Below are 115,343 nucleotides of genomic sequence, written 5' to 3' on the forward strand. Positions count from 1 at the left end.
TAATGGAGCGAGCAACCCCTTTTTTGTAGGGATTGTTAATTCTTCTTATGATGGGCATTATGATTCTTTTAATATCAAGGGCAAGCAATTTCCTTATGTTAGCCCTAATCAATTTGTTTTTGACGCTCGCTATTCTTATAAGAATACTACGATTGGATTATCAAGCTTTTTTTATAGCCGTTCGTATAGTAGTATGCTAAATAGCACTGAGTCTAAGCAAGTGTGTGGGTATATTGAGCCTTTATGGGGGATTAATTATCAGTGTAATAATGTGGGTATGTTGCCTTGGTATTGGGTATGGAACATTCAAGTGAGTCAAGTGTTATGGCAAAGTGGTAGGCATAAAATTACAGCAAGTTTGCAAGTGAATAACATCTTTAATATGAAGTATTATTTTAGAGGGATTGGCACAAGCCCTACAGGAAGACAGCCCGCACCAGGACGCTCAATTACTTGTTTTATCAATTATCAATTTTAAAAGATTAGCCGGTATTACGCATGCCTTGTGCGATACCTACAATGCTACTATGGACTTGGTGGAGCAAGTGCGCTTGCTTGTCTTTATCTTTAGTGGCATAAAAGGCTTTTATAAGTTCAATTTGTAAAGCATTAAGGGCATTTAAATAAGGTCTTCTAAACAAGATAGAATAGTAAGTAGTTGGCTCACTTTCTAAAAGCTCGCTTTCTTTTCGTGCGCACAAAATCAATTCTTTAGTGATTTTAAATTCATCACAAATGGCATTAAAAATTTCTTTAGCATTAAACAAATCTTTAGCCAAAGAATGATAGCTTTCAAAAATTTCTAAATCTACTTTTAAAAGCACTTGGGCTACATTGTCTAACACCACTTTAAAAAGTTTATTTTCTTTATAAAGGGTTTGTAAGATTGTAGGTTCAAGCGTTTTTAAGGCACTTCCTAAGCCATACCATGCCGGTAAAATGCAACGATTTTGTGTCCATGCAAAGACCCAAGGAATCGCTCTTAAATCTTCAATTTTAGTGCTATCTTTACGCTTAGAGGGGCGTGAGCCTAAGGGCAATTCTTGAATGAAATAAATAGGGGTAGCTAGTTTAAAATATTCTAAAAACCCTTTGGTTTCATAAACTAACTTTCTATAAGCTTGATAAGAAAGGCGTGCGATAGTTTGAAGAATTTCTTCATGCTCTTTGGAAGTTTTTTGGGCTTTTTCTTGTAAATTCTTTTTTAACAAGGCATTAAGAGCGTTATGCAAGTTATATTCAGCGTTTTCTAAATTGAGATATTTAAGGCTGATGACTTCGCCTTGCTCGGTAAGTTTAAGAATATTTTTAGCGCTTTTATAAGGTGCGCAATCTAAGGCACTCTCTAAACTCAACCCCCCTCTACTCACACTCCCTCCTCTTCCATGGAAAAGTAAAAAAGAGAGATTAAGGCTTTTTTCAAGCTCAATGAGTTTGGTAATAGCGTTATTTAAATAATAATTGCTCGCAAAAATACCGCCATCTTTACTAGAATCTGAATAACCTATCATAATTTGTTGGTTTCTATTTTGGTGGTTTAGGTAGTTGTTGTAGTGGGGGTTTTGGCTTAAAGTTTGCATAATTTTGGGGGCGTTTTCTAAGTCGTCTATAGTCTCAAAAAGAGGGGTTAAAGAAATCTCATTTTCTAATTTTGCTAGTTGGACTAGCCATAATACCCCTAAAATATCGCTCGCACTCTCACTCATAGAGATAATAACAGAGCGCACACTTTCTTTAGAAATATTTTGTTTTGCCCAAGCAATCTTGCTGAATGCCTCTAAAATATTCGCACTTTTTAAACTTATATGCTCTATAAGGGAGTGTAAATCTAAAGGGTTTTTTTCTAAATAAAGAAAGGCGTTATTGATGATTTCTAGTTTTTTAGTTTCATTTTTAGACAAGAAATCACTATCAGCAAGTCCTAAAAAGGAAAAAGTTTCGCTCAAAGCGTTTAAAAACACTTCTTTATGCTCTCTAAAATCTAATCTTAAGGCATGAAAACCTGCTAAAAGCGCTAAGTGGCGCAAGCGCTCTAAATGAGGTCTTAAATAAGGCTCAAGATGATTTAGCATCAAATCAATATCATGGATAAATTCTTCTATATTATGATAGGTATAAGGGATTTCTAAGGGGCTATTCACGCTTAAAAGGCGGTTTTTGAGTTTTTTCTCCATTAAAAGCAATTTAGCTCTAAAGGGTTCATGCTGGTGTAAAATCGCATCGCTTGGGTCTAAGTGCATCTTTTCTTGCTCTATGCTTTGTTTGAATGTGTCGCTAATAGTGCAAAAATCTGAAGAAAGCGAAAGCTCTCTTGTTAAAGCTCTCACTTCCTTGATGTATAACTCTATAATGAAAGCATGTTGGATGCGCAAAGTTTGGGTCATTAAAGCATTAGTTACAAAAGGGTTGCCATCTCTATCGCCTCCTATCCAACTGCCTAAGATAATAGGAGATTGCTTTAAAGGCTCATTGAGAGCCTTTTGAATAGAATTAAGTGTTTTTAGAGCACTTGGAAGAATGGAGGTTTCTACTAAGTAGAGCAAGTTATCTAATTCGCTTAAAACTTCTAATTTTTCTTGGCGTGCTAAATGGCTTTTATAGAGTAAGTGTAAGCGGTATTTAATTTCTTGTTCGCTTTTTTCTTGGATGGTTTGAGTGGGATTATTAGAAAGACAAGCCACATAAGTAGAAATCTCTTGATAAGCCTCCAAAAAGGTTCTTCGCATAGATTGGGTAGGATGAGCGGTAAAGACCGGATAAAAAGCTAAATGTTTTAAAGCGTTTTTAGCTTTTTGGCTAAGGGGTTTTTGATTTTCTTTGAATGAATAAGAAGTGCTATTGATTTTATGGCGTTCTTCAACAATATTGATAAGAATATTATAGAGTGAAAAAACTTTAATAATACCTAAAAGCTGTTGGCTTGCAATAATTTCTTGTAAAATTTTATGACTTTTTTTGAAAGAATTTTTTTCAAACGCATGACATAAAGAGAGAAATAAATTAGCCATCTCTTCTTCTTGGCATTCTTTAAGCATTTGTAAAAAAAGGCGCTTGATTAGCACTAATTCTTGCAAGAAATGGGGACTTTTTTTCAAAATTCTACCTCTCTTAATTGAGTAATTATGCTATTATAGAACTATTTGTTAACAGATAATTATTTTTGTAGGGGAATTTAGTTTTGGCATTACCGATTTATTACGATAAGGATATTGATTTAAATTTAATTCAATCTTTACAAGTAGGCATTATTGGTTATGGTGCACAAGGAAGAGCCCATGCGCTCAATTTAAGAGACTCTAAGGTAAAAGTGCGTATTGGCTTATACAAGGGAAGTTCAAGCATTTTAAGGGCAAAAGATGAAGGCTTTGAAGTCTTAGAAGTCAAAGAATTAGTCCAAAAATCTGATGTGCTTATGGTGCTACTTCCTGATGAATTGCATAAAGAAGTTTTAGAAAAAGAAGTGGTTCCTTTTTTAAAAGACGACCAAATTGTAGCCTTTTCTCATGGCTTTAGCGTCCATTTTAATCAAGTAATTCTTCCAAAGGGTGTGGGGGTTATTCTAGTTGCTCCAAAAGGACCTGGGAGTGCTTTAAGAGAAGAATACCTCAAAAATAGGGGTTTATATCATTTAATCGCTGTGGAACAAGAAAGTTCAAAATACGATGCTAAAGCTGTGGCTTTAAGCTATGCTAAAGCAAATGGTGGGGGAAGAATGGGGGTTTTAGAAACGAGCTTCAAAGAAGAATGCGAGAGTGATTTGTTTGGCGAGCAAGCGGTTTTATGTGGGGGGCTAGAAGCGATTGTAAGAACGGGGTTTGAGACTTTAATTAAGGCAGGATACCCTGAAGAATTAGCCTATTTTGAATGCGTGCATGAAGTGAAGTTAGTGGCGGATTTATTGCATTATAAAGGGATTGAAGGCTTAAGAGAGCATATTTCTAACACCGCTGAATTTGGCACTATCAAAGCTAGAGAGCCTATGGCGAATTTATTAGAAAAACGCATGCAAAAAATCTTAAATAAAATTCAAAATGGCTCTTTTGCTAAGGATTTTTTACTAGAAAAGAGCTTGAATTACCCTAGATTAAACACAGAAAGAAAAGCCCTTAAAGACACCAAATTAGAACAAATTGGGGGAATTTTACGCACCCCTTTAAACAATAAAGATTAAAAGGATTAATATGGCAATAGTAATTACTATCACTTCAGGTAAAGGTGGCGTGGGTAAAAGCACCACGACCGCTAATTTAGCCATTGGACTAGCTGAGAGTGGTAAAAAGGTTGTAGCGATTGATTTTGATATAGGCTTAAGAAATTTGGATATGATTTTGGGCTTAGAAAATCGCATTGTTTATGATGTGGTAGATGTGATGGAAAAAAATTGCAATCTCGCACAAGCCTTAATCACAGACAAACAGACTAAAAATCTCTCTTTTTTAGCCGCCTCTCAAAGCAAGGATAAAAATATTTTAGACAAGGAAAAAGTGGCGATTTTAATCAATGCTTTAAGAGCAGATTTTGATTATATTTTGATTGATTCGCCCGCTGGGATTGAAAGCGGGTTTGAGCATGCGATTTTGCATGCGGATATGGCGTTAGTCGTTGTTACTCCAGAAGTGAGCTCTTTAAGAGATAGCGATAGAGTGATTGGCATTATTGATGCGAAGTCTAATCGGGCTAAAAGGGGTGAAGAAGTGCATAAATACTTGATTATCAATCGCTTAAAACCTGAATTAGTGGAAAATGGTGAGATGATTCCCATAGAAGAAGTGCTTAAGCTTTTAGGGTTGCCTTTAATTGGGGTGGTTCCAGAAGATAGTAAGATTGTTTCAGCCACGAATAAGGGCGAGCCAGTGATACGCACTGAATGTGAAAGCTCAAAGGCTTATGAGCGCATTACAAGAAGGATTTTAGGCGAAGAAGTGGAGTTTGTAGAATTTAAGGCGAAAAAAGGCTTTTTTAAAGCTTTAAAAGGGATATTCTCATGAGTTTTTTTGACCTTTTTAAATCAAAGTCTAGTAGTGCTAATACGGCCTCTGATAGACTAAAGCTCATTTTGGCTAAAGAGCGCACTTTAAATTTGCCTTATATGGAAGATATGCGTAGAGAGATTATTGAAGTGATTCAAAAATATACTAAAGCTCAAGCCTCAGACATTCATTTTAAAACTGCTGATAGCAATCAGAGTGTAGAGGCGATTGAAGTAGAAATTGTATTGCCCAAATAACTTGAATAACTGATGAAAAGTGGCTTTCAATACCATGTTTTAGAGAGCATTCCTAAGGTTTTTGATACTCTCAAAGACCCCCCTAAAAAACTCTATTTTGTAGGCAATACTAGGCTTTTAAACACCCCTTTGAAAGTGGCTATTATAGGCACTAGAAGACCTAATCCTTATAGCAAGCAACACACTATTACTCTAGCTAGAGAATTGTCTAAAAGTGGTGCTAGTATTGTGAGTGGGGGAGCGTTAGGGGTGGATATTATCGCTCAAGAAAATGCCTTGCCTAATACAATTATGCTTTCACCTTGTAGTTTAGACTTAATCTATCCTGCAAGTAATGCTAAAGTGATTCAAAAAATCGCAAAAAATGGTTTGATTCTAAGCGAATATGAAAAAGATTTTATGCCTTTTAAAAGCTCTTTTTTGGCACGAAATCGCTTGGTTATCGCACTAAGTGATATGGTTATTATCCCCCAAGCAGATTTATTTAGTGGCTCTATGAGTAGTGCGAGATTAGCTCAAAAATATCAAAAACCTTTATTTGTTTTGCCCCAACGCCTAAATGAAAGCGAAGGCACCAATGAGCTTTTGGAAAAAAAGCAAGCTAAAGGCATTTATAACATTCAAAATTTTATTAACACTCTTTTAAAAGATTACCACTTAAAAGAAGCAGAACAAATCAAAGATGAATTTTTAGAATACTGTGCGAAAAATCCTAACTATGAAGAAGCGTATCTAAAATATGGCGACAAACTTTTAGAATACGAATTATCAGGCAAAATCAAACGCATAAACCATAGCGTGGTGTTAGCATGATTTTAGCATGCGATGTGGGGCTAAAACGCATTGGTTTGGCTATTCTTTTAGAGGGTATTATCTTACCTTTAGAGCCGATTTTGCGCAAGAATAGGAATCAAGCTTCTAGGGATTTAAGCAATTTGTTGAGAGAAAAAAACATTAAAGTGCTAGTGGTGGGTAAGCCTAGCGAAAGTTATGTGGATACAAACATTCGCATCAAGCATTTTATTACGCTTTTAGACTTTAAGGGCGAAATTGTTTTTGTTAATGAGGATTGCTCTAGTATGGAAGCGCTTGAAAACTTAGAGCATTTAGGTAGGAAAAATAAACAAACAGCCCAAAAAGATGGGCGTTTGGATTCATTAAGTGCATGCAGGATTTTAGAACGCTATGTAAATGAGTTTAGTCAAAACTCAATAGCACAAGAAATGGTAACACAAACATCGTTATAACAATGTAAAGTAAAACAATATAAGTTAAAATTTTCATAACTATCCTTTCACATTAAATTCTTCTAAACAAAGGTGGATTTCGTTTTGCAACTGAAGCCATTGGGTTTTAATCTTTTCAATATTTCTTGCAGTCTCTTTCACATCAATTTTTTTCTCTTCTCTTGCGTTTATATAGCGAGCAATGTTTAAGTTATAGTCGTTCTCTCTGATTTTTTCTAAGTTAGCTAAAAACGAGTATTTTTCCTTGGTCTTTTTATCCTTATAGGTAGAAACAATTTCTTCAATGATTTCATTATTGAGCTTAACCCCATTTTTTTGTTTCACATAGCTTTGACTAGCATCAATAAAGAGAATGTTTTTAGTAGATTTCTTTTTGTTAAAGATAATTATACAAACAGAAATATTTGTGGTTGGCAATAAATTAGTGGGCAAGCCTATAATGGTTTCTATGAGATTTTCTTCAACAAGTTGTTTTCTAATTTCTTTTTCATGAGCCTCTCTAAATAATACACCATGGGGAACGACAACCCCCATTTTTCCTTCATCTTTAAGAGAGCTTAACATATGCAATAAAAAAGCGTAGTCGCCATTATTTTTGGAGAGAAGGTTCCAGTAGCATCGCTGGTAGCGGTTTTTTTGTAGGGCAAGGGGTTGTATTTTAGAAGCAAAGGGCAAGTGAGAGACTGCATAATCAAATTGCTCTAGAACATAGTCTTTAGAATGTAGCGGGTTAAAAAGAGTGTCTTCACATTCAATATAAAAATCTTTGATATGGTTTAAATGCATGTTAACTTGGCATAATGTTGCCACAAAAAGACTTCTCTCTTGTCCATATAGTTTTACATGGCTATTGGCTTCTCTTTTCATTTGTATGAGTAGAGAGCCTATCCCACAAGCGGGGTCATAAATGCTACTATCTTTTGTTGGTTCAATAAGTTTGGCTAAGAGAATGCAAATTTCTTTGGGGCTTGTAAAATCCATGTTTTTTTTGTTGAAATTATTAACAATAAAGTCTTTTAAAAGCCCACTATCTAGCAAATGATGTTCTGTGGAAAATCTAGGCTTAGCTTTTATTATTTCTAAAATTTCATTTAGGCTATCAATAGATTCATTTTCTAAGAAATCTTTCAGTGGTTTTGTAAGGTAATTTTTAGAAAGTTGACTATCATTGATATTAGATAAGAGAATGGGTTTCATTGTTGCTCCTTGTTTAAAGTTTCTAGCAACAAGCCTTGCATTAAATTTTCTTTTTCTGTAAGGAGTTGCAAAAGAAGTGTATTTTCTTGATAGATGAGTGTTTGTAAAGTGGCAATTCTGTCTTGGACTTTTTTGGGCGGAAGATTGATTTTGATTTGTCCTAAGTTAGAGATATTAAGCATAGCAATAGTTGAGCCTTGAGAAAATAAGGCCTTATTAGTAAAGGGAGAGTTTAAATACAGACATAAAAAGAGAGGATTAAAAAGGTCGGTGTATTTTTTTTCAAGTCTAATAACAACAGCAATTGATGAAATAATGGTTTCATAACGAGGTGTTTCTCTGATATACACCGCTGTGTGTGGTTCTCTTATGCTCATTAAAATGTCATTTTGTTTGAGAAAAAATTCCTTTGGTATTTCACAGGTAGCTGTGAAAGTGTCTGTTAAAGACTGATTATAGTATCCATTTTGATTGAAAGATTTTAGAGAAATTACATGGTAGGGGGTTGTAGAAATATCGAGAGATTTTTTTCTTCCAAGAATGAGGCCTGTTTTAATTGTGGCAATTTCATTTAGTGTCATGCTTATCCTTTCTAATGAAAAATTAAAGTTTGACTTAGTATAGTAAAATATGTTTGTTAAGTCAATATGAAAAATCTATTTGTGATAAAAAATCAAAGGAATAGATTCATGAATGAATTATTTTATATAATTTTATAATATATAATTCAACCTATTTTAGACTTATTTGATGAAAAACTTGAAAAATAAGCCATACAAATGATTTATAAGTGTCTAATTCAAATTGATATAAAAATTTTTTTTGAGCCTTGAATTGATATCAATCAGTTGGATTTTGGTTTTTAAAGGTAGAATTGGAATATTTAAGTTTTTTATTTTTAATATTTTTAATATTTAAATAATGTTTATGTAAATTTTATTGAGTATAAATTATCAGTATTAAAGGAAAATATAAAAGGCAAAATTTATGACAAACAAGACAGCTATCTAAAAAATTGATGTCTACAACCATAAAATTGTGTCTAATATTGACTATTTGGTTATTAAAATAATCTAAGTTGATGTTTTTCTTAGGTATTCTTGTATGACTTGGTTTTATGTTGTGAAAATTTTAAGGGATTCGCTTTCTTACTACAATAGTGTATGATATAAGGAGACATGGTGTTCTTAAGGCAGTATCATTTTATTAGGATAGTGATACCCACCATTGCAATTATAGTGGGGTTATTGGGCTTGTGGCGCTTATCTTATCAAGCGACTTGTTTTTCATTGGCATTTGTGCTGATTATTCTAGGTATTATTGCTTATAGTTTCATCTCTTTGAAAATGCGTGAGAGAAAATGCTTTATTAAATGCTATTTGAATGATAATTCCTTATTTACGAAACTTCTATCTTCTAAAATTATGGTTAGTTTGGTTTATTTCATTATCTCAATAATGATGACTTTGTCTGTTATATATAGCGTTTTAGAATATTCGTTTATTTTATGGGGTTGCATATTTCTTCAAATCTTTATTTGCGCCTTTGTATTTCAGTTTTTAAATAGAAGTTTGAGAAAAGTTGTCAAGCAAGACTATTTAGCGCTTTTAAGTAGGGAATGGAGTATTAATATTTGTTCGTGTATATTCTTTGTGATTTATTTTTGTATAGTTGTTTATGGGTATGAGCCAACCTATTTGAGGGATAATCTCAAAGAAACTTTAGAACTAGCGACTAATTCTATTGGCTCAAATTGCGAATATATAGATTATTTTTTAAGGATTAAAAGAGAGCTAGACGCCCTATCTTGGTGGGGCATGAATTTAGTGGATACCAAACTAGGCTCTTATAGGGTTTTGGGTTGGAGTATTTTTATCGCTCTTAATATTCTTAGTAGTTTGGGGATTAATAGAGTGATTATGCAAGTGATTTATTGGGTAAATGGGTATTCTAAGCGATTAGATGAGTCAATGGATAAAGAATGAAAGCAAAGGTTAAAAAATCAAAGTTTAAGACAATTTTTTGGGGGACTATTCTTATTCTTTTTGTTTTGTATATTTTAGCAAGGGTTGTAGCATTTTCTGGGGTTTCAACTCATAAAAAACCCCTTAGTGTGCAATATAGCAAAAAGATTCTAATGACTATGGGAAATAATCTAAGTGAGGCAGAAAAACGCCTTAATACTCTTTTGAATCAAAATATTAGTGAAGTGGATAAGGTAATTGAAGAGAATATCAATAAGCTCTTTAAGAAAGCTAAAGAAAATATAGATGACTTTTTGGATTTTCATTACTCTTTGAAAGGGGATTATACAGAGATTGGTCTCAAACTAGGGGGCAAAATGGGCTTGAGTGCTGAAGATGCCTTTGAAAAAATGCTCCAAGAAAAGATGTTTGGAAAAGATTTTGATAATCAAAGCAAAGATGCCTTTAATCAAATTTATTATTTTTTTCAAAACAGCACAAAGAGATATGTTAATGCGCTTGGTGGCATAGCAACAAAGGGCTTGAATGATAATCTTAGCAAACCAATAATGCAGAGCGTGGATTTTGAAATCAATAAGCGCTTGGATTTTATGCTAACTCATACTATTGCACTTTCTTCTATGATAGGTGTGGCTAAAATATCTAGTTTTGTTAGCGCTAAATTGGCAAGTAAGCTCGCATTTAAAGGAATAATAAAAGTTGCTAGCAAGGGAGCAAGTGCATTAACAGGGGCTGGTGTAGGATTAAGTTGTGGAGCGCTTGCTTGGATATGTGCGCCCATAGGAGCTGTAGTGGCATGGTTTGCTACTGATAGCGCAGTGATTAAAGGTGATGAAATTCTAAATAGGGAAGAGTTTAAAAAAGATATTTTGAAGGCTCTTAATGAGCAAAAACAAATCCTTATCAATTTAACTAAGAATCATTATGAAAGCGCTTATGAAGATATTTCTAAATTGTCTAAAAAAAGCATTTTAGAAAAGCATTTTAATTAAGGGATTTAAAATGGCATACATTAAAGATAAAGATTTAAAGCTTTTGTTTGAAGTGCTAGTTTATAATAGTAAGAATAAAAAACGCTTGAGAGAGTCTTTGCTAGGTTCGCAAGAATACGAGCGATACCAAGAAGATTATGCTAAATATTGGCAAAAAATTGCTGAAGAATTACAGCGTTTTGGGGGTAATAGCTTTGCTAATTATTTTCGTAAGGGAGGCATAGAGTATAGGACTATCATTACTAAAGTGTGCGATAAAATGAAAATAGCATGCCATCAAAATGCGCCTATTGAAGAGATTGAAAGGGCTATGGTGGCTACTTTGAGATTAAAAGCCAATGCTAAAAAATCTCTTTTTTCTTTGCCTTTTTTTAAGTAGATTGAGTTGAATAGAGGTGTTAAGAAAATTTTTAAGGGCTTTATTTATAATTGGTATTGATTAAACCTAATGTCATTTTTAGACTAAGGTGTGTTAAAAATAGGGGGTAGCACGCCCCCCCATAATTAAAGCACTTTTTGAGAAGAATTTCATAGTGTTTTATTAAGGTATTTATATCTAAGAAATTGGCTAGTTATCTCGTGTTTTTAAGCATATTCAATGATTAGAGATATATTCTAATTAAACGCTGATAATAAAATATAAAAAAGCTTAATGCTTAAATTGCATTATTCTTATAGCTTTTGCAAAGCACTTGGGCTAGTATTTAACAAAGATTAGATGTAAAAGTAGGACAAAGACACCAACTTTGAGCTTTAAAAGTTCCAAACATACTCTTAAAATAAGCAAATAATAAGAATATATTAAAAAGTCCTATTAAATAAAAATGAGTTTTTTATAACAAAAACAAAATCTAAAACAAAGTTTTAAAAATAAGCTTTCTTATAAAAAATTAAAGAATGATAAAAGGGTTATAAGCAAAAGAAATGAAATCATTTTGTTAAGAGGGTTTTAGTTTGATTAGGATAGAACTTATTAAAAACCGCCTAACATCATTAATAAAAATAAGCCTTGACATTAGAAACAATCTGTTGGTTTAGGCAAATTGATTGCAAAATGCTTTTAGAATTGAAAAAAGCGCTTGCCTAAATTAGTAACAACCTCTATAGCCAAAGGCTGATTTTCGCATAAAATTTCATAAGAGACGCTTTGATTTTTAACCAAAGTAACATCTTTTGGGGTAGGATAGAGCGAACAAGAGCGCCCTTGATTGATATTGATATTTAAAATCACAACCCTATCAATCACAGCACTCACTTTTAAAAAATATGAATCTCTAGCTCCTTTCCATTCTAAATAGGGCGTGCTTTGAGGGATAATCTCTAGGGCTACTAGAGGGTTTTGAGCGATTTTGAGTTGTGCCTCTTGCTGTTTTTCAAGGAGTTCTTGTTGTCTAGGGGCTCTATCAATCAAGTCAAATAAATTTTCAGATGATTCTTTTTCTCTAGCCAAGAGACTTGCTAGGCATAGAAAAAATAAGAAAATGAAGTTTTTCATGGGTTAAATTGCTGGTCTAAAATAGAATGAATCTTGCTTAAATCATTCGCATCAGTAGAAAAAAAGATTTCCACACGATTGTTTTTCAAGCGATTTTCTATCGTATTATTGGGTGCAATAGGATTGGTTGAGCCATAAGAAGAAAAGGATAATTGCTCAGGGCTTACGCCATATTGCATAAGCAGTTGCATGACACGATAAGCCCTATTAGCAGCTAATTCATAGTGGCTTTTAAAACGAGTTTGCCCTTTTAGGGGCGTATCATCAGTAAAGCCTTTCACATTGATATGCACTCTTTTAGGAAGTTTTTGAATGATTTTAGCAATGCGCTCAATATAGAGCATCATATCTTGATTGATAGCATCAGAAGTGCTGTTTTCAAAAAGCAAGCTAGAGGGGAGTTTAAGAATAGAGCCTTGGTCAATTTGTTCTAAAACACTCCCCTCGCCCTTGCGGGTAATGGTAACTTTGGTTTGAGTGTTTTGCGAAGAGGGCAAAGATTTTTCATCAATAGTGCGTTCTTCTTCTTGTCCAGAATCTGGCGGGATAGGTAAAACCGGTTGCATAGTTTCTGGCTTAGGGGCGTAATTAAAGATTTTGATAAATTCTGTTTTTAAAGCCTCAACCTTAGACTTATTAACCGCAGAAATCGCATAGAGTGCGATAAAAAGTGCGAGCAGTAATGATAAGAAGTCCGCATAAGGAACCGCCCATTTTTCCCCCGCCGGACATTCTGTAGGTTTATTCTTTTTTGCCATTTTTAGCCCTTAAATTGAGATTTTTTAGGCTCGCCCGGAGCGATATAATTTAAGAGTTTGGTTTCTAAATCTCTTGGATTTTCGCCATTAGCAATACCCAAAATTCCCTCTAAAAGCACGGTTTTTTCCTTAATGATATCTTTAGATTTAGCCTTAAGTTTATGTCCAAAGGGGCCAAAAATCGCATAAGAACACATAATCCCAGTAACCGTTGCTGTAAACGCACCTGCAATTCCTGCTGCCATTTCTGCGGGGTTATCTAGTTTTTGAAGAGCAAGCATTAGACCCATAACCGCACCAACTAATCCCATAGTGGGGGCAGTCTCACCGGCAGTCTCCCAATAATGGGCTGCGCCATGGTAATGCTCTTCCATTTCCTCAATGCTAATTTCTAAACTCTCTTTAACAGATTTTAAATCCTTACCATCTATTATCATAGACAAGCCATTGCGTGTGAAGTCATCTTCAATTTGAGCTACACGGCTTTCTAAAGATAACACACCATCTTTTCTTGCTAAAGTAGCCAATTCTATGAGATTAGCAATCGTTTCATTAAGATTGATTTTTGGGTTTAAAAAAACGATTTTAATTTCCTTATAAGCCGCCTTAATCGCCCTTGCATGAGTGCCTGTCATAGCTGCAAAGAGCGAAGTGGGGATAATGATAATACATGAGCTTAAGTGAATGATATGCAACGGGTTGCCATCTTCTAAAATATCGCCTAGTGAAATGGAGGCAACTGCTAAAACTAAACCTAAGATTGATGATAAATCCAAATTCTACCCCTTATGATTCATAGTCTTGTAAATGTGTGATTTTATGAGTGCCACAAACTCGGCATTCTGGATTTTTGAAGACTTGAATTTTTCTAAAATCCATTGTTTTGGTATCTACACTAAGCAAAGTGTTTGTCAATAAGCTATCAAATCCTAAAAAGTATTTGATAGCTTCACTTGCTTGAATGCACCCTAAAATTCCGGGCAAAACCCCAAAAAGCCCCGCTTTAAAAATAGGGTTTAATTCCTTTTTAGGGGGCTTATCAAACGCACAAGCTAGACATGCGCTTTTAGTGGGTAAAATCGTTAAGCTTTGACCCCTATATTTTAAAACGCCTGCGTGCGAATAGGGTTTATTAGCCAATATACAAGCATCATTGATTAAAAATTTAGCGCTAAAGTTATCGGTTGCATCAATGATAAAATCGTAAGGTTCTATCAAAGAAAGGGCGTTAGTAGCGTTAAAACATTCTTCAAAGGTTTCTATTTTAACATCAGTATTTAGGGCATTTAGACGCTTTTTAGCTGAAAGCACTTTAGGCTGGTTTAAAAAATCTTCAGAGTGAATGACTTGACGCTGAAGATTGCTTAAATCCACTTTATCAAAATCTACAATACCTATTTTCCCTATTCCAGCTGCGCATAAATACATTAAAATAGGCGAGCCAAGCCCCCCAGCTCCAATAACTAGAACACTAGATTTTAAAAGCTTTAATTGCCCTTCTTCGCCAACATCTTCTAGCATAATATGGCGTAAATAACGCTCTTTTTGGGTTTGATTGAGCATGTTAGGCTATCCTTGAAACCCAAGCTTTAGAATGCTCTCTTTCGGCAAAAAAGCTTGTTTTATCCCCATGTCCGGGATAAATATCTAAATCTTTAGAAAAATCTAAATTTTGAAATCTCAACAAGGATTCTTTCATGTCTTTTGCATTAGAATAGGGGAAATCATAGCGCCCAATACTGCGATAAAAGATAAAATCTCCGCTAAAAATTGCTCCCTCTATTTCTATAATAGAACAGCCCGGTGTGTGTCCGGGAAAATGCCAATATTTAACTTCAATGCCCTCTATATTCAAAGGGGTGCAATTTTTATTGCAAGGCACACTAAAAGTGGGGCTAAAGGTAGGCACACCTAAATTAAAAATGTCATTTTCTAGCATAAATACATCATCTTTAGGGGCATAAATAGGGGTATTTTTAAGAAGTTTTTGTAAATTAGCGCTATCCCATACATGGTCATAATGCCCATGAGTGATTAAAATGGCTTTAGGGTTTTTAGCATTTTCTAAAATCCACTCGCTACTAGAAAAACCGGGGTCTATAATAAAATCTATAGCATTGTCTAACTTGACAATATAGGTATTTTCTTCTACAGAGCCAAAGGCACGCCTTAAAATTTTCATGCAAGTTCTCCAAAAGATTTGCGTTATTGTTTGAGAGTTTTTGCTACTTTTAAAAACCCCTTTAAAAAGCAACGACTATCTCAATATAATAGCACAAAAATATAGTAATTTTTGTAGAATATTTGAATAATTTTGGCGTTTAAAGGGCGCTCATATTTTAAAACTAAAGGATAGAAGTGCGCTCATTTGGAAATTATATGCAAGATTGGCTTTATGGTAAAAAGGGGTATTATAGAAAGGCAATCGTAGGAAAGAAAGGGGATTTTTATACTTCAGTATCTTCAAGCAAGTTTTTTGGTGGCACGATTGCTTTTTATATTTTAAAGCTTTTAGAGCAAGAAAAATTATCTTTACCCTTAAAAGTCATAGAAATTGGCGCTCATTATGGGGAATGCCTTTTAGATGTGGCAAAATTTTTGGATACTTTAGGTATTGAAGTGGTCTCAAAGTGTGAATTTATTAGCATTGAGCCTTTAGAAGAGTTGCAACAAATCCAGCAATCACTCTTTAAAGATTCGTTTCATTTTTATGCTACAACTCTAAAAGATTTGCATATTTCTAAGCAAGATAATGTATTTGTGTTTTCTAATGAGCTTTTTGATGCGTTTGCATGTGAGATTATTAAGGATAATCAAATGCTCTTTGTTGATGAAAAACATATGGGGGTGTGGGATAAGATTGATGAGCCAACAAGCGAGCTTTTAGCAACGCTTAAGATTAAAGAGGGGCATATTCCATTAGATTTGCATAGCTTTTTCAAAGAGCTGTTTGAAAGGTTGAATAAAGCGCATCAATGGATGTTTTTAAGCTTTGATTATGGCGATGAAAAGCCAAGAAAAGACATGCATTTAAGGGCGTATAAAGAGCATAGGGTATTAGACTTTCAAGATATTTTAAACAATCTTTCTAATTTGTATCAGCAAAGCGATTTAACTTATGATGTGGATTTTTCGCTAATACGCTCTATTGTAGAGAGTGGGGGAGGGCATTTTTCTTTTTATAAAACACAAGCTCAAGCATTATTAGATATGGGGCTTATGGAGCTATTAGAATTGTTTTCTCAAAGTGTAGGCTATGAAAAATATTTAAAAGAAGTGGCTAAAGTCAAGCCCTTGATTAGTCCGGGCGCTTTAGGAGAGCGCTTTAAGGCAATAGAATTTGTTAAAAAGGCTAGTGAATTTCAATAAGGTGTTTTTATGCGAAATTAACGCATTGTAAAATAATGGCTATTCACGCATACTAAGGCTTAAGATTTTAGAGGCACTAAGGACTTAAGGGACTTCTATAAGCCCTTTTACTTTAGATAGCTTTCTTATATTCTTATATTCTTATTTAACACCATTTGCCCTTGTATGCGAGTGAGTTCAAATTCTTGGGATATTTTAGCGAGTAACTACAAGCTCTCTACATTGTGCGTATCTAACGCTTTGATGTAAGGTTCTTTTTGCTCTTTAGTAATCACAAATGGCACTAAATTTTGCTCTAAAGTGCTATAAAAAACTAGCATTCTACCCACTCTGCCATTACCATCGCTAAAAGGGTGTATTCTTTCAAACAAAATATGTTGTTCTAAAATGGCTTTTAGCTTTTCTTCTTTGTCTTGTAAGCTATTCATTTTGTAATTGAGATTATCGCACCACTCTTTCATAGCCATAGGCACTTGAAAATGTGGTGAAGTTTTAAAACTAGCCCCTAAAATCATATTATCAGTAGTTTTAAAAGCCCCCTTATTAGGGAGTAAAAAATTCATTAAAATAGAATGTAATTCTTTCACAAAAAAGCTATCAATACTCTGTTTCTTATTTAGACTTTCTAATAAAAAGGGGAGCATATTTTGATAGTTTTTTACTTTAAAGAATGCTCTTTGGGGCATAACTCTTGGAATGTATTCGGTCGTTAAAATACTTATGGTTTCAGCAAGGCTTAGAGGGTTGTTTTCAATAGCGGTGCTGTGATGTGCCATTCTAATGGTTAAATCCATAGCATAGTCGTTAAATTCTAGTAGTTCTTTGTAGTTCATGGTATTGTCCTTAAAATATTTCATTAGTTACCTACAAAATAAACCTTTCATCATCTTTGCCCCCTTTGTTTTTATTGCTCGCAAATCGGTTATTATAAGGGTATTTGGGGTTTAGGTTTGGTAGTATTGGCTTTATTGCCATTTTGCAAATTTTGGCGTCTTTCTTTAAAAATAATGCTGTAGCGTTCAATCTTTTCTAATTCTATCTTTTGACAATGCTTGATAATACCAAGCAAGGCATTGGTATCTTGCTCTCTCATAGCATTCATGTATTCACTTCTAGTAGTTACTTCAATCACAAAGGGCGTTAAATGTGCTTTGATAGTTTGATAAAACATTAAAGCTCTTCCTGTCCTACCATTACCATCTGTAAAAGGGTGGATTTCTTCAAATTCTATATGGTGTTCTACTATCTTTTTTAATTTCTCTTCATCACTCAAATTTAATGCCAAATCATTTTGTATTTTTAAACACAATTCATTAATTCTAGGTTGCACCATAGCTGGACTTGCAGTCGGCTTTTTAGCCCCGATGATTTCATTATAAGTGCTTTTAAATTTTCCAAAATCAGGTAAGATATTACGCATTAAAACAGAGTGAAAATGACAGATTAAATGCTCATCTATAGCTTTATCTCTTTCTAAAATGTCTAAAATAAAGGGGACAAAATTACGATAATTTTCTATCTCATGCACTTCATCTAAGCTTACGGATTTAATGGGGGTTTTTCTATCAAGCAAAATACTCATCGTATCGCCTAAAGTCAGACTATTGCCTTCCATAGCGGAGTTGTGGTGTGCCATTCTAATGGTTAAATCCATAGCATAGTCGTTAAATTCTAGTAGTTCTTTGTAATTCATTTAAAGGGGTGTGTTAGTAGATTCTAAAGCCATAGGTTGCAGTAAACATGATATGACTTCTATCAGAATAGACATTGTGTTTTAAGGGCTGAGTGCCCGGTCCATTAGGGTCTGCTGGGACATACATGTTGCAATAGCCTATACAATAGCCCGCTTTAGTAATATTGCCATAGTATTCTAGTTTCAAATCTAATCTAACCTTAAAGCGGTTTGAAAAATAGCTCAAAAAGAGCGCTAAACTTCTTTCATCAGCCCTTGGACTATTAGTAATACGCCCTAAAACTTTCCAAGTAAAGCTCTTATAATGAGAACCAACATATAAAAAGCCATTAGTGGCATTTGCGCCAACAATATTGTTGATTTCAGCATCATAAATACTATTAGTCCAAATGTTATACCCTAAGGGGTCTCCATAAATACCAATATCGCCATTAGCGTTGCCAACATTCTTATAGATACTGCCTCCAAATTGCCATTTATTATAAAAAAAGCGTGTGCGTAAGAAATAAGTTTGCCCGTTTTTACCCATAGGTTCTTGCTGAAATAAGATAATATCATTCCCACGCCCTGTTATAGGGAAAAAGGGAAAAAGCCCCACAAAAGTCCCCACAAAGCGAAAGCCCTTATCATTAAAGTTAGGATTAGTATCATAAGTGAGATTAAACCCCGGAGCAAACATGCGCTCAAAGATAGCATAAAAATAGGGGTTGAATTTCAAGCCTTTTTTTTCATATTTCAAATCAGCAATCATAAGTGCTTTACCACTTGTATAGTAACGCCCAAAATACCAAAACCAATCGCTTGATGCAGAGGCTCTAGCATCAGAATACATCACTCTAAATTTAGTGTCTTTGTATTTAACAAAGCCCTCAACCCCTTGGCTAAAGGAAGTGAACCAATCATAGTCTTCAGCCTCATAGCGTCCCCCTTTGACCCCAAAGCTAAATCTATCTTTTTTATAGTTGTAGCTTAAATAGGCATTATGAAACATCCAATAACGAGGCTTTTGCACATGCAAACCGCTATGACCGGCATACCAACCAATATATTCCCAAAACATTCCTGAGGCATAGGGGTCAGTGCGAGAGCCGGGTTGTCCGTTAGGAATGTTATTGCCTTGCTTAGCGGTGGAGTCATAAGGCAAAGTAGCTACCATACCCCCAACTTCTGCTCTTAAGCCTTTGAGTAAATTCATGCTAAGGTTAAATTCGCCTAAGAGAGAAGTATAACTACCTGTAGGATAAATATCTTTTGAGGGTTGGTATTTTTGATTATTGAAACCATACTTGGTATAGGTGCTTATCTTGCCCGTAAGATTCATATTGAAAGCTTGAGCGCTAGAAACTAGGCAAAGAAAGGATAGGGGAAAAGAAAAATGCTTTAATTTCTTCAAAAGCCCTACTCCTAAATAGAGAATATTTTAAAAATGCACAAAAAGGCATGCCAAAAGGCAAAACACTCCTTAGAAACTATAAGAGAAGTGTGTCATCAAGTGGCTCATATCGTTGGTAATGCTCTTGGCAATACCACCCATGTTTTGTGGACCTTGCACAAAAGCACCGGTCTCAAACAAACCATTGTTTAGGTTGAGCGGTTGTCCGTTTGGCCCAAGGAAACCGGTTCCGGGGTTGTAACCTGCACGAACTCTAAACTCTAACCATACGAGTTTCAAACCAGCTTTAATATGTTTAGTGAACTGATAATCTAAATAAGTTCCAATACCATATTCAATAGCTCTTGGAGAAGTTGTAAAGCGCTCATAGACACTCCAACTAAACTTACCATGATTACCACCACCTTTGACATACTCAGTGAATGCATCAGCAGCGGTGATGTTATCAATAGATGCAAATCCTAGCCCATAAACACTACCAACCCATTGTTCGATACCATCAATGGCGATGGGGTTACCCCATGTTCCTAAGTTCATGTTGGGGTTACCAATGTTAAGATACGCAGCACCTACAACAAAGTAGTTGTTAATATCAATATGCTCTCTAAGTAAGAGAGTCGCACCACCGGGACCTTGTAAGCCTCTCCATTTACCGCCATCTAGGAATGGATCCCAAGTGTTATAACGAGCGGGTGCGTAACGACCATAGCTAGAGTTGTTCCAGCGATAGTCATACATTGCATAGAAAGTGGTTTTAAATCTAATACCCCTACTAGCAAAGTTGGGGTTAGTGTCATGCTCTATTTTGATACCGGGTAAAGTGCCAACTTCTGGGATAAGATACAAATAGGGGTGAATCATCAAATTTTTGGTAGGGCGATAAATAATACCGGCTTTATGGATACCCCAAGGCTTTTCACGATAGTTCGCAAAGAACCATTGACCATCAACAATACCACGACCCCAAGAGCTGAGTAATTGGAGTTTTAATTTATCATTGACTTTGAAAGTTCCATAAAAACCGGTTAGCATTTGATACATCCAGTCAATTTGCTCTTGCTCGGTTACATCAAAGCGCCCTGCTACAGCATGCCATCTCTCACTATCATAGGTTAAGTTAGCCTTATAGATTGAATAGCGTCGTGAATGACCGGGTAGATACGCACTGCCCGGATAGTAGTTAGGATATGAGCCGTTCCACTCGCCCATATACATGTATTGGAAACCACGAGGGTCAATGATAGAGCCCGGACCACCGCTTTGAGCCATTAAAGCTTTGGCTGAGATACAAGTGCTCATGGGGTTAGTCAAATCAGCTTCAGAGCCATTAAATCCAACAACACTATTACATGCATCAACAGCTTGTGAACCATCAAGCCAATAACTTGGTGGTGTGAAATCCTTTGCCCATCTATCTTGCTTGGTGCTTGCATAGGGCTGACCGCCTAAAGCACCACCTAGATTCACGCTCCATCCTCTGCCTAAATGCACAGAACCCTCTAATTTAAAAGCGATGTTGACAAAAGTATCTTGGGGGTAGATACCTTTAATGGGGTTAACGGCTGCATGGTTAAAACCTACTTTAGAGAACATGAGAAAATCCCCATGCACTTCATAAGTAATAGCACCGAGAGAACTCGTGGTGAATAAGAGCGGTAGTGTAAAGCGCTTTAACAAAGCGCTTGCAATTTTTCGTTTTTTAAATTTCTTTGGCATTCCTCTTCCTTACTTTACCTTGAAATGGACTAAAATTACTCTATGAACTAGAATATTAGCATAAAAGAACGCATAATTTGCTTAAAATTATGCTAGTTTTTCTAAAAATTTATGAAAATTTTAGAATTTAAAATGTAGATTTGTCATCAAAAAACTTCTGTCTTGAGAAGTTGCTTTAAAGGCGGGGTTATAGACAGAGCTAAAAGATTGTCCTACTTGATAGCCATGATGTAACCATGCTCGATACCATTCTAAAGTTAAAGACGCTGTTACAAAACGACTGAAATTATAAGCTAAGTCTAAATTCACAGCCCCCTCATTAGCTCTAGGACTTGTAGTAACACGCCCTAGAATTTCCCATGAGAGCTTTCTAATATGCCCGCCTACTTTGGCATGGAAAGTAAAGGCATTAGCGTTCATATTAGCTGCACTAAGCCAATCATAAACGGTGTTTGTCCAAAAGTTAAATCCAATGAGTTCTGGGTCAGTATAGGGGGTGTAAGCGTTAGCATTCCCCCAAGTCTTATAAATGCCATAGCCAAAATACTTGCCATTGATAGTAAACTTTTGTTTGAATAAAAACATTTGTGCGCTTGTGCCAGCATAAGAGCTATAGAAAATATTATGAGCGTCTTTGGGGTTGTAATAGGGGAAAAACCCCATAGCAGTTGTATAGATTGAAAGGTGGCGTCTATGACTAAGGGGGATATTATGCACATAAGTAACTTGAATGCCCGGAGCGATATAAGTGTTTGGCGAAAAGTAGAAAAAGGGGTTAATAGAAAGCCCCTTTTTATGCCAAGTAACACTCCCTGAATGAATGCCTAAATTCACCGGCTTGCCCTTTTTATTCGTGGTAACAATGGGGGCAAAATAGTCATAAATCCATTCATCATAAGTCCAGCTCATGCCAAATGAGCTAAACCACCAAAAAGTAAAATTTTTGAGATTGAGCGTAGCCTCAAAACCCTCAGTATAGCCATCCATAAAATACGCATTGCCTGCATAACGGCCTGCTTTAAAACGAAAGATTTTTTTATAGCCATATTCTATATAAGCCTCATTAAGCAAGATATTATGAGTGTGTTGGCTCATCCATTGGTTACCTTGATAGCCTCCTACACCAGCATTATTAATGCCATTAGCCGCATTAGTGCCCCAACCACCAGCTCCATAGTATCCATGCCATGCACCATAATACATCCACATCATAGAGCCAAAGGGCTTGCCTGTGGCTTGGTCTATTAAAGTCTTAGTGCCATCATAAGCAAGCCCACCACCCATAACGCCTAGCTTGGCTGTAAAAGAATGGTTATAGACATTTTTAGGGAGTAAATCTGCTTTGATATTTAAAAATCCTGTAACCCCTACAAAGGTTTCAGTAGGGTAGTAGCCTAGTGCGGTATTAATAGGGCGGTTATTAAAGCCTACTTTAGAGAACTCTGCCATAGAGCCACTAACCTTATAGCTAAAAGCATTTGCAATATTCACAAGACAGAAAGAAAGGGCGATGGTTTTTTTAAGACTTATCATAAGATACTCCTTGTTAAATAAATAGCAAATAAAGATAAAAACCTAACAAAAAACCTATATAGAATGTAAAAATTGGTTCGTATTCTTACAAAAATTATTATAATACTACTAACTTTAAGAAATATTAAATTATTTGATGAGAGCTTAAGATTGCTTTGAGGGATTTTATTTTTTTTGAATAAGCCCCTAAAAAAAGGGCTTTTTAAAATTAATTTTCAATAAAAATTTTTAGAATTTTAGAGTAAGGTTTGTCATTAAATTACTTCTATCTTGATAATTAGCTGAGTAGTCTCCATTAGGATTGTTAAATTGTGGTAAGCCAAAGTAGCCTACTTGGTAGCCCTCATTCATTTGCACGCCATAATATTGGAGTTTGAGATTGGCAAAGATAGAATGAGTGAAAGCATAACTGAGATTGAGAGCGAGTGAATATTCATTTGCTCTTCCTAGATGCCCTTGAGAGTTTCTATTCGCATGGCTAACACGCCCTGCAATATGCCATGCAAAACGGCGGATAATCCCTCCTATAGAGCCATAGATTGTGAAAGTGTTTGCATTGGTTACTGCATCAGCTAAGCCATCATAAGCGGTGTTATCCCAAAAGTCAAAGGCTAAGATACTTTCAGTTACGCCATCGCCTACATAAGAGTTGTTATTTCCTAAGGGCATGGTATGACTTCCTAAGAAAGCATCAGCATTGCCAAAAGTATTGTAAATACCAAGAATTGCCGTCCATTTATCCCACCAAAAGATTTGGCGGATATTAAGCGAGACGGCGTTTTTACCAATTTGAGAGCCATGCTGAGCGCCATCCCAAATGCTATATTGCCCCTTATCATTCTTCCACCCTGAATAATACATAGGAAACATAACCATTACCATGGTTTGAGAGCGAAAGCCTACATATTTAAAATCTGTATTGGTATCATAGATGAGTTTAAAGCCCGGTGCGTTATAAGTCTTTGGCGAAAAATAATAGTCAAATTGTGCGCTCAATCTTTTATAGTTGTAAGTGGCTGTAATACCATGCCAGCCGTAGTTGATGTATTTGCCATTAGATTGTAAATAAGGCGTTGTAGCATAAAATTCATAAACCCAAGAGTTGAACGCTAGACCCCTTCCATAAGAGCTCCACCACCAGAATTTCAAGCTTTGATTTTGCGTTTTGAAAGGCTGGTAGTAGAGCTCCCAACCTTGGTTGCTACCACTCATAAAATCAATGTTAGCCTCATAGCGCCCTAGCTTAAAGCCAAAAATATCTTTGTAGTCATATTGCAAGAATGCGGTATCTAATACATAAGGTCTCGCATGGGAGGCTCCAGCATTAGGGTCTGGTCTGCATAAGCCTTTGTTACACGCATAGGCAGGGTCAAAGAATTTGTTGAAAAAATACCCATGATAACCCCCAATGAAGTTATACACAATAGAGCCATAAGGCATTCCTGTAGCTTGGTCAATCTCATTCTTAGTCTTATCAAAGACAATGCCAGCGACCGTGCCACCTAGAGAAAAGGATAATTTATGGTCTGTGGTGTGTTTGGGGAGCAAATTGAGCTTAACTTGCGCCATGCCCACTACATCTACAAAGCTTTCAGTAGGGTAAATCCCTTTTTTAGAATTGATAATGGAGTTATTAAAACCAATTTTAGAGAAGTTTTCCATACGACCACTAAACTCATAATCAAAGGCATTAAGGGAGTTAAGCGCAAAAAGGGCGCAACCAAGAAAAAGGGGACGCTTAATGCAAGTCATGGGTTCTCCTTATATTTAACATACTTTATTCAATATAAACGATAGCTAAAATTAGTGTTAAATTAAGAATATCAGTCAAAAACGAGCGTTTTTATCATCATTAATATGCCTTAGTGTTATCATAAGTTACAAAAAATCAAATCTTTATTAAGGTTTAAATAATGTTTACTTATAGTAATTTAAGGTTTGAGGGTTTTTAATGGATTATTTTTGAAGATTGTTTGAGTTATCCATATAGCGCTATGTGATAACTTAAGAAAGCTTAAGGTGCTAAGCTAATTAGCACTATAAAGCTTAATGATGTATTTAAGACAAAGTTAAATAACAAAAAGTCAATTAAATTGAAATAAATAGTTTTATTAGTTGTTTTATGTGTGAATTTTGAAGGATTGTAATCTTGTGTTGGTATTTTTTGTGATGAAAGATTAGCTGTTTTTGTTTATCAAAGCGTGTTTAGGGCGCTTTTAATAGGCTCTTTGGGCTATTATTGATTTGATGCTTTAAGGTTTTTAAAAAAGGGGTGGGGGTGGTAAAACCCCTAAAAAGGGTTTTATGAAACGCTTTCTTCTAATTTGGTGCGTAAAAAGCTAAAAGCAGGTAAGGGGGCGGGCAAGCGCACTAAATTGATATTCCCACTATGAATAGTCTCTAATTCGGTATCGTTTTCTAAAAGGATTTTATATAACACTAAGTAATAGCGCTTTTCAAATTCATAAATCTTACCGATTTCATTGACTATGGGTGTGATAGTGGCGTTTTTTGGGGCGATGATTTCATAGGCAATGTTAGTAGTCGTGGTGAATTTGCATGCAAAAAAATGCCCATCTTCAGTGATTTCGCCATTGACTTGGTAATCTCCCTCGCTAATAGCTGTTTGGTGGTTTTGTGTGTCTAATCTCTCAAAGGGTCTTCGCATTAAATAGCCATCAGTAAAGCCTCTATTTTTGAGTGTGTTAAGCTCGCTTGTGTAGAGATTGGGGCGATTGATATTGTTATAAAAATCATCAATAGCCAAGCGATAAATGCGTGCGGTCTGTCCGGCGTAGTAATCAGATTTGGTGCGCCCCTCAATTTTAAGCGCACTAATAGCGTTTGAATTTAAAATTTCAGCGATATGGCTTGATAGGTTTAAATCCTTAGCGTTAAATATATGTGTGCCTACACCCTCCTCTTCAACAAGTCTCATCATCACGCCATTATCGGGGTTTCTCACATAGTATTCATAATCAAATCTGCAGTCATTCGCACAACTGCCACGATTTGGCACACGCCCATTTTGTAAGGCTGAGATTAAGCAACGCCCCGAAAAGGCAAAGCACATGCTCCCATGCACAAAGATTTCTAATTCTAAATTCGGTAAGGCTTTTTTAATCTCAATGGCATCATTTAGGCTTAGTTCTCTCGCACACACGATGCGCTTGACTCCCATATCATAAAACACTTGCGCATCAAGCACATTTAGGACATTTGCTTGGGTAGATAAATGGATAGGAATGTTTGGAGCGATTTTTTGAGCTAATCTTACAACACCCGGAGTAGCGATGATAAAAGCATCAGGGTTAAGCTCTGCCATTTTAGAAATATGCTCTTCTAAAAGTTTAAGTTGGGCATTAAAGGGAAAGCCATTAATTGTGGCATAGACTTTTTTATTGAGAGCATGAGCGTAATCAATCCCCTCTTTAAACGAATCTAAAGTAAATTCTTTGCTCGCACGATTGCGTAAGGAAAAATGGCTTACCCCTCCATAGACTGCGTCAGCACCATAATTCAAAGCGATTTTAAGTTTCTTTAAATTACCCGCTGGAGAGAGTAGTTCAGCTTTTTGATTCAAAATTACTTAGCCCCAAAAGAAGCAATTAGTGCCTCAATATCATCAGCGCTTGCTAAATCTTCTTTTTCATCGCCAGCGATATAAGTGGCGGAGCTCACACGCTTAGAATCATCAATCTTACCCTCAAATAAAGAGTTCATATACTGACTAAGCGCTCTCATAACATTAACAACCCTTTCAATCTTTTGGCGATGAATGTCTTGAAACTGCATAATATCCATAGCTTGCATAGAGCCATCAGAGCACCCCTCAGCCTCTTCTTTAATCATTTTGAGTGAGTCAAGCATTGTTTGTTGCTCTTCTAAGGCGTTTTTGAAAGTTTCAATACTAGGAAAATTAGCATGTAAGTTTTCAAAAATCTCTTGGTGTTTTTTTAGGGGTTCTTGGATTTTTTTCACCATTTTAACGATTTTATCCGCACTCGCACCAATTAAATCTAGCTGGTCAAAAATCTGTGTCGCTTTAGCCTCAGAATCTCTTGTAACATCATCTAGTTGATGCACGATTTTATGCTCTTCAGTAGGGGGAGGGGGAGGCCACTCATTAGGGCTAATCTTGCCATATTTTTCAGCATCTTCTTTTTTGACGGTCATTTTTTCACTATCTTTAGAGTTTTCTTCATCTTCTTGTGAATCTTTGTGAGAATCATTGGCGGTTTCTTCTAAATTATCTAGGCTTTCTAAATCGCCACCATTCATCAAGGCATCTAATTCTTCTTGTGTCATCATAACTCCTTAAGTTGTGCGCTGTTTTTAAAATAAAATTTATTTAAGGCAATTTCTAGGTGCAATTCTAGCACATCTTATGCCTTAGCTATCAAAACACCTTCTAAAATTTCATCAATATCGCCATCTAAAATGGCATCTACATTACTATAAGCACCATTTGAGCGAGCGTCCTTGACTTGCTGATAGGGGGCTAGAACATAACTTCTAATTTGATGTCCCCAGCCAATTTCACTTTTTTCTTCATTCTTCGCACTATTTTGTTGTTTTTCTAATTCTAATTCATAAAGTTTAGATTTAAGCATTTTTAAAGCGCTTGCCTTGTTCTTGTGCTGACTTCTGTCATTTTGACATTGCACCACAATGCCTGTTGGAAAATGCGTAATTCTTACTGCACTCTCTGTTTTATTGACATGCTGACCGCCTGCCCCACTAGCTCTATAATAATCATAACGCACATCTTTTTCATCAATTTCTATATCAATATCATCATCTAATTCGGGGCTAATTTGCACGCTCGCAAAACTTGTATGGCGTTTGGCATTTGCATCAAAGGGCGAGATTCTAACCAACCTATGCACCCCGCTTTCATTTTTCAAATAGCCATAAGCGTTTTCACCTTTAATGATAAAAGCCACCCCTTTAATACCCGCCTCTTCGCCATCTTGATAATCTAAAATCTCGCTTTTAAAACCCCTTCTTTCCGCCCATCTCAAATACATGCGATACAAAATGCTTGCCCAATCTTGACTCTCAGTCCCCCCAGCACCCGGCTGAATGGTAATAATGGCGTTTGAATTATCGTTTTCACCACTAAGCATGACTTCAATCTCTACTTTTTGCACGCTGTGCTCTAAAGAATGCGCCTCTTCATAGAGCAAGGATAGGGTCGCCTCATCGTTGTCATTTTGAGCGAGTTCAAATAATTCTAGGCTTTCATCTAAAGCATTTTGAGTTTTTTGATAGGTTTCTAACAAACGAGTTAAACGCACTTTTTCCTTATTAGTATCTCTAGCCTTTAAGGTGTCTTGCCAAAAATTAGGGTCTTCTTGCTCTTTTTCAATGCGTTCTAAAACTTGTTTAATCTCATCAGGTTTGATGATTTGAGCGATATTGTCGCATTTATTTTGTAAGCTTTTTAATAATTCACTATAGGTGTAGTTATCCATAGAAATAATGTGCCTTTAAGCATAATCTTATTTCTTAATTATACCATTTTGATAGTATAAGTGTATAATTTAAATCATTGATTTTAAGGTTGAAAGGATTTATTCTAAGATGGTTTTATTAGAAAGCAATGTCTTAAAAAGGGCATTGACAGGAATTGAGTATTATACCTATGTGTTGGGGAGTTTTTTGCAAAAAGAGAGCGAGTTGGATATGCATTTTTATTATAATTTAAGTCCTAAGCAATCCATAATTAGCAAAGACATGCTTACAAAAGATTCTTTTGAATATTCAGAAAATAAAATTCCTAAGATAAGTTCAGCTAATCATCATTCACAGAGCTTTAAAAGCAAGATTAAGAATGTTATCAAAAAATATCCACATTTGCATAAAAATGCTACAAGACTTTACAAAGAATACCTTTCTTTGAAATACCAAAACTCCAATATTGAGTTATCTAAAGGTAAAATGATTGATTTATTTATCTGCCCGCAACCTTATACTTACACGGGAGTTATTGCTACTAAAGGCTTAAGGGCTAAAAAACGCCTAGCTTGTATCCATGACTTGCACCATTTACATGATTATGAGACTATGTTGGATACACATATGAAATCAGTTTGCAAGGATATTGATTCTGTGCTACTTTCAACCAATCATATGAAATCATTTGATGAGATTGTGTGCTTTTCGCACTATGTTAAGCGAGAAATTATCAATTATTTAGGCTTTAAAGAAAATCAAGTGCATGTGATTTATCATGGTGTGAGAGAGATTTTTAAAAACCCTCCACTTTTAGAAACAACTTGTTTTGATTTGCCTAAAAACTTTATTCTTGTAGTAGGTTATAAGAGTTTTAGAAGAAATACAAAAAGACTCATTCAAGCTTTTGAAAAACTTCCTCACTCTATTAAATCTAGCACTAAAATTGTGCTAACAGGCACACATAGCATGCAAAATGATGAATTAGCTTTATTTTTAGAAAAAGATTTTATTATTAATTTAGGGTATGTGAATGATGATGAATTGCGCTATCTTTATAGCAAGGCGACACTATTATGGTGGGGGACTTTAGAAGAGGGCTTTGGCTATCCTATGATTGAGGCATTTGCATGCAATTTGCCTGTATTAAGTTCTTGCACTTCTTGTATGCCAGAGATTGGGGGCAATGCAGCGTATTATTGCAATCCTTATGATGTAGAAGATATTAAAAATGCGCTAGAAGAATTACTAGAAGATGAAACTTTAAGAGAGAGTTATGCCATTAAGGGCGCTAAACGAGCTCTTTTATTTACAGAGGAAAAGTCTTTGCAAAAACACCTAGCTTTGATTAAGCGCATGGTTAGTGAGGCTAGGGCAATGTGAGTGGTTTTTATTTAAATCAAAAATATTTCTGTTAAAGCATTGCATTAAAAAAAGTATTTTTAAAAAACAAATAATATTTAATGTGATTATAAAAAGAGGATTTTCTCTTTTTATAAAAAACCAATAGTTTTCTTTTATATCTAGTTATATTAATTAAATATTTCAATTATTGCACTTTGCTAGAATAGAGATAAAAATCTTATTCTATTGTTCTATAAACACTGCATCAACTAAGTCTTCTATAAAGCGTTCTTCATCAAAGGGGATTAAATCATCTTCTTTTTCGCCCATGCCTAAATAAAGAATAGGTAATTTCAACTCATATAGCACGCTTAAAATCGCTCCGCCTTTAGAAGTGCCATCAAGCTTAGTCATAATCACGCCATCTAAGGCTAGAGTTTCATGAAAAATCTTAGCTTGAGTGAGTCCTGAACTTCCTTGCGTGCCATCTAAAATGAGAAATTTGTAAAAAGGAGCGTCTTTTAAGACTTTAGAACAAGTGCGTGCGATTTTAGAAAGCTCGTTTTTGAGATTGGTTTGGTTGTGTAATCTTCCAGCGGTGTCTATAAAGACTTCATCAATGTTTTTAGCTATCGCACTTTCTATGGTGTTATAGGCTAAAGCGCTTGGGTCTGAGCCCTCTTTAGCGCTAATGACTTGAATATTGAGCTTTTCGCCCCATAATTGGAGCTGTTTAACTGCAGCGGCTCTGAAAGTATCGCCCGCCCCTAAAAGCACTTTTTTATGTTGTTTTAAAGAGAGCTTGGCTAATTTAGCGATGCTAGTGGTTTTGCCTGCACCATTAACCCCTACAATGAGATGCACTAAGGGCTTTGTGCTAATAGTTTGAAGGCGGGTTTTATCATAATAACTTTCCCCTCTTACAAAACGCAATAAAGCGACTTCTAATTGCTTAGGCGTAATTGAGTCGCTTAAATGTTTTAATAAGCTCTCTATCAAGTCGTATTGAATGTCAAAGCTAATAAGAATTTCTTCTAGCTCATCTTTAAGAATACTCTCTCTTTTTTTGATTTCAAGAGGGGTTTTTATATCTTCGCTTTTAAATTTATTAGCGATTTTTTTGAAAAAATTAAACATTGTCTTTTAGCCTTTCAATAAATTAGAGATGTCAAAAGAAAGCATTTCAGCGGGCACAACACCTTGATAAATGTTTATAAGCTTGTGTTTGGAATTATATAAAAGCATGCTAGGAGTTTTTTCTAGGCTCTTATTCTGTTTTAAAAAGGTCTTATAGTAGGAGGGGCTAGTAGGATTTAAAAGCATAAAAGAAATTTTAAAACGCTTTAAAAAAGCCTCTAATTCGTTAGTAAGATAGGGGTTTTTTAGCAATACAACAATATTAAGACGCTCCTTAAAAGTGCTTTTTAGAGAATTAAGAGCAGGAATATAATCTTTAAAAAGTGGGTCTTCCAAATCGCTTAATACAAATAAAGTAGGAGTTTTGCTCTCATTTAAAATATTTAACTCTAATGAATGTAGATTGCCTATTAAAGAGATGTTTTGAGTGGGGTCTTTGGCATATCTATAGGTATAAACCTCTTTTTGTGTTTCAATGGTTTTTTTAGGCTTGCTTATAGAAGTCTCGCAAGCATTAAAAATTAACATAATAGCAAGAATAAAAATAACAGATAGAGGAGTAATAATTCTCATTATAGTTGTGTCCTTAAGAACAAATTAAAATTAACAAATGGAAACTTAATTTTGTATTATAATGCAGATGTTTAAAATTTAAGGAATATAACCATTAAAGCGATTTTTAGAGAGTTTTGTAAAGAGCGCTTAAAGAGGGTTAGAACCACTAGAGATGCGCTTGTTTGTAGGCTTTTATATCCTAAACTCAAGCGCTATAAAAGTGTGTTACTTTATTGCCCTCTAAAGCATGAGCTTGATTTGTTGCCTTTGGCCTTTAAGCTAAGACAATTAAATAAGCGTGTGTGGTTGCCTCAAAGCTTAAAACAAGCCAACAGCCTTTGTAGGGAGCGTTTTGACATCGCTCCTTTTAGATTGCCTTTAAGGCGTTTGAAGTTTTTTGATGAGCCAAGCCCCTCTTGCTTTTATAAGCGGAGACTAGATTGTATTATTGTTCCTATTTTAGGAATGGATATGGATTTTAGGCGTGTGGGTTTTGGTGCTGGCATGTATGATAGAAGTTTGCCCAAGTTGTTAAAAAACCAAAGAAAGCAACCCTTGGTAGTGTTTGTAAGCAGAGAGTTAATAATGGCATCAAAGCCTCTTACGCACACTTATGATATTCAGGCTAATCTTTATGTGAATCCTCGTATCGTAATAAAAAATAATCAAAAGGTGCGCTATGGGTCACAACGGATTAATTTATGTTTCATTAGAAGTCATTGTTTCTTGTTTGATAACCGCTCTAATTGTGTATCTCATTATGAAAAGGATTTATCATGCTAAAGGAAAAGAACTTTTAAAGGGTGCTACAGCTAAAGCTAAGCTTATGGAATTTCAAGCTAAAGCTTTTGTTGAGGCTGAAGAGGCACGCATGAAAAATTTAGAATGCCAACTTCAGCAAAAATATGAAAATGAAAGATTGCAACTTAAAGTTAAATATGAAAAGAAAGAATCTCATTTAAAACATTTAGAGGCGCAATACAAAGAATTTGCAAGAGATGAGAGGCGTTATTTAGATAAGGAAAAAAAAGAGCTTGAAGTCCAACGACAGAGTTTAGAAAAAGAAATAGAAATATCTAAAGAGCAAACTACCAAGTGTAAAGAGGCTCAAGAAAAAGCTTTAGAAGTTATGCTTAATTATATTGGTTATACTAAAGATGAAATTAAGGCAATGGTCTTAGAGCAATTAGAGAATGAATTGATAGCACAAAAAAGTGCTTTAATTAGACGCTATGAAAAAGAGGCTAAGGAAGAGGCTAAAAGAAAAGCTTATGAAATTTTAGCAGAGGCTACGGCTCGTTTTGCGGGTAATTATGCTATAGAAAATTTAATGAGTCGTGTAGAGTTGCCTTGTCAAGAATATATTGGGCGTGTGATTGGCAAAGAGGGGAAAAATATTGAAACCTTTAAAAAAGTGAGCGGTGTAGATATGGAAATTGGCGAAGATGATAAGGCAATTTATTTGTCTAGTTTCAATATCTATAGGCGTGAAGTTGCTAGTGAAGTTTTAAAAATCTTAGTAGAAGATGGGCGTATCCAACCTAATAGGATTGAAGAGGTTTATCAGCGAGTTTCTGCTAACATGGAAAAGAACATGCTATCTGAAGGGCATGGCGTGGTGCTAGAATTAGAGCTTGGAGCTATGGAAGATGAGCTTAAAATCTTACTAGGCAAAATGCGCTATCGCTCTAGCTTTGGGCAAAATGCTTTACAACATTCTAAAGAAGTGGCATTTTTAGCGGGCTTGATTGCTGAGCAATTAGGTGGGGATAAGAAATTAGCAAGAAGAGCGGGCATTTTGCATGATATTGGTAAAGCACTAACCCACGAACTAGGAGCTGATCATGTAAGCTTGGGTGCTGAGGTGTGTAAGCGTAATAAAGAAGACCCTGTGGTTATTAATGCGATTTATGCTCACCATGGGCATGAAGAGATTATGAGTATAGAGTGTGCGAGTGTGTGTGCTGCTGATGCGCTTTCTGCAGGAAGACCTGGTGCAAGAAGAAAGAGTGATGAAGAATACGCTAAACGCATGCAAACCCTAGAAGAAATCGCTATGGAATTTAAGGGGGTTGAAAAGGCGTATGCTATGGAGAGTGGGCGAGAATTAAGAGTGATTGTGCGTGCTAATCAAATTAAGGATAATCAAGTCCCGCTAATAGCTAAGCAAATTGCCAAAAAGATTGAAGAAAGTTCGCAGTATCTAGGCGAAGTGAGCGTTCAGGTGGTGCGTGAAAGTCGCTTTAAAGCTGTTGCTACGATGAATAATGACTAAAAGGGTTTGTCAATAAGAATTTTAAGGGGTATTTAAAAATTCTATTGCTGTTTTAAAATGTAATAATGCCTCTTTTTTGAGTGAGGGGTTTTTAAGCATATCTTCTAAAGCGTAGGTGGCAAGAAAATTTTTTGAATATCTTGAGATAATGCGTCCAAAAGATTCTTTCTTAGAGCTATTGAGCAAATAAAATAAAGGAGTTTCTCCAAAGACAATTTGAAGTTTTGAAGAGCTTTTTTCTAATTGCCATGTTAAATGGGGCAAGCATGCTTTGATTTCTTGTTCTAAATCTAGGGTTTTAGAATCGCATTTAAGAAGTGAAAGAATATTGCAATCTTTCAATGAATAATTAAAGACTTTTTGGATAATGCTTTGTAGCATATTGGCTTTTAAATTGGTTGGAAATTTTAATTGCTTGTCTAACATAGGGCTAAGTGTAATGAAAGTTAGCTTTGCGCTAGGATTAAAATACCCACTTATTGGGGTTGTGCCTTGATGGCGTTTGCATAGCGTGCAAGTGCTAATACTCTCATGCACTTCTTTAGAAAAGGGCTTTGTGGGTAGGGGATTATAAGCAGTATTAGTATAAGTCTCCCCCAAAAGACGCTCCATATAAAGGGAGCGCAAGGTTTTAAGGTATAAAAGTTCCAAAATCTTTTAGTCTTTGTGTTTTTTGAAAGTATGGGGGTTAAGCATATTTTCGGGTTTGAAAATATCATCTAGCTGTTCTTTGGTTAAGATTTTCTTTTCCAAAGTAATGTCATAGATAGAGCGACCGCTCTTTAAGGCCTCTTTAGCAATAGATGCAGATTTTTCATAGCCAATATGGGGGTTGAGTGCGGTAACAATACCAATACTATTAAACACATAGTCGCTACAAATTTTTTCATTAGCTGTAATGCCTTGCACACATTTAGTTGCAAGGGTTTCAAGAGCACGCCCTAAAATCACAAAAGAATGGAAAAGCTTATAAGCAATGACAGGCTCAAACACATTTAATTGTAATTGTCCGCCCTCTGCTGCTAGTGCTACGCTCAAGTCATTTCCTATTACATCAAAGCACACTTGATTAACTACTTCTGGGATTACAGGATTGACTTTGCCCGGCATGATAGAACTTCCCGGTTGCATTTTAGGTAAATTAATTTCGTTTAATCCTGCCCTAGGGCCTGAACTTAATAATCTCAAGTCATTACAAATTTTAGAGAGTTTTACCGCAACCCTTTTTAAAACCCCACTTACTTGCACATAGGCTCCGGTGCTTTGAGTAGCCTCAATGAGATTATGAGCCACAATAAAGGGGCGACCGGTTACTTCTTGGATTTTCTTTTCAATAAGGATACGATAATCAGGGTGTGAATTGATACCTGTTCCAATTGCAGTGCCTCCGAGATTGATTTCTCTTACCCAATTTCTAGCATCTAAAACTTGCTCAATGTCTTTATCAAGCATTAAAGCATAGGTTTCAAACTCTTGTCCTAAAGTCATAGGCACAGCATCTTGAAGTTGGGTGCGCCCCATTTTAAGCACATGGGCAAATTCTTTAGCTTTTTGAGAAAAAGCATCACGCAAGGTTTTCATAGGTGTAACTAGGTTGGTTAAACGCTCATAAATAGCAATTTTTAAAGCACTAGGATAAGCATCATTAGTGGATTGCGAACGATTAACATGGTCATTTGGGTGGCAAAATTCGTATTCGCCTTTTTTATGCCCCATATATTCTAAAGCCAAGTTAGAAACTACTTCATTCACATTCATATTGGTGCTAGTGCCAGCTCCGCCTTGAATCATATCCACAATAAATTGGTCGTGGTATTGCCCATCAATCAATAAATCACATGCATGACAAATGGCGGTTTTGATTTTTTCATCAATAAGACCCAATTGGGCATTAGTTAAAGCCGCCGCTTTTTTAACTTGAGCAAACGCTTTGATAAAGATAGGATAACTACAAAGCTTGTCATTAGTGATAAAGAAATTTTCACTCGCTCTTAGAGCTTGAATGCCATAATAGACATCATTACTAATTTCCATTTCTCCGATAAAATCATGTTCAATGCGTTTTGGCATAAGAAACTCCTTGTAAGGATTTAATTACAATGATTGATAAAAATCATCGTATTATAATCAAACTTTGAGTTACTTTTCTTTTAAGCGTTTAATTTTTACTCCTAAAGCTTGCATTTTTTCCTCTAAATTCTCATAGCCTCTATCTAGGTGATAAATTCTATGCACTTTTGTAGTCCCTTGTGCAACTAGACCAGCTAGAACTAACGCTGAAGAGGCTCTTAAATCAGTTGCCATTACATCACTTCCTGTAAGCTCTGTAGAGCCATTAATAGTTGCGGTATGGGTTTTAAGACTAATGTTTGCGCCTAGTCTTTGCAACTCGCTTGCATGCATGAAACGATTTTCAAACAAGGTTTCTTGAATAATGCTTGCTCCCTCGCATTGTGTGGCTAATGCCATAAATTGCGCTTGCATATCGGTTGGAAAACCCGGATATTCTTGTGTGGTGATTTCAAAGGCTTGGCGTTTTTGGCTAGGGATTAGCTCAACAGAGTTGTTATCTATATTGAAACTAAAACCAATTTCTTGAAGTTTATCTAAAATGGCTTGAAGATGATTAGGTATTACTTGATTGATTTTAAGCTGACTATTAGTAATGGCTCCAGCACATAAATAAGTGCCTGCCTCAATTCTATCAGGAATGATTTGAATATCTTTAAGCTTAAGTGCCTCACCTTCTGTGCCTTTGATTTTTAATTCGCTTGTGCCTATGCCCTCAATCTCTACACCACCACTTTGTAAAAATTCACATAATTGCACAATTTCAGGCTCTTTGGCAGCATTAATAATGCGAGTGGTGCCTTTGGCTAGGCTTGCTGCCATAAGCGCATTTTCTGTGCCTGTAACGGTGATTTTATCAAATAAAATGTCTTTGCCAATTAAGCCCTTTTTAGCGCTTGCATGGATATAACCTTGCTCAATTTTGATTTCAGCTCCTAATTGTTGCATAGCCTTTAGGTGTAAATCCACAGGGCGAGTTCCTATAGCACAGCCTCCGGGCAAGCTTACTAGACATTCTTTAAAGCGTGTTAGTAAAGGGCCTAGAACTAAGATAGATGCACGCATTTTACGCACTAAATCATAAGTCGCCTCTGTATGAGTGATAGAATTAGCTTGCAATTTGAGCGTGTTAGAATCAAGCCATTCTAATTGAGCGCCCAAATTTTGCAACAATAATGCCATAGCTTTTATGTCTGCAACTTGGGGCAAGGCGCTAATTTTAACTTCTTGTTGGCTTAAAAGTGTAGCAGCTAGAATAGGGAGTGCGGAATTTTTTGCACCCGAAATGTTGATAGTGCCTTTTAGGGGGTTTTGTCCTTTAATTTCTAAAAAATCCAAATTTATCCTTTTTTTTCCTTATTTTTGAGGGCTAAGCCTGCTGAATTAGAGATTTCTTGCTGGTAATTAGGATTAGTAGTTTCTAAATCTTGTCCAAATTTAATCGCATTTTCTAATTCAAAAAATTCTGATGCTATGAGTTCTTGTATAACTTCTAGCCATAAATTCAATTTGTCTTCAGGGCAAATCTTAAAATATTGAATAAAGGTTTCTTGGCAATTACGCAAGGATTTTTCATTTTTAATCCCCTTAACTTGTTGGTGCAAGGACTCTAAAGTCGGAATTTGATTGGCTTTAGATTTAGTTTTGGTAGGTGCTAGAGCAAATCTTAAAGCAAGTCCAAGCAATAAAATAGGGATTAAACAAATAAAAAGCCCTAAATAAAGATAAAGATAATAATTTAAACTTCCCATGACTTATAAGCGTTGTTGATAATAGGCATTAGTTGCCTCAATATAGCCCTCAACACTCCCACAATCATAACGCTTACCTTTGAATTTATAGGCAATAATGCGTTTTTGTTTAGCTTGAGTTAAAAGAGCGTCTGTAATTTGGATTTCATTATTTTTGCCGGGTTTAGTAATACGCAAAATATCAAAAATATCAGGGGTTAGAATATAGCGTCCTATGACAGCTAAATTGCTTGGGGCATCTTCTTGGTTAGGTTTTTCAACCATATCTTTTATCTCATACACGCCTTCTTCTAGTAATTCGCCCTTAATCACGCCGTATTTTGAAACCTCTTCTAACGCTACTTCTTCAATAGCCACAATAGAGCATTGATATTTTTTATAAAGTTCGCTCATTTGTTTTAAAACAGCAGGATTACTATGACTAGCACATAAATCATCGGCTAAAATCACTGCAAAAGGCTCATTGCCTATGAGGGTTTCACCGGTTAAAATCGCATGCCCTAGACCTTTCATTTGCTTTTGGCGTGTATAAGAAAAACGGCATTTTTTCATAATATTACGAATGCTTTCTAGGGCATTTTCCTTGCTTGTGCCTTGGATTTGATGTTCTAACTCATAGCTTGTATCAAAATAGTCTTCCAAACTGCGTTTGCCTCGTCCTGTAACAATTGCCATTACCTCACAACCTGCCTCCATAGCCTCTTCTACAGCATATTGCATTAGGGGTTTGTCTATAATGGGGAGCATTTCTTTGGGGATAGTTTTAGTAATGGGTAAAAAGCGTGTGCCATAACCAGCAGCAGGAAAAAGACATTTTTTAATCATTTTTTATCCTTTAAGTTAAGAGTTTGTTGTAAAAATGCATCAACAGGAATAAAATTGCCAAAAATTTCTTGATAAATCAAATAATTAGCTATGACTTTAAAGCCATAAAGGCGTGTTTCATTGTAAGGCACAAGCTCCATGCTAAGCCATGGCTCAAAGCGATTTTTTTCACTAAAGCGTTTAGAGCTTTCTAACCATCTTCTTAAAAAACCAGGCCCTGCATTATAAGCATAAGCCACAAAAAGGGGGTGAGGGAATTCTTTTTTTAAGTGGTTTAAATAGTAATTACCAAATTTAAAAGCAATATTAGGATTAAACATATCATCTAAATCAATATTATTAATTCCAAGACTTTTGGCAAAAGGCTCTACATTAAAGGGCATAATCTGCATAAGCCCTAAAGCAAAAGAGCGAGAAATGAGTGCTGGAAGTAAGAAACTTTCTTGTCTAGCAATCGCATAAGCCATCGCTTTTTCATCGTTATTTTGCCATTCAATAATACCCTCATAAGGAGAGAGATAGTAATAGAGCTTATCTTTATTGCGCTCATTCAAAAGATAAGTAAGCTCGGGGGCGCTTTTTTTATAATGTAAGCTTTTGAGCGTATTTTTAAAAGCATTTTCATCTTGCAAACTCAAAGCATAAGTTTTAAATTTTTGCCATAAAAAAGGGTCATAGGTATTAAAGGGGGGATTTTTCTTGCTTAAATTTTGGATATTTGAAATAATGCGATAATTAGGCGAGCTTTTGAGTTCATGGCTAGCATAAATACTATAGAGATTAAGCGCTTGACTTTTTGAGAGGCGCTCTAAAATCTTTCGTTTTTTATGGACTAAATATTGCCAAAAAATAGCTCTATCTCTTAAGAAAGCATCATCTTTAGCTACAATCTCAGAGCGTTCAAAATATTTTGAGGCTCTTTGAGGTTTTTTTCTTAAAATCTCATTGATTCCTAGAATGAAAAAAGTTTGGGCATTACTATGAGTGGCATTACTTTTGGCTAAAGCCTCTTTAAAATTATCCAATTTAGGGTCTAGGACAATCTTATAGACAAGATGATTAAAGGCTGAATAATTTTCATCTAAAAGGCGATTTAATTCTTTAATGGGGATAGGTTCTTCAAAAATTTTAAGCTTTTGCTCATAGCTTAGGTGGTTAAATAGGGCGCTAAAAACTTGTGCATTAGCCTTAAACATAGAGGCACTAATATCTTTATCTTGTAGAATATTTAATTCTTGATAAAGAATAGGATAGGATTCTTTGATTTTTGTTTGCAAAGGTTTGAGGATTGCAAGAGAGATTTTATCAAAATCTCTAATTTTTGATTTTAAGGCTATAGCAATACAGCTTGTTTGAAGGGTATCTATCTCTTCTAATAAACTTTCTAAAGCAATTTGCTTGCAATGAATATCTTCTGGCATTTTGACATTAGGGTTTTTTTCTAAATTTTCTAAGCCTTTTTCATGCATAGCCTTTTGTAAGGCACTATTCTTATTTTGGGCTAATTCATAGGCTTTTTTGGCGTTTTCTAAACTTGTATTTTTGTCGCTAATATAGCGCCATAAGTAGTAGTCTCTAGCAATTCCAGCAGGCTTTTTTTCTAAATCTTTAAGACTTAAACGAGGCTTAGAAAGCCCAAGATTGATTGAGATAGTAAATAAAAATAAAAATGGATAAAATTTAATAATGCGCATAAATATTCTTTTAAAGACTTTGAGCGAGAGCAAAAAGCCATTCAATCAAGGTCAAATCTAAAAATTTTAAGATAATAATCACCGCTAAAGGAGCAAAATCTAATCCATTATACACAAGCTTGAATTTAGAACGCAAGAAATAAAACACCGGCTCACACAAGCGAGATAAAATCTGCACGATAGGGTTATTAGGATTAGGTTGCACAAAACTTAGAAGTGAATAAATAATAACTACCCATACATACGCTGTAATCAAACCATGTAAAATGGTTGCGCTTGCATTCAATAAACTTGAAAATATCATGCTTTGAGCCTTAAGATTTCTTTACAATGGCTTTGAATATAAGGAAAAATCAAAGGTAATTCAATGCCATGTGAGCTCCCGGTTAAAAGAATGCGTAAAGGTTTGAAAAAGTCCTTACCCTTAAGCTTACTTAAATTCATGCTATCTTTTTTGAAACTTTCAAAATCGCTGTAGGCTTGAAAATCCATAGTTTTTAGAACATTAAAAAGCACTAAGCAACGCTCTTTAAAATCTTCGTTTTCATAAGTTCTAACAATATCCTTTGGCTCTAAAAACAACGAAATTTTTTCTTTTAATTCCAAAAGAGTATCGCTCTCTTCTATAAACAATCTTAAAAGCCCTAAGAGACTAATATCCTTTATTTGGGTAAGTTCTAATAATTTTTCATCATCTAAAAGTTTCAAATGCTCGTGGTTTAAATGCTTTAAGTATTTCAAATTAAAATGCGCCGGTGAGCTAGAAAGATTTTCTAAATTAAACCACTCTATCGCTTCTTCTAAAGTAAAAACTTCCTTAGGCACTTTATTACCGATAGTGATAAGATAATTAACAATCGCAACCGGCAAGAACCCTTGATTTAAGAGCCATTTCACACTTGATGCTTCATCTCTCTTACTCATCTTTTTGCCACTTATTTCATCTAAAATAATGGGTAAATGAGCGTAAGTAATAGGATTACTTGAACCTAAAGCTTGTTGAATGAGAATTTGTTTAGGGGTATTACTCACATGGTCTTCGCCCCTAATAATACAACTAATTTCATAGAGCAAATCATCGCATGCACAAGCAAAATTATAAGTAGGACTCTTATCTTTTCTTAAAAGCACAAAAGAATCTAGTTCATAAGGCTCAAATTTCACTTCTTTTTTAATCACATCATTAAAAGACATGGCATTTTGCGGAGCTTTTAAACGCACAACAGGGTTATTATGATTACCTTTTTCTAAAGTCGCCCACTCATCTAAATACCTAAAAGGGCGTTTTTCATTCTTGGCTTTTTCTTTCTCTTGTTCTAGAAATTCCGTGCTTGCATAACACAAAAACGCCTTACTTTCTTTAAGTAATTTTTCTGCCATGTCCCTATGATAATTTAAATTATGGCTTTGATAGACTAATTTATCCCAAGAAATTCCCATAAGCTTTAAAATCTCTAAAATCTCTTGGTCTTTTCCTTCAATGTTTCGCTCTTTGTCTGTGTCTTCAATGCGGATTAAAAAGGGTTTGTTTTGTTGTTTAGCCACAATGTAGTTAAAAATAGCCGCTCTTAAATTCCCTATATGCATATCTCCTGTAGGCGAAGGCGCAAAACGAAGCATAAAAAAACCCTTTAATAAAGAAAATGATTTGTAATTATACTCTAAGAATACTTAATTAAGCTTGTTAAACCCCTTTAGACTCTCTTTAAAATCTATCAAAAAATCATGTATTTTAAGAGTTTGTTTTAAAAATTCCATATATAAAATGGGGCGTAAGCGTTTAGGAATGCTTAATTTTCTAGCCTTATCTTTAAAGTCTTTTGGCATGCTTAAAATTTTAGGGGGTTTATGGGCGATAAAAACATGCTCGTTATTATTTTCAATGATAAATTTTTGAGCGATTTCTAGGCTAAAAAAAGAGCGTTTGATTTCTTCTTTTTGAGAAAAACTGAGTAAATACCCCTTTTGTTTTAAGATTTTATCTAAAGTGAAAAGGGAATTTTGTGAGTGCTTGAAAAAAGTAATCGCATGAATTTGTGAAATCTCAATGCTAGGATAAAGCTGTTCTTTTTCTTTGTCTAAGAATTTAAAACTCTTAATGATGCCCCTAGAATAATTTTGCATTAAGGAATTAGCGTAATTTTTTCTAAAAAAATTGCGTTTAAATTTTAGAGAAGTGTTAGAACCATCTTCAAAAAATTTCAAATCTTTAGCGAGTGTTTTAATTTTGTCTTTAGGGGTGTAGAGTAAGGGGCGAATAATGCTGTATTGCTCTCTTTTTTCAAAAGCTTGAAAGCTTAAAAGCGTATTGAGTCCAGCCCCCTTGCTTAGTTGCATTAAAAACCATTCTAGCCTATCATTTAAATGGTGTGCTAAAATCAAATGCTTGTAAGAATGCTCTTTAATGAGTTCTTCAAAAAAATCATAACGCACTTTTCTAGCTTGCATTTCAAAATTATGCGTGATTTTAGAAGCGTAATGAATGTAGCATTTTTTATGGTGTGTTTGAGCTAATTTTTGAGCGTATTTAATGATTTCAAGGCGTTTTTCTTGCGTGTTATAATCCACTAAAGCGATGTCAAAGCCAATGTTTTCTTTGACTAAGAGATAAAACAAGAAAACAGAATCAATTCCACCAGAAAAACCTAGTAAATTCTTGCTCTCTCTTAAAGGCTCTAAATAATTTTTAAAATCTTGCACTTTTTAAGCTGTTTTTAAAGGGGGCTTAAAACCTTAGCCATTAAAATATTGTCTTTAAATTCACTAGGCATAATTATATAATGCCCGGGTTTTAAAGGGGAATCTAGTTCGCTATCATTGATTAAAATTTCGCCATCTACTTCAGGTGCCCATCTCAAATCCCTTGCTTTGTAAAAATACTCACCTTCCTTACCTTCAACTAACGCCTTGATAGGTTTATTCAACAAAGCCTTAAAAGAATTATGTTGGTGTTTTAAAGCAATTTTATTTAAGGCTTTAATGCGAGCATTCACAATTTTTTTAGGCACTCTTTCTAAAGAATAGGCATGCGTATTCTCTTCAGCACTAAAAGCAAAGATATTTAATCTATCAAATTTAAAATCATCTAAAAATGCGCTTAATTCTTCAAATTCGCTCTCATTTTCCTCTGGGTGTCCTACAATAATGGTGCTTCTTATAAAGCTTTCTTTAACCTGTTTCATAGCATTTAAAAGTTTTAGATGGTGTGCTTTATTAGAGTTGCGACGCATTTTTTTGAGCATAGAATCACTAATATGCTGTATAGGCATATCAAAATAGTTTTGAAAAATAGGCGAATTTGCAATCGCTTCAATAAGCTCTATCGTGGTGCTAGATGGATAGAGATATAAAATGCGTGCACTTTTTAAGGCTTGTTGCTTATCAATAGCTTGGATAAGCTTTATTAACCCATCTTTTTGCCCCTTATCATACAAAAATGAGCTAGAATCTTGAGCGATAAAGGTCATATCACTATAGCCTTTGAGAGCTAAACCTTCTACTTCTTTTAGAATGGAGTCTAATTCTCTGCTATGTAATTTTCCCTTAAAGCTAGGAATAGCACAAAAAGAACATTTTTGATTACAGCCTTCAGAGATTTTAGTGTAAGCATGGATACTAGAGCCAGTGATAATGCGGGCGTTATAATGCTCGCTCAAAAACACTTGCTCGCTAAATTGATTTTGTTTTTTAGCAATCAACACATCAATTTTGTCATAATCGCCCACACCGGTAAAAATATCCACTTCAGGAATGAGCTCTTTGATTTCATCCTTATAGCGTTCGCTCAAGCACCCGCTTGCAATTAAAATGGCGTTGTCTTTTTTATCTTTAGCGGCATTTAAAATCGTTTGAATACTCTCTTGCTTAGCGCTTTCAATAAAGCCACAAGTATTAATCACAATCACATCGGCGTTTTTAGTGTCATTAGTGAGCGTGTAGTTATAGAGCTTGCCTAACATCACTTCTGAATCCACTAGGTTTTTAGAACAACCTAGAGAAATCAAGCAAAGTTGTTTGTTTTCTTTTACTTGCATGTTAAAGGCTTTTTAAATTTTTTAAATCCACTTCCCAAAAGAAGTCAATCCACTCAGGAGCGTCTTTTAAAAACGCACTAGCTTTGTATTTGGCACTTGTCTTTTGAAACAAACTCGCACTATAAAACCTTTTCTTAGGGTGCTTATCTTGCAAGACTTTAAGCACCGCTTCTAAAGAATTACCGCTATCTACGATTTCATCTACCACTAAGATTTTATTTAAAGGCTCTTTGATAGTAGGAATATTTTCAATTTTAAGAGCGTTTTGTTGATTTGTGGTGTCATAAGAAATCGCATTAATGCCATAAACTTCTCTCAAATCCCAATACAAACTCAAAAAATGCGTTAAAGTCATGCCCCCTCGCATGACACAGACAATCGCCTCTGGCACACCGCAATTTTGTTCTATCTGTTTAGCCAACTCTAAACTATCATGTAAAAAAGTCTCGTAAGAATAATGCATTTTAATCCTTAAATTTCATAGTATTGTTTTAAAAAGGTTGTGTTAGCAATGCCATTAAAAGCCCTTAAGCCTAAGTCATTTAGGGCTAATTCTAGAGCATTTAAAACATAACAGGTTTCATAAAGTGGAATGATTCCCATATGATTGATACGAATAAGTGTGTCTTTATAAACATCTTGCCCGCCAGCAAATTGCACCTTGTATTTTTCTTTTAAAATTTTTCGCAATGCTTTGGCATGCTCATTAAAGATAGTTGTCATGCTTAGGCTGGGATTTTTTGGAAAAATCTTTAAATCTAAAGCTTTGATAGCCATTTGAGTGGCTAGGGCGACTTTTTTTGTCTCTTTATAAAGAATCTCAAAACCCCCTAAATTTTTAACTAATTCAAAATAACGCTCTAAACCTAAGGTGTGTAAAATCGGAGCGGTATAACTGGTGGTGTTATTTCTTTGGTTTTTTAATTCGCTCTTTAGATTGAAATAAAATCCCACATTACGCTCTTCTATGCGCTCAGTGGCTTTTTGACTTAGAGCGATTAAACTCATGCCAGGGGGTAGCATGAACGCCTTTTGACTCCCCCCAATGAGTGCGTCAATATGCGTTATATCTAGTGGCTCAACTCCAAGAGCCGTAATAGCATCTACAATAATAAAAATATCCTTATTGTATTCTTTGATTGTTGAAGCGATTTTTTCAACAGGGTGGCGTAACCCCCCACTAGACTCGCATACTTGAATGCAAAAGGTATCAATATTAGGGTTAGCTTTAAGAGTGTTTAATACTTCATCTACTTTAGCTGGAGTATCCCATTCATAAACTAATTCATGAGTCTTAATAGAATGAGCTTTTGCAATTTTGCCAAACCTTTCGCCAAATTTACCGGCATTGACAAAAAGTAATTCTTGCTTACATAATGAAAGCACACTCGCTTCCATCGCACCTGTTCCGCTACTATTTAGAAGTAAAATTTCTTCTAAACCTATCATTTTTTTTAAATTTTCTCGCACATTTTGAAAAATATTTTCAAAATCTTTGGTGCGATGGTGGGGCATTTTTTGAGAAAAGCTTGTGCGCATTTCTTCACTAATTGCCACAGGACCTGGGGTAAAAAGCAACATGAAAGCCTCATTAAAATTGAAATAATTTTGTAATCATAGTCTAAACACGCTTAAAAACATGTTTTTTGTTTGAATTAAGTTGTAATTTGTAGAGTATGTAGCAGAAGTTTTTGAAAAATTGAATAGAAAATGCTAAAATACCAACCTTTAAATTATATAAAATAATATTATATTAAGTTTTAGTGAATTAGTTAGGAATTTCTATGAATAGATATGGATGGCGTGCATGTTTTTTGACCCTCTTTTTTGTGGGTTATTCTAAAAAAGCTCCGGGAACTATGGGAAGTTTAGTAGCTTTATTTTTGGGGCTACCTATTTTATTTTTTTCGCCTAATACGCTGTTTTTAAGTGCTATTTTAATAGGACTTATTGCAATTAGAAAGATTGATGAAGAAGAACGACTAACCCAAATGCATGACAGCTCTTATATTGTTATAGATGAATTAGTAGGCATGTGGCTTGCTATGGCTATTACTAAATTTTCACTTCTTGGAATTATTCTAAGTTTTATTTTCTTTAGGCTCTATGATATTAAAAAGCCCTCACTTATTGGCAAGATAGACAAAGAAGTTAAAGGGGGTTTAGGGGTTGTGGGCGATGATGCACTAGCTGGTGTGTTAGCGGGATTAAGCGTGCTAGTATTGTTAAAAATATTAAGCCTATTTGGTTTTATTGAATAACAACTCTGTTGTAGAGATTTAAAAGCCTTTTTAGGTAATTATAGATAAACTTACACTTAATTATTGACTTTATAAATGCGGGAGTTTGTGTTGGAGTTGTGCGTATTATTTGGTGGGGCAAGTTTTGAGCATGAAATTAGTGTGGTGAGTGCGATTGCGCTTAAAGAGGTGCTCAAAGATTCTATTAAACATTTTATCTTTTTGAACGAAGAGCATGAATTTTATTTGATTGATAAAGAAAACATGCATTCAGAATATTTTGCTAATTTCAAAGAGAAAAAGTTAGCCCCTTTGCAATTATGCAAAAAAGGTCTGTTTAAAAGCGCATTCTTTGGGAATAAAAAAGTTGAACTTCCTTTAGTCATCAATCTAGTGCATGGAAATGATGGCGAAGATGGGAAACTAGCAAGTTTGTTAGACTTCTATCATATTGCTTTTATAGGCCCTAGAATTGAATCAAGTGTGTTAAGTTATAATAAATACTTAACTAAACTTTATGCAGAGAGCGTGGGCGTAAATGTTTTGCCTTATGTGGTGCTTAATGAAAATAACGCTTATAAAAATGCTTTAGAGATTATTCTTAAAAAGTTCGCTTTCCCTTTCATTATAAAGCCTATCAATGCGGGTAGTTCGCTAGGAGTAAGCGTAGTAAGAGAAGAAAAAGAATTAGCATATGCTTTGGATTGTGCGTTTGAATATTCTAAAGAAGTTTTAGTAGAGCCTTTTATAAGCGGTGTAAAAGAATATAATTTGGCGGGCTGTAAGATTAAGCAAGCAAGCGAGCAAGATTTTTATTTTTCTTACATTGAAGAGCCTAGCAAACAAGATTTTTTAGATTTTGAGCAAAAATATTTAGATTTTTCACGCACTAAAGCTCCAAAAGCTCAAATCTCTAGTTCTTTAGAAGAGGGCTTGAAAAAAGCCTTTAGGGATTTGTATGGAGATTTGTTTGAGGGGGCTTTGATTAGGTGTGATTTTTTTGAGATAGACAATAAAATCTATTTGAATGAAATCAACCCAATTCCCGGAAGTTTAGCTAATTATTTGTTTGAAGATTTTAAGAAAGTTTTAAAATGTCTAGCTCAATCTTTACCAAAACCCCCTAAAGTTCAAGTGAAAAATTCTTACTTATTGCAAATTCAAAAGAATAAATAAATGGCTAAACGCACCATTAGATATTTAGATAATGATTTTGATATTGCCTATACTCTTATAGATAATAAAAGTGCTTTGAATGCTGTATTTTTGCATGGTTGGGGGAGTAGCAGGGATATTATGCAAAGAGCGTTTCAAAAAAGTTTTTCAAAATACAATCATTTATATATAGATTTGCCCGGCTTTAATCAAAGTCCCAATACTGAAAAAATCCTAGAAACTAAAGATTACGCCAATATCATTGATTTGTTTTTAGAGAGCCTTAATTATAAAGCGCATTTAGCCTTTGGGCATAGCTTTGGCGGAAAGGTGGCGCTATTGTGCAAAAATGAGCGTTTAGTTTTATTAAGCAGCGCAGGAATTTTAGAGCCTAAACCCTTAAAAGTGCGTTTAAAAATTGCTTTAGCTAAAGTGTTTAAAAAATTAGGGTTAAATTTAAGTTTTTTAAAGAGTAAAGATGCTCAAGGTTTAAATAAGGCTATGTATGAGACTTTTAAAAAGGTGGTTTGCGAGGATTTTACGCCCTATTTTAAAGCATGTCAAAAAGAAGTTTGGCTGTTTTGGGGAAAGGACGATAAAGCAACACCTTTAAGTTCTGCTAAGCGCATGCATGCGTTGATAAAAGATAGTAAGTTGGTGGTTTTAGAGGGAGAGCATTTCTTTTTTTTAAACCAAGCTAAGAAAATAGAACATTTGATGGAGAAGGAATGCAAGAGCTTAATTGGATAGATTTTTTTCTACGCTTTTTGTTTGTATTAGGATTAGGTTATTATGCGATGACCCTATTACAATGGTATCATTATAGCGTGATGAGAGTGATAACCAAGCACCATAAAAAGCGTTGGCATGGGATTTATTTTTTACTACCTATGGGGGTATTTGTTATATCGTATGCAATAGGGGCAAAAATTGTCTTTTATCTTTTTTGTGGTTTAATACAAATTCCTATGTTAGTAGTTTGGGCAAAGCATAATGACAAACCTTTAGTTTTTACACCAAGAATCAAGCGCTTTTTTGCTTTTTTATCACTCTTTTTGCTTACGCATGAGATTTTGAGTGAAACTTTTTTTGCTTTTAGGGGGACATTATTAGCATGCTTTTATCTCTTGCTATTTGTGTTAGCCTTAAGCTCTTCGCTTATATTTGAATGGGTTTTATCTAAGCGTTATTTAAAAATGGCTAAAGATAAAATTTCTTCTTTAAAAGATTTAAAAATTATTGCAATTACGGGGAGTTTTGGTAAAACGAGCGTAAAAAATTTCTTGCATCAAATTTTGCAATCCAAATATATTGTGCATGCAAGTCCTAAAAGTGTGAATACCCTTTTAGGGATTGCGAGTGATATTAATCAGCATTTAGATAATGCGAGCGAGATTTATATTGCTGAGGCAGGAGCTAGAAATAAGGGCGATATTGCTGATATTACACGCCTAATTGAGCCACATATTGCCGTGATTACTGAAGTTGGCGAACAGCATTTAGAATACTTTAAAACTTTAGAAAACATTTGTGAAACTAAGGCAGAACTACTCACTTCAAAGAATTTAGAAGAGGCTTTTTGTTATTCTTTTAGGGCGATAAAAGACTATGCTCCTAAGAATTGCCCTCTTACAAGCTATTCTAATCAATTGCGCCATATTGAATCTAATCTCAAAGGCACTTCTTTTGAAATGCTCTTAGATGGAACTTGGGAGCGTTTTGATACGAGAGTTTTGGGACAATTTAATGCGTATAATATCGCCTTAACAATTTTAATTGCCAAGTGCTTAGGCTTTAGCATAGAGCGTTTGAAGCGTTTAGTAAGCGCTCTAAATCCCGTGCCTCATCGTTTGCAACTTTTAGAAGTGAATCAAAAGATTATTATTGATGATGGTTTTAATGGGAATTTAAAGGGTATGTTAGAGGGCATTCGTTTAGCAAGCTTGTATAATGGACGCAAAATCATTGTAACTCCCGGATTAGTGGAGAGCAATATAGAAAGTAATGAGACCTTAGCTGATGAAATTGATAAAGTATTTGATATTGCTATTATTACAGGCGAATTAAATTCTAAGGTAATTACATCACGCTTAAAAAAGACCCCACAAAAAATCTTGCTTAAAGATAAGGCACAATTAGAAAGCATTTTGCAAGCTACTACGCTTAAGGGCGATTTGATTTTATTTGCTAATGATGCCCCTAATTATATCTAAGAAGTAACATGCAACATTTATATGCTCCATGGCGCAAACACTACTTAATAGAAAAGCCTAGGGATTGTGTGTTTTGCGAAATTGCTAAAAACCCTACAAAAGATGAGGAAAACAAAGTGCTTTATCGTAATGATAAGGCATTTATTGTAATGAATGCTTATCCTTATAATCCCGGTCATGTATTGATTATTCCACATGTTCATATTGCAAGTGTTGAAGACTTAGAGCTTGAGACTTGGCTTAATGTCAATAAGCTTGTGCCAAAAGTTTTAAAAGCGCTTTATGCTTATGGAGCTCAAGGAGTAAATGTAGGTTTGAATTTAAAAAAAAGCGCAGGAGCAGGAATCCCAGAACATTTGCATATGCACTTAGTGCCTAGATTTGTAGGTGATAGTAATTTTATGAGTGTCATAGGAGAAACTAGGGTGCATGGAAAGAATTTTGATGAAGTGTTTTTAAAAATAAGGGTATTATTACAAGAATTTCTTTAAAAATGTTTTGATGTCTTAAAGCGCTATTATGTTACAATTATCAGACTATTAGTTTTAGGGAGTAAATAGAATGAAAATGAGAGGATTTAAGATTTTTTCAGGGAGCGCTCATCCTGTATTTGGTAAAGAAGTAGCCAAGCATTTGGGTATTCCTCTATCAAAAGCAGTGATTGGAAAATTTAGCGATGGAGAAATCAATATCCAAATTAGTGAGTCAGTGCGTGGGAAAGATGTTTTTATTATTCAGCCTACTTGTGTGCCTGTGAATGATAATTTAATGGAATTATTAGTTATGGTAGATGCCCTAAGGCGTAGTTCAGCGAGTTCTATTACAGCTGTAGTGCCTTATTTTGGTTATGCAAGACAAGATAGAAAGGCAGCTCCAAGAGTGCCTATCACAGCTAAAATGGTTGCTAATTTAATGCAAAAAGTAGGGATTGAAAGAATTATTACTATGGATTTGCACGCAGGACAAATTCAAGGTTTTTTTGATGTGCCTGTAGATAATTTGTATGGTTCTATTGTTTTTAGAGATTATATTCGTTCAAGAGCTCTCAAAAATCCTGTTGTAGCAAGCCCTGATATTGGAGGGGTAGCAAGAGCTAGATATTTTGCCAATCAAATGGGTATGGATTTAATCATTGTAGATAAACGCCGTGAAAAAGCTAATGAAAGCGAAGTGATGAATATTATAGGCTCAGCACAAGGGCGAGATGTAATTTTAGTAGATGATATGATTGATACTGCAGGCACAATGTGTAAAGCTGCAGAAGCTCTTAAAAAACAAGGGGCAACTTCAGTTATGGCGTTAGGCACACATGCGGTATTGAGCGGGCCAGCAATCAAACGCATCAAAGAGAGCATGTTAGATGAAGTGGTGGTAAGTAATTCCATTCCTCTAGCTCAAAAATGCGATAAAATCACTACTTTAAGCGTAGCGCCTTTATTTGCAGAAGTGATTAGAAGAATTTATCATAATGAAAGCGTGCAATCTCTCTTTATATAATTAAATCTTATAGGGGATTAATTCCTCTATAACTATTCTTTTATTCTTTTATGCTTAGCATAAATCTTTTGAAAAATATCTAATAGAGTCTTTGTGTATAATGTTTAAAAAAGAAGAGTCAAAAACAAATGGTGGATTCTGTAGGATTTGAACCTACGACCAATCGGTTATGAGCCGAGTGCTCTGACCAGCTGAGCTAAGAATCCAAATTTGTTAAAAGATGATTTGCTATTGTATCCAAAAACATAGCGGAAAGCAAGCAAATTTTCTAATATAGCAAACATTATTATAAAAGTGATAAAGCTACTTCCTCCATAACTAAAAAGAGGCAAAGGAATACCCACAACTGGGGCAAGCCCTAAAGTCATAGCAATATTTACACTAGAATAAGTAAAAATTAAAATAGAAATTCCTAGGGCTACAACTTGTAAAAACCAATCGCTATTAGGGTCAAAAATATAAGAGAATAAGTGCAAAGTTAGACTTATATAAATTGCAAAAAGTAGCAATGCACCCACAAAACCAAAGCGCTCTACATAGTAAGCAAAGATAAAATCGCTTGTAGCAATAGGCAAGAATTTGAATTTCGTTTGAGTGGAGTCTTCTTTAGCTTTTCCAAAAAGCCCTCCTGATCCAATAGCAATTTGAGATTGTTTGACATGGTAGTTGGGTTTTTCAGAGATAAAATCCGCAATGCGCTTTTTTTGATAATCATGTAAAAAATGATAAGCAATAGGCGAGGCAATAGCTAATGTAATAGCTAGGGGTAGCCACACACGCATTCTTAAGCCAACTAATAATAAAATCCCAAACCCCATAATAGCAATAATGAGCGCTGTGCCTAAATCTGGCTCTTTGAGAATGAGTAAAGTAGGTAAGAGAATATAAAAGCTTAATTTTAAGAACATTCCCCAATCATAGCCTTTAGAGGGGGGAGGATTAAGCTTGATTAAATGAGCTAGCAATAAAAGAATGGCAATTTTAACAGGCTCACTTGGTTGTATAGTAATAGAAGTAAAAGGGATAGAGAGCCATCGCTTTGCTCCAAGCTTGCTTGAGCCTACAATATCTACTAAGATAAGCAAAATAATACAACCCCAATAAAAGACAAAAAAGAGCCTATCTAATTTCCTAAAAGGGATTAAAAAAACTATCCAAAATAAAACAAAGCTTAAAGCGTAATAAAAGCCTTGTTTCAAGCTTAAGGTGGTGTTTGCTTCAAAAATAAGCCAAGAAGAGATAATGAATAGGGGCATGAGAAAAACAAAAAGCAAGAAGTCAAAGTGCATCCAAATTCTTCTATCCATTGCCATATTGTTACTACCTCTCTATCTTATCATTTTATAAGGTATTTTTAGTAAAATTAAAATTTTACCCTAAAACAAAGCGAATTTATGGAAAAGATTTTAATCGTGCCTGCATTTTATAAACGCACTGATGAATTTTTAGCTCAAGAATTACAGATAACAAAGAGTCAAGCCTTGCATTTAATCAAGGAAGGTCTAGTTATTTGTGAGGGCAAGGAGGTAAAAAAGGGCGGTCATTTGCTTAAAGAGGGTTATCAAGTTATTATTAAAGCTCCAAAAAAACTCCTTGTTTCTCAAGATGTTAAGAAAGAACTTCAAGTGGAAATAGGGGTTATTTATGAAGATGAAGATTTATTGGTGTTGAATAAGCCCTCAAATTTAGTTGTCCATAGAGCATTAAGCGTGAAAGAGCCTACTTTAGTAGATTGGCTAGAAGAGCAAAACTACCAGCTTTCTAATTTAAGTGGCAAAGAGCGTTATGGGATTGTGCATAGACTAGATAAGGATACTAGCGGAGCGCTTGTAGTCGCCAAAAATAACTACTCACATGCCAAATTAAGCGAGCAATTAAAATCAAAGATTATGGGGCGCTATTATGTGGCATTACTCAATTCATCTTTAAGCCCAAAAAACTTAGAGCGTATTTTAGTGGAATGCCATTTAGCAAGAAACCCTAATAACCGTTTGAAAATGGTCGCTACAGAGGGGTTTAGACAACAACTTGTGGGGCGTTATTCTAAAAGTGAATTTATGAGTTTAATCGCACAAAAAAATTTTGATTTGATTGTGGCAAAATTATATACAGGGCGCACACATCAAATTAGAGCGCATTTAGAGCGTATTAATAAGCATATTATTGGGGATAGCGTTTATGGTTTAAGTCAAAAGTTAGATAAAGAACAAGAGGCAAGAAGAATCATGTTGCATGCTTATTTGATAGAATTTGAACATCCAAGAAGCAAAGAAAACATGCGCTTTAAAGTTCCTCTACTAAAGGATATGTTAGAATATCTTAAAAACATTTTTGATGAGGTTAGCTTGAATGAGGTCTTGGACGAAAACAAGATACTTAGCGCTTTTTGTGCAAACTAGCGTTGTATTAGGCATTTTAATGGGGTGTTCTTCTGTAAAGAATCACAAATTTTTAGCTTTTGACAATAAAGAACATGTTGATTCGCAATTACCTATAGTGCATTCTATAAGAACGATTAATGATGTAAGCTCTGTGGGTTTTGAATGGGCTAATATTGTAGATGCTTATAAAATTGATGGTTTTATTTTGTATCGTTTGAAAAAAGATGGCAAGCCTAAAAAAATCGCTACCATTAAAAATCCTTATGCGACCCATTATTATGATGATGGCTTAGAAACTGAGAGTGCCTATATTTATCAAATGGCTACTTATAAAGGCGATAGAATCTCTAATCTCTCTAATGCAATAAGCACTAAAACTTCCTTTATCAATCCTGTAGAACAAGTTTTTGCAAGCCAAGCATATCCCAAAGGTGTGAAAGTCTTTTGGAGTCCTCACCCCAATCCTAGTATCTCAAGATATATTATTCAAAGGCAAAATAAAGACGGCAAGTTTTCTAATATTGCTATGGTAAAAAATCGCTTGTATGTGGAATATTTTGATAAGAATTTACAAGATGGACAGCATTATAACTATCGTGTGATTGCTGAAAATTTTACAGGTGATAAATCTAAGCCTAGTATGGTAGTTGAGGGTAAGACTAAAAATTTACCCCCACCTATAACTAATGTTAGAGTGAGTCAAAATTTAACACGCCATATTGAACTAAGTTGGGATAAGTCTCCTCAAGCTGATGTCATAGCTTATCGTATTTATGCCTCAAATGCTCGCAAGGATAAATATAAGCTTATCGCACAAACTGCAAATACTTCTTATGTGGATAAGATAGAAAGAGACAATGTTACACGCTTTTATAAGGTTGTTGCTATGGATAAAGTGCATATTGAGGGAGAATTACCCAAAGACCCCGTTATAGGAGAGACAGCACCTAGACCCGAAGCACCCATTATTATTAAAGGGCTTATTCAAGATTCTTCAGCTCTTATTCAATGGGAAAATAGTATAGGGCCTAAGATAAATCATTATGCGGTATATCGTTTTGAGGGTAATTCAAAAACCCCTTTGCGTTTTGGAAATATCACACAAAATCAATTTATTGATAAAGACATGAAAGTAGGCACAGCCTATCGCTACCAAGTGGTGAGTGTGGATAAGGACGGCTTAGAATCACACCCTAGCAAAGAAGTGCGTCTGTTTTTAGAGCGTTAAGGAGAGTTGGTGTGCCTCATTTTTTAGCTCATTTTAATTCTAATGCTCTAAATTACCCCTTAGAAAGTGGGGATTTTTGTTTTATTAAAGAGCTAATAAGCCTTAAAAATTCCTATAAAAGCTATGTGTATGCGAGCTTTAAAAATCAAGTTTTCTTACTACAAAAAATTAAGCGTTCTAATGATTTTTTAATTAAAACTGAAAAAGCAACGCCCCTAGATAGAGAGATTGCAAAAAGCGCTCTTAGGGCTTATGCACAATTTTTTGAAGTAAAATCTCATAATTTACAAGAAAATTCTAGGCATGCAAGTGAAAAAAAAGCCCTTAAATTAGATAATTTAGAGCAATTTCTAAAACGATGCAACCAACCTATTTTAATAGAAATTGGTTTTGGAAGTGGGAGGCATTTGTTAGAATTAGCTAGAAATAATCCTAATAAAATATGTTTAGGCATAGAAATCTATACCCCTTCTATTGCTCAAGTGTTAAAGCAAGTTGAATTGCAAAATCTCTCTAATTTAATCGTGTTGCAAGCTGATGCAAGACTTGTTTTAGAAAGCATGCATAATCAAACTTGCGAAAAGATTTTTGTGCATTTTCCTGTGCCTTGGAATGATAAAAAACATCGTAGGGTTTTGAGTGAGAGATTTTTAAACGAGGCTTTAAGGGTGTTAAAGGTAGGGGGAATGTTGGAATTACGCACCGATGATGAAACATATTTTAAAGATAGCTTGAATTTAGTTTTAGAAAATCCTAAAGCGCATGTTGAGATTAAAAAAAATGCGCCAAGTTCTGTGGTTAGTAAATATGAGGCTCGTTGGAATAAACTTGAAAAAAATATCTATGATTTGAGGGTTATTACTCTTAAAGAGGCTTATTCTTTAGAAAAACCCTCAAATTTTGATTTTTCGTTTGAGGCTCTTAAGGGGCTTGATGAAAAAATGGAGCGCCTTTTAAAAACGCCCAAAAGGGTTAAAGAGGGGTATTTTGTGCATGTTTGCAATGTGTATACTAATTGTGGAGAATATTTAATAGAATTGAGTTTGGGAGATTTTGATTGGCCCATGCGTTTGTTTGTAAGAATCTCTAATGGGGGCAAGGTAAGCTATTTAAATAAAACGCCTTTAAAAACACTTGCTAATTATAAAGCCCACCAATTACTCGCAAATATTTTGAAACAAGAAGAGGGGTGTTAGAATGAGTTTGATTATTTCAGCTAATGATTTGCGTTTGCAATATCATCAAGGTGAGCCTGTAATTAAAAATGCTAGTTTGAAGATTAAACGCAAGGATTTTGTTTTTATTTCTGGGCTTAGCGGGAGTGGCAAAAGCACGCTTTTACGCTCTTTTTATGGAGAATTGCCTGTAACAAGCGGGAGTTTAGAAGTATGCAATATTAATATGAATAGCGCTTCAAAATCTACGATTTTAGATTTGCGTAAGCATATTGGCATTGTGTTTCAAGACTATAAACTCATTCCTGATTATACGATAGAGCAAAACATTCGTTTGCCTATGTTAATTTGTGGGGTTAAAAAAGAAGAATGTGATGCTCAATTAGAAAAACTTTTAGGGCATATTGATTTGCGCCATAAAGCTAATCGCTACCCTAGAGAATTAAGCGGGGGCGAACAACAGCGAGTGGCTATGGCTAGGGCTATGGCAACTTGCCCTGAACTTATTTTAGCTGATGAGCCTACAGGTAATTTAGACGAATTTTCTAGCAATAAAATTTGGAGCTTGCTTAAAGGCATGAACACACAATTAAACGCCACTATAGTGGTAGTTACCCATAGAATCCCTCCATTTTTTAGCGCTCATCATAGGGAAGTTCGTATTGAAGATGGAGAAATCCATGAATAATAGAGGGGGTTTTAAATGAAAGCTTTCAAAAGACATCTAGCTTTTATTGTGCCGCTTGTAGCGTTGTTGTTTGGTTTGCAATGTGTAATGCTAATAGATAGATCAGTTGCGCAAAAAGAAAAGAATTTAATTGAAAATTATTCAGTGGTTTTAGCTAGCACGCAGAAATTAGATTTAAATTTTTTAACTCAAAACTTTAGTGAAGTGATTGCTTTAAAAGAAATCAATCCTAATGAGTCCTTAGAACCCCTAAAAAAGACTATAGGCATTGAGGACTTTATGCAGTTAAAAAAGAATTTGCCCTTTTTTTATTCGTTGCAATTTTCTACTTTTCCTAGTCAAGAGCGCTTAGAGGCAATACGCTCAAAATTATTTAAAATTCCGGGTGTGCAAAAAGTAGAGGTATTTGCTAAAACACATATGCAAGTGTATGAATTATTAAACTTTATTAAAGTGGCTGTTTGCGTATTTGCGCTTTTAGTGTTTGCTTTGTCTGTGTTGTTGCTCCTTAAACAAATTCGTGTGTGGATTTATGAATACCAAGAATGCTTAGAAATTATGGACTTACTAGGGGCGTCTATGCCTTTTAGAAATGGTTTTTTGTTTAAAATGGCATTGATTGATTCTTTGATTGCAAGTCTTTTAACACCTATTATTATGGTTTATGTGGTTTCGCAAAAAGGTTTTCAAGGAGCTATGAAAGCCTTAGAAATTGTTGAAAGCACCTTTATTATAGAGGATTTTTTCTGGGGCTTGTTGGTTAGTTTTGTTGTTTCTCTTTTCTTGGTTTTATTTGTGGTATGGAGGTCTAAACATGCCTAAATTTGGAGTTTTTTTAGTGTTGGTGGTTGCATTAGTTGCTAATGCTAGCGATGTGAATCAAGATATTAAAATCAATCAAAATCGCTTAAAAAAGACCCATCAAGAAAAACTCCAATTAAATAGTCGCCTTAATGCTTTAGGGGGAGCTATTGTTTTAAAAGAGCGTCAAAAAAAAGAGATTGAAAATCAAATCGCTCTTTTAAAAAAGAGTTTGGAAAAAAATCGTAACGAAAGTTTGTCTCAAGAAAAAACCCTTGAAGATTATCGTTCCTCGCTAGAAAGCTTGCAACAAAAAAAATCGCATTTACAAGGTGGTGTTTTAGAGGTTTTGTTGAAAAATCTTTTATTTTCTCAAGCTTTAGAAAAACAGAATTTAACCTCACCCCATGATGTGGTGTTGCAAGTAGCGTTTGAAAATTTGCATAAAAACGCTCTTTCAAAGATAGCGCAATTAAGCGAAGAGGAAAAAAAGTTAGGTGCACAAATGCTTAAGACCAAGGATAGCATTCAAAAAATTTCTATTGTTATTGATGCGCAAAAATCTCGGCACTTAGAACTAAAGACCTTGCAAGCACAGCAAAGTAAACTTATCAACGAAATGCAAAAAGATAAGTTAGCCTATAATCAGCGCTTAGATACGATAGAAAGAGAGCGTCAAAATTTAAATTCCTTATTAAAGCATTTAAATATCATTAAGCAAACTAAAGAAAAAGAGGCATTAGAAAAGCGTCAAGAGCAAGAAAGGCTTAGTCGTGCTAAAAATTCTAAAGCTTTAGATGTTAAACAAGTGGCTAACTCTTACAAAAATATTAACACCATCGTTTATAAGGGGCCAAAGACTATTGCGCCTTTAAATGATTATGAAGTGGTGCAAAAATTTGGACCTTATATTGACCCGGTATATAATTTAAAGATTTTTAGTGAATCTGTTACTTTAGTGCCAAAGACCCCTAATGCTTTAGTGCGTAATGTTTTAGATGGCAAAATTGTATTTGCCAAAGAAATTAATATGCTTAAAAAGGTTGTGGTCATTGAGCATAAAAACGGCATTAGAACCATTTATTCTCAACTAGATAAAATTGCCCCTACAATCAAAAGTGGTATGCATATTCAAAAAGGTTATGTTTTAGGGCGCATTGAGCAACGCTTAAGCTTTGAAGTAACCATGAAAGAAAAACATATTAACCCTTTAGAATTGATTGCACACAATAATTAAGATTTAAGACTATATAAAAACAATATTTTGCCGATATGTTCCTTAACATAAGAAGATATACAGACAATTAGTTTGATAATTGAATGGGAAATTTGGAGGTTCCTTTCTGCGATGGTAAATGAGATTCAAGGCGATGTTCAAGCTGTTTCAAGTAATTCTAGTGCTCCAACGAGCGCTCAAGTAGCGCATGTGAGTCAAGTTAATAGAGCAAGCGCTAATTTTTCGGATAAAACAACACCCACAAAGCCTATAGACATAGAGCAATATGAGCCAAAACTAAAATTATTGAGCGAGCATTTGAACGATGAGATGAAGCGCATTGGCACAGATATTGACTTTAGTTATAACGATGAGATTAAGGGCTTGATTGTCTCTGTAAAAGACGCTAATGGAGATAAGGTTCTAAGAGAGATTCCTTCCAAAGAAGCCATAGAACTTATGCAAAGAATGCGTGATATTGTAGGGATTATTTTTGATAAAAAAGGCTAGTAGGTTTTATTTGGGAGTAAGTAGATGGGAGTAGGGTCATTAAGCTCTTTAGGACTTGGGAGTAAAGTCTTAAACTATGATGTGATTGATAAGCTTAAAACTGCAGATGAAAAAACCTTAATCGCACCATTAGATAAAAAAATGGAGCAAAATATTGAAAAGCAAAAAGCACTTGTAGAAATCAAAACACTTCTTTCAGCGCTTAAAACTCCCATTAAGACTCTTTCGGATTATTCTACCTATATTGGCAGAAAAAGCAGTGTTTCAGGAGATGCGCTAAGTGCGAGTGTGGGAGCTGGTGTTCCTGTGCAAGATATTAAGGTTGATGTGCGAAAGTTAGCACAAGGCGATATTAATGAACTAGGAGCAAAGTTTTCTTCAAGAGATGATGTTTTTAGTGAAACAAATACCACGCTTAAATTTTACACTCAAGGTAAGAATTACGCATTACCCATTAAAGCAGGTATGACTTTAGGCGATGTAGCTCAAAGTATTACCGATGCAACCAATGGTGATGTGATGGGGATTGTGATGAAAACAGGCGGTGATAATCCCTACCAACTTATGGTAAATACCAAAAATACCGGTGAAGACAATAGGGTATATTTTGGAACACATTTAAAATCAAGTCTTAAAGCTCAAAGTGCGCTTTCTTTGGGGGTAAGTGAGAGTGGAGAGAGTGATGTGAGCTTGCGATTAAAAGGTAGCGATAATGAAATGCATGAAGTGCCTATCATGCTAGAAATTCCCGAAAATTACTCTGTTAAACAAAAAAATGAGGCAATCCAAAAAGCCATGCTAAAAGCTTTGCAAGATGACCCTAATTTTAAAGATTTAATTGCCAATGGAGATATTTCTGTAGATATTGTTCATAATGGGGATTCTTTAATTATCAATGATAGGCGTGGAGAGCCTATTGAAATTAAAGGTAGTAAGGCTAAAGAGCTAGGTTTTGAGCAAACTAAAACTCAAGATGATGATTTATTTAAGAGTGCACGCACAATTAAGGAGGGTAAATTAGAAGGCATAATTAGCTTGAATGGCGAAACCCTAGATTTATCTTCTTTGACAAGTGCGAATAATTCTAGCGAGCAAAATACCGATGCGATTGTTGATGCCATTAATGCTAAAGAGGGATTGAGCGCTTATAAAAATTCAGAGGGCAAGCTAGTTATTAATGCTAAGAAAGGTTTGCTAAAAATTAGAGGCGAAGATGCATTGGGAAAAGCAAGCTTAAAAGACTTGGGCTTAAGTGCTGGCACTACACAATCATATGCAGTGGCTCAAAAAGAACTTTTTTTAGTTAAAAATTTACAAAAAGCAAGCGATGCAGAATTTACCTATAATGGTGTGAGTATCACACGCCCTACCAATGAAGTTAATGATGTGATTGGTGGGGTTAGTATCACCTTACAACAAACTACTGAGCCCAATAAACCCGCTATCATTAGTGTGAGTAGGGACAATCAAGCCATTATAGATAGCATTAAAGATTTTGTAAAAGCCTATAATGAATTAATTCCTAAGCTTGATGAGGACACTCGCTTTGACCCTGATACCAAAATTGCAGGGATTTTTAATGGGGTGAGTGATATACGCACGATTCGCTCATCGCTCAACAATGTGTTTTCTTATACATTATATACAGATGGCGGTGTAGAAAGCCTTATGAAATATGGTTTAGGCTTAGATGATAAAGGCACAATGAGTTTAGATGAATCAAGGTTGTCTAGCGCTTTAAGCTCAAATCCTAAAGCTACGCAAGATTTTTTCTATGGAAGCGATAAAAATGATGTTTCAGGTAGAGAAATCCATCAAGATGGTATTTTTACGAAGTTTAGTCAAGTTATTTCTAATCTCATTGATGGAGGGAATGCTAAATTAAAGATTTATGAGGATTCTTTAGATAGGGATGCTAAAAGTTTGGCTAAGGATAAAGAGAGCGCTCAAGAAACCTTAAAGACTCGCTATAACACAATGGCAGAGCGTTTTGCAGCCTATGATGGTCAAATTTCTAAGGCTAATCAAAAATTTAATTCAGTGCAGATGATGATTGACCAAGCAGCTGCCAAGAAAAACTAATAAAGGAATAACACATGCGATATGCTAATGCTTATCAAGCTTACCAACAAAATACTGTGAGTGTAGAATCTCCTGCAAAGCTAATTGAAATGCTTTATGAGGGGATTTTAAAATTTGCCTCTCAAGCTAAACGCCATATTGAAACAGAGGATATTGAAAAGAAAATCTACTATATCAATAAAGTTACTGATATTTTTACAGAATTATTAAATATTTTAGATTATGAGAGGGGTGGGGAAGTAGCTGTGTATTTAACCGGTCTATACACACATCAAATTAAAGTTTTAACTCAAGCAAATTTAGAAAATGATGCGAGCAAGATTGATGTGGTGCTAAATGTAGCTAGAGGATTATTAGAGGCTTGGAGAGAAATTCATCCTAATGAACTCTCTTGAATTTGAAAAGTTAATAGATTCTTTTAAGATTGCTCTTTTAGAGCAAAACTCCCAAAAAGCTTTTGCTTTGGTTGATGAAATTTCTTTAGAACAAATTCAAAATTTAGATTTAGACAAGCTCTTAAGACTTAAAGAGATGATAGCCCAAAGTATTGAATTATTGCAAAAAGATAAGAATACTATCCAAAACCAAATGCAAAAGGCTAAGAACATTCAAAAATTTTTGTCTTAGCATTTTTTAAAGTTACGCTAAAATAAGTTTTAATCATTATTATTTTAATTAAGGGTTGGTTTGATGATTCAAACACAAGAGCCAATTGATCGTTTCACACGCACAAGGTGGTTATTTAAAGAAGATTTTAATTCAATACGCCAAAAAAGTGTGCTAATTTGTGGAGTAGGAGGCGTTGGAGGTTTTGCCTTAGACGCCTTATATCGTGTTGGGGTAAGTAAGATTACCATTATTGATAAAGATATTTTTGACATAACCAATCAAAACCGCCAAATTGGTTCAGAGCAAGTTGGGCAATCAAAGGTGCAAACTTTGCAATCTATTTATCAAGGTATTGAAACACTAGAATTAAGAGTAGATGAGGCATTTTTATCTTCATTTAATTTTAAAGATTATGATTATGTGTTAGATTGTATGGATGATTTGCCTATTAAGGCTAGTTTAGCCCAGAAATGTCAAGATATGCCCTATGGGCGTTTTATCAGCTCTATGGGGAGTGCTAAACGCCTAAACCCACAACTTATTCAAGTTAGTAGCGTGTGGAAAAGTCATGGAGATAGGTTTGGGCGAAAATTTAGAGATTTTTTAAAAAAGCGCCATTTTAAGGGGAATTTCAAGGTGGTTTTTAGTCCAGAGCCTCCTCATTGCAAAGAGCTTGGGAGTTTTAGTGCGGTTACTGCAAGCTTTGGATTACAGATTGCTAGTGAAGTTGTCCGAGATATTATTCATAAAAAATAAAAGGAGTTAAAAAATGCAAGATTTTGAAGATGAATTAGAAGATTTTGAAGAATTGGAGAGTCTTGAAGAAGATGATGAGGGCTATGAGAATTATCGTAATGTCTATGATGATGATGACTATGAAGATTATAGCTCTGATTATGAAGAAGAGTAAAGATGAAATTAAAAGCTACAATTCTACAACATGCCTATAAAGGTTCTAGGGAGGCTACTTTAGCACATACAGCTAATTTATTAAAGCTTGCTAAAGAAAAACATGTAGATACTAATTTAGTTGTATTACAAGAGTTGCACCCTTATAGTTATTTTTGCCAAAACGAAGACCCTAAACTTTTTGATTTAGGAGAGCATTTTGAGGAAGATAAAGCGTTTTTTAGTCATTTGGCTAAGGAATTTAAAGTGGTGCTTGTAACTTCATTGTTTGAAAAGCGTGCTAAAGGGCTTTATCATAACACGGCAGTTGTTTTTGAAAATGATGGCTCAATAGCTGGAACTTATCGCAAAATGCACATTCCTGATGACCCCGGCTTTTATGAGAAGTTTTATTTTACGCCCGGAGATTTAGGCTTTGAGCCTATATCTACAAGTGTTGGAAAATTAGGCTTAATGGTGTGTTGGGACCAGTGGTATCCAGAGGGTGCTAGGATTATGGCATTAAAAGGGGCAGAAATTTTAATCTATCCTAGTGCGATAGGATTCTTAGAGGAAGATACCAAAGAAGAAAAAATGCGCCAACAAAACGCATGGGAGACAATTCAGAGAGGGCATGCGATTGCTAATGGCTTGCCTGTGATTGCGACTAATAGAGTAGGGGTAGAATTAGATTCTAGTGGTGTGATTAAAGGAGGCATTACTTTTTTTGGTTCTAGTTTTATAGCAGGGGCTCAAGGTGAGATTCTAGCTAAAGCAAGTGATAAAGAAGAGATTCTATATGCTGAAATTGATTTGGAGCGCATAGAAGAAGTGCGCAGAATGTGGCCATTTTTAAGAGATAGGCGCATAGATTCGTATAAAGAAATCCTTCAACGCTATCTTATAAATTGATTAAGCAAGAATAATATAATGAGAGTAGTTTTTATGTTAAATCAGTGCATAGAGATAGCTCAATAAGGGTTTTAAACATGTTAGAAAGTAGCGCTATTTCTATATGGGTTAATCCAGCCTTTATTGCTATTATTGTGATGTGTGTCTTAAGTTTATTGCGCCTAAACATCATGCTTTCTATGATTAGCGCCACTTTAATTGCTGGACTTATGGGGGGGCTTAGTTTAACTGAGAGTTTTAATGTTATGATAGATGGCATGAAAGGCAATTTAAAAATTGCCTTAAGCTATATTCTTTTGGGGGCTTTAGCAGTGGCTATTGCTAAAAGTAATTTGATTAAAATTGCTTTAAGCAAGTTGGTGTGTTTTATGGACCAAAAACGCATGATTTTTTGCTTTGTGATTGCTTTTATAGCGTGCTTTTCACAGAATCTTATTCCAGTGCATATCGCCTTTATTCCCATTCTTATTCCCCCATTACTTCATGTGATGAATCGTTTAAAATTAGATAGAAGAGCTGTAGCTTGTGCTTTGACTTTTGGCTTACAAGCCCCTTATTTAGCCTTACCTGTTGGTTTTGGATTGATTTTTCAAACAACTATTTTAGAGCAACTCAAGCTTAATGGTATTCAAACAAATTTAGCCCAAATTACTAGTGTGATGTGGATTGCAGGGTTAGCTATGCTATTTGGCTTATTGATTGCGGTATTAGTTCTATATAGAAAGCCTAGAATTTATATAGAAAAAACCTTTGATTTAGAAGATTATTCTAAGCTCACACTCAACTACCATGATTATTTAACGCTTGTAGGCATTGTGATTGCCTTTTTGGTGCAAATTATTACTGACTCGATGCCTTTAGCAGCATTTTTAGCTCTTGTGGTTATGTTAATAGGGCGCAGTATTAAGTGGGACGAAACCGACCAACTAATGGATGATAGCGTCAAAATGATGGCTTTTATTGCCTTTGTTATGTTGGTAGCAAGTGGTTTTGGGGAAGTTTTACAAAAAGTGCATGCTACTCAAGATTTAGTCAATTCCATTGCCTCTATTATTCAAGGAAAGTTAGTGGGAGCAATCTTAATGCTTTTAGCTGGACTTTTTATCACTATGGGGATAGGAACTTCTTTTGGCACTATTCCTATTATTGCAGTTTTTTATTGTCCTTTATGTCAAAGTCTTGGTTTTGGGATAGAGGCTACGATTTTACTTATAGGCACAGCAGCTGCACTTGGAGATGCGGGCTCACCTGCAAGTGATAGCACCATGGGGCCAACTTGTGGCTTGAATGCAGACAATCAGCATAACCATATTTATGACACTTGTGTGCCAACCTTTTTAGTTTATAATCTCTCATTAATCATTTTTGGAGTAGTAGGGGCGTTACTATTAGGCTAAGTTTCAAATATAAAGTTAAAAGAATTGTTTCATTAGCCTTGCCTTCTGGGGTAAATGCCTTTTTAGATGTATTTGTTATAGCACTTTCAGTGTTTTTTATGGGGAAGTTATCACACCATCATATTGTAGCCTTAGGGGTAGGATTACAATTTTTAATGCTCTTTTATGGGGTTAATACGATTTTATACACCGGCACCAACGCACAACTTTCTAGGCTTGTTGGAGCAAGAGATTTTAGTCAAATCAACTTAGCGTTTTCTTCTATTGTAATAGGAGGAGCCTTTGTGTGTTTGGGGGTGCTTATTTTTTCTTATATTCTTATTGAGCCATTTTTATTATGGATAAATTTAGATAAGGAATCTTGCGAGCTTACTCAAATTTATTTAAAGGTTTTAGTCTTTGCTCTACCAGCTATTTTTCTTAAAAATATTTTTGTGTCAGCATTAGCAAGCTTTTCGGATACTCTAACACCCTTTGTGGTGAAATTGATTATGGTTATTTTATGCGTGTTTTTAAACCAAGCCTTAATCTTTGGTGATTTTGGTTTTAAAGAAATGGGTATCGTTGGCTCGGCGTTGGCAAATGTTATTGTTTCTTATTTGGAATTATTTCTTTTAGCATTCTTTTTGCAATTTAAAAAATCCTCATTGAGATTTACCTTTCAATTTGATAATTCATTTTTGAAAAACACCTTTAGGATAGGTTGGCCTGCTGGGTTTGAACGCTTTTTAACACTTTGCTCGCTTATGGTAATAGCAAAATTTATAGCTAGTTATGGGGACAAGGTGTTAGCTGGCATGCAAGTAGGTATTAGAGTGGAGACCTTTTCATTTATGCCCGGATTTGGTTTTATGATTGCTAGCATGGTGTTAGTAGGGCAAAATTTAGGAGCAAATAAGACTGAACTAGCACAAGATTATGCGCATTTGATTTTAAAGATTTCTATGGTTTTAATGGGAATTATAGGAATATTAATGGCTATTTTTGCTAGAGAATTTGCCTCTCTTTTTTCACATGACAAAGAAGTGATAGAAGTAGCTAGATATTATTTGATTGCTGTGGGTCTTTCACAAGCGCCTTTGATTGGGTATTTTGTGCTTGATGGCGTATTTAGGGGAGCGAGCATTACTAAAGTTTCGCTCTATATCAACACCTTAAGTTTATGGGGGTTAAGAATCATACCTATGTATTTGCTTGTGCTTTATCATTTTGAAGTGGAATTTATCTTTGGTGTGATTGCAATAGAAACTTATTTGCGTGCTTTAGTCTATTATAAGGTCTTTTCAAAAGGGGTATGGAAAAGACCGGGCAAGAGAGCTTAGAGCAATATAAGTTCAACTAACTCTTATAATCTTTTTACTCTATGATTTCTGCATCAATAATTTCACCCTCTTTGACCCAATCATTGAATTGTTGTTGATAGGCTTGATAATGATTTGTTTCCTCTTCAATTATCTTGGCTCGTTCTTGCAATTCTATAAAAGTTGGAAAGAGTTTTATATAAAAATCTTCGCTATTGATAAAATCTAAGAGATTTTTTCTTTCTTCTTCAAAAAATTCCACCAATTCCTTAATACCATTTTGAAATTTATTTTCTTCTTCTTGCTTTTTATAACTATCCCATAGTTCCATAGCTATGGAAAAAGCAGACATGATTCCATTTAGATTTTTAGTTAGCTTTTCGGCTCCCCAAGGTTTAAAATTAAGAGACTTGCCTACATTCACTCCCATGTTTTTTAATCTGCTTTTAAGGAAATTTCTACCAGCTAAAATGGTGTTTTTATTGATAAATTTCTTAGAATTAAGCATGGCATATTGTAGAGTTTTTTTTAAGCAAGTATCTATCAATTCGTTACTATATTTTATTTCGGCGTTAAAATGTTTTTGCATAACATCAAGCTCTAATTCAATAGAATCAACATATTTTTGAAATTCATTGTTGATTTTATTGCCAATCTTAATGGCATTTTTTCCAATCTCTTTTTCAAAAAATTCTTGAAAATTGCTTAGGCTTGTGCCTCTAGCTTGTAAAATCAAATCGCTAAAATATTTTTGAATAAATTCTCTTAGCTTGATTCTAGCTTGCTTAATCTTTTCTTTTAATTTGTCTAAGTCTTTTAGAATGGTATTTTTGCTATCTTCACGAATATCCATGGCTTCCTTTAGCTCAGCGTTTATTTTTTCATTTTCAGGGATAATTTTATGCAACACATCTCGCATAATACTTTGCTTAGTGGCTAAAACTAGAGCGTTAGCCCCACCGCTAGATTCAATTTTGGCTTGTGTGGCTGTTTGCAATAAAGCAATGTGCGATAATTTTTTAAATTCTTCTAAGTGATTGAGCCAATGTTCTAAGCCCATATCAAAGGGATTAGCTGATACGGCTATAATAGAGAGATTTTGTTTTTCATTTTCGCTAAGATTAATGCTATCATCTAATCTTTGAATAATGCTTTCTTTTTTGATAGCATAAGAGCTTTGATAATCTTCTTCATCTTCTATATCAGCGATTTCATCAAATTTACCTAATACAAAAATGGTTCTATCCAAAAGATTGAGCGTTCTAAAAAGCCATTCTAAGTCTTCTTTATGACTTGCTTTGATAGGATTACTAGGATTCATCACATACAAGATTAAATGCGCATTACTCACATATTTTTTAGTAATATCTTTGTATTTTTCAATGTTTGCACCCGCATGCTTTTCTTTAAACCCAAAAAGTCCCGGAGTGTCAACTAACTCTATTTCATTATTCACATTATAGGTTTTGACTTCATTAGAAGATTCTTCTTGGCTAATATTCATGCTAGATTTGTCTAATTTTTCTAGCCAAGCAGCTGCAATAGAAGTCTTGCCCTCGCTAAAACCTCCAATTAAAGCCACTCTTAATTTAGAGTTTTGCACTTCATTGATAGCATTTTGCAATTTTTCTAGCAGGTTTTTATCTATTTGAACCCCTAAATCTTGACCCTTAAGAACATAATCTTTAAGCTTAGAAAGTTTTTCTAAGCTTTTAGTTTGAGATTTTTTAAATTCTTGTAAAGTTAAATTTTGCATTAAAGTCCTTTCAATTAGATTTTTTTCTTAAGCTCTTCAAACAAATCTTTTGTTTTAAGAAACAGAGAAAGAGTTTCTTCTTGGTTTTCAAGTAAGGTTTGGAATTTTTGATTGATTTCTTCAGCGCAGTTGATGTATTTTCTTTTTATGGTAATTAAGAAGTTTTCTACTTCTTTATTTTTTTTAATATCTTTTATAAAATCTTCAATCGCTTTATTGGTTGCCTTTTTTTGTTCGGATTTTTTATAGTCATCGCTAAAATAATTTGAGATGCTTTTAAATATAGTTATCTCTGATGATAGTACGCCTAGAACAATTATGGCTGTAGGTCCACCAAATAGTATTGTTGCTACAAGACTCATTGTCCCCAATGTAAATTCTGCCTTATTTATTCCGTTAGGCATGTTAAAGTTATTCAAGTTTACGCTTATGTTGAGATTGGAGTATCGTCTTTCAATCATGTTCATATAATGATTAAATTTTTCTAGTTCTTCTTGAATTGTTGCGATAAGATTATTTGAAATAATGTTTTCAATGTCTTTGAATTGTTGATTTAAAATATCTATATGTTTTTTAAGAATATTTTCCAAGTATATTTTAAAATCATTTTTGCCAATGCCTTCTTGAATTTTATGATACATTTTATCTCTAATCTCTGTTTCAAGATTATCTAATAATTCATCTATGGAATTATCAAAATCTCTTTGAGATTTTTCAGCAATAGAGTGTAAATTTTGCATGCTTTCTTTTATTTGGTTTTTGAAACTTTGCAAGCTATTTTTGAATGTAGAGATGCCTTTTTCTAGCTTGTTTAGATGTTTATCTATAAGCGTGATGAGTTTGTGGCGATTGACAGTGTTAATTTTTTCTTGTGTGTTCGTTATGAAATCTTGTTGCAAAAACTTGCTAAAGGCATAAAAGTTTGCTTTTTCTAATAGTTCTTCTTTGCTAAAATGCGCTAGAAATTTTTCTTTTTCTTTTAGATTATCATCTAATAGGAAATTAGCTAGAGACAAGAATATGACTCTAGCACTTAATACAAGATGTTGGTTATAGAAATCACCTAGGCTTTCTTTCATTTTTAAATCTAGCGCTCTTAGAGCGTTTGAAGTATCATCATTGATGAGTGCATTTTGTAGTTGTCTAGGGTTTTTAATAGGGTGGTTATAGATAAGATAGATTAAGCTTTGGTCGTTTAGGTGATGTTTAATCTTTTCTAAAATACCCTCTTGTGGAATGGTGGGGTTTTTAGTGATATAAAAGATTGCATGAGCGCCTTTTAGAGCTTGTAAAATTTCTTTTTCTACCTCTTCTTCTTTACCTTCAATGCCCGGAACATCTAGGATTTTAAAAGTTTGGTTATTGAGATTGAAAGTATATTCTGTAGTTGTGCGAGTAAAATCAGAACGACCATCACCTATAATGCCACCATCAGGTTTGAAAGTGAGCGCTTGTTGTTCTAGGTGGATATAAGTTTGATATTTCTTTTCAAACTCAGCCTGCTCTTTAAGTTTGCTTTCTTCTTTAAAAAAGATGCGTAATGCCTCTATAAGAGTAGATTTGCCCGCATTAGTCTCACCATAAAAAGCAATCGTAAAATCTTTGAGATTGGCGTATTTTTCTAAATCTTTAAGCGCGCTTTTAAAATGGTTTTTAAATTCTCTAATTTGAGCGAGCGCTTGCTGTTTGCTCTCTTCTAAGTCTTTGTTTTGAGTGGCTTGTTCGTGGGCTATTTGATGCTGATTGAGAGAATTAAGAATTTTTTCTAGTTCATCATATATATATATATATATATATATATATTCTTCATAAGATTCCTTGTTGGTGTTTTCAAACTATGTTTCAAATACTAAACACTTATTGCAACGATAAAATATTAAAGAAGTCAAGAAATAGCTTTTTAAAAAACTAATGGCTTATAGATTTAAATCTATAAGCCATATATTTTAAAGTTTAGGAAGTGTCAAGAAGCGTTTAAAATACGCTCCTACAACAAGTAAGAAAGTGATTGCTACAAAAGGGTATAAGAAAGTTGGTATGGGTAAGGGATCACCTGCTGCATAGCTATGCATGCCAGAGAGATAATAATTCACACCAAAATAAGTCATCAAAACTGAATAAAATCCTAGCACGCTACTGCTTGCTAAGATAAAAGGCCAATTTTTAGAGCCTAAAAAGCGCAAATGTAATATTAAAGCATAAATAGTGATAGAAATAAGCGCCCAAGTTTCCTTGGGGTCCCAACCCCAATAGCGCCCCCATGATTCATTTGCCCAAACTCCGCCTAAGAAATTTCCTGCTGTAAGCATAAAGAGGCCTAAAATCATGCTCATTTCATTAATGGCGCTGACTGAAAGAATGGTTTTGTCTAGGTTGTTACGCCCCTCTTTTCTCAAAATAAATAAAACTAAACTTAAAACTCCTAATACAAAACATAGCCCTAAAAAGCCATAGCTAGCTGTAATCACAGAGACATGGATATTAAGCCAATAGGATTTTAAGACTGGAACTAGATTGCCAATTTGAGGGTCCATAAAGCCTAAATGCGCTACAAAAAGCGCAATGCCGGCTAAAAAACTAGAGGCTGAGAGGGCAAGTTTAGAGCGTAAGATAATGCCTGCCATAATAGAAGCCCATGCGATATAGAGCATAGATTCATACGCATTGCTCCAAGGTGAATGCCCGCTTACATACCAGCGTAAAATCAAGCCTATGGCATGTAAAAGAGCGCATAATATAATTGCTCCATAAAGGATTTTAGCGGTTAATGAATTTGGTGTGGTGTTTTTGATAATAGAACTAACAACTACAATAAAAAGTAATAATCCTAAAAGGATATAAGGTAAGGTTAGGCTATTAAAAAAATTTGTATGATTTAAGAAAATTTCAGAATTGATTCTTGATATAGGCAAGTAAAGTTCTTTAGAATGCTCTTGCTGATAGAGACTTAAATCTTTTAAGGTTTTTTCTACCTTGTCCCATTGATTAGTTTGCAATGCCTCATCAAAACCATTAAAAATGTTTCGCAAGAAATCTTGAGCTACTTGAGAAATATCCTTATCCTTGCTATTGACTGCCTCAATAGGAGAGAGCCAAGTCTTGGTTGCTTTATCGGGGAAAATGCGCAAAACTTGTCCGCTAAAAAGTGAATACACTAAGTTGATACGCTCATCTACTTTTAAGACATCTTTATCAAATTCGTTACGCTCATTAGGAGATTTTTGATTAATTTCTTCAACATAATTTTGTAATTTATACCCATGGTGGTCAAATAGGTCTCTAAAGGCAATGCGCCTTTCATCTAAAGGAGTGCCTATAAGTTTGCGTAAAGCTTTTGTAGAAGTATAAATCATTCTAACACTGCGCCAATCATCAGGATAAAACATAACTCCTAGTAAAACTTGCATAGGATTTAGTCCATTGAAATTATCCTTACGCACAATTTTATGCACATATTCAATGCTAATAGTATCTAAAGGTTTGATACGCCCATCAAAATCTTGAACTTGAAGCTTTTGGAATGCTTGCAAATGTTCTTTTGAAAAATCTCTTAAATGTTTTAAGCGCTCCAAAATAGCTTGATTGGAGTTTTCTTTGGAATCTTTAGAGAGGTTTTTGCTCTCTTGCTCTAAAGAGGGGGTATTTGAAGTTTGTTGCTTAGTGTTTGATTTTTGCCCTCCATGCATATCAATTTTTTGAGTTTCTGTAGCGTGCATATAGGGACCAGCTAGTGCTAAGGCGAGCAAAAAGCTTGCAATTTGTTGGGATTTTAGAAAGCGTGAGAGTTTTTGAAAACGCCCCTCTTTGGTAAATAAAAGCCATAACGCTCCTAAAATAAGCATTCCATAGCCTAAATATGTGGGGAGCTTGCCCGGGTCTTTATTAACAGAAAGGATAGTGCCTTTTTCATCAGTATCATAAGAAGTTTGAAAGAATCTATATCCTTTATAATCTAATACATGATTCATAAAAATCCTATAGGGTTTGATTAGAGTATTATCTAGTGCTAAGACTTCTACTTCAGAGGCGTAAGAAGAGGGACTCATAGAGCCTGCATAGCGCTCTAATTCAAAGCGTTTTAATTTGATTTTGAAAGGCAATTCAATATAGGTAGCTCCAAGACTTAGCGAGAGTTTATCGCCATTAAAATCTTGTGTTTGAGTAAGCCCCTCATTATTGTTGTTTTTGACAAGTTTAAATTCTTGGCTAACTTGATTATAAGTGGCTTTTAAAACCAAAATAGTGCTATTGTCTTTCTTGTCGGCAGTTTTTTTATAGACTTCTAAAGGCTCTAAAATAAGGGGCTTATTGTTTAGGGTTGTATGAATAGGGGTTAGGTGCTTAGAGTAAATTGAAATTTTAGACTTAAGCGAAAGGGTAGTGGTGTCATTAAGAGTGATATTTAAAAAAGTATCACTGCTTTTAAAAGCGCTTTGAGCGTCATTTTCTCGTATGTGTATCGTGCCCTCAATTCCAAAAAAGCGTGTGATTCCAGCTCCTAAAATAATTAAAATTAGCGAACTATGAAAAAAGATGCTCGCATACTTCTTGCGCTCTAAAGCTTTTGAGGCAATAAAAGTGCCTATCAGCACCACTAATAAATAGGCATGTAGGAAGTTAAACCAAGTTGTGCCATAGATAATGGCTTTACTAGCGGGTGTGCCATAATCATTCTCTATAAAAGTAGCAATAGCACAAGCGCTCGCATAGAGTGCCATTAAGGGGATAGCTACCCAAAAAGAGGCCAATAAAAAAGAGCATAAAGCCTTGAAGTTTTTCATTAAGAGCCTTTAGAAGTTGAGTTTTGTTTGTCTTGTTCTCTTTTAAGGTCTGTTTTATACTTGATATAAGACTTTAGGTGTTGGGTAAATTCCTTATCGTTTTTGGTTTTTTTGTATTCCCCATTCCCTATAAATTCAAGCACAGCCAAAAATTGTGTTGAGGGCATATAGCCGGGCAATTCATAGATAGTTTTTCCGCTTTCATCAGAAAAGATGATAGTGGGTGTAGATTGAACGCCATAGATTTGAGCTAGTTGTTCTGTGGGCATTTTGATTTCTTTCATATCGTTTTTAGTGCCAACCTTAAAGTTGTGTAACTTAGAATAGCTAATATTGATATAGTAAGCGTTAAAATGTGTTTGAATGTAATCATGCAATTCTTTGACGTTTTTAATATCTTCTTTTAAGTGTTCGCAATATGAGCAACCATTGCGCCCAAAAATCAAAAGCATGAGTTTGTTATTAGGAGTAATCATCTTAGTATCTAAAAAAATATCTTCTAAGCCCGCATAGCTTTTTTTATCTATATTTTCTCGCTCATTTTCTAATTCTTTAGAGCTTTGAGAGCCTGAACTTAAAAGAGTGTCATTTAGATTATCCGCACTATCTGATTTACACCCCATTAAGATGAATAGCACTAACAAAATAGCACTAAAACTATTTTTAATAGGAAAGGAAAATTTATGCATGGTATAAGACCTTTATATTGAGATTATAATTTACAAAAACAAGTGTTAACACTACTTACTACTTAAAATAATTTAACAAAGCGATAATCATACTATACAATCATTTTTTTGTAAAATTTGTGATGATGATTCTTGAACCAATTCCACAATAAGCTTAGCAAATTCTAAGGAGTCATTTAGACATGGACAAACTAAATACTCTTTAATACCTAGTCGTTTGGCCATTAAGCGGTATTGGATTTCTAACTCATAGAGCGTTTCGGAATTATCAATTGTGAAAGCTAAGGGATAAATGATAATATTAGATTTGCGATGTTCTTCTATCAAGCTTTCTGTGCTTGGCTCTAGCCATTTCATAGGCCCTAGTTTGGATTGATAAGAAAGTAATACTTTTTTAAAATTAATATTTTTCTGTTGCATTAATTCTTTTAATAAGCTTACATGGTGTTCGCATTCTTTTTGGTAAGTATCGCCCGCATCAATAATGCTTTGAGGTAAGCCATGCACGGAAAAAATCAGCGTAAAATCTTCGCTCTTTTGCCCTTTTAAGGTGGCTAAAATTGTGTCTAAAATAATCTCATTGAGTTTGGGAGCTGTGTAAAATCGCTCTATGACTCGCACTTTAGGGCGAAAGCCTTCTATAGATTTGAGCGCTTTAAAAGCGTCATTAAAACTAGAAAGAGTGGTAGTGCTAGAGTATTGTGGATACATAGAAAATAACACTAAGCTGTCTATCTCTTTTGAAACTAAGTCTTGTAAAACCATAGGTGCATAAGGAGGAGTATAGCGCATAGCATAGGTATAAAAGCGTGAAGAATCTAATTCATTCAAGCGCTTGGTAAGGGCGAATGTAATGGGGGTTAAGGGGGACTTTCCACCTAATTTTTCATAGATTTTTTTGGATTTTTCTACCCGAGCATTAACTATCATTTTACCAACCATTTTACGCATAAAATTATTTTTAATGGTAAGTATACAAGGGTCATCAAACATGTTTTTTAAAAATACTTCTACTTCATAAAGGCTGTTTGGCCCCCCCATGTTTAAAAGAATGACCGCCTCTTTAGGGGATTTCATTGCACTGCTATTTAAATTATAATTATTTTCATTAGATAAACTCATTGTCGCATGATAGAATAATAGAGTTAATCAAAATAACAAAAAAGGGAAAATTAGATGTTTGGAATTGATTTTCAGGCTCTTTTGTCGCCAAATAATGTTATGGCACAATCTTTATTGATTCATATTATATTTGCATCTTTATTGGTTATTGCTTTTATCATTAATCTCTACACCCTTTATAGGGAGAAGAATTTTATTAAGCTTAATAGGAAAATCTATCTTGTTATGCCAGCAATTTATATTCTTTTAAGTATTGCGTTTTTAAGTGGAATTTTTATTTGGGCTATGCAACAATTTGAATTTTCTTGGAAAGCAAGCTTAATGTTGGCAGTATTTTTAATGGTGTTAGTGGCTGAAATTAAGCGTCATAAAAGCGTGAAATTTGCTATTACTAGAGAGGTTCGCATGCAAAATTATGTTATAAAAACCAAAATACTTTATTTTATTGAAGTGTTAGCAATTGTTATGCTTATGGTGTTTTGAATGCGCTTTGTTTATCATTCTTTAGCTAAAGAGCCTACTTTAAAAATTGAGGGCGAGAGTTATACGCATTTGTATCGCTCAAGGCGTGTAAAAAATATGAGTTTGTTAGATTTGCGAAACCTAAAAGATAAATTTTTATACACCTATAAACATATAGAAATCACTAAAAAATACGCCCTTTTAGAGCTAATAGAGCAAAAAGAACTAGAGGTTATTCCCTCTAAAAAAGCGCATTTGATTTTAAGCGTGATTGAGTTAAAAAGCATTGAAAAGATTTTACCTTTTCTTAATCAGCTAGGCGTAAGCAAGCTTAGTTTGTTTTATGCTGATTTCAGCCAACATAATGAGCGTTTGGATAGTGCTAAAATGGAGCGTTTTGAAAAAATTTTGATTAATTCTTGTGAGCAATGTGGGCGTAGCGATTTAATGGAATTAGAGGTGCTTAAAAATTTAAAGGAAGTGCTAATGGCTTATCCTAAAGCAAGTATTTTGGATTTTAATGGTGAAAAATTGCAAACAAGTTTGAATGCTGAAAATGGCATTATCATAGGACCTGAAGGGGGATTTAGCGAGCAAGAAAGAGAGCGATTTAAAACACATAGAATTTATAGCGCTCCTATGCCTATGGTGCTAAAATCTGAGAGTGCATGCGTATTTGTAGCAAGCTTGGCGCAGGTTTAGATGGGTGAAATTAAAATAGTTCAACTATTTTTAAAGAAATACTGAAACACTCAATGGAATTTTTTTACCAATGCTAAAAAATTGCGATAATTAATTGAGAGCTATTTTTTGATTTGCAAGCGATTTTTGATCGTATGTTTTTATTTTTTATGTTAGCAAACTACTATTGTGGGATTTTATTGTTGCATTTAAAAGCAAAATTAGTATCATTGTATTCAAATTCTTCTAATCCTTTTAAACCGCAAATCTCTTTTGCTCTTTGTAGAAATTTATTAGCCAACTCTTCTTTTTCTTTTTTCAGCGTTGAAGGCTTTATTTCTTTTTGTGTAACTTCTTTTTTGTCTTTTATTGTATTAGTAGGAATATTAAGCGTAAATTCAAAAGAGCTACCTAAATAGAGCCAAATAAAAAAGATGATAATCAAGCCACCAAAAAGAGCTAGTAACCAAATAATGATTTTTATAACAACAAATAAAGCTTTTTTATTCACAATATCAGACATTAATCACACTCAAAAGATAAGCCTTTGTCGCCATATGAAAAAAATTTAACTTTTTTTTGACAATTACTTTCTAATTTTTTAAGCAAATCGCTTATAAATTTTATTCTCTCTTCTTTCATTTGTAATTCTGTTGCAATATTCTTTTCTTTAAGCTTATTGGTCTCTATTGCAATTTTTTTAATCTCTATTTCTTTTTGTGCTATTTCAATGTCAATCTTCCCTTTTTTCTTTATATGGAGTGAAAGAGAGCTGAAAAGATAGCACCAAGTTAGAAAAAAAATAATCAATCCTCCAACAAGTGCCGATAACCAAAAAGTTATGTTTTTGGTTATAGAAAGCACTTTTTTCATTTTAATATCTAAGCATAGGGTTGTTAAAATAGTCAAACATTTTGATATTGTTTTGTGGTTTTTTGTTTGTGTTTTGAGAGTTAAGATTATTGTTTAATGGTTTTTCTAATGGTTGCTCTGTATGGTTGTCATTACACTCGGCTAAGAATTTTCCATAACCCTCATCATAATCAAAGCGCTTAATGCCATTAGGCTTGCAGTTTTCTAAAAAAGCTTGATAAGCTTTTTGAAATCTCTTACTTTGCTCTTCTTTTTGTTTGCGCTCAATGATAAGATTTCTTTCTCTTTGAATTTCTGTAAGCCATCTTGAAGTTTCAATATCTTTTTGAATATTCTTCTCTTGTAATCCAATATTGCTAGGCTTTTTAATGCTATAGCAATTTTCAACCAGCTTGTTATTGCCAAAACACAAAGAACCCTCTAGTTCAAACTTATCTAATTTTTTGTTAAGCTTATATAAATGCCAATTTAAAATATTTTGCATAAAAACTCCTTTTTTGAGTTGAATTATAAAATGGCATTGTAACTTAAAAGGACTTAATCATTGTTGTTTTTAAAAGTTATTAAAATCACTTCAAAATCTTAGGTAGCGTAATACCAACTTGACCTTGATACTTACCGCCCCTATCTTTATAGCTTTGCTCACACATTTCATCGCCTTGTAAAAACACCACTTGAGCGATGCCTTCATTCGCATAGACTTTGGCAGGTAAATTCGTGGTGTTAGAAATTTCAATGGTAATATAGCCTTCAAATTCCGGCTCAAAGGGCGTAACATTCACAATAATCCCACACCTTGCGTAAGTGCTTTTACCCAAGCAAATCGCCAAAGTATCTTTTGGCATTTTAAAATATTCTATCGTATGAGCTAAAGCGAATGCATTAGCTGGCAAGATAAAATAGCCATCTTTGCTCGCATCAATTTTAGTCGCATTATTAGGGTCAAAGTTTTTAGGGTCAATTAAAGCGTTGGTGTTATCAAAAAGCATAAATTCACTTCCCACCCTAATATCATACCCATAACTACTCAAGCCATAACTAATCACATTTTTACCGACTTGTTTTTCGCAAAAAGGGCTAATCATGCCATGCTCTAAACTCATCTTTTTTATCCAAGAATCCGATTTTAATCCCATTTAGTTCCTTTAACTCTGTTTCGTTATAATATAGGGCGTTGGTAGCCTTAAAGTTTTTATAATAATTATGTTATTATAACAAGAATTATTTGCTTAGAGCGCTTATTTGTTTAAGACAATTAGTAGGGCGTCTAGGGCGTATCATTAAGTATAGAAAAAGGAATGTATCATAATGAATCTTTCTGAAATTGAAGAGCTGATAAAAGAATTTAAGACTTCTGATTTAGGGCATCTAAAACTAAAACATGAGCATTTTGAGTTGGTATTGGATAAAGAATCTGCTTTTAGTAAGCATAAAAATTCAAATGCACCTGCTATGACTAATGTTTCTGCTCCGCTTATGGCAATAGAGGCTAGTATGCCAGCTACTCAAGCCCCTGTGCCTATGGTATGCACGCCTATTGTAGATAAGAAAGAAGATTTTGTGCTTTCACCTATGGTAGGGACTTTCTACCATGCGCCATCTCCGGGAGCTGAGCCTTATATAAAAGTAGGCGATACACTCAAAAAGGGTCAAGTCATAGGCATAGTAGAGGCTATGAAAATTATGAATGAAATTGAAGTGGAATATCCTTGCAAGGTTGTTTCTATTGAAGTTGCAGATGCTCAGCCGGTAGAATATGGCACTAAATTGATTAAGATTGAAAAGCTCTAATTCCATGGCAGAAAATAAAAAAGTAGAAAAGAAAAAACTCTCACGCATTTTAATTGCCAATCGTGGTGAGATTGCCTTAAGAGCCATTCAAACCATTCAAGAAATGGGTAAAGAGTCTGTTGCAATTTATTCTATTGCGGATAAAGATGCACATTATCTCAACACAGCTAATGCAAAGGTGTGTGTAGGTGGAGCTAAATCAAGCGAGAGTTATTTGAATATCCCTGCAATCATTAGTGCGGCAGAGTTATTTGAGGCTGATGCAATTTTCCCCGGATATGGGTTTTTGAGTGAGAATCAAAATTTTGTAGAGATTTGCTCTCATCATGCTTTGGAGTTTATAGGGCCAAGTGCGAAAGTTATGGCGCTAATGAGCGATAAGTCTAAGGCAAAAAGCGTGATGAAAAAAGCCGGAATGCCTGTGATTGAGGGAAGTGAAGGTATTCTTAAAAGTTATAAAGAGGCAGAAGAATTAGCTGAAAAGATTGGCTATCCTGTGATGATAAAAGCTGCTGCTGGTGGGGGAGGCAGAGGCATGCGTGTGGTGCAAGACAAATCTTTATTGAAAAATCTCTATCTCTCTGCAGAGGCAGAGGCATTAAGCGCATTTGGTGATGGGAGCGTGTATTTAGAGAAGTTTATCCATAAGCCCAAGCATATTGAAGTGCAAATTTTAGCCGATAAGCATGGCAATGTTATTCATGTAGGCGAGAGGGATTGTTCTGTGCAAAGGCGCCAACAAAAGCTTATTGAAGAAACCCCAGCAGTTGTTTTAGAAGAGAGTGTGCGCAAGCGTTTGTTAGAAACAGCTGTAAAAGCGGCTAAATATATTGGCTATGTAGGGGCTGGAACTTTTGAGTTTTTGCTAGATTCCAATATGAAAGATTTTTATTTTATGGAGATGAACACTCGCTTGCAAGTAGAACATACGATTAGTGAAATGGTAAGCGGATTAAATCTTATTGAATGGATGATTAAAATTGCTGAGGGCGAGGAATTGCCCAAGCAAGAAAGTTTTACTTGCAAAGGACATGCGATAGAATGTAGGATTACTGCAGAAGACCCTAAAAAATTCTATCCAAGTCCGGGTAAAATCACTGAATGGATTGCACCGGGTGGCTTGAATGTGCGCCTTGATTCACATGCGCATGCCAATTATGTTGTGCCTACACATTATGATTCTATGATAGGTAAACTCATTGTTTGGGCTGAAGATAGAGAAAGAGCTATCGCTAAGATGAAAAGAGCCTTGAAAGAATTTAAGGTAGAGGGCATTAAAACAACCATTGCTTTTCATATTGAAATGCTTGATAATGCCGATTTCAAGCAGGCAAAAATCCATACCAAGTATTTAGAAGAAAATTCTTAAGGTTTCTTAAAGATTTTTCTATCCTCTAGTATTAACTAGGGGATTTTTAGAACAGACTTCAAATTTTTAAGCGATTAAAAATCTCTTTGTTTTTCTTTTTCTAAGCTCTTTATTTTTAAACTCAAATTTCAATTTCTCATTTTAGAACTTTTCTGCTACAATTCAAGCTTATTTTCATTCGTAAAATCATTTTAAAAAAGGAAATTCTTATGTCTCATCACACCATAAAACTTTTTAGTGCCTTAAGTTTAAGTCTAGCTAGTTCTTTAATGGCTGAAGAAAGCTCTTTCTTTCTTGGAGCTAACTATCAAATGGCACAAATGAAAGAAAACTCTTCTATGACTAATCCTAACTACAACCCCAACGATTCTTTGGGGGGGGGGTATATATTCTCCCCTAAAGGTGCCTTTACTAAACTCTAATCAATTAGACACGCTTTCTAATGGTGTCTCTAGTCAAATCACAAATTTACAAAACCAAATAAACACTTTAGGTAGTAGTGCTACAGCAGAGCAAAAAACACAACTCGCTCAACTAAACATTCAAAAACAAGCTATCAATGTTTTACAAGCTTTACAACAAGACCCTAGCTTGTTTAAAAACCCTCAAATAGAAAATCTAGCTAAAAGCTTGCAATTAAATGCAGGAATCACTCAAAATGGTGTGGGCATTATGAGCTTAGGTTTAGTGATGATTCAAACCAATGAATTATTGCAACTTATAAAAAATAATCCAACTACTAATCTTATTCAAACACATTCTAAAGAACAACCAACACTTATAACAAATAACTACGCCACTCATTCTAGCCCTACCTCTACTACAGAAGTGCTTAAAAGCCTTGATAGTTTAAGACTTTCATCTATTAAGGGGTATTTGGAGGGTTATTTAGAAGAGTTAAATGGCATGATGAATGGTCAATATTATCAACAAGGATTTCAGCATAACATAACTCTAAATACCATAAAAACAAAGGTTCAAAGTATTTTAAGTGCTTTAAACTCTAATCAAGCATTCAATAGCTCAAGCATAACTGAAAGTTTAAAAACAATCATTGATGATTTGAATGCAAACACTATCGGTAGGAATGACACCATTACAGATAAAGAGATTTTACAAAATGGGCTTATAGGGTGGAGCGAAAATGAAGGTGCAAAAATAACTCCACATGCCTATTTGACCCCTAACTTTGGTATCAACTCTCTTATGCTCTTTCAAATGCTACAAGGCATAGCTAAAAATCAAAAAGATGTGAATTACGCTTACGCACTAAGCTATGCGTTCCAACACTTTAGAAAACAATATGTCAATTTCTTTAGTAATGAAGTTTATAATGGTTGTGCTTTTAAGTCTAATGATTGTGGCAAACTTGTATCACCTCCTACTTTGCAAAATTTAATAGAAAAGATAGACCCCAAACTTATTCCAACCTATAAGCAACTCCTTAATAAAGCCAGCAATGAATTTCAAAAAACTATGGAGACTGCCGACGCTATAGGTAGTGCAAGTGCTTTTACTTCAGCCATGACAACATTAAAAAATAAGATTAGTGCTTTAGCCAATTCAAATGATAAGCAACAAGCCCTTAATATTATTGATAAAATGCTTACAGATATTCCTATTTATGATGCCCAAAGCTCTAATTTTAACATGCAACTAAGTGCATGGATGTGGGGTATTGTTATGAATAGCCCAACTACAGTGCATATTACTGTTCTTAGTGGTCAAACAAAAAATGGTGTTAAGGAAAATTCAAGCGTTGTTATTAGTGGTTCATTTGTGCCTGCTGATGGTTGCAGTGGCAACTGCAGTGAATACCAATATACGCCTAAAATAAAAACCCCACAACAACTCTATCATGCTGTTTCAGATTGGTGGAACAATATGGGCAACATAGCTAACGCCCTTAACTCTCATAATCCTAAAGAAATAGGTGTGGCAATTCAAAGCTTTGGTAATTTCTATAACGAGCAATGGAAAAATAACCCACATTACCAACAAGGTGGAAGTTACCTTAATAAAAACCAAATCAAGCAAATCCTTAACAATATCAACACATCTCTACCCAAAGCTGACCAACAAACCTTGCATTTTACTTTTATGGCTCTACCCACCAACTCTACTAATACTCTCTCTCAACAACACCAAGCTACCTACAATACTCTACAAGTTTCTAAACCCATAGCCTTAGCAAGTCTGAGCACTTTAGCGAGTATGTTTAATAACATGAACTACTTAAGCTCACCTACGACTACATTCACTAACAATGATAAAGTTATAGAAAGCAAACAACAAGGTTATATGCTAGGCTTTGGAATCAAGGGTGGCTATAAACAAATGTTTAATCATTATATTAAAGGCAATAGAGAAAGTAAAAAGAAATACGGACAATTTGGATTAAGATATTATGCTTTCTTAGATTATAACTATGGAGTCTTAAGTCAAAGAAACACTAATCAAGTTAATATGAACATGCTTACTTATGGTGTAGGTTTAGATATTCTAGTGAATATCTTTGAAAATAAACTAGCTAGTTATGGAATCTTTGGAGGATTTCAAGTAGCAGGTAATTCATGGTTGGCTACTAGAAAGTATTCTAGTAATATGAAAGATAAAATTAGAGCGACTCATTTTCAATGTTTGTTTGATTTTGGATTAAGAACTAATATTCTTAGTCATCATGGTATTGAATTGGGCGTTAAGATTCCTATGCTTAGTCAAAGATATATTGACACAGCTAATCTTAAAGTGAATTATAAAAGAGAGTATGTTTATTATGTTGGGTATGTGTGGGGGTTTTAGGATTAAGAGATTGAATAGGGGGGGATTTAATAAAAGTTATTTTTTTAGAATTTTAGAATAGGTATGTTATTATGGGGGTTTTTTTAGGAATAAAATTTGCTTGTTTTGTTTGAAAATTAAATGAAATAAGGATATAGGATGCCTAAGATTCACAATTATAGTCAAAACCTAGTAGCAAGAAGCTATCATAATAAACAGCCTAAGATGGCTGTTGAAAACAATCAAAAAGAATTGACAAATTCTTTAGAGACTACACCAATAAACGAACTTGCACAGCATATTAAGTCCGATAATATCGCCATAGGGAACTTACAAAAACGCCTTAAAGATTTAACAAGCATGCATAAGGATATAGAAGAACTTATTTCACTCTCCAAGGACTCTTTACAAAATCAAGCAGATAGTTTTGATGAAGTTAAAAATCATCTCAATAAAACTTATCAAGCTTTTAGTCAAATTCCTTTAGAAAATCATTATATTTCAGAGTTGCAAGCCCCAAGTGATATAAAAATGAGCGATTCTCAAGCTTTAAGGGACTTTTCACAAAACTTACAAACAGAGAGAGAGAGCATACAAAATGCTCTTAATCAATGGAAAAAAGAGTTAAGCAAAGCCATTAGCTCCACAAAATACGATACTTTAGACAAAAATAGTCTTAATTTTGAGAAGTTTCAAAACGCTCATAACATTGAAAAAATCACTCCATCTCGCTTGCAGGAGTTACTCGCTTGAAAAAGTTTGCTTATAGTGAGCCTTGCTTAGATGAAGATGATAAAAGGGCTGTTTTAGAAGTTCTAAATTCTACGCAACTCACACAGGGCAAATATTCTGTTTTATTTGAAGAAGCATTATGTGAGTTTTTGGGCGTTAAACATGCATTAGTATTTAATAGTGCGACTTCGGCTCTTTTAGCACTCTATAGAAATTTTAGCGATTTTAATGCTAGTTGCAATGAAGTCATTACTACCCCTATAAGTTTTGTAGCTACCACTAACATGCTCTTAGAGAGTGGCTACAAGCCTGTATTTGCTGAAATCAAAAATGATGGCAATATTGATGCATTAGCCCTAGAAAAATTGATTACAGAAAAAACCAAAGCCATAGTGAGTGTGGATTATGCGGGTAAAAGCGTAGAAATTGAAAGCATTCAAAAGCTTTGCAAAAAGCATTCTTTGAGCTTTCTTTCTGATAGTTCACATGCCCTAGGAAGCGAGTATCAAAATCAAAAGGTAGGGGGTTTTGCGTTAGCGAGTGTTTTTAGTTTTCATGCCATTAAGCCTATAACTACGGCTGAAGGGGGAGCTATAGTAACAAACAATAGCGAATTATTTGAAAAAATGAAATTATTTCGCTCTCATGGAATGCTCAAAAAAGATTTTTTTGAAGGCGAAGTAGAAAGCGTAGGGTATAACTTCCGCTTGAATGAAATCCAAAGTGCTTTGGGTTTGAGCCAGCTTAAAAAAGCCCCCCTTTTAATGCAAAAACGAGAAGAAATCGCTCTAGTCTATGATAGGATTTTTAAAGATAACCCTTATTTCACCCCCTTACACCCCCTTTTAGAGCATAAAAGTTCTAACCATCTTTATCCCATTTTGATTCACCAGCGATTTTTTAAATTTAAAAAGCAAATTTTAGAGAGTTTGCACAAGCTTGGCATTTTAGCTCAAGTGCATTACAAGCCTATCTATCAATACAGCTTGTATCAAGAGCTTTTTAATATAGCTCCCCTAAAAAGTGCCGAGAATTTTTATCACGCTGAAATCTCTTTGCCTTGTTATGCGAATTTGGATTTAGAGAGTGTGAAATTAATCGCTCATGGCGTTTTAAAAACCTTTGAGAGCTTTACAAAGGATAGTTAAAGAATTTAAAAGTATCAGCAACTATCAAAAAGCTTTATACTATAATTTTACCTATTTCTATCAATAAGGTATTTGAATTGAGTTTAGCAGACACGATTTTAGAACATTTTAAAGATTTTATTAACTCGCATTCTGAGCCTTATAAGTCTTTACAAGTTTTTTACGCACAAGAAAAAGAACGCTTTTTTAATAGCAAAGTTAGCGATTATATTAATCAAGGCAAAAGCAAAGAAGAGGCTAGTATTTTGGCTAGACAAGGCTTTGTAAGTGCTATAGGAAGAGCGTTAGAAAAAATCATAGAACTTTTATTACAAGATTTTTGTCTTAAAAACAATGTAAAAATCACAAATGATAAAATTTTAAGGGCTAAGAATATACCTTTGGAGCTTGATAAAGTCAAACGAGCCTTGCTTGTGCATTTTGGCGAGTATAGTGTGTTACCGGATGGAGATATTATTCTTTATCAAACAAACAACGATAATATAAACATTTTAGCGATTTTATCGGTTAAAAATTCTTTTAGAGAGCGTTTCACAGAGACACCTTATTGGAAATTAAAACTCTTACAATCGCCTATAACTTCTCATATTAAAGTCTTTATGATAACTCCGGATAATGATGATGAAATCAGTTTTAAAGATAAGCCTAAAAAAGCACGAATTGTTATGGAGTATGAACTAGATGGCATCTATTTGGCTAAGAGTGAATTTGATAAAAGCTCTAAAATTAAGGGCATAGAAAATTTATTAGAAGATTTAAAAGAGCTTTTGTGAAACAAACCCCTTATTTTAGTTTGGATAAATTAAATTTATATCATGGTGATGTGAGCGTTTTAGAGACTTTTGAAAAAGGCTTTTATGATTTGTGTGTAACTTCACCGCCTTATAATTTGAGTATTGAATATCAAGGAAGCAATGATTTTAGAGCTTATGATGATTATTTGGAGTGGTGTAAAAATTGGCTTAAAAATTGTTATGTTTGGGGTAAGGAACAAGCAAGACTTTGTTTGAATGTCCCATTAGACACTAATAAACACGGCAAACAAAGTTTAGGGGCAGACATTACAGCAGTAGCAAAAGAATGCGGTTGGAAGTATCAAAATACCATTATTTGGAATGAAAGCAATATTTCAAGACGCACCGCTTGGGGAAGTTGGCTACAAGCATCAGCACCTTATGCCATTGCTCCTGTGGAATTGATTATTATTCTTTATAAGAATGAATACAAACGCAAAAAACAAACTTCTACGATTAATAAAGAGGAGTTTTTACTCTATACAAATGGGCTATGGAGTTTTAGTGGCGAATCAAAAAAACGCCTAAAACACCCAGCCCCATTTCCAAGAGAATTACCAAGGCGTTGTATTAAATTGTTTTCTTTCTTAGAAGATACAATTTTTGACCCTTTTAGTGGCTCTGGCACAACTATTTTGGAAGCAAATGCTTTGGGGCGTTTTAGTGTGGGTTTAGAAATTGAAAAAGAATATTGCGAGTTGTCTAAAAAGCGTATTTTAGATAGTCTATCATTATTGTAAGCTTTCTTTAAAAACCTTTGAGAGTTATAATAAAATAGTGTAAAATAGTAAAGATTTTAGATTAAAAACTCTAAGGGGGTTTATGATGAATTTGTTTGAAAAGATGACTAATCAATTGCAAGAGAGTTTAGATAGTGCGTTAGCTCTAGCTTTACACCATAAAAACGCTGAAATCACGCCCTTGCACATGCTTTTTGCTATGCTTAATAACTCACAAGGCATACTCATTCAAGCCCTACAAAAGATGTCTATAGACATTCAAGCTTTAAGACTTAGTATTCAGAGTGAAATAGAAAAAATAGCTAAAGTTTCACAAATCAATAAGCAAGATATTCAATTAAGTCATGCCTTAATACAAAGTTTTGAAAACGCTCAAGGCTTGAGCGCTAAAATGGGCGATTTGTTTGTGGCTGTAGATGTTTATCTTTTGGCTAATATGAGTCTTTTTGAGAGTGTTTTAAAGCCCTATTTAGACACCAAAGAATTGCAAAAAACTTTAGAGTTTTTAAGAAAAGGTGCGACTATTCAAGATAAAAATGATGATTCTAATTTAGAGAGTTTAGAAAAATTTGGTATTGATTTAACTCAAAAAGCCTTAGAAAATAAACTTGACCCCGTTATCGGAAGAGATGAAGAAATCATTCGTATGATGCAAATTTTGATTAGAAAAACTAAGAATAACCCTATTTTGTTAGGTGAGCCGGGAGTGGGGAAAACGGCTGTTGTAGAAGGTTTAGCCCAACGCATTGTCAATAAAGAAGTGCCTACAACACTTTTAAATAAGCGAGTTATTGCTTTAGATTTGAGTTTGTTAGTTGCGGGGGCAAAATACAGGGGCGAGTTTGAAGAGCGTTTGAAAAAGGTTATTGAAGAAGTTAAAAAAAGCGCTAATGTGATTTTATTTATTGATGAAATCCACACTATTGTGGGGGCTGGGGCAAGTGAGGGGGGTATGGATGCGGCTAATATTTTAAAACCAGCGTTAGCTAGGGGGGAATTACACACTATTGGAGCGACTACTTTAAAGGAATACCGCAAATATTTTGAAAAAGACATGGCATTACAAAGGCGTTTCCAACCTATTATGCTTAATGAACCTAGCATTAATGATGCTTTACAGATTTTAAGAGGGCTTAAAGAGACTTTAGAAACGCACCATAATATCACTATCAATGACTCTGCATTAGTCGCAAGTGCTAAACTATCTAGCCGTTATATTACGGATAGATTTTTACCCGATAAAGCGATTGATTTGATTGATGAAGGGGCGGCTCAATTAAAAATGCAAATGGAATCTGAACCTGCAAAACTCTCTCTTATTAAACGACAAATCCAAAGATTAGAAGTAGAGAAACAAGCCCTTGAAATGGAAAACAAAGAGAGCAATCTCAAACGCACGCAAGAAATTCTTAAAGAATTGAGCGATTTGAAGGAAGAAAAAAGAGAATTAGAGGCACAATTTGAGAATGAAAAAGAAGTGTTTAGAGAAATTTCACGCCTAAAATCAGAAACAGAGAGCTTAAGGCGTGAGGCTGAGAGATTTAAACGCAATGGGGATTATCAAAAAGCGGCTGAAATTGAATACGCTAAAATCCCTGAAAATGAAAAGAAAGAAAAAGAATTGCAACATAAATGGGAAGTTATGCAACAAAATGGAGCGTTATTACAAAACGCTTTAACAGAGAACAATATCGCCGAGATTGTGAGTCAATGGACTCAAATTCCTATTCAAAAAATGCTCCAAAGCGAAAAAGAAAGGATTTTAAACATTGAAAGCGAGCTACAAAAAAAGGTTGTAGGGCAAGACAAGGCTTTAAAAGCGATTGCTAAAGCGATTAAAAGAAATAAGGCTGGACTTAGTGATAGCAATAAGCCTATAGGGAGCTTTCTCTTTTTAGGACCTACTGGGGTGGGTAAAACAGAGAGTGCAAAAGCCCTAGCACAATTCTTGTTTGATAGCGATAAAAATCTCATTAGAATTGATATGAGTGAGTATATGGAAAAGCATGCTATAAGTCGTCTTATAGGAGCTGCCCCTGGGTATGTAGGCTATGAAGAAGGTGGTCAATTAACAGAGGCGGTGCGAAGAAAGCCCTATAGTGTGGTGCTACTAGATGAAGTGGAAAAAGCTCATCCTGATGTGTTTAATCTCTTGTTGCAAGTTTTAGATGAAGGGCATTTGACCGATAGTAAGGGTGTGAAAGTGGATTTCAAAAACACGATTGTAATTCTTACAAGTAATGTAGCTAGTGGCGTGCTTTTAGATGAGCATTTAAGCGAAATGGATAAACAAAAGGCTATCAAAGAGAGCTTAAAACAAGTCTTTAAGCCAGAATTTTTGAACCGCTTAGATGAAATTATTTCCTTTAACGCATTAGATAATAACGCCATTACTAATATTGTGGGGATACTCTTTGAAGGCATTCAAAAAAAGGCGTTTGAAAGGGGCATTAGCATAGAATTAGACCAAAAAGCAAAAGAATTGATAGCTCAAGTGGGTTTTGATAGGTTCTATGGGGCTAGACCCTTAAAAAGAGCGTTATATGAAATGATAGAAGATAAGCTTGCTGAGCTTATCTTAGAAGATAAGATTAAAGAAAATAGTAGTGTTGAATTTGTGGTAGAAAATAACGAAATTGTGCCTAAGATTAAGTGATAGGCTAGATGATGAAAGACTTTGCTTTGAAAATTGAATATAAAAGCACATATTAGCACATATTTTTTAGAGCAAGTTTTTGAGTGATAGAAATTGAAGAGATTATGGTATAAGATATGGTATTTTGGATAAGTAATAAAATAAGGATTAAAAATTATGCTTGATAACACGCTGATAAATTTATTTGAGACAACGCCTTTTTTAACTTCGCTCTTAGCTGGGGTTTTGACTTTTTTAAGCCCTTGTGTGTTGCCTTTAATTCCAGCATATATGTCTTATATCTCTCAAATTTCTTTAGAAGATATTAAGGATGGTAAGGCTAAAAGGGTTTCGGTCTTTTTAAAATCCTTGATGTTTGTTATAGGATTTTCGCTCGTGTTTTTGGGTGTGGGCATGTCTATGGCAAAGCTTATTCATAGCTTTGTAGGGGGATGGGTGAATTATATTTCTGGGGGCATTGTCTTGCTCTTTGGCTTGCATTTTTTAGGGCTATTTCGTTTTGCATTTTTGTATAAGACTCAAAGCGTGCGTTTTACAAGTAAATCTAATGGTATGCAACGCTTTTATCCCTTTCTTTTAGGAGTGAGTTTTGCCCTAGGGTGGACTCCATGTATTGGACCTATATTTACTTCTATTGTGATGATGAGTGCGAGCAAGGATACTTATGGCTTATTGCTTATGGTAGTGTATGTTATGGGGTTAGCCATTCCTTTCTTATTAGTGGCTTTAATGGTAGAAAGGGCGTTATTATTTTTAAAACGATTAAAAAAATACAACCGCATGATTGAGATTATTTCAGGGTTAGTGCTAGTTTTAATGGGGGTGTTGATTATGACAGATTCTATGAAAAGCTTAACAAATTTCTTACAAAATTAGGGGGGAGACATGCTGTTAAAAAACGCATCGTTTTATGATGATGAGAACTTAAGGGTGGCGGATATTCGCTTAAAAGATTCTCTCATTATAGAGATACAAGAAAACTTAAGCCCAAAAGATAGCGAAGAAGTGATTGAGTGTGAGAATTTATTTGTATTGCCAAGCTTAATTGATTTAAGCGTTACTTGTTTGGAAGGCTATGAAAACTTAAGGCAAAAGGCTTTTAAAGGTGGGGTAGGGCTACTTAATATTTTTAATCACGCTCAAAGTAATATTAAAAATATTATGGCAATTAAAGATAATAGGTTAGAAGATATCGCTACACTTAAAAATCAAGGGGGGGAAGTTTTAATCGCCCAAAGTGATGCATTTTTAGAACTCATCAGCCATTATGCAAAATCCTATAACTTACCCCTTTTAGTGTCCTTAGAAAATTCTTTTCAAAGCTTAAATAGTGGGGAATTAGCCTATGAATTAGGGCAAAGCTTCATAGACAATGCGTTTGAAAACACTCATTTAGTGCGTTTTATGGAAGTTTCTAGAGCCTTAGGTATTCCTATGCTTTTAGATAAAATCAATAGTATCGCTACGCTAAAACTTACAAAAGCCTTTAATCATTTAGGGGCAAATTTACAAATTCAAGTGCCATTAAGCCATTTAGTATTAGATGAAAGCGTAATTAAAAATTATGAGCCTAGGTTTAAAATTGCCCCCCCTTTAAGAGATAAAAAAAGTCAAAACGCCTTGCAAGTTGCTTTAAGAAATAATGAAATCTCCATGCTAACAAGTCTCCATACTCATAAAAACTCTAACGCACAGCTTTTTGAAGAAAGTGCTTTTGGGTGTGAGAGTATAGAATACGCTTTTAGCGTGGCTTATACTTTCTTGGTTCAAAAAAATATCATAAGTTTACAACAGCTTATTAAGGTTATGGCATTCAATCAAGCAAAGTTTTTAGGGCAAAACTCAGGCGAGATTAAAGAAAATAAAATAGCTAATCTTATTATCGTAGATTTAGATGCTAAAGAAAGGGTTAGCAATAAAAATTCGCCCTTTTATGATTTAGAATTACAAGGCGTAGTTCAAAGAATGATTTTAAAGGGTCAAACGGCGTTTCTTAAAGGGGGCGTATGCGAGAAATCATAGGGGCGTCTTTAGTTTTTCTTTGTAATGAAAAATGCGAAGTTTTACAAGATTATGGCGTAGTCTTTGATGAAAAGATTCTTGAAGTAGGCGATTATGAAAGTCTAGTGCTTAAATATCCCTACTTAAAAACACAATTTTTTGAAAATTCCATTCTTTTACCCGCCTTTATTAACCCACACATTCATTTTGAGTTTTCTAACAATGTAGCGAGTTTTAATTATGGGAGCTTTGCGAACTGGTTAGAAAGCGTGATGAAAAATAGGGGGGCGATTTTACAAAATTGCGAGATAGCTATACAAAACGCTATAAACACACAGCTAAAAAGTGGAGTGGGGAGTGTGGGGGCGATTTCTAGCTATCTTAAAGAAGTCAATTTGCTTAAAAGTAGCCCTTTAAATGCTGTGGTATTTATGGAGTTTTTAGGAAGTAGCTATTCCTTAGAAAGACTAGAAATATTTGAGACACAATTTAGGGATTTAAAAGCGTTAGAAAATGAGCGTTTTAAAATCGCTCTAGCCTTGCATGCCCCTTATTCAGTCCAAAAAGATATGGCATTAAGTATCATTAAGTTAGCCAAAGACTCACAAAGCCTACTTTCTACGCATTTTTTAGAATCTTTTGAAGAATTAGAATGGTTAGAAAACTCTAGTGGGTGGTTTAAGAGTTTCTATCAAAAATTTTTAAACCAAACTAATGCTCAATCGCTTTATAAGAGCGTGAATGAATACATTGAAATGTTTAAAGACACGCATACTTTATTTGTGCATAATCAATTCGCATCTTTGAAAATGTTGAAAAAAATTAAAGCACAAGTCAAAAACGCTTTTTTAATCACATGCCCTGTTTCTAATCGCCTATTAAGTGGGAAAGTTTTGGATTTAGAAAAAGTTAAAAAAGCAAATTTGAATGTGAGTATTGCCACAGATGGTTTGAGCTCTAATATTTCGCTGAATTTTTTAGATGAATTAAGGGCGTTTTTATTTTCTCAAAAACCCATGCCCTTACTAGAATTAGCCAAAATCACTCTTTTAGGGGCTACACATTATGGAGCTAAAGCTCTGGGGTTAAATAATGGTGAGATAAAAGAAAATAAGAGAGCGGATTTGAGCGTGTTTAGTTTTGATGAAAGTTTTACTAAAGAACAAGCAATTTTACAATTCTTATTGCATGCTAAAGGAGTGGAGTGTTTGTTTTTAGGGGGTAAAAAAGTAATTTAAGAGAAAATAATTCGTTTTAAAGATAGAATGCGTTAGAATTAGAGATTTAAATACATAAATACTAAGGAAGAATGATGAAATTAGCCCTAGCTAAAAATACAAGAAAGTCTGAACAAAAAAGTGTTGAATTAGAAGATTTGTATAAAAAATTTAGTGAAGATAAGCGCTCTATTTTTTATTTTGCTCCCTCAAACGCTCATAAAGATATGCTTAAGGTAGTAGATTTTTTCAAAGAAAAAGGACATATGGCATATTTAGATGAAATTAGAGTAAGCACTGATGAAAAAGACTTTCTTTATGAATTACACATTATTTAAAGGCTTGTGTTGAAAGTTTATATTGAAACCATGGGTTGTGCTATGAATTCTAGGGATAGTGAGCATTTATTAAGCGAGCTATCCAAACTAGACTATAAAGAAACTAATGACCCCAAAGTAGCGGATTTGATTTTAATCAATACTTGTAGTGTGCGTGAAAAACCAGAGCGAAAATTATTTTCAGAAATCGGTCAATTTGCTAAGATTAAAAAACCTAGTGCAAAAATTGGCGTTTGTGGATGCACAGCAAGCCATATGGGAGCAGATATACTCAAAAAAGCCCCAAGCGTGAGCTTTGTGTTAGGGGCTAGGAATGTGTCTAAAATCTCTCAAGTCATTCACAAAGAAAAAGCCGTTGAGGTGGCTATTGATTATGATGAAAGCGCGTATGCGTTTGAGTTTTTTGAGAAAAAGGCTGAAGTTAGGTCGTTATTAAACATCTCTATAGGCTGTGATAAAAAATGCACTTATTGTATTGTTCCGCACACTAGGGGTAAAGAGATTTCTATTCCTATGGATTTAATCTTAAAAGAAGCCGAGAAACTTGCTAGCAATGGCACTAAAGAGCTGATGCTTTTAGGACAGAATGTGAATAATTATGGCGTGCGTTTTAGTAGTGAGCATGCAAAAGTGAATTTTAGCGATTTGTTGGATAAATTAAGCGAAATTAAGGGCATTGAAAGAATAAGATTCACTTCGCCTCACCCCTTGCATATGAATGATGAATTTTTAGAGAGATTTGCGAATAATCCTAAGGTGTGTAAGAATATCCACATGCCCTTACAGAGTGGCTCTAGTGCAATACTAAAAGCCATGAAAAGGGGCTATAGCAAAGAGTGGTTTTTAAATAGGGTAGAGAAATTAAAATCCTTAGTGCCCCATGTGGGCATTAGCACTGATATTATTGTAGGCTTTCCTAATGAAAGTGATGAAGACTTTGAAGATACTATGGATGTGCTAGAAAAAGTGCGCTTTGACACGCTCTATAGCTTTATTTATTCGCCACGCCCCTTTACTGAAGCGGGAGCTTGGAAAGAAAGAGTGCCTTTAGAAGTTTCATCTTTAAGATTAGAGAAATTACAAAATAGGCACAAGGAAATTTTAGAAGAAAAAGCAAAACTTGAAGTGGGTAAAACGCATGTGGTATTGATAGAAAGCATGCGTGAAAAAGAGGGTAAAATTGTAGGTTTTGAAGGGCGTAGTGATACGGGAAAATTTATTGAAGTAACTTGTAAAGATGAAAAAAAATTAGGCGAGCTTGTAGAGGTTGAAATTGTCTCCAATGATGGGGGGCGTTTGCAAGCGCTTGTAAAGAATAAGGCTTAAGGGTAAGAATTGAGCTTAAAAATATTTAGGCGAAACTTAGTGTTAAAGATTGTGCCACGCTTGGCATGGGCGATTTTATGGCTATTGCATAAGACTTGCAAAAATCATTACTTTCTAGCTAATAGCTTGAGTGAAAAACAATTTATTGTGAGTTGTTGGCATGGCGAACTTGGCATGATTGGTTTTTCCTATTTGAAACTAAAAAAACCCCATATTTATGTCATTGCAAGCCAGCATTTTGATGGCTCTATTGCAGCAGGTTTGTTTGAAAGCTTTGGATTTAAGAACATTAGGGGTTCTAGCAAAAAAGGAGGGGTTAGAGTGTTAATAGAAGGGCTTAAGCATTTAAAAGAAGGCTATGATGTAGGTATCACTCCAGATGGTCCCAAAGGACCAAGACATAGCATAGCTGATGGCGTAGTAGCTTTAGCTCAAAAATCAGGTGTGGGGGTGAGTGTGTGTAGGGTAATTTGCAAAAATGCTTGGCAATTTAATACTTGGGATAAATTTGAAATTCCTAAGCCTTTTAGTGAAGTGCGCTACTATATGTTAGAGCCTGTTGTGATTCCTAGAGAATGGGAGCTTTCAAAGGCTAAAGAATATCTTAAAATGCGCATGGATAATTGTGAGCAAGAATTTTATCAAACTCAATCAATAAAAAGGGGATAGGGTGTTTAAACAGCTAGAGAAAGTGCTCAAAGAAAAGCTTTTTTCTCAAGTATATATTTCTGTTAATGCGGATAAAAATGATTTGTCTATCCAAGTTTTAAGGATTAAAAATTCTCAAGTTAAAGAGAAGTTTTACAAAACTTTTGAAACCAAGAATGGGGAAATTCCTGCTCAGGCTTTAAAAATGGTTAGAGCCTATGCTAAAAAGTATCCTTATACTTATTTTAGTGCGATGTCTAAGGCTAAAGAAGTTTTATGTGAAAAAAGCGTGTTTGAACAACTGAGATTAGAAAATCTTAAAGAAGACTACAAGGTTTGTGAGATTAATGAAAAATATTGTGTTTATATAGAGTCTAAAGATTTCTTAAAAGATGCCAAGCGTTTTAAAATACAAGGCATAGACTATTTGTTTTCGCCTTTTAGCATCATTTATCGTTTTGTGCGTGATAGCTTAGAAAGTAAGCCTTTGTTGTATTTGCTTATGGAGCGCTCTAGATTTTATTTCTTGATTGCAAATAATAAAGAGATTTTTTTAGCCAAATCAGTATTTTTGGAAGAACAACCCGAAAGTTTTTTACAAAGCGAACAAGATGAATCTATGGAAATGAAAAATGAAATGATAGAAATGTTTTTGAGTGAAATTCAAGATGATATTGATAATTTGGAGGAGGCCATCAATTTAGATGGAGTGCAAGAAAATAATACGCAAGGCAATGAAGAGGATGCGCAGAGCTTGATTGATAATTTGACTAATATTCCTATTATTGCAGATATTTTGCAAGAGAGCTTGAGAAATGTGTATAGTTCTAAAGATATAGATTTTGTAGAAAAAGTGGTGCTTTTAGATAGTTGTCAAATCCATCAAAAAGCCTTATCGCACTTAGAAGAGCATTTGATGATAGAAGTAACCAAACTTACTTTTTCTTTGGTTGGGCAGTTAAACATGCTTGCTCGTATAGAGAATGATGAACATGCATAATAGTTATATTCTTCCAAAACCTAAATATCTTGTCAGTAAGCTTTCTAAGATTTGGATTTTTTATCTTATATTGTCTTTTGGAGTTGTTTTTGGTCTAGTATGGTTTGTTAAGAATGCTACTAAGCATACCAATAGTAATGCCACTACCTTAGAGACTCAAGAGCTTATTTATCGTCATGAAATCAGTCGTTTGCAAGTTAAGACCACTCAAACATTGCAGTTGATTAAAGAAGCTAAAAAGCGTTTGGATTATAATGACAATGTTAAAGATATTTTGCAGGGACTTTTAAATATTGTGCCAGATTCTATTACGATTAGCTCAGTTGAAATGGGGCAACAAAATATTGTCATTAAGGGGAAAACCCCCTCTAAAGAGGCGTTTTATTTTTTATTTCAAAACAAGCTTAATTCTATGTTTGATTATTCTCAAGCAGAATTTTTCCCCCTAAGTGATGGGTGGTATAATTTTGTTTCTACAAGCTCTTCAAACACTGCTTTGATAAAAAATCCTTGAGGAAGTTGCATGGGTAAATTACATTTTTCTCATATTGATAGGGAGCAATCAGGCGATGTAGGCTTTATTATTAAAAACCTTATTTTTTTAGTGATTTTTGCATTGTTTGGGTGGCTTAATACGCACTATTTTCTATGGCCTAGCATGATGGGATTTAAGAGCATGCTTTTAGAGGAAAATCGTAAAAAAAGTCTCTTAGAATATACTCAAAGGCATTTTGAGGCTGATTTGAATAGCTATCGCACCCAAAAAGAGACAAGTTTGCTTTTATTGAAAGTTTTAGGCTATGAAGAGTCAAAAACAATTTTAGACAAAATCTCAAAGCTTTGTTTTGAAACCTATCAAATTCAGCTTGTTTCTGAAAAACAAGATTCTCTTAAGAAAGCGAGCTTTAATATCAATGCCAAGACAGATGAATTGAAAAAGGTCTATCGTTTTTTCACTTTACTAAACAAATACTTACCAAGCGCACAAAGCCAACTTCCTTTGAAAATTTCTAAAGATTCTATAAATTTAGCGGTGCAATTTGGTGTGAGTGTGCAATATAAATGAGAATAACCAAATTAAATGAGGATTTAGGTATTAATGGAAAGCTTTGATTTTAGTTTTGATAATAAGGCATGTGAGAATTGTGGGGCAAAATGCTGTGTGGGGGATAGCGGATATATTTTTGTAAGTGCGCAAGATATGCAAAAAATGAGTGTCTTTTTAGGATTAGAATTTGAAGAGTTTACAAAAAAATATGTAAAAAAGGTAGGCTACAAATATTCTTTGGTAGAAAAAGATGCTAAGGATTTGGGGTTAGCATGCGTATTTTTAGATTTAGAAACCAAGAGATGTCAAATTTATAGTGTGCGTCCTAAGCAATGCCAAACTTTTCCTTTTTGGGAGAGTGTGAAAAACTTTTCCAAAGAGCAAAAAGAGGCGTTTTGTCAAAGTTGTCCGGGAATCAAGTGTGCGCATTAAGAAATAGCAAACTAACTATGCTACAATAAACTAGTCATAAAAAAGGAAAAATAGATAATGAAAATTAAATTTAAAAAAAAGATTTTAGCCAGCTTGTTACTTATGCAAATGCCTTTTTATTTGAATGCTGATGCTCTTTCAGAAGATCATGAAATTTTATTGAGTTCTGATGCCTTTCATAGGGGGGATTTTGCCACCGCTCAAAAAGGCTATATGAGTCTTTATAAACGCACTAATAAGGTTGTTTATGCTAAAGAGGCTGCTATTTCAGCAGCAAGCTTAGGGGATATTAAGACTGCTATGCACTTAGCTATGCTATATGAAAAAATTACTAATAATCATAACGATGTTTCTATTAATAAGATTTTAGTTGATGGCTACGCTCAAATGGGGCAAATTGATAAGGCGATTGAATTATTAAAAAAGATTCGCAAAGAAGAAAAAACTATCAATACGGATAATGTTCTAGGGACTTTGTATTTAAGTCAAAAAAATATTGACAAGGCTTTCCCTTTGTTAAATAAATTTTATAATCAAGTGCATGATGAAGATAGCCTAGAAAAAATTATTACCATTTATTTCATACAAAATCGCAAAAAAGATGCCCTAGATTTATTGCAATCACATATTGATAAATATGGTTGTTCAGAGCAATTATGCCAAAAAGCTTTTAATACTTTCACACAATTTAATGAGCTTAATTTAGCCAAAACTACTTTTGCTCGTTTGTATGAAAAAAACCCTATTGTTCAAAATGCCCAGCTTTACATAGGAGTATTAATCTTATTAAAAGAGTTTGATAAGGCGCAACAAATTGCTGAGTTATTTCCTTTTGATAGGCGTTTATTGTTAGATTTATACACCGCACAAAAGAAATTTGCACTAGCCTCTAAGCAAGCAAGCTTGATTTATCAAGAGAAGAAAGACCCTAAATTTTTAGGATTAGAGGTAGTTTATCATTATGAAGCTTTGAGTATGAAAAATAAGAAAATCACCAAAGAAGAGATGATGCCTATGATTTCAAAATTGCAACAAGCTGTTTTAGAAAGAGAGCAATATTTAGCTAAAAATAAAGGGAAACAAGACTTGCAAGACGCATTTTTCTATAATTTTTTAGGGTATTCTTTAATTGACTATAGTTTAGATATTAAAAAGGGCATGGAATATGTTAAAAAAGCCTTAGCAATAGAGCCTAGCTCAGCATTATACTTGGATTCTTTAGCATGGGGATATTACAAGCTTAATAATTGCCAAGAGGCTCAAAAAATCTTTTCTCAAATCTCTAAAGAGCGCATTCAATCAGAGGCTGAGCTAAGAGAGCATAATAAGGCTATCCAAGCTTGTAAAAAACAATAATCCAATATAAGATGCAAAAAATACAAATTTTAGAAAATTTGAAAGAGAGCCTAGCTTTAAAGGAGAGCATGCTCTCTTATGAGATGTTGGGTAAAAGTTTGGCGTACAATCCTTATTTGCCACGAGCTTTGACTCAGGGGATTAAGGATTATATTTTTTTGACCTCTCATGAAATTTCACAAAAGCTTTTAAACACTCATATAGATGCAGAATGTATTATTGTTAATTTTAAAAAATTGTATGAAGTGGGTGTGCCAAATATGTTTGATTTGGAAGTCTTAGGGTTATTGCGCCGTCATGCAAGCTCGTTAATTATTCATAATGATTATTTTATTAGCCATTACCAACTTTTAGAATCCTTGATTCAAGGTTCTGATGGTGTTATTTTAGATGAAATGCTTTTAAAAGAAGACTTGAAAGACATGGTAGAATTTGCATTGCGTTTAGGGTTAAGCGTGTTAGTAGAAACCACAACTTCAAAAGCCTATAGTGATTTAAGGGCATTAGGGGTCTTAGCCGTGTTAGAAAAAGTTTCAAATTCTCAAAATGAAAAAAAAATAGTCTTTTTAGATTGAATTTTAAGCTAATTTTGAGTAAAAATGAAATTTCAAAAAGTTAAATATAAGGAGTTTTTGTATGTCTTTATTGGTGAGCGATGAATGTATTGCTTGTGATGCGTGTAGAGAGGAATGCCCTAGTGAAGCAATTGAAGAGGGTGATCCTATTTATAATATTGACCCAGATAGATGCACAGAGTGCTATGGGTATTATGATGAGCCAAGCTGTGTGAGTGTGTGTCCTGTAGATGCTATCCAACCAGACCCTAACAACACAGAAAGTGTGGAAGAATTAAAATATAAATATGAGAGTTTGCAAGAGCAAGACTAGGTTTTTATAATGGCAAAAATCACAACCGTGATTGACATAGGCTCTAATTCTGTGCGCCTAGCGGTGTTTAAGAAGACGAGTCAATTTGGATTTTATTTGCTTTTTGAGGCAAAGTCTAGGGTGCGCATTTCTGAAGGGTGCTATGCTTTTAATGGGGTTTTGCAAGAAATTCCTATGCAACGCACTATTAAGGCTTTGTGTGAATTTAAGCAGATTGCCTTGAAATATAAAAGCAAGAAGATTTTATGTGTAGCCACAAGCGCTGTGCGTGATGCGCCTAATGCAAGAGAGTTTGTAGCTAGAGTTAAAGAGGCTTGTGGCATACAAATTAAAGTCATTGATGGGCAAAAAGAGGCGTTTTATGGGGGGATTGCATGTGCGAACTTATTGCATAAAAATTCGGGCATTACCATAGATATTGGAGGGGGTAGCACGGAGTGTGCCTTGATAGAAAAAGGTAAGATTGTAGAGCTAGTTTCATTAGATATTGGCACCATACGCATTAAAGAATTGTTTTTGGATAAAGCATTGGATTTAAAGAAAGCAAGACAATTTATCCAGCAAGAGGCTTTAAAATTACCCTTTAAACATAAAAATGCTTTTGGGGTAGGTGGCACAATTAGAGCGCTTAGCAAAGTAATTATGAAACGCTCTGATTATCCTATAGAATCTTTGCATGGCTATGAAATGGAAGTAAAAAAGAATCTTGCTTTCATTGAAAAAATTGCCACTTTTAAAGAAGATAAATTGCGAGCCTTAGGGGTGAATGAAGAGCGCCTAGATAGCATTAGAAGTGGGGCATTGATTTTAGCAGTGATTTTAGAAATCTTAGGGACTTCTATGATTATTACAAGTGGTGTGGGGGTAAGAGAGGGGGTATTTTTAAGCGATATGTTGCGCCATCACCATCATAAATTCCCCCCCAATATTAATCCTTCTCTCATTTCTTTAAAAGATAGGTTTTTACCTCACGAAAAGCATAGTCTTGAAGTAAGGAAAGAATGCGCTAGATTGTTTGAAGTCTTGCGCCCCTTGCATAAAATCAGCGAAGAATATTTATTCCATTTAAAAATTGCTGGCGAGTTAGCTAGTATGGGGAAAATTTTAAACTTTTATGTGGCTCATAAGCATAGCGCTTATTTTATTTTAAACGCTTTAAACTATGGTTTTAGCCATAGGGATAGGGCTATTATTTGTCTTTTAGCACAATTTAGTCATAAAAAAATCCCCAAAGATAATTCAATCGCTCATATGAGTGAAATTATGCCAGATATTTTAACTTTGCAATGGTTGAGTTTTATTTTATCTTTAGCTGAGAGTTTGCGTATTGTCTCTAGTGAAAAACTACACTATAAGTTAGAAAAAAATAAGTTAATTATTCAGGTTAATGAAGAATTTTACTTGGCTAAAGAACAACTTTTTAAACTCATTAAACCCATTCCTTTTCAAATAGAGTTTATTTGAAAATTGCAATTGTGCGCCTTTCGGCATTAGGGGATATTATTGTGAGTGCGGTGTTCTTGTCCTATATAAAACAATATTTGCCAAACGCACAAATTGAATGGTTTGTAGATGAAAAATTTAGTGCGATTTTAGAGCATTCCCCTTATATTGATAAATTACACCCCATAGCTTTTAAAAAGACTTTAAAATCCCTTAATCCTTTTAAGATTTTCAAACTTTTTAAATCCTTGAAATCCCATGAATACGACTTAGTAATTGATATGCAGGGCTTAATAAAATCCGCTCTCATTGCCAAATTTTTAAAAGCCCCTAAAAAAGTCGGCTTTGATTATAATTCAGCAAAAGAAGGTTTGAGTGCGTTATTTTATTCACAAAAAGTAACCATAGCCTATAGCGAGCATATTTTAAAACGCAATTTCACGCTTATTTCTCAAGCTTTAAATTTGCCTAGAATAGAAATGTTAGAGAGTTTATTGACTAGGGCTAAAGTGTTTTCTTATCAAAATTCCCTTCAAATCAAGGAATTGAATGAGAGTAAGCCAAAAATCCTTTTTGTTTTAGAAACTTCCAAAATCAATAAAACTTATCCTTTAGGGCGCTTTAAAGAACTTGCTTTAATGTTAGAAAGTTTTCAAATTTGTTTGTTATGGCATGCTGATGAAAATAAAGCCACTATGCTCTATAACACTCTAAAAAATCAATGCGATATTTTATTACTTCCTAAACTCAGCTTAAACGAAGTCAAGGCATTGCTTGTTAGAGTGGATTTAATTATTGGAGGCGATACGGGTATCACACATTTAGCATGGGCTATGCAAAGACCTAGTATCACCCTTTATGGTAATACGCCTATGGAGCGTTTTAAATTAGAGAGCAAAGATAATATATCTTTAAGCTCTAACTCTAAGGCATCTTATGATAAGAATGATTTTTCTATTCAAGACATAGAACCTATAATAATTAAAGAAAAGGTAATTCAAATATTAAAGGACAAGCATGACTTATAAAGAGCGATTAATTTATGAAAAAATATTGAATAAAGAGGATAGAGGGTTAAAAACAGAATTACGCATTTTGAGTATTTTTGTGGTGGAATTTTTAGTTAATTCTTTAGGATTTATTTTGGCTAAAATGCCCCACTCTTGGTTTTTGGCATGTGTTAAGGGCTTGGCTAAACTTATGCGAACTTTTGATAAACGCCGTTATCATGACGCTAAGGCTAATTTGGATTTTGTCTTTAAAGACACTAAAAGTGAGGCAGAAAAAGAGGCCATCATTAAAAAGGGCTATGAAAATTTTGCTTTTATTATTTTAGAAACTATTAGAGTGATTTTTATTCCTAAACATGTATATGATTCTCGTTTTACGCTTATTAATGAAGAAAATGTGTGGAAATCTCTTCATAAAGAAGGTCAAGCAATCACTTTGTGCATGCATTTTGGGTATTGGGAAGCAGTAGGCACAACTTTAGCGCAATATTATGAGGGCTATGGGCGTGGGTGTTTAGGGCGCTTGACTAAGTTTGCACCTATAAATCATATGATTATGAGTAGGCGTGAGGCTTTTGGTGTGCAGTTTGTTAATAAGGTGGGGGCGATGAAAGAACTCATTAAAATGTATAATAAAGGCAATGGTTTAGTAGGGATTTTAGTGGATCAAAATATTTCGCATAAAGAGGGCGTTGTGATTAAATTCTTTAATGAAGACGCAACGCATACTACGATTGCCTCCATTCTATCACGCCGTTATAATATAGACATTCAGCCGGTATTCATTGATTTTAATGATGATTACTCGCATTACACAGCAACCTATTATCCTAGCATTCGCTCATCAATTACTGATAATGCTGAGCGAGACATCTTAGAATGCACGCAAGCGCAAGCGAGCTTGTGTGAAGAGGTGATTAGAAAGCACCCTGAAAGTTATTTTTGGTTTCATAGGCGTTTTAAAAACACTCACCCAGAAATTTATAGAGCTAAGAAGTAAGATTTTACACGCTTTTAAAATTAAGTTAGGGTGCTTTAAAAAGCCCCTAATATTATGGATAAAATTTAGAGGGTTAAAAAGAATTTTTTGCATAATGTCTTATAGAAAAATACAAAAATATTATTTGTTTAAATGAGTTTTAACTTCTCTATGAGAGATAAACGCATTCTATTAGAATATGACAAAATCTTTAAAATATCCTCTAATTTTAATAAGCACTAGATTTTCTAAAAAACCTATTTTTCCATAGGATAAATTTTATTATGACAAGGTTTTCTAACACGCTTAATGTTATAGTCTTTGCTAAACAAGTCTCGCACACTCTCATAATCTTTAGTTTCTATACCAATAAGACTTAAAAGCGTATGCAATAAATCATCACTCATAAAAGGCTTATGTAAAGAGTTATTAAATTTTTCTAAAATTTCAGGGTGCTTTTGTTTAAAAATTTCACTCACATAAATTAAAAAGGGGATTTCAACGCCCGCATTAGTGCAACCATGCGTATTTAAAGGGCTACTTTCAAAAATATCATCGCCATGGTCGCTTAAGTAAATTACAAGGCTATCTTCATTTTTAAACTGCTCTATTATAGAATGCAAAACATAATCATTATAATAAATGCTATTAATGTAATCTGCTACAATTTGCTTATCGCTATCATTTTTCACTAAAAGGGTTTTATTGTTGGCAAAATAGGGGGTATTATCAATATTGAAGTGAGTAAATTCTTTAGGAAAGCGGTTTTTGTATTCAAAATGATTGCCAATTAAATGAAATACAATGAAGTTTTTACTCTCTCTCTCTCTCTCTCTCTCTCTCTCGTTTTTGCGATATTCTTTGTATAGAGCTACTAGGTTTTCATCATAAGGCTTAGGATTTTGTATATAAGTATCAAAATGTTTAGCCACTTGATAGTAGCTATTGCCCCACATAATGCCATAGCCTTGAGAGGTAATCCAAGCGTTTTGATAATCAGTAAGCTTAAGAATATGGGCTAAATTTTTGTATAAATACCATGCTTTTTTGTTTAAATTATCTCTGTTAGCATAAGTTAAAAGCATAGAAAAGCTTTTATCGGTATAAAAAGCAGGGCTAATCACATCATCAAACACAAATAAAGAGCCTTGTTTTTTGAGAGTATCTAAATAGGGGGTTGTAGTAGCCTTATAGCCATAAACGCTCATAAAATTTCTATTCTCGCTCTCTCCAAAAATTAACACCACATTTTTTATGTTACTAGTATCTTTCACTATATAATCTTTAGAATAGTTTATATTTTCTAGGGCTTGAGAAGATTTAGCACTCTCTTTTAAGCTATTAGCACTTTGATTGAAATAAAACACACCCTTAGCTAAAGCAATATAACGCATAGTTCCTAAGGCACTTGTAACCCCCTCTTTGTAGCGTTTAGCTGTTTTAATGGCATGGGGGATTTCTATAATTAAAATCAAAGCACTTAATGCACTAGCGATTTTTAGGGGGATTTTTTGACTAGAGATTTTGCTAAATAATTTTAAAGAAAGGACAATAGCTAGAATAAATAATGCTATAAAATATAAGTGTGTATAAACATAGGTATGTAAAAATTCTAAGCTTTCTTTATAATGCGTGGTAATTAAGATATTACTTAAATCATTAGATAAGGGCAAATGAAAATAATAAGAGCCAAAAATATCTAGACAACTAAAAACAAGCCCTAAAATTAGCACAACAATTTTTAAGCTTTCATTTAAGATTTTATTCTTAATAAAACTTAATAAATAATAGAATATAAAAAGCCACATAAAGCTATAGAGAAAAGACTTAAATAACAATGTAAAAGTAATTTGAGAAGAAAAACTTGTTGCCACAATATTAAATAGGATAAATACAAAAAATTTAGCGTCTAAAATCATCAAAACTCCAAAGATTAAAATTTAAATCAATTAATATATCACAAACCTTTAAATCTTAAACTAAGGTTTAATAGATTAAAATCTAGATTTCTTATTTTTATATTTAGAAAAACCATTTTAATTTCTATGATTTAAGAGTAGCTTTATATTTTTGGAACAGCTTTTGCTTAACTTCTTGGAATAAATGATTTTATGATTAAAGGATAGTCATGCTTAGGTCTTTGTGGTCTGGAGTGAATGGAATGCAAGCGCACCAAATTGCTTTGGATATTGAAAGCAATAATATCGCTAATGTAAACACTACCGGTTTTAAATACTCTAGGGCTTCTTTTGTAGATATGCTCTCTCAAGTTAAGCTTATTGCTACCGCACCTTATAAAAATGGCTTAGCGGGACAAAATGATTTTTCCGTAGGGCTTGGTGTAGGCGTAGATGCGACCACAAAAATCTTTTCACAAGGTAATATCCAAAATACCGATGTTAAAACAGACTTAGCCATTGAGGGCGATGGGTTTTTTATTATTAGTCCTGATAGGGGTGTTACTCGCAATTTCACTAGAGATGGCGAATTTCTTTTTGACGCACAAGGGAGTTTAGTTACAACTGGAGGACTTGTAGTGCAAGGATGGGTTAGAAATGGCACTGATACTGGCACTAAGGGAAGTGATACTGATGCTTTAAAGGTAGATAACACCGGACCTTTAGAAAACATTAGAATTGACCCAGGCATGGTTATGCCAGCTCGCTCAACCAATCGCATTTCTATGCGTGCGAACTTAAATGCGGGCAGACATGCTGATGAAACGGCAACTATATTTGCCCTAGATTCTTCTACTAAAACCCCTTCAGATGGCATTAGCCCTGTGTATGATTCTAGCACTAACTTAACTCAAGTAGCAGAAGATATGGGTGCTTTATATAATGAAGATGGCGATGCTTTCTTATTGAATGAGAGTCAAGGGGTTTGGGTAAGTTATAAAAGCTCTACAATGACTAAAGATATTGTGCCTTCTGCAGATAATAACACCATTGAATTAAATGGCACTAAAATTTCTTTCACCAATGATTCAGCAATTAGTAGAACTTCAAGTCTAGTTGCCGCTCAAAATGCTATCAATGCTGTAAAGAGTCAAACCGGTATTGAGGCGTATTTAGATGGCAATCAACTCCGCTTAGAGAATAAAAACGAATTAGATGGCGATGAAAAGCTTAAAAACATTGTCGTTACTAAAGCAGGAACAGGTGCGTTTGCTAATTTTGCAGAAGGCGATAAAGATATTACAGCATTTAGATATAGCTATACGCATTCAGTGAGTCCTAATGCAAGTGGCGGTCAATTTAGAACTACTGATGAGTTGCGTGCCTTAATCCAACATGATGCTAATATTATTAAAGACCCCTCAATGGCTGATAACTATCAAGATTCAGCAGCCTCTGTTGGAGTTACTGTTAATCAGTTTGGTATGTTTGAAATCAATAATAGAGATAATGGCAACCCCACCAAAGAAAATCTTAATATTTTTGTTAGTGGCTATTCTTCTAAAACGGTAACCAACAATGTCTTGTTTAAAAATACTATGAAAGGGCTTAATACGGCTTCTTTAATTGAGGGTGGCGCTCCAGCAAGTAGCTCTAGAATGACGCATGCAACTCATGCTACAAGCATTGATATAGTAGATAGCTTAGGCTCTAAACACACTTTAAGGATTGAGTTTTATAGAAGTGGGGGGGCAGAATGGAATTTCAGAGCGATTGTGCCTGAGCCTGCTGAATTAGTAGGGGGTTCTGCAACTCGCCCTAATGTGTTTGAGGGTGGGCGTTTGCGTTTTAATAATGATGGCTCTTTAGCTGGTATGAATCCGCCTCTTTTACAATTTGACCCTAAAAATGGTGCTGATTCACCCCAACGCATTAACTTGGCTTTTGGTTCATCAGGAACTTTTGATGGCTTAACAAGTGTGGATAAGATTTCTGAAACTTATGCAATTGAGCAAAATGGCTATCAAGCGGGCGATTTAATGGATGTGCGCTTTGATTCTGATGGAGTGCTTTTAGGAGCATTTAGTAATGGTAGAACTTTAGCCTTAGCTCAAGTAGCACTAGCAAATTTTGCTAATGATGCAGGCTTGCAAGCTTTGGGGGGCAATGTCTTTTCACAAACCGGAAACTCAGGTCAAGCTCTTATTGGTGCAGCAAATACGGGACGCAGAGGTTCAGTCTCTGGCTCTAAATTAGAATCTAGTAATGTGGATTTAAGTAGAAGTTTAACGAATTTGATTGTGGTTCAAAGAGGCTTTCAAGCTAACTCTAAAGCAGTAACCACATCAGATCAAATTCTTAATACTCTATTAAATCTTAAGCAGTAAACTAAAAATTACCCTATTCACAATATAATAGGGGTTTGAATTTTTAGATATTAAGGTTTAGTATGCATGAATACTCGGTAGTTTCTTCACTCATTACGCTGTGTGAGGAGCATGCCAAAAAGAATCAAGCCCACAAAATTGAAAGAGTGGTTGTGGGAATTGGTGAGCGTAGTGGAATGGATAAGAGTTTATTTGTGAGTGCGTTTGAAACTTTTAGAGAAGAATCTCAAGTCTGTAAAGATGCTATTTTAGATGTGATAGACGAAAAGATTGAGCTAGAATGCAAAAGTTGTTCGCATGTTTTTAAACCTAACACTTTAGATTATGGGGTGTGCGAAAAGTGTCAAGGCAAGAATGTGCGCATCACTCAAGGCAATGAAATGCGCTTGTTGTCTTTAGAAATGCTGGGCGAATGATTGTATAATTGTAATGCATCAATCTAAATTGCAAGAAGAACTTGAATTAGAACTAAACGCTTACAAAAAAGAGATTGCAGATTCTAGGGAAACTCTAAAAAAAATTCGTCTTGAATTAGCACATACTCAAAAAGTTCTTCAAAAAAAGATGTCAGCTTTAGAGAATGTCAAACAAGAGCTTTATAAGGAAAAATGCCAACAAGAAACTTTGCGTTTAGATAAAAAGCTACCTTTGGAAATCAAAGATGATGAAATTGTCTTGCCTTGCGCACTTGAAGAAGTAGAGGTGTATAGCAAGGATAATACAATTACAACAGCTAAGCCCATAAAGCGATTATTTGGTGAAGAGCTTTATTTGCAATATCGTAGTTTGTTGCGTGAGAATAAGACATTAAAAAACCAACTATCCAAAAAGGATTTTGAAATCTCAGTGCTTAAAATTGAATTGCGAGATATGTTTCAAGAAGTCCAGCTTTATCAAGACCAAAATCTTTTAAAGGACGAATAATGCCAACTATTTTAGTGAGCGCCTTAGAAGTTAGCTCTAATGTGCATTTAGAAGAATTGCGCAAACTCTTGCCTAGCGATTATCATTTTATTGGAATATTTGAAGGCAAAGGCGCTCTCTATAGCCCCAAAGATTTTTCTATTATGGGTTTTAGAGATGTTATAGGGCGTTTAGGGTTTTTATTAAGAGCTAATAGAGAAATGGCTCAACTTGCTAAAAGTGCGGATATGGTGCTTTTAATGGATGCATCTTCATTTAATATTCCTTTGGCTAAGAAAATTAAAAAGAAAGACCCTAGTAAAAAAATCATGTATTATATCTTACCGCAAGTTTGGGCGTGGAAAAAATGGCGTGCTAAAATTATTGAAAAAACTTGTGATTTCTTGGGTGCGATTTTACCTTTTGAGACAAGTTATTATCAAAAGAAAGCTAGATATGTGGGACATCCTCTGTTAGATGAGATTAAATACCATAAAAAAGATATAAAAGGTAATGGCTTAGTGTTTATGCCGGGGAGCAGAAGAAGTGAAATTGCTAAAATATTTCCCTTATTTGTAGAAGTGGCTAAAATTTTAGAGCAAAATGAGGGGATAAAAAAGCGCACTCTTGTAGTGCCAACCTTTTTTAAAGGGCTAGATTTAAAAGCGCTCTATGGTAAGGGTATTGAGCTATTTGAAATATCTTATGAGGCACATAAAAGTTTGTATGAGGCTGAATTTGCTTTCATTTGTAGTGGGACAGCAACTTTAGAGGCTGCACTTATTGGAACGCCTTTTGTATTAGCCTATAGAGCTAAAAAAATAGATTTTTTAATTGCTAGAATGTTTGTGAATTTACACTACATAGGATTAGCTAATATTTTTTATAATGCCTTAAATGGTGAAAAAGCCGGACTAGGGGAAAGCAAATTACACCCTGAATTAATCCAACATTTTTTAAGCACAGAGAGTTTGTTAAAGGCTTATAAAGATATGGATAGAGAGAAATATTTTAAAGAAAGCATAAGGCTTAGGGAATATTTAGGCAAGGGGAGTGCTAAGAGTATTGCTAAAGAAATTGCTTTCATGCTAAATTAACCTAATTTTGATTATAATCCTTGTTTCATAGCTTAGGAGATTAAATGAATAAAGAACCTATGAGTATGCACGGATACAATAAGATTTGTGCAGAATTAAAGCAACTTAAAGAAGTAGAACGCCCTAATATTGTAAAAGAGATAGATATTGCTAGAGGGCATGGAGACTTGAAAGAAAATGCTGAATACCATGCAGCTAGGGAAAAGCAACGCTTTATTGAGGCAAGAATCCAAGATTTAAGCCAGATTTTAGCCGATGCGCAAGTGATTGACCCAAGCACCTTAGCGCACAATAAAGTGAGCTTTGGAAGCACGGTTAAAATTCTTAATTTAGATAACGATAAAGAGTTTTCTTATACAATCGTAGGGAGTGTGGAGAGCAATCCAACTAAAGGTTTAATTTCGTTTGGCTCACCTATTGCTAAAAGTTTGATAGGCAAAAGCAAGGGCGATGAAGTGAGCATCAAACTACCAAGTGGTGAAAGTGATTTTGAAATTTTAGATATTTGTTATAAAGAGATTTGTTTTGATGAAGATTAAAATACAAAAAATTCATTCTAATGCTATTATCCCTGAGTATCAGACAGAGGGTTCTTCAGGATTTGATTTGCATGCTGTAGAAGATATAATAATTAAATCTCATAGTGTGGGATTAGTTGCTACGGGGATATGCCTATCTTTGGAAGTTGGTTATGAATTGCAAGTGCGCTCTCGTAGTGGATTAGCTTTTAAAAATCAAGTAATGGTGCTTAATTCTCCCGGAACCGTAGATAATGATTATAGGGGTGAAATTAAAGTGATTTTAATGAATTTTGGCAATGAAGATTTTGTTATTAAAGCGGGCGATAGAATCGCTCAAGGCGTAGTTCAAAAAACTTATAGAGCTGAATTTATAGAATGTGAAAAATTAGATGAAACCAAGCGAGGTAGTGGGGGGTTTGGTAGCACAGGAGTGGGTAGAATATGAGTATCAAAAATGATTTAGAGCAAGTAAAAGAAGAATTTAGAAGTGATGAAAAGCTTTTAGAAGGGGCATTTAGAATTGAGAAGTTTTATAAACGCTATAAATGGTTTTTGCTCTTTATGGTTGTGGCAATCATTGCATATTTTGGGGATCAAAAATTACAATCTTATCAGCAAGAGCAAAAAAGCGAGCGCATCACACAAGTTTATAACGAAGTGTTGCAAAGCCCTAATAACACCGCCTTGCAAGAAAAATTGCAAGAAGTCGCCCCTGAACTTTATGATTTGTATCAATTTTCTAAGGCAAGCGAGCAAAATAATATTCAAATATTAAAAAAATTGTTGCACTCATCTAATGAAGTAGTGAAAACTCTTGCAACCTATACTTACGCATCGCTTTCTGAAGATAAAAATTTGCTTAAAAATAGCTCTGTGCTTAAGGAGTTAAGCACTTTGCAAGAAGTGGGATTGCTCTACAAGGATAATTCTAAGGATTCTATTGTGCAAGCTCATAAAATATTGGGGGCTATGCCTTTAAACTCTTCATTGTATGCCATGATTACCATTTTAAAGCATTATGGAATATTAGAAGAGAGGGTTAAAACACTTTTAAATCAAGAAAGTTCAAAGAGTTCTACCATTCAAGGAAAACACTAATTTTATGAATAGACAATTGTTAATCTTATTGGCGCTCATTCTTTTTACGGGTTGTAATACAAGGAAATACTTTAGACCGCCTAGCTACATGATTAAAGGTGAAGTGGGAATTTCTAGCCCTTTACAAGAGAGTATAAGGTCATCAAATCGTTATGGGGCGGTATTAAAAAATGGAGCTGTAATTGATGCTGATGGCATGACGCAGTTAAGAATTGGCAAAAACTTTAACTATGAAAGTAGCTTTTTAAATGAGAGTCAAGGTTTTTTTATCCTTGCTCAAGATTGTTTAAATAAAAAAGAGAGTAAGTCTAAAGCTAAAAAGACTAAAGAAACAGATATTAAACTCAAAGGCACTAAAGAAGAACTTAAAGATAGTGCATGCCATCAAATAGAACTTATTAGTAACAACCCTAATGCTAGTCAAAAATCTATTATGATACCTTTGGAAACTTTTGCTTTAAGTGCGAGCATTAAAGGAAATACCCTAGCAGTTGTTTTGGCAGATAATTCGGCAAATCTATATGATATTACTTCAAAAAAACTACTTTTTAGCGAGAAAGGCACATCAAGTGTAGCGGTTAATACCCTAATGGCTATGCCTGTTTTTATGGATACGGTAGTAGTTTTCCCTATGCTAGATGGGCGTTTATTGGTAGTAGATTATGTGCATGGAGACCCTACGCCTATTAGAAATATTGTTATTCATAGTGAAAAGTTTTTTAATAATGTAACTTATCTTATTGTAGATGGGGATAATATGATAGCCTCAACAGGTAAGCGAATCCTTTCTGTAGTCAGCGGAAGGGAATTTACTTATGAGGGGGATATTTTAGATTTGCTTTATAATAAGGGTCGTTTATATGTGCTAACTTTAGATGGGCAAATTTTGCAAATGGATAGAACCCTAAGAGAGTTAAATAGTGTTAAATTGCCTTTTGCGTCATTAAGCACGATTGTTTTAAAAAATAATAAATTATATTCTTTAGAAAAGCGTGGTTATGTAGTTGAAATAGATTTAGACCACTATGATGTGTATAAGATTTATAAGATAGTGCCTACAAAGCGCTTGAATAAAGGGGTTTTTTATGATAAAAGTCGTGTATATTATGACCGCAACTATTTAGATTACAATGATTTTAAGCCTAAAATTTATCCAACTAGACCTATGCCTATACCCAAACCAACAAAGCATAAAGTAAAGCATGCTCACAAAGAATGATTGATGATACTATGTGATATAGGCAATACTTATGTGCATTTTGCACAAGGCTATCATTTATTTTCAAGTTCTAAAGAGAACTTAAAACATCTAAAACTTCAAGATGAAATTTTTTACATTAGTGTGAATGCTGAGGGAGAAAAAGCCCTTTTAAAAACTTATCCTAAGGCAAAAAATCTCGCTCAATATTTTTCTTTAGAAACGGATTACATAGGACTTGGAATAGACAGACAGATGGCGTGTTTGGCTGTGAGTAATGGGGTTGTAGTGGATGCTGGAAGTGCGATTACCATTGATATGATGAAAGATAGCAAGCACTTAGGGGGGTGTATTTTACCCGGTTTAGCGCAATATATTCATGCCTACAAAGCAAGTGCGAGTGTTTTAGAACAACCTTTTAAAGCTTTGGCTACACTAGAGACTTTACCTAACAACACAAAAGATGCTGTGAGTTATGGCATTATTTCTAGCATAATAGCTTGTATTCAAAATTTAGCGCAAAATCAAAAAATCTATCTTTGTGGGGGCGATGCAAAGTTTTTGAGTGCTTTTTTACCTCATTCAATTTGCAATGAACGCTTAGTTTTTGATGGCATGCAAATCGCTCTTAAGAAAATAGGGCTTTTATGACAAATCCGCTAGAGCATTTAAGTTTCTTGGGCATGTTTTTAGCAGCATTAAGCATGTCTATAGGGCATTGTGTAGGCATGTGTGGGGGAATTGTGAGTGCGTTTAGTCAAATGAGATTTTCTAAAGTTGCAAGCTTTTCTTATCAATTCACTTGCCATGCTCTCTATAATCTAGGAAGAATTAGCACTTACATGTTTCTAGGGGCTATTTTTGCAGGCTTAGGGAATGTGTTGAGTGTGAGCATGTTTTTTAAAGGTGTTTTATTTATAAGCATGGGGGCATTCTTAATTCTTTTAGCACTATTTGGGGCAAAAATAGAAAAATTAAGCTTTCAAATTCCTTTTATTTCTATTTTGATAAAAAAGACCTTGCATTCAAAAAGCGTGTTAGCCTTGTATCTCTTAGGCGTGTTGAATGGTTTTCTTCCTTGTATGATGGTGTATTCGTTTTTAGCGAGTGCAACTCTTAGTCATAGCGTGTTTATGGGGGCTATGCTAGGTCTTTCTTTTGGGCTTGGCACTAGCATGCCCTTATTTTTAATGGGAATGATTTTAAGCAGAATTTCTATTTCATACAGAAAATTTTTTAATCTTTTATCTAAATTCTTAATGGGTGTTTTTGGACTTTATGTTCTTTATATGGGGGTTATGCTTATCAATCACAAAATGCCTCATTCTAATCACAATCAATCCAATCATTCTAGCGAGACTTACCAACATGCGCACCACTAATAAGGCTCTTTTTTTAGATAGAGATGGCATTATCAATATTGATAAGGGCTATGTGTATAAAAAAGAAGATTTTGAATTTCAAAAGGGTATCTTTGAATTATTAAGCCATGCTAAAGATTTAGGTTATAAACTTCTTTTAATCACCAATCAATCTGGCATTAATCGTGGCTATTATACGCTCAAAGATTTTGAAAAACTTACAGAGTATCTCCAAGAAAATTTATTAAAAAATTTAGGTTTTTCTTTAGATGGCATTTATTTTTGCCCACATACACCACAAGAAAATTGTCCTTGCAGAAAACCAAAACCTTATTTAATTTTACAAGCCACTAAAGAACATTACATCAATTTGGAACAATCTTTTATGATAGGCGATAAAGAAAGTGATGTTATGGCAGGTTTGAACGCAAAAGTTAAAAATAATATTTTACTTACAACAAAGACTATAGAATCAAACAATACTTATAAAGTATGTCATAATCTCAATGAAGTGATTCAATTTATTCAATAAGGAATTAATATGCGCTATATTGATAGTGAACTAGAAAATAAAACCATTTTAATTACCGGTGGAGCGGGCTTTATAGGCAGTAATTTAGCCTTTTATTTTCAAAATAACCACCCTAAAGCTAAAGTAGTTGTTTTAGATAAATTTCGTAACAACACACTTTTAAGCAATCATCGCCCAAGCTCTTTGGGGCATTTTAAGAATTTAATCGGCTTTAAGGGCGAAATTATCACAGCAGATATTAACAACCCCCTAGATTTAAGGCGTTTAGAAAATTTGCATTTTGATTATTTGTTTCATCAAGCGGCTATTTCTGACACTACAGTGCTAGACCAAGAATTAGTGATGAAAACAAATTATCAAGCTTTTTTAAGGCTTTTAGAAATTGCTAATAGAAAAAAGGCTAAAGTCATTTATGCGTCTTCAGCAGGCACTTATGGCAACACCAAAGCCCCAAATAGAGTAGGGTTTGGTGAAAATCCGGAGAATGTCTATGGGTTTTCCAAGCTTTGCATGGACGAATATATCCGCTCTAATCAAAATGACAACATTCAAATAGGCTTACGCTACTTTAATGTCTATGGAACTAGGGAATTTTATAAAGAAAAAACGGCTTCTATGGTTTTACAATTAGCCTTGCAAGCAATGGAGTTTAAAGAAGTCAAGCTTTTTGAATTTGGCGAGCAATTAAGGGACTTTGTCTATATTGAAGATGTCATTCAAGCGAATGTAAAAGCGATGAAAGCCCAAAAAAGTGGGGTTTATAATGTGGGCTATTCAGAAGCAAGAAGTTATAATGATATTGTAAAAATTTTAAAAGAGCGTTTGGGGGACTTTAAAGTTACTTATATTAAAAATCCTTATAGCTTTTTCCAAGAGCATACGCAAGCTAGTATTGAACCTACTTCACTAGATTTGGGCTATACCCCACTATATGATTTAGAATCTGGTATTGAAGATTATTTGCCTCATATTCATGCCTTTTTTAAAGAGCAACACGCATGAAACAAATTCTAGTCATAGGGGATTTAATCGCAGATTATTATTTGTGGGGGAAGAGTGAACGCCTTTCGCCTGAAGCCCCTGTGCCCATTTTGGAAGTCAAAAAAGAGAGCAAGAATTTAGGTGGAGCGGCTAATGTGGCTAACAATCTTATTTCTTTAGGAGCAAAAGTTTTTTTATGTGGGGTAGTAGGAGATGATTTGGAAGGTAAGCATTTTCTTAATGCTCTAAGAGTAAGAAATATTGAGACTACAGGTGTTTTAACCGATAGCACTCGTTGCACGACGCTAAAAACTCGCATTATCGCACAAAATCAGCAAATTGTGCGTGTGGATAAGGAAAATAAGGAACCCCTAAATGCTACTTTAAAAAAACGCCTTTTAGACTTTATCACAGAAAAAATCAAAGAAATTGATGGCATTATCCTTTCAGATTATAATAAGGGCGTGCTAGATTTTGAGCTAACTCAAGAAATTATTGCTCTAGGTAACAAGCACCATAAACTTATTTTATGCGACCCTAAGGGAAAGGATTATAGTAAATATTCTTATGCGAGTTTGATTACGCCTAATCGTGCTGAGTTGGAGCAAGCTCTTCATTTGAATTTGGATAGCCATACGAATTTATCAAAAGCTCTTAAAATCTTAGCAGAAACTTACCACATTGCTATTCCTTTGGTAACTTTAAGCGAACAAGGCATCGCTTTTTTAGAAAAAGACACGCTTATTAATTGCCCCACGATTGCTAAGGAAGTTTATGATGTAACGGGGGCGGGTGATACAGTGATTGCATCTTTAATGCTCTCTTTATTAGAGACAAAGAATATTAAAGAAGCTTGTGAGTTTGCCAATGCTGCTGCGGCTGTAGTGGTAGGTAAAGTGGGGAGTGCATTAGCAAGTTTAGAAGAAGTTGCTTTAATTTTAAATCAAACCCACCCTAAAATCATCTCTTTAGAAAAGCTTTTAAAAATTTTAGAACACACCAAGCAAAAAATTGTTTTCACCAATGGCTGTTTTGATATTCTTCATAAAGGGCATGCGAGTTATTTGCAAAAAGCCAAAGCTTTAGGGGATATTCTCATTGTAGGGCTGAATAGTGATAATTCTATAAAAAATCTCAAGGGAGATCATCGCCCTATAGTTTGTGAGACAGATAGGGCATTTCTTTTAGCTAGCCTATCATGTGTGGATTATATCGTGGTGTTTGAAAAAGACACGCCAAAAGATTTGATAAAAGCCATAAAGCCTG

113 protein-coding genes, 1 tRNA gene and 4 pseudogenes (2 of these 118 cut by a window edge) are annotated in these 115,343 nt (G+C 34.5%); 74 read left to right on the plus strand and 44 right to left on the minus strand.

Annotated features, from left to right (window positions below; genetic code table 11):
• Positions 1-478, plus strand: the end of a protein-coding gene (locus HCW_RS04525) for a TonB-dependent receptor family protein (protein ID WP_014661042.1). 2,069 nt of this gene lie to the left of the window's left edge; only the last 478 of its 2,547 coding nucleotides appear in the window; its start codon lies beyond the left edge, outside the window; its stop codon occupies positions 476-478.
• 4 nt (positions 479-482) lie between these two features.
• On the opposite strand, the gene HCW_RS04530 is transcribed toward HCW_RS04525, so the two are convergent.
• Entirely contained in the window at positions 483-3,095 is a 2,613-nt protein-coding gene (locus HCW_RS04530) for a phosphoenolpyruvate carboxylase (RefSeq protein WP_014661043.1), read from the minus strand.
• A gap of 83 nt (positions 3,096-3,178) precedes the next feature.
• Here HCW_RS04530 and ilvC point away from each other — a divergent pair, with 83 nt between their 5' ends.
• The 5 genes from ilvC to ruvX are packed head-to-tail and all read left to right on the plus strand — an operon-like array spanning position 3,179 to position 6,474.
• A complete protein-coding gene (gene ilvC / locus HCW_RS04535; RefSeq protein WP_014661044.1) occupies positions 3,179-4,171 on the plus strand; it encodes a ketol-acid reductoisomerase in 993 nt (330 codons plus the stop codon).
• Positions 4,172-4,181: 10 nt separating this feature from the next.
• Complete coding sequence (gene minD / locus HCW_RS04540; RefSeq protein ID WP_014661045.1) at positions 4,182-4,988, plus strand: septum site-determining protein MinD; 807 nt, start codon at positions 4,182-4,184, stop codon at positions 4,986-4,988.
• Positions 4,985-5,227: a cell division topological specificity factor MinE gene (gene minE, locus HCW_RS04545; protein WP_014661046.1), complete on the plus strand. Its 243-nt coding sequence runs from the start codon at positions 4,985-4,987 to the stop codon at positions 5,225-5,227. Before minD ends, minE begins: the two co-directional genes overlap by 4 nt.
• A 12-nt stretch (positions 5,228-5,239) precedes the next feature.
• Entirely contained in the window at positions 5,240-6,040 is an 801-nt protein-coding gene (gene dprA / locus HCW_RS04550; protein ID WP_014661047.1) for a DNA-processing protein DprA, read from the plus strand.
• The gene (gene ruvX / locus HCW_RS04555) at positions 6,037-6,474 is read left to right on the plus strand and encodes a Holliday junction resolvase RuvX (RefSeq protein WP_014661048.1); all 438 of its coding nucleotides are present in this window, start codon (positions 6,037-6,039) and stop codon (positions 6,472-6,474) included. Before dprA ends, ruvX begins: the two co-directional genes overlap by 4 nt.
• Before the next feature lie 39 nt (positions 6,475-6,513).
• Here ruvX and HCW_RS04560 read toward each other — a convergent pair whose 3' ends face one another.
• Positions 6,514-7,671: an N-6 DNA methylase gene (locus HCW_RS04560; protein ID WP_014661049.1), complete on the minus strand. Its 1,158-nt coding sequence runs from the start codon at positions 7,669-7,671 to the stop codon at positions 6,514-6,516.
• Entirely contained in the window at positions 7,668-8,252 is a 585-nt protein-coding gene (locus tag HCW_RS04565) for a restriction endonuclease subunit S (RefSeq protein WP_014661050.1), read from the minus strand. The genes HCW_RS04560 and HCW_RS04565 overlap by 4 nt, the downstream gene beginning before the upstream one ends.
• A gap of 600 nt (positions 8,253-8,852) precedes the next feature.
• Between HCW_RS04565 and HCW_RS04570 the strand changes: the two genes are divergently transcribed.
• From HCW_RS04570 to HCW_RS04580, 3 genes are read left to right on the plus strand one after another with little or no spacing between them, the layout of a single operon-like run.
• Positions 8,853-9,656 (plus strand): hypothetical protein, encoded by an 804-nt coding sequence (locus HCW_RS04570; protein WP_014661051.1) that lies wholly within the window; start codon positions 8,853-8,855, stop codon positions 9,654-9,656.
• Positions 9,653-10,648, plus strand: a complete 996-nt coding sequence (locus HCW_RS04575) for a hypothetical protein (protein WP_014661052.1) — start codon at positions 9,653-9,655, stop codon at positions 10,646-10,648. Before HCW_RS04570 ends, HCW_RS04575 begins: the two co-directional genes overlap by 4 nt.
• A gap of 10 nt (positions 10,649-10,658) precedes the next feature.
• Positions 10,659-11,027: a hypothetical protein gene (locus HCW_RS04580; protein WP_014661053.1), complete on the plus strand. Its 369-nt coding sequence runs from the start codon at positions 10,659-10,661 to the stop codon at positions 11,025-11,027.
• Positions 11,028-11,708: 681 nt separating this feature from the next.
• Here the strand turns inward: HCW_RS04580 and HCW_RS04585 are convergent.
• The 5 genes from HCW_RS04585 to HCW_RS04605 are packed head-to-tail and all read right to left on the minus strand — an operon-like array spanning position 11,709 to position 15,083.
• Positions 11,709-12,143 (minus strand): hypothetical protein, encoded by a 435-nt coding sequence (locus HCW_RS04585; protein ID WP_043902624.1) that lies wholly within the window; start codon positions 12,141-12,143, stop codon positions 11,709-11,711.
• On the minus strand, positions 12,140-12,901 hold the full coding sequence (motB, locus tag HCW_RS04590) for a flagellar motor protein MotB (RefSeq protein ID WP_014661055.1): 762 nt from the start codon (positions 12,899-12,901) through the stop codon (positions 12,140-12,142). The genes HCW_RS04585 and motB overlap by 4 nt, the downstream gene beginning before the upstream one ends.
• Before the next feature lie 2 nt (positions 12,902-12,903).
• Positions 12,904-13,677, minus strand: a complete 774-nt coding sequence (motA, locus tag HCW_RS04595; RefSeq protein WP_014661056.1) for a flagellar motor stator protein MotA — start codon at positions 13,675-13,677, stop codon at positions 12,904-12,906.
• Positions 13,678-13,687: 10 nt separating this feature from the next.
• A complete protein-coding gene (locus tag HCW_RS04600) occupies positions 13,688-14,464 on the minus strand; it encodes a HesA/MoeB/ThiF family protein (RefSeq protein ID WP_014661057.1) in 777 nt (258 codons plus the stop codon).
• 1 nt (position 14,465) lies between these two features.
• On the minus strand, positions 14,466-15,083 hold the full coding sequence (locus tag HCW_RS04605; protein ID WP_014661058.1) for an MBL fold metallo-hydrolase: 618 nt from the start codon (positions 15,081-15,083) through the stop codon (positions 14,466-14,468).
• Positions 15,084-15,259: 176 nt separating this feature from the next.
• Here HCW_RS04605 and HCW_RS04610 point away from each other — a divergent pair, with 176 nt between their 5' ends.
• Complete coding sequence (locus HCW_RS04610) at positions 15,260-16,270, plus strand: SAM-dependent methyltransferase (RefSeq protein WP_014661059.1); 1,011 nt, start codon at positions 15,260-15,262, stop codon at positions 16,268-16,270.
• Between the two features lie 125 nt (positions 16,271-16,395).
• Here the strand turns inward: HCW_RS04610 and HCW_RS04615 are convergent.
• The 9 genes and pseudogenes from HCW_RS04615 to prfB all read right to left on the minus strand — a co-directional run bounded on the left by HCW_RS04615 (position 16,396) and on the right by prfB (position 28,082).
• A pseudogene (locus tag HCW_RS04615) lies at positions 16,396-17,103 on the minus strand (Fic family protein).
• A gap of 92 nt (positions 17,104-17,195) precedes the next feature.
• Positions 17,196-17,963: a Fic family protein gene (locus HCW_RS04620; RefSeq protein WP_043902626.1), complete on the minus strand. Its 768-nt coding sequence runs from the start codon at positions 17,961-17,963 to the stop codon at positions 17,196-17,198.
• 13 nt (positions 17,964-17,976) lie between these two features.
• A complete protein-coding gene (locus tag HCW_RS04625; RefSeq protein ID WP_014661062.1) occupies positions 17,977-19,356 on the minus strand; it encodes an outer membrane family protein in 1,380 nt (459 codons plus the stop codon).
• A 69-nt stretch (positions 19,357-19,425) separates the two neighbouring features.
• Positions 19,426-21,072: an outer membrane family protein gene (locus tag HCW_RS04630; protein ID WP_014661063.1), complete on the minus strand. Its 1,647-nt coding sequence runs from the start codon at positions 21,070-21,072 to the stop codon at positions 19,426-19,428.
• Between the two features lie 120 nt (positions 21,073-21,192).
• Positions 21,193-22,605 carry an outer membrane family protein gene (locus HCW_RS04635; protein WP_014661064.1) on the minus strand — a complete coding sequence of 471 codons (1,413 nt, stop codon included), beginning with the start codon at positions 22,603-22,605 and terminating at the stop codon, positions 21,193-21,195.
• A 228-nt stretch (positions 22,606-22,833) separates the two neighbouring features.
• Positions 22,834-24,357 carry an outer membrane family protein gene (locus tag HCW_RS04640; RefSeq protein WP_014661065.1) on the minus strand — a complete coding sequence of 508 codons (1,524 nt, stop codon included), beginning with the start codon at positions 24,355-24,357 and terminating at the stop codon, positions 22,834-22,836.
• Between the two features lie 550 nt (positions 24,358-24,907).
• Positions 24,908-26,188 (minus strand): peptidase U32 family protein, encoded by a 1,281-nt coding sequence (locus tag HCW_RS04645; RefSeq protein WP_014661066.1) that lies wholly within the window; start codon positions 26,186-26,188, stop codon positions 24,908-24,910.
• Positions 26,189-26,190: 2 nt separating this feature from the next.
• On the minus strand, positions 26,191-26,913 hold the full coding sequence (gene cheZ / locus HCW_RS04650) for a protein phosphatase CheZ (protein WP_014661067.1): 723 nt from the start codon (positions 26,911-26,913) through the stop codon (positions 26,191-26,193).
• Between the two features lie 77 nt (positions 26,914-26,990).
• Complete coding sequence (gene prfB / locus HCW_RS04655) at positions 26,991-28,082, minus strand: peptide chain release factor 2 (protein WP_014661068.1); 1,092 nt, start codon at positions 28,080-28,082, stop codon at positions 26,991-26,993.
• 109 nt (positions 28,083-28,191) lie between these two features.
• Here prfB and HCW_RS04660 point away from each other — a divergent pair, with 109 nt between their 5' ends.
• Positions 28,192-29,445 carry a glycosyltransferase family 4 protein gene (locus tag HCW_RS04660; protein WP_014661069.1) on the plus strand — a complete coding sequence of 418 codons (1,254 nt, stop codon included), beginning with the start codon at positions 28,192-28,194 and terminating at the stop codon, positions 29,443-29,445.
• A 204-nt stretch (positions 29,446-29,649) separates the two neighbouring features.
• Here HCW_RS04660 and ftsY read toward each other — a convergent pair whose 3' ends face one another.
• Both ftsY and HCW_RS04670 read right to left on the minus strand, forming a co-directional pair.
• A complete protein-coding gene (gene ftsY / locus HCW_RS04665; RefSeq protein ID WP_014661070.1) occupies positions 29,650-30,543 on the minus strand; it encodes a signal recognition particle-docking protein FtsY in 894 nt (297 codons plus the stop codon).
• Between the two features lie 6 nt (positions 30,544-30,549).
• Positions 30,550-31,116 (minus strand): hypothetical protein, encoded by a 567-nt coding sequence (locus HCW_RS04670; RefSeq protein ID WP_014661071.1) that lies wholly within the window; start codon positions 31,114-31,116, stop codon positions 30,550-30,552.
• Positions 31,117-31,218: 102 nt separating this feature from the next.
• On the opposite strand from HCW_RS04670, the gene HCW_RS04675 reads away from it, so the two are divergent.
• Both HCW_RS04675 and rny read left to right on the plus strand, forming a co-directional pair.
• Complete coding sequence (locus tag HCW_RS04675; RefSeq protein WP_043902629.1) at positions 31,219-31,881, plus strand: 5-formyltetrahydrofolate cyclo-ligase; 663 nt, start codon at positions 31,219-31,221, stop codon at positions 31,879-31,881.
• On the plus strand, positions 31,859-33,373 hold the full coding sequence (gene rny, locus HCW_RS04680) for a ribonuclease Y (protein WP_014661073.1): 1,515 nt from the start codon (positions 31,859-31,861) through the stop codon (positions 33,371-33,373). The genes HCW_RS04675 and rny overlap by 23 nt, the downstream gene beginning before the upstream one ends.
• Before the next feature lie 21 nt (positions 33,374-33,394).
• Here rny and HCW_RS04685 read toward each other — a convergent pair whose 3' ends face one another.
• From HCW_RS04685 to HCW_RS04740, 12 genes are all read right to left on the minus strand, one after another.
• Positions 33,395-33,985, minus strand: coding sequence for a uracil-DNA glycosylase family protein (locus HCW_RS04685; RefSeq protein ID WP_043902795.1), 591 nt, complete (start codon positions 33,983-33,985; stop codon positions 33,395-33,397).
• A gap of 45 nt (positions 33,986-34,030) precedes the next feature.
• The gene (aspA, locus tag HCW_RS04690) at positions 34,031-35,443 is read right to left on the minus strand and encodes an aspartate ammonia-lyase (RefSeq protein WP_014661075.1); all 1,413 of its coding nucleotides are present in this window, start codon (positions 35,441-35,443) and stop codon (positions 34,031-34,033) included.
• 69 nt (positions 35,444-35,512) lie between these two features.
• Positions 35,513-36,781 (minus strand): UDP-N-acetylglucosamine 1-carboxyvinyltransferase, encoded by a 1,269-nt coding sequence (murA, locus tag HCW_RS04695; protein ID WP_014661076.1) that lies wholly within the window; start codon positions 36,779-36,781, stop codon positions 35,513-35,515.
• Between the two features lie 2 nt (positions 36,782-36,783).
• Positions 36,784-37,194 carry a hypothetical protein gene (locus HCW_RS04700; RefSeq protein WP_014661077.1) on the minus strand — a complete coding sequence of 137 codons (411 nt, stop codon included), beginning with the start codon at positions 37,192-37,194 and terminating at the stop codon, positions 36,784-36,786.
• 3 nt (positions 37,195-37,197) lie between these two features.
• A complete protein-coding gene (gene galU / locus HCW_RS04705) occupies positions 37,198-38,019 on the minus strand; it encodes a UTP--glucose-1-phosphate uridylyltransferase GalU (RefSeq protein ID WP_014661078.1) in 822 nt (273 codons plus the stop codon).
• Entirely contained in the window at positions 38,016-39,713 is a 1,698-nt protein-coding gene (locus HCW_RS04710; RefSeq protein WP_014661079.1) for a lytic transglycosylase domain-containing protein, read from the minus strand. Before HCW_RS04710 ends, galU begins: the two co-directional genes overlap by 4 nt.
• A 10-nt stretch (positions 39,714-39,723) precedes the next feature.
• A complete protein-coding gene (locus HCW_RS04715; protein WP_014661080.1) occupies positions 39,724-40,017 on the minus strand; it encodes a YggT family protein in 294 nt (97 codons plus the stop codon).
• Positions 40,014-41,333 (minus strand): glutamate--tRNA ligase, encoded by a 1,320-nt coding sequence (gene gltX / locus HCW_RS04720; protein ID WP_014661081.1) that lies wholly within the window; start codon positions 41,331-41,333, stop codon positions 40,014-40,016. Before gltX ends, HCW_RS04715 begins: the two co-directional genes overlap by 4 nt.
• A gap of 51 nt (positions 41,334-41,384) precedes the next feature.
• Positions 41,385-42,413, minus strand: coding sequence for a tRNA lysidine(34) synthetase TilS (gene tilS, locus HCW_RS04725; RefSeq protein WP_014661082.1), 1,029 nt, complete (start codon positions 42,411-42,413; stop codon positions 41,385-41,387).
• Between the two features lie 14 nt (positions 42,414-42,427).
• The gene (gene rimO / locus HCW_RS04730; RefSeq protein ID WP_014661083.1) at positions 42,428-43,747 is read right to left on the minus strand and encodes a 30S ribosomal protein S12 methylthiotransferase RimO; all 1,320 of its coding nucleotides are present in this window, start codon (positions 43,745-43,747) and stop codon (positions 42,428-42,430) included.
• A 1-nt stretch (position 43,748) separates the two neighbouring features.
• Positions 43,749-44,210 carry a phosphoribosyltransferase gene (locus HCW_RS04735; protein ID WP_014661084.1) on the minus strand — a complete coding sequence of 154 codons (462 nt, stop codon included), beginning with the start codon at positions 44,208-44,210 and terminating at the stop codon, positions 43,749-43,751.
• Positions 44,211-44,218: 8 nt separating this feature from the next.
• A complete protein-coding gene (locus tag HCW_RS04740) occupies positions 44,219-45,328 on the minus strand; it encodes a pyridoxal-phosphate-dependent aminotransferase family protein (protein ID WP_014661085.1) in 1,110 nt (369 codons plus the stop codon).
• 203 nt (positions 45,329-45,531) lie between these two features.
• Between HCW_RS04740 and HCW_RS04745 the strand changes: the two genes are divergently transcribed.
• The 6 genes from HCW_RS04745 (at position 45,532) to HCW_RS04770 (ending at position 50,852) form a co-directional block, all read left to right on the plus strand.
• On the plus strand, positions 45,532-46,008 hold the full coding sequence (locus HCW_RS04745) for a phosphatidylglycerophosphatase A (protein ID WP_014661086.1): 477 nt from the start codon (positions 45,532-45,534) through the stop codon (positions 46,006-46,008).
• 90 nt (positions 46,009-46,098) lie between these two features.
• Positions 46,099-47,163: a D-alanine--D-alanine ligase gene (locus HCW_RS04750; protein WP_014661087.1), complete on the plus strand. Its 1,065-nt coding sequence runs from the start codon at positions 46,099-46,101 to the stop codon at positions 47,161-47,163.
• Positions 47,164-47,892: an alpha/beta fold hydrolase gene (locus HCW_RS04755; RefSeq protein ID WP_014661088.1), complete on the plus strand. Its 729-nt coding sequence runs from the start codon at positions 47,164-47,166 to the stop codon at positions 47,890-47,892.
• Entirely contained in the window at positions 47,871-49,355 is a 1,485-nt protein-coding gene (locus tag HCW_RS04760) for a Mur ligase family protein (protein ID WP_014661089.1), read from the plus strand. Before HCW_RS04755 ends, HCW_RS04760 begins: the two co-directional genes overlap by 22 nt.
• An 8-nt stretch (positions 49,356-49,363) precedes the next feature.
• Positions 49,364-49,846: an HIT family protein gene (locus HCW_RS04765; RefSeq protein ID WP_014661090.1), complete on the plus strand. Its 483-nt coding sequence runs from the start codon at positions 49,364-49,366 to the stop codon at positions 49,844-49,846.
• Positions 49,847-49,922: 76 nt separating this feature from the next.
• Positions 49,923-50,852: a ribose-phosphate pyrophosphokinase gene (locus HCW_RS04770; RefSeq protein WP_014661091.1), complete on the plus strand. Its 930-nt coding sequence runs from the start codon at positions 49,923-49,925 to the stop codon at positions 50,850-50,852.
• A gap of 129 nt (positions 50,853-50,981) precedes the next feature.
• On the opposite strand, the gene HCW_RS04775 is transcribed toward HCW_RS04770, so the two are convergent.
• Both HCW_RS04775 and HCW_RS09265 read right to left on the minus strand, forming a co-directional pair.
• Positions 50,982-51,058, minus strand: a tRNA-Ile gene (locus tag HCW_RS04775).
• Positions 51,020-52,165 (minus strand): FtsW/RodA/SpoVE family cell cycle protein, encoded by a 1,146-nt coding sequence (locus HCW_RS09265; RefSeq protein WP_014661092.1) that lies wholly within the window; start codon positions 52,163-52,165, stop codon positions 51,020-51,022. The genes HCW_RS04775 and HCW_RS09265 overlap by 39 nt, the downstream gene beginning before the upstream one ends.
• 81 nt (positions 52,166-52,246) lie before the next feature.
• Between HCW_RS09265 and HCW_RS04785 the strand changes: the two genes are divergently transcribed.
• The 15 genes from HCW_RS04785 to HCW_RS04850 all read left to right on the plus strand — a co-directional run bounded on the left by HCW_RS04785 (position 52,247) and on the right by HCW_RS04850 (position 66,061).
• Complete coding sequence (locus HCW_RS04785; RefSeq protein WP_014661093.1) at positions 52,247-53,251, plus strand: RluA family pseudouridine synthase; 1,005 nt, start codon at positions 52,247-52,249, stop codon at positions 53,249-53,251.
• On the plus strand, positions 53,202-54,461 hold the full coding sequence (locus HCW_RS04790) for a fibronectin type III domain-containing protein (protein WP_014661094.1): 1,260 nt from the start codon (positions 53,202-53,204) through the stop codon (positions 54,459-54,461). Before HCW_RS04785 ends, HCW_RS04790 begins: the two co-directional genes overlap by 50 nt.
• A gap of 11 nt (positions 54,462-54,472) precedes the next feature.
• The gene (gene trmB / locus HCW_RS04795; RefSeq protein WP_014661095.1) at positions 54,473-55,657 is read left to right on the plus strand and encodes a tRNA (guanosine(46)-N7)-methyltransferase TrmB; all 1,185 of its coding nucleotides are present in this window, start codon (positions 54,473-54,475) and stop codon (positions 55,655-55,657) included.
• A 1-nt stretch (position 55,658) separates the two neighbouring features.
• Complete coding sequence (locus tag HCW_RS04800; protein WP_014661096.1) at positions 55,659-56,324, plus strand: ABC transporter ATP-binding protein; 666 nt, start codon at positions 55,659-55,661, stop codon at positions 56,322-56,324.
• A gap of 15 nt (positions 56,325-56,339) precedes the next feature.
• Positions 56,340-57,146: an FtsX-like permease family protein gene (locus tag HCW_RS04805; RefSeq protein WP_014661097.1), complete on the plus strand. Its 807-nt coding sequence runs from the start codon at positions 56,340-56,342 to the stop codon at positions 57,144-57,146.
• Positions 57,139-58,362: a murein hydrolase activator EnvC family protein gene (locus HCW_RS04810; RefSeq protein WP_014661098.1), complete on the plus strand. Its 1,224-nt coding sequence runs from the start codon at positions 57,139-57,141 to the stop codon at positions 58,360-58,362. The genes HCW_RS04805 and HCW_RS04810 overlap by 8 nt, the downstream gene beginning before the upstream one ends.
• 111 nt (positions 58,363-58,473) lie before the next feature.
• Positions 58,474-58,851, plus strand: coding sequence for a FlaG family protein (locus HCW_RS04815; protein WP_014661099.1), 378 nt, complete (start codon positions 58,474-58,476; stop codon positions 58,849-58,851).
• Between the two features lie 24 nt (positions 58,852-58,875).
• Positions 58,876-60,933 (plus strand): flagellar filament capping protein FliD, encoded by a 2,058-nt coding sequence (gene fliD / locus HCW_RS04820; RefSeq protein ID WP_014661100.1) that lies wholly within the window; start codon positions 58,876-58,878, stop codon positions 60,931-60,933.
• 14 nt (positions 60,934-60,947) lie between these two features.
• Positions 60,948-61,328 (plus strand): flagellar export chaperone FliS, encoded by a 381-nt coding sequence (gene fliS / locus HCW_RS04825; RefSeq protein WP_014661101.1) that lies wholly within the window; start codon positions 60,948-60,950, stop codon positions 61,326-61,328.
• Positions 61,315-61,560 carry a hypothetical protein gene (locus HCW_RS04830; protein ID WP_014661102.1) on the plus strand — a complete coding sequence of 82 codons (246 nt, stop codon included), beginning with the start codon at positions 61,315-61,317 and terminating at the stop codon, positions 61,558-61,560. Before fliS ends, HCW_RS04830 begins: the two co-directional genes overlap by 14 nt.
• A gap of 63 nt (positions 61,561-61,623) precedes the next feature.
• Complete coding sequence (locus tag HCW_RS04835; RefSeq protein ID WP_014661103.1) at positions 61,624-62,298, plus strand: tRNA threonylcarbamoyladenosine dehydratase; 675 nt, start codon at positions 61,624-61,626, stop codon at positions 62,296-62,298.
• A 13-nt stretch (positions 62,299-62,311) separates the two neighbouring features.
• The gene (locus HCW_RS09455) at positions 62,312-62,452 is read left to right on the plus strand and encodes a hypothetical protein (protein WP_104714166.1); all 141 of its coding nucleotides are present in this window, start codon (positions 62,312-62,314) and stop codon (positions 62,450-62,452) included.
• Positions 62,453-62,454: 2 nt separating this feature from the next.
• Positions 62,455-63,342, plus strand: coding sequence for a carbon-nitrogen hydrolase (locus tag HCW_RS04840; RefSeq protein WP_014661104.1), 888 nt, complete (start codon positions 62,455-62,457; stop codon positions 63,340-63,342).
• A gap of 77 nt (positions 63,343-63,419) precedes the next feature.
• The gene (locus tag HCW_RS04845) at positions 63,420-64,739 is read left to right on the plus strand and encodes a Na+/H+ antiporter family protein (protein WP_014661105.1); all 1,320 of its coding nucleotides are present in this window, start codon (positions 63,420-63,422) and stop codon (positions 64,737-64,739) included.
• Between the two features lie 38 nt (positions 64,740-64,777).
• A complete protein-coding gene (locus HCW_RS04850; protein WP_014661106.1) occupies positions 64,778-66,061 on the plus strand; it encodes an MATE family efflux transporter in 1,284 nt (427 codons plus the stop codon).
• 34 nt (positions 66,062-66,095) lie between these two features.
• On the opposite strand, the gene HCW_RS04855 is transcribed toward HCW_RS04850, so the two are convergent.
• The 6 genes and pseudogenes from HCW_RS04855 to hemH form a co-directional block, all read right to left on the minus strand.
• On the minus strand, positions 66,096-67,796 hold the full coding sequence (locus HCW_RS04855) for a LeoA/HP0731 family dynamin-like GTPase (RefSeq protein ID WP_014661107.1): 1,701 nt from the start codon (positions 67,794-67,796) through the stop codon (positions 66,096-66,098).
• A gap of 14 nt (positions 67,797-67,810) precedes the next feature.
• A complete protein-coding gene (locus HCW_RS09740; protein WP_014661108.1) occupies positions 67,811-68,875 on the minus strand; it encodes a hypothetical protein in 1,065 nt (354 codons plus the stop codon).
• Between the two features lie 867 nt (positions 68,876-69,742).
• A pseudogene (locus tag HCW_RS10000) lies at positions 69,743-71,392 on the minus strand (cytochrome c biogenesis protein); the annotation flags it as partial.
• A 74-nt stretch (positions 71,393-71,466) separates the two neighbouring features.
• Positions 71,467-72,577, minus strand: a pseudogene (locus HCW_RS10005) (cytochrome c biogenesis protein ResB); the annotation flags it as partial.
• Positions 72,577-73,266 carry a SoxW family protein gene (locus HCW_RS04870; protein ID WP_014661110.1) on the minus strand — a complete coding sequence of 230 codons (690 nt, stop codon included), beginning with the start codon at positions 73,264-73,266 and terminating at the stop codon, positions 72,577-72,579. The gene HCW_RS04870 and the pseudogene HCW_RS10005, both read right to left, overlap by 1 nt.
• Positions 73,267-73,353: 87 nt before the next feature.
• Positions 73,354-74,388 carry a ferrochelatase gene (gene hemH / locus HCW_RS04875; protein ID WP_014661111.1) on the minus strand — a complete coding sequence of 345 codons (1,035 nt, stop codon included), beginning with the start codon at positions 74,386-74,388 and terminating at the stop codon, positions 73,354-73,356.
• A 54-nt stretch (positions 74,389-74,442) separates the two neighbouring features.
• Here hemH and HCW_RS04880 point away from each other — a divergent pair, with 54 nt between their 5' ends.
• Positions 74,443-74,871, plus strand: a complete 429-nt coding sequence (locus HCW_RS04880) for a hypothetical protein (protein ID WP_014661112.1) — start codon at positions 74,443-74,445, stop codon at positions 74,869-74,871.
• The gene (locus HCW_RS04885; RefSeq protein ID WP_014661113.1) at positions 74,872-75,552 is read left to right on the plus strand and encodes a 16S rRNA (uracil(1498)-N(3))-methyltransferase; all 681 of its coding nucleotides are present in this window, start codon (positions 74,872-74,874) and stop codon (positions 75,550-75,552) included.
• 163 nt (positions 75,553-75,715) lie between these two features.
• Here the strand turns inward: HCW_RS04885 and HCW_RS04890 are convergent, their stop codons facing one another.
• From HCW_RS04890 to dcd, 4 genes are all read right to left on the minus strand, one after another.
• Positions 75,716-76,054: a hypothetical protein gene (locus HCW_RS04890; RefSeq protein ID WP_014661114.1), complete on the minus strand. Its 339-nt coding sequence runs from the start codon at positions 76,052-76,054 to the stop codon at positions 75,716-75,718.
• A complete protein-coding gene (locus tag HCW_RS04895; protein ID WP_014661115.1) occupies positions 76,054-76,404 on the minus strand; it encodes a hypothetical protein in 351 nt (116 codons plus the stop codon). Before HCW_RS04895 ends, HCW_RS04890 begins: the two co-directional genes overlap by 1 nt.
• 1 nt (position 76,405) lies before the next feature.
• Entirely contained in the window at positions 76,406-76,888 is a 483-nt protein-coding gene (locus HCW_RS04900) for a hypothetical protein (protein WP_014661116.1), read from the minus strand.
• A gap of 85 nt (positions 76,889-76,973) precedes the next feature.
• Positions 76,974-77,540, minus strand: a complete 567-nt coding sequence (gene dcd / locus HCW_RS04905; protein WP_014661117.1) for a dCTP deaminase — start codon at positions 77,538-77,540, stop codon at positions 76,974-76,976.
• 172 nt (positions 77,541-77,712) lie between these two features.
• Here dcd and accB point away from each other — a divergent pair, with 172 nt between their 5' ends.
• The 25 genes from accB (at position 77,713) to HCW_RS05030 (ending at position 102,122) form a co-directional block, all read left to right on the plus strand.
• Positions 77,713-78,195, plus strand: coding sequence for an acetyl-CoA carboxylase biotin carboxyl carrier protein (accB, locus tag HCW_RS04910; RefSeq protein WP_014661118.1), 483 nt, complete (start codon positions 77,713-77,715; stop codon positions 78,193-78,195).
• A gap of 4 nt (positions 78,196-78,199) precedes the next feature.
• Positions 78,200-79,564 (plus strand): acetyl-CoA carboxylase biotin carboxylase subunit, encoded by a 1,365-nt coding sequence (locus HCW_RS04915; RefSeq protein ID WP_043902632.1) that lies wholly within the window; start codon positions 78,200-78,202, stop codon positions 79,562-79,564.
• Positions 79,565-79,773: 209 nt separating this feature from the next.
• Positions 79,774-79,986, plus strand: coding sequence for a hypothetical protein (locus HCW_RS04920; protein WP_014661120.1), 213 nt, complete (start codon positions 79,774-79,776; stop codon positions 79,984-79,986).
• The gene (locus HCW_RS04925) at positions 79,967-82,366 is read left to right on the plus strand and encodes an outer membrane protein (RefSeq protein WP_014661121.1); all 2,400 of its coding nucleotides are present in this window, start codon (positions 79,967-79,969) and stop codon (positions 82,364-82,366) included. Before HCW_RS04920 ends, HCW_RS04925 begins: the two co-directional genes overlap by 20 nt.
• 138 nt (positions 82,367-82,504) lie before the next feature.
• Positions 82,505-83,098, plus strand: a complete 594-nt coding sequence (locus HCW_RS04930; RefSeq protein ID WP_014661122.1) for a hypothetical protein — start codon at positions 82,505-82,507, stop codon at positions 83,096-83,098.
• On the plus strand, positions 83,095-84,225 hold the full coding sequence (pseC, locus tag HCW_RS04935; RefSeq protein ID WP_014661123.1) for a UDP-4-amino-4,6-dideoxy-N-acetyl-beta-L-altrosamine transaminase: 1,131 nt from the start codon (positions 83,095-83,097) through the stop codon (positions 84,223-84,225). The genes HCW_RS04930 and pseC overlap by 4 nt, the downstream gene beginning before the upstream one ends.
• A gap of 77 nt (positions 84,226-84,302) precedes the next feature.
• Positions 84,303-84,998, plus strand: coding sequence for a BsaWI family type II restriction enzyme (locus HCW_RS04940; RefSeq protein ID WP_014661124.1), 696 nt, complete (start codon positions 84,303-84,305; stop codon positions 84,996-84,998).
• The gene (locus HCW_RS04945; RefSeq protein ID WP_014661125.1) at positions 84,995-85,759 is read left to right on the plus strand and encodes a DNA-methyltransferase; all 765 of its coding nucleotides are present in this window, start codon (positions 84,995-84,997) and stop codon (positions 85,757-85,759) included. Before HCW_RS04940 ends, HCW_RS04945 begins: the two co-directional genes overlap by 4 nt.
• 85 nt (positions 85,760-85,844) lie before the next feature.
• A complete protein-coding gene (locus tag HCW_RS04950) occupies positions 85,845-88,415 on the plus strand; it encodes an ATP-dependent Clp protease ATP-binding subunit (protein WP_014661126.1) in 2,571 nt (856 codons plus the stop codon).
• Between the two features lie 156 nt (positions 88,416-88,571).
• On the plus strand, positions 88,572-89,291 hold the full coding sequence (locus HCW_RS04955; protein ID WP_014661127.1) for a cytochrome c biogenesis protein CcdA: 720 nt from the start codon (positions 88,572-88,574) through the stop codon (positions 89,289-89,291).
• Between the two features lie 9 nt (positions 89,292-89,300).
• Entirely contained in the window at positions 89,301-90,437 is a 1,137-nt protein-coding gene (locus tag HCW_RS04960) for an amidohydrolase family protein (protein ID WP_014661128.1), read from the plus strand.
• Positions 90,422-91,654 carry an aminofutalosine deaminase family hydrolase gene (gene mqnF / locus HCW_RS04965; protein WP_014661129.1) on the plus strand — a complete coding sequence of 411 codons (1,233 nt, stop codon included), beginning with the start codon at positions 90,422-90,424 and terminating at the stop codon, positions 91,652-91,654. Before HCW_RS04960 ends, mqnF begins: the two co-directional genes overlap by 16 nt.
• Positions 91,655-91,728: 74 nt before the next feature.
• Positions 91,729-91,971 (plus strand): HP0268 family nuclease, encoded by a 243-nt coding sequence (locus tag HCW_RS04970; RefSeq protein WP_014661130.1) that lies wholly within the window; start codon positions 91,729-91,731, stop codon positions 91,969-91,971.
• A 9-nt stretch (positions 91,972-91,980) separates the two neighbouring features.
• The gene (gene miaB / locus HCW_RS04975) at positions 91,981-93,297 is read left to right on the plus strand and encodes a tRNA (N6-isopentenyl adenosine(37)-C2)-methylthiotransferase MiaB (RefSeq protein WP_014661131.1); all 1,317 of its coding nucleotides are present in this window, start codon (positions 91,981-91,983) and stop codon (positions 93,295-93,297) included.
• Positions 93,298-93,306: 9 nt separating this feature from the next.
• Positions 93,307-93,966, plus strand: coding sequence for a lysophospholipid acyltransferase family protein (locus HCW_RS04980; protein ID WP_043902633.1), 660 nt, complete (start codon positions 93,307-93,309; stop codon positions 93,964-93,966).
• Position 93,967: 1 nt separating this feature from the next.
• On the plus strand, positions 93,968-94,945 hold the full coding sequence (locus tag HCW_RS04985) for a hypothetical protein (RefSeq protein WP_014661133.1): 978 nt from the start codon (positions 93,968-93,970) through the stop codon (positions 94,943-94,945).
• Complete coding sequence (locus tag HCW_RS04990; RefSeq protein WP_014661134.1) at positions 94,938-95,459, plus strand: membrane protein; 522 nt, start codon at positions 94,938-94,940, stop codon at positions 95,457-95,459. The genes HCW_RS04985 and HCW_RS04990 overlap by 8 nt, the downstream gene beginning before the upstream one ends.
• 9 nt (positions 95,460-95,468) lie before the next feature.
• Positions 95,469-96,011, plus strand: coding sequence for a hypothetical protein (locus HCW_RS04995; RefSeq protein WP_014661135.1), 543 nt, complete (start codon positions 95,469-95,471; stop codon positions 96,009-96,011).
• 33 nt (positions 96,012-96,044) lie between these two features.
• On the plus strand, positions 96,045-96,425 hold the full coding sequence (locus tag HCW_RS05000) for a YkgJ family cysteine cluster protein (RefSeq protein WP_014661136.1): 381 nt from the start codon (positions 96,045-96,047) through the stop codon (positions 96,423-96,425).
• Between the two features lie 57 nt (positions 96,426-96,482).
• The gene (locus HCW_RS05005) at positions 96,483-97,781 is read left to right on the plus strand and encodes a tetratricopeptide repeat protein (protein WP_014661137.1); all 1,299 of its coding nucleotides are present in this window, start codon (positions 96,483-96,485) and stop codon (positions 97,779-97,781) included.
• A gap of 11 nt (positions 97,782-97,792) precedes the next feature.
• Positions 97,793-98,356 carry a hypothetical protein gene (locus tag HCW_RS05010; protein WP_014661138.1) on the plus strand — a complete coding sequence of 188 codons (564 nt, stop codon included), beginning with the start codon at positions 97,793-97,795 and terminating at the stop codon, positions 98,354-98,356.
• Between the two features lie 61 nt (positions 98,357-98,417).
• Positions 98,418-98,669 (plus strand): YfhL family 4Fe-4S dicluster ferredoxin, encoded by a 252-nt coding sequence (locus HCW_RS05015; protein ID WP_014661139.1) that lies wholly within the window; start codon positions 98,418-98,420, stop codon positions 98,667-98,669.
• Positions 98,670-98,678: 9 nt separating this feature from the next.
• Positions 98,679-100,133: a Ppx/GppA phosphatase family protein gene (locus HCW_RS05020; protein WP_014661140.1), complete on the plus strand. Its 1,455-nt coding sequence runs from the start codon at positions 98,679-98,681 to the stop codon at positions 100,131-100,133.
• Positions 100,130-101,140, plus strand: a complete 1,011-nt coding sequence (gene waaC, locus HCW_RS05025; protein WP_014661141.1) for a lipopolysaccharide heptosyltransferase I — start codon at positions 100,130-100,132, stop codon at positions 101,138-101,140. Before HCW_RS05020 ends, waaC begins: the two co-directional genes overlap by 4 nt.
• Complete coding sequence (locus tag HCW_RS05030) at positions 101,130-102,122, plus strand: lipid A biosynthesis lauroyl acyltransferase (protein WP_014661142.1); 993 nt, start codon at positions 101,130-101,132, stop codon at positions 102,120-102,122. Before waaC ends, HCW_RS05030 begins: the two co-directional genes overlap by 11 nt.
• Positions 102,123-102,358: 236 nt before the next feature.
• Here the strand turns inward: HCW_RS05030 and HCW_RS05035 are convergent, their stop codons facing one another.
• Positions 102,359-104,020 (minus strand): phosphoethanolamine transferase, encoded by a 1,662-nt coding sequence (locus tag HCW_RS05035; protein ID WP_014661143.1) that lies wholly within the window; start codon positions 104,018-104,020, stop codon positions 102,359-102,361.
• A 209-nt stretch (positions 104,021-104,229) separates the two neighbouring features.
• Between HCW_RS05035 and flgE the strand changes: the two genes are divergently transcribed.
• From flgE to rfaE1, 13 genes and pseudogenes are all read left to right on the plus strand, one after another.
• Entirely contained in the window at positions 104,230-106,386 is a 2,157-nt protein-coding gene (gene flgE, locus HCW_RS05040; protein ID WP_014661144.1) for a flagellar hook protein FlgE, read from the plus strand.
• Between the two features lie 62 nt (positions 106,387-106,448).
• Complete coding sequence (gene hypA, locus HCW_RS05045; RefSeq protein WP_014661145.1) at positions 106,449-106,802, plus strand: hydrogenase/urease nickel incorporation protein HypA; 354 nt, start codon at positions 106,449-106,451, stop codon at positions 106,800-106,802.
• A gap of 13 nt (positions 106,803-106,815) precedes the next feature.
• Positions 106,816-107,310, plus strand: a complete 495-nt coding sequence (gene mua / locus HCW_RS05050) for a nickel-binding protein Mua (protein WP_014661146.1) — start codon at positions 106,816-106,818, stop codon at positions 107,308-107,310.
• Positions 107,310-108,386, plus strand: a complete 1,077-nt coding sequence (lpxB, locus tag HCW_RS05055; RefSeq protein WP_014661147.1) for a lipid-A-disaccharide synthase — start codon at positions 107,310-107,312, stop codon at positions 108,384-108,386. Before mua ends, lpxB begins: the two co-directional genes overlap by 1 nt.
• A 44-nt stretch (positions 108,387-108,430) precedes the next feature.
• Entirely contained in the window at positions 108,431-108,925 is a 495-nt protein-coding gene (gene greA, locus HCW_RS05060; protein WP_014661148.1) for a transcription elongation factor GreA, read from the plus strand.
• Complete coding sequence (dut, locus tag HCW_RS05065; RefSeq protein ID WP_014661149.1) at positions 108,915-109,352, plus strand: dUTP diphosphatase; 438 nt, start codon at positions 108,915-108,917, stop codon at positions 109,350-109,352. The genes greA and dut overlap by 11 nt, the downstream gene beginning before the upstream one ends.
• Entirely contained in the window at positions 109,349-110,005 is a 657-nt protein-coding gene (locus HCW_RS05070) for a hypothetical protein (protein ID WP_014661150.1), read from the plus strand. Before dut ends, HCW_RS05070 begins: the two co-directional genes overlap by 4 nt.
• A gap of 4 nt (positions 110,006-110,009) precedes the next feature.
• A pseudogene (locus HCW_RS05075) lies at positions 110,010-111,161 on the plus strand (hypothetical protein); the annotation flags it as partial.
• Positions 111,162-111,227: 66 nt separating this feature from the next.
• Complete coding sequence (locus HCW_RS05080; RefSeq protein ID WP_014661152.1) at positions 111,228-111,854, plus strand: type III pantothenate kinase; 627 nt, start codon at positions 111,228-111,230, stop codon at positions 111,852-111,854.
• Positions 111,851-112,585, plus strand: a complete 735-nt coding sequence (locus HCW_RS05085) for a sulfite exporter TauE/SafE family protein (RefSeq protein ID WP_014661153.1) — start codon at positions 111,851-111,853, stop codon at positions 112,583-112,585. Before HCW_RS05080 ends, HCW_RS05085 begins: the two co-directional genes overlap by 4 nt.
• The gene (gmhB, locus tag HCW_RS05090; RefSeq protein ID WP_014661154.1) at positions 112,572-113,096 is read left to right on the plus strand and encodes a D-glycero-beta-D-manno-heptose 1,7-bisphosphate 7-phosphatase; all 525 of its coding nucleotides are present in this window, start codon (positions 112,572-112,574) and stop codon (positions 113,094-113,096) included. Before HCW_RS05085 ends, gmhB begins: the two co-directional genes overlap by 14 nt.
• A 9-nt stretch (positions 113,097-113,105) precedes the next feature.
• On the plus strand, positions 113,106-114,098 hold the full coding sequence (gene rfaD, locus HCW_RS05095) for an ADP-glyceromanno-heptose 6-epimerase (protein WP_014661155.1): 993 nt from the start codon (positions 113,106-113,108) through the stop codon (positions 114,096-114,098).
• On the plus strand, positions 114,095-115,343 hold the 5' portion of the coding sequence (rfaE1, locus tag HCW_RS05100) for a D-glycero-beta-D-manno-heptose-7-phosphate kinase (RefSeq protein WP_014661156.1). The gene runs 143 nt beyond the window's last position; 1,249 of the gene's 1,392 nt are visible here — the first part of the coding sequence; the start codon lies at positions 114,095-114,097; its stop codon lies off the right edge, out of view. Before rfaD ends, rfaE1 begins: the two co-directional genes overlap by 4 nt.

It is taken from the genome of Helicobacter cetorum MIT 00-7128, from assembly GCF_000259255.1.
In the GTDB taxonomy this organism is placed as follows: domain Bacteria; phylum Campylobacterota; class Campylobacteria; order Campylobacterales; family Helicobacteraceae; genus Helicobacter; species Helicobacter cetorum_B.

Coding starts and splice junctions, on each gene's coding strand:
- HCW_RS04920 (WP_014661120.1), top strand. CDS start 79,774: ATGTCTCATCACACCATAAAACTTTTTAGTGCCTTAAGTTTAAGTCTA.
- HCW_RS04805 (WP_014661097.1), top strand. CDS start 56,340: ATGAAAGCTTTCAAAAGACATCTAGCTTTTATTGTGCCGCTTGTAGCG.
- HCW_RS04580 (WP_014661053.1), top strand. CDS start 10,659: ATGGCATACATTAAAGATAAAGATTTAAAGCTTTTGTTTGAAGTGCTA.
- hypA (WP_014661145.1), top strand. CDS start 106,449: ATGCATGAATACTCGGTAGTTTCTTCACTCATTACGCTGTGTGAGGAG.
- HCW_RS09265 (WP_014661092.1), bottom strand. CDS start 52,165: ATGGCAATGGATAGAAGAATTTGGATGCACTTTGACTTCTTGCTTTTT.
- HCW_RS04830 (WP_014661102.1), top strand. CDS start 61,315: ATGAACTCTCTTGAATTTGAAAAGTTAATAGATTCTTTTAAGATTGCT.
- HCW_RS04670 (WP_014661071.1), bottom strand. CDS start 31,116: ATGAGAATTATTACTCCTCTATCTGTTATTTTTATTCTTGCTATTATG.
- HCW_RS04930 (WP_014661122.1), top strand. CDS start 82,505: ATGCCTAAGATTCACAATTATAGTCAAAACCTAGTAGCAAGAAGCTAT.
- HCW_RS04605 (WP_014661058.1), bottom strand. CDS start 15,083: ATGAAAATTTTAAGGCGTGCCTTTGGCTCTGTAGAAGAAAATACCTAT.
- HCW_RS04970 (WP_014661130.1), top strand. CDS start 91,729: ATGAAATTAGCCCTAGCTAAAAATACAAGAAAGTCTGAACAAAAAAGT.
- rimO (WP_014661083.1), bottom strand. CDS start 43,747: ATGCAAGTAAAAGAAAACAAACAACTTTGCTTGATTTCTCTAGGTTGT.
- accB (WP_014661118.1), top strand. CDS start 77,713: ATGAATCTTTCTGAAATTGAAGAGCTGATAAAAGAATTTAAGACTTCT.
- HCW_RS05020 (WP_014661140.1), top strand. CDS start 98,679: ATGGCAAAAATCACAACCGTGATTGACATAGGCTCTAATTCTGTGCGC.
- gltX (WP_014661081.1), bottom strand. CDS start 41,333: ATGCTTCGTTTTGCGCCTTCGCCTACAGGAGATATGCATATAGGGAAT.
- dut (WP_014661149.1), top strand. CDS start 108,915: ATGAAGATTAAAATACAAAAAATTCATTCTAATGCTATTATCCCTGAG.
- HCW_RS04715 (WP_014661080.1), bottom strand. CDS start 40,017: ATGATATTTTCAAGTTTATTGAATGCAAGCGCAACCATTTTACATGGT.
- hemH (WP_014661111.1), bottom strand. CDS start 74,388: ATGAGTTTATCTAATGAAAATAATTATAATTTAAATAGCAGTGCAATG.
- HCW_RS05005 (WP_014661137.1), top strand. CDS start 96,483: ATGAAAATTAAATTTAAAAAAAAGATTTTAGCCAGCTTGTTACTTATG.
- HCW_RS04575 (WP_014661052.1), top strand. CDS start 9,653: ATGAAAGCAAAGGTTAAAAAATCAAAGTTTAAGACAATTTTTTGGGGG.
- HCW_RS05085 (WP_014661153.1), top strand. CDS start 111,851: ATGACAAATCCGCTAGAGCATTTAAGTTTCTTGGGCATGTTTTTAGCA.
- HCW_RS04600 (WP_014661057.1), bottom strand. CDS start 14,464: ATGCTCAATCAAACCCAAAAAGAGCGTTATTTACGCCATATTATGCTA.
- HCW_RS04560 (WP_014661049.1), bottom strand. CDS start 7,671: ATGAAACCCATTCTCTTATCTAATATCAATGATAGTCAACTTTCTAAA.
- lpxB (WP_014661147.1), top strand. CDS start 107,310: ATGCCAACTATTTTAGTGAGCGCCTTAGAAGTTAGCTCTAATGTGCAT.
- HCW_RS04870 (WP_014661110.1), bottom strand. CDS start 73,266: ATGCATAAATTTTCCTTTCCTATTAAAAATAGTTTTAGTGCTATTTTG.
- fliD (WP_014661100.1), top strand. CDS start 58,876: ATGGGAGTAGGGTCATTAAGCTCTTTAGGACTTGGGAGTAAAGTCTTA.
- galU (WP_014661078.1), bottom strand. CDS start 38,019: ATGATTAAAAAATGTCTTTTTCCTGCTGCTGGTTATGGCACACGCTTT.
- HCW_RS04895 (WP_014661115.1), bottom strand. CDS start 76,404: ATGAAAAAAGTGCTTTCTATAACCAAAAACATAACTTTTTGGTTATCG.
- HCW_RS04790 (WP_014661094.1), top strand. CDS start 53,202: ATGAGGTCTTGGACGAAAACAAGATACTTAGCGCTTTTTGTGCAAACT.
- HCW_RS04630 (WP_014661063.1), bottom strand. CDS start 21,072: ATGCCAAAGAAATTTAAAAAACGAAAAATTGCAAGCGCTTTGTTAAAG.
- HCW_RS04810 (WP_014661098.1), top strand. CDS start 57,139: ATGCCTAAATTTGGAGTTTTTTTAGTGTTGGTGGTTGCATTAGTTGCT.
- HCW_RS04745 (WP_014661086.1), top strand. CDS start 45,532: ATGAATAGATATGGATGGCGTGCATGTTTTTTGACCCTCTTTTTTGTG.
- HCW_RS04950 (WP_014661126.1), top strand. CDS start 85,845: ATGAATTTGTTTGAAAAGATGACTAATCAATTGCAAGAGAGTTTAGAT.
- HCW_RS05010 (WP_014661138.1), top strand. CDS start 97,793: ATGCAAAAAATACAAATTTTAGAAAATTTGAAAGAGAGCCTAGCTTTA.
- HCW_RS09740 (WP_014661108.1), bottom strand. CDS start 68,875: ATGAAAGAAAGCCTAGGTGATTTCTATAACCAACATCTTGTATTAAGT.
- aspA (WP_014661075.1), bottom strand. CDS start 35,443: ATGCCAAAACGCATTGAACATGATTTTATCGGAGAAATGGAAATTAGT.
- minD (WP_014661045.1), top strand. CDS start 4,182: ATGGCAATAGTAATTACTATCACTTCAGGTAAAGGTGGCGTGGGTAAA.
- HCW_RS04740 (WP_014661085.1), bottom strand. CDS start 45,328: ATGTTGCTTTTTACCCCAGGTCCTGTGGCAATTAGTGAAGAAATGCGC.
- HCW_RS04585 (WP_043902624.1), bottom strand. CDS start 12,143: ATGAAAAACTTCATTTTCTTATTTTTTCTATGCCTAGCAAGTCTCTTG.
- HCW_RS04855 (WP_014661107.1), bottom strand. CDS start 67,796: ATGCAAAATTTAACTTTACAAGAATTTAAAAAATCTCAAACTAAAAGC.
- ftsY (WP_014661070.1), bottom strand. CDS start 30,543: ATGTTTAATTTTTTCAAAAAAATCGCTAATAAATTTAAAAGCGAAGAT.
- HCW_RS04800 (WP_014661096.1), top strand. CDS start 55,659: ATGAGTTTGATTATTTCAGCTAATGATTTGCGTTTGCAATATCATCAA.
- HCW_RS04835 (WP_014661103.1), top strand. CDS start 61,624: ATGATTCAAACACAAGAGCCAATTGATCGTTTCACACGCACAAGGTGG.
- HCW_RS04710 (WP_014661079.1), bottom strand. CDS start 39,713: ATGCGCATTATTAAATTTTATCCATTTTTATTTTTATTTACTATCTCA.
- HCW_RS04845 (WP_014661105.1), top strand. CDS start 63,420: ATGTTAGAAAGTAGCGCTATTTCTATATGGGTTAATCCAGCCTTTATT.
- motB (WP_014661055.1), bottom strand. CDS start 12,901: ATGGCAAAAAAGAATAAACCTACAGAATGTCCGGCGGGGGAAAAATGG.
- HCW_RS05015 (WP_014661139.1), top strand. CDS start 98,418: ATGTCTTTATTGGTGAGCGATGAATGTATTGCTTGTGATGCGTGTAGA.
- HCW_RS04840 (WP_014661104.1), top strand. CDS start 62,455: ATGAAATTAAAAGCTACAATTCTACAACATGCCTATAAAGGTTCTAGG.
- greA (WP_014661148.1), top strand. CDS start 108,431: ATGAATAAAGAACCTATGAGTATGCACGGATACAATAAGATTTGTGCA.
- HCW_RS04815 (WP_014661099.1), top strand. CDS start 58,474: ATGGTAAATGAGATTCAAGGCGATGTTCAAGCTGTTTCAAGTAATTCT.
- HCW_RS04620 (WP_043902626.1), bottom strand. CDS start 17,963: ATGAATTACAAAGAACTACTAGAATTTAACGACTATGCTATGGATTTA.
- HCW_RS04735 (WP_014661084.1), bottom strand. CDS start 44,210: ATGCATTATTCTTACGAGACTTTTTTACATGATAGTTTAGAGTTGGCT.
- HCW_RS04995 (WP_014661135.1), top strand. CDS start 95,469: ATGGGTAAATTACATTTTTCTCATATTGATAGGGAGCAATCAGGCGAT.
- HCW_RS05080 (WP_014661152.1), top strand. CDS start 111,228: ATGATACTATGTGATATAGGCAATACTTATGTGCATTTTGCACAAGGC.
- HCW_RS04915 (WP_043902632.1), top strand. CDS start 78,200: ATGGCAGAAAATAAAAAAGTAGAAAAGAAAAAACTCTCACGCATTTTA.
- flgE (WP_014661144.1), top strand. CDS start 104,230: ATGCTTAGGTCTTTGTGGTCTGGAGTGAATGGAATGCAAGCGCACCAA.
- rny (WP_014661073.1), top strand. CDS start 31,859: ATGAAAAGGATTTATCATGCTAAAGGAAAAGAACTTTTAAAGGGTGCT.
- dprA (WP_014661047.1), top strand. CDS start 5,240: ATGAAAAGTGGCTTTCAATACCATGTTTTAGAGAGCATTCCTAAGGTT.
- HCW_RS04765 (WP_014661090.1), top strand. CDS start 49,364: ATGCAACATTTATATGCTCCATGGCGCAAACACTACTTAATAGAAAAG.
- HCW_RS04890 (WP_014661114.1), bottom strand. CDS start 76,054: ATGTCTGATATTGTGAATAAAAAAGCTTTATTTGTTGTTATAAAAATC.
- ruvX (WP_014661048.1), top strand. CDS start 6,037: ATGATTTTAGCATGCGATGTGGGGCTAAAACGCATTGGTTTGGCTATT.
- HCW_RS04700 (WP_014661077.1), bottom strand. CDS start 37,194: ATGGGAAGTTTAAATTATTATCTTTATCTTTATTTAGGGCTTTTTATT.
- HCW_RS04755 (WP_014661088.1), top strand. CDS start 47,164: ATGGCTAAACGCACCATTAGATATTTAGATAATGATTTTGATATTGCC.
- HCW_RS04660 (WP_014661069.1), top strand. CDS start 28,192: ATGGTTTTATTAGAAAGCAATGTCTTAAAAAGGGCATTGACAGGAATT.
- HCW_RS04785 (WP_014661093.1), top strand. CDS start 52,247: ATGGAAAAGATTTTAATCGTGCCTGCATTTTATAAACGCACTGATGAA.
- minE (WP_014661046.1), top strand. CDS start 4,985: ATGAGTTTTTTTGACCTTTTTAAATCAAAGTCTAGTAGTGCTAATACG.
- HCW_RS04760 (WP_014661089.1), top strand. CDS start 47,871: ATGCAAGAGCTTAATTGGATAGATTTTTTTCTACGCTTTTTGTTTGTA.
- HCW_RS04640 (WP_014661065.1), bottom strand. CDS start 24,357: ATGACTTGCATTAAGCGTCCCCTTTTTCTTGGTTGCGCCCTTTTTGCG.
- HCW_RS04880 (WP_014661112.1), top strand. CDS start 74,443: ATGTTTGGAATTGATTTTCAGGCTCTTTTGTCGCCAAATAATGTTATG.
- HCW_RS05000 (WP_014661136.1), top strand. CDS start 96,045: ATGGAAAGCTTTGATTTTAGTTTTGATAATAAGGCATGTGAGAATTGT.
- HCW_RS04685 (WP_043902795.1), bottom strand. CDS start 33,985: ATGGAGCGTCTTTTGGGGGAGACTTATACTAATACTGCTTATAATCCC.
- rfaD (WP_014661155.1), top strand. CDS start 113,106: ATGCGCTATATTGATAGTGAACTAGAAAATAAAACCATTTTAATTACC.
- HCW_RS04900 (WP_014661116.1), bottom strand. CDS start 76,888: ATGCAAAATATTTTAAATTGGCATTTATATAAGCTTAACAAAAAATTA.
- mqnF (WP_014661129.1), top strand. CDS start 90,422: ATGCGAGAAATCATAGGGGCGTCTTTAGTTTTTCTTTGTAATGAAAAA.
- HCW_RS04960 (WP_014661128.1), top strand. CDS start 89,301: ATGCTGTTAAAAAACGCATCGTTTTATGATGATGAGAACTTAAGGGTG.
- gmhB (WP_014661154.1), top strand. CDS start 112,572: ATGCGCACCACTAATAAGGCTCTTTTTTTAGATAGAGATGGCATTATC.
- prfB (WP_014661068.1), bottom strand. CDS start 28,082: ATGGATAACTACACCTATAGTGAATTATTAAAAAGCTTACAAAATAAA.
- dcd (WP_014661117.1), bottom strand. CDS start 77,540: ATGGGATTAAAATCGGATTCTTGGATAAAAAAGATGAGTTTAGAGCAT.
- HCW_RS04565 (WP_014661050.1), bottom strand. CDS start 8,252: ATGACACTAAATGAAATTGCCACAATTAAAACAGGCCTCATTCTTGGA.
- HCW_RS05070 (WP_014661150.1), top strand. CDS start 109,349: ATGAGTATCAAAAATGATTTAGAGCAAGTAAAAGAAGAATTTAGAAGT.
- HCW_RS04885 (WP_014661113.1), top strand. CDS start 74,872: ATGCGCTTTGTTTATCATTCTTTAGCTAAAGAGCCTACTTTAAAAATT.
- HCW_RS05030 (WP_014661142.1), top strand. CDS start 101,130: ATGACTTATAAAGAGCGATTAATTTATGAAAAAATATTGAATAAAGAG.
- HCW_RS05035 (WP_014661143.1), bottom strand. CDS start 104,020: ATGATTTTAGACGCTAAATTTTTTGTATTTATCCTATTTAATATTGTG.
- HCW_RS04770 (WP_014661091.1), top strand. CDS start 49,923: ATGAGAGGATTTAAGATTTTTTCAGGGAGCGCTCATCCTGTATTTGGT.
- HCW_RS04955 (WP_014661127.1), top strand. CDS start 88,572: ATGCTTGATAACACGCTGATAAATTTATTTGAGACAACGCCTTTTTTA.
- HCW_RS04990 (WP_014661134.1), top strand. CDS start 94,938: ATGCATAATAGTTATATTCTTCCAAAACCTAAATATCTTGTCAGTAAG.
- fliS (WP_014661101.1), top strand. CDS start 60,948: ATGCGATATGCTAATGCTTATCAAGCTTACCAACAAAATACTGTGAGT.
- cheZ (WP_014661067.1), bottom strand. CDS start 26,913: ATGACACAAGAAGAATTAGATGCCTTGATGAATGGTGGCGATTTAGAA.
- HCW_RS09455 (WP_104714166.1), top strand. CDS start 62,312: ATGCAAGATTTTGAAGATGAATTAGAAGATTTTGAAGAATTGGAGAGT.
- mua (WP_014661146.1), top strand. CDS start 106,816: ATGCATCAATCTAAATTGCAAGAAGAACTTGAATTAGAACTAAACGCT.
- HCW_RS04635 (WP_014661064.1), bottom strand. CDS start 22,605: ATGATAAGTCTTAAAAAAACCATCGCCCTTTCTTTCTGTCTTGTGAAT.